Source organism: Mesorhizobium neociceri (assembly GCF_013520985.1).
Taxonomy (GTDB): Bacteria; Pseudomonadota; Alphaproteobacteria; order Rhizobiales; family Rhizobiaceae; genus Mesorhizobium; species Mesorhizobium neociceri.
Genome location: NZ_JACDTY010000001.1, coordinates 1 through 115,343, shown reverse-complemented (window position 1 = coordinate 115,343; position 115,343 = coordinate 1). Strand labels below are relative to the sequence as shown.

Here is a 115,343-nt window from a genome sequence, read left to right as displayed (position 1 = left end):
AAAGTCGCAGGAATCGGCAGGAACCAGCTGTTATTGCCCTGGTAGTTCGGCAGATCGAGGCCAAGGCCCATCAGCCGTTCCATTTCGGCTCCCACCCAGATCGCCAGGTTGAGGGACAAAGCGTAGCCATTGTCCATATCAGTCAGGAAAGGAAATTGCGCACCAACCGATGCCTTCATCGCCTTCGCGAATTTGCGCCGCTCAGGCATGATTACCACGACCTGGCCACCCAGTGTCGCAATCTCCTGTTGGGCTTCGACGATGCCGATCGCATTCAGGCGGCAATAGGGACACCAATGTCCGCGCTGAAAGGTTATGACGGCCGGCCCCTGAGTAAGGATTTCAGATAGGCCCACCAGCCTGCCCTCATCATCAGGCAACAGGAATGCGGGCATGACATCGCCGGGTGCTGGAGCACTTGCCCCAGCCCCCTGCTCCCGAAGGCGCGCTACCAGCCGGTCGACCGCGTCAGCGAAATCCGCGTTCAGGCGGCGCACTGCCCTGGCAATCACCGCCAGCCGCTCGTTGAGAGGTGCATCGAGTTCGATGGCAGCCTGGACGGACTGTTCAAATGTCATGGGCTGGTCGTCGGCGGCCATTTCTGCACTTTCGCAATTTGCATAGAGCCTATCATTGAAGCCCCATGAGCGCGGCCATGCTTTTCTTGCATGGAGTCGATGCATTGCGTGCATCGAAACCGCAGGGATTCATCTTCTGTTCGGTATTTCCGCTCGAATTGTTACATCAGCCGCGGTTGGGACAGATGCCGCCGAGGTCGCGCGCCTCGATCATCGCCACCGACAGGCCGGCAGCACATATAGCGACTTTCACAGCCATCCCGGCATTGTCGCCACCAAGGATGACGACATCGTGTTTTTCCACCGTCCCGGCCTACCGAGATTCAATGCAATTTGACCCGTGGCCTGGTGCGATGTGACAGAACCCCGATGATCGTATCCAGCGTGGTCTTGAAGGTCCCGTGCACGGCTTTGAGATGCATCTTGTAGAGCGAGCGATACATCAACCGGGCAAGCAGACCCTCAACCTTCAGTCCGCCGATCAGGCTGCCGAAAGTGCCGTAGTCGGCCAGTGAAACGAGAGAACCATAGTCGCGGTAACGGAACGCCGGCGCCGCCTGCCCTTCGAGGCGTGCCGCGATCACCTTGACCATATGATCGGCTTGCTGATGGGCTGTCTGGGCGCGCGGCGGCAAGGGATCTTCGCTGCCGGGCAATACACAACTCGCGCAGTCGCCGATCGCAAACACGTTCTCGTCTCCTATGGCCCGCAGCGTCTCATCCACGACCAGGCGGTTGATGGGATCCGTATCGAGGCCATCGAGTTGCTTCAGAAAATCCGGCGCCTTTATCCCGGCAGACCACACGACGAGTTCGGCCGGCACGAACAGCTTCTCGCCAAGCTTGATACCGTCTTCTGTCACTTCGGTGACCTTGATGCCGCATCGGATCTGAACGCCCAGATCGACAAGCCGGCGCGCAGAAGATCGCGCAAGGTGTTCCGGCAAAGCCGGCAGGATGCGCGGTCCCGCCTCGACGATGGTGATGTGGATCAGCCTCTCGAAATCGATGTTGTCGAGATTGTGCGAGGCGATTTCTCGCATCGACTTGTGCAACTCCGCGGCCAGTTCAACGCCGGTCGCCCCGGCGCCAACGATGATGCAATGGAGCTGGCCCGGCGAAAGCTTCTCGTATTGCGCGTTCGCACGCAGGCAGGCGTCGATCACGCGCTTGTTGAAACGGGAAGCCTGACCGGTCGTGTCGAGCGCAATGGCGTGACGTGCTGCCCCAGGCGTGCCGAAATCGTTGCTGACGCTGCCCACGGCCAGCACCAGCGTGTCGTAGCCCAGCACCCGTGGCGGAATGATCTGCCTGCCATCGTCGTCGAAGCTCGGCGCAATAAAGATTTGGCGCCTGGCGCGATCGATGCCGACGACTTCGCCGATCCGGTAGCGATAGTGGTGGCTGCTGGCATGTGCGATGTATTCCACCGCATCGTTCGACGGGTTCAACGTCCCGGACGCCACCTCGTGCAGAAGAGGTTTCCAGACATGGGTTCGATTGCGGTCGATCAGCGTGACCGAAAGCCGCCGCTTGCCGAACTTGCGCCCGAGGCGCGTTGCCAGTTCCAACCCGCCAGCACCGCCGCCGACGATGACCACGCGATGCCGAGTGCTGTCCGCGTGAGATGGCGTCTCCGCTATCGTGCGGAAGAGCGCGGCATTGTTGGCAAGCACAGCTTCCGGAACAAGCCGCATCCCGGGAGTGATGATCTGCATCGGTATTCTCCGTCTTTCTTCTCGGCGCCGCGATCGAACCGATCACTCCTGCGATTCGTGGATGACGATGCCCTGCAGCATGTCGACGTCGCATTCCCACGGCTTCTCCGAGAGGACGCGCTGGCCGTGCTCGTATCCGGCCTGCCAGCGCGTGCGGATGCCTGCGCGGGTGAAGTCGATATCCTTGGTGTGGTCCTCGCCGTCGAGGCGCGGTGAAAGCAACCGCACAAGGTGCATGACCGACGGGCAGCCATAGGAAGCAAGTTCCTTGAACATCGGATCCTCACGCCGCTCCTCGGCAACCAGCCTTCCCATTTCACGCACGACGTGCCGCAAACGGTGCAGTTGCTCCTGTCTGGCAACGTGGCTCCGACCCCGGCTGGCGTATTGAAGGTCCTTTTGCCGGCCCATGACTTGCCAGATCGATTTCGGCTCGGTGGCGCGGGGTTGCCACATGTTGACGGCAAAGATCAGCGCGTCGCGTCGCGGACGCGCGTCGAGCACGACCTCGATGGGCGTGTTCGAATAGATGCCGCCATCCCAGTAAGGTTCGCCGTCGATACAGACCGCCGGAAACGCCGGCGGCAAGGCGCCCGACGCCATGATGTGCGCCGCCGACAGGGTCATTTCTCGGGTGTCGAAGTATTTGAGTTCACTGGTGTTGACGTTGACCGCGCCGACCGTCAGGCGGGTATGACGCCGGTTGAGATAGTCGAAGTCGATCAAGTCATTCAACGTCCGCTTGAGCGGATCGGTCGTGTAGTAGGAGGCGTTCTCGACACCCACTTCGTGGTTCACTCCGAACATGGCGCTTGGATTCGGTTCGAAGAATCCCGGTATGCCCCGCATCACGGTGCCCATATTGGCGAAGACATTGCTTGGGACCATCATCCGGAAAAACTCGTCGAGCGGGCTGATACGGCTGACGCTTTCCCAGAATTCCTGAAGCCTCGCCAGCCGAACCGTTGGCTCGTTCCCGGCAATCAACGCCGCGTTGATGGCGCCGATCGAGGTGCCGATGACCCAATCCGGCTCGATCCCGCCTTCGACGAGCGCCTGGTAAACACCAGCCTGGTAGGCGCCTAGAGCGCCGCCGCCTTGCAGCACCAGCACCGTTTGCCGCTGAACGGCAGCATCGGCCATATGGACGACCTCTGGCAAAGGTTCAGCGGTCGGAGGATTTCGGGTAATCTTGTTCATGGTCTTTGCTCCTCGTTGCCGGTTCAATGTGCGGTCCAGCCGCCTTCTATCGGGATGATGGCGCCGGTGATCGAGGCCGCATCGGTCGAGGCCAGGAACAGGCAAAGCGCCGCGACCTGTGCTACGGTCACGAACTGCTTGGTCGGCTGGGCCGCCAGGAGCACATCCTTGATGACCTGCTCCTCGGTGATACCGCGGGCCTTGGCCGTATCCGGTATCTGCTTTTCGACCAGCGGGGTGAGCACATATCCGGGGCAAACCGCATTGACGGTGATACCCTGTTCGGCAACCTCCAGTGCGACCGTCTTGGTCAGACCGGCGACGCCGTGTTTGGCAGCGACATAGGCGGATTTATAAGGCGAGGCGACAAGGGCGTGGGCGGACGCAACGTTGATGATGCGACCCCATTTGCGTTCTTTCATGGCCTGTAGCGCGCGCCGGATCGTGTAGAATGACGACATCAGGTCGATCGCCACGACTGCTTCAAATTTCTCGATCGGAAAGTCATCGATCGGCGCGACATGCTGGATGCCGGCATTGTTGACCAGGATGTCGACCGCGCCGAACTCGGCGATTGCCTTGTCCATCATCGCGGTGATCGCGCTTCCCTTGCTCATGTCCGCACCGTCGTAGCGAACAGTCACGCCATGGTCCGCGGCAAGCTTTGCCCGCAGCAACTCGATCTCGCCGGGATCGCCAAAACCGTTCAGAACGATGTTGCAACCCTTCGCGGCGAAGGCTTCGGCAATGCCTTGGCCGATACCGCTGGTCGAACCTGTGATCAGTGCCGTCTTTCCTCTGAGCATCGTTGTTCCCTTCGATTGAAGCCGCGGCCGAAATGGCCTGCAAACGGCTGCGAGCACGGGCCTTTGCCCTCGGGTCTCGACTTCTGGGGCCAAGTATGGCGGCTGGCTCTGGACAGCGGAAATGCCGTTGAGACATGGATTCGATAGCCCACGGTCAGATCGTCAATCTGTCGCCTGGGATATCAATCGCTGGATCGGGTTGTTTGACGTTGGGGCAGCTAGTAAGATCACCCGGCAATGCGGCCGTGCCGTATGCCAGCCGCTGGGGGAGCGCGCAGTGGAGATCAGCCAGGTCAGGTATTTCTTGGCCGTCGCCAAGGAACTGAATTTCACCAGGGCGGCCGAGCTGTGCAACGTTACGCAGCCGGCACTGTCGCGCGCCATCAAGCTGCTCGAAGACGAGTTTGGCGGCGCGCTTTTTCACCGTGAGCGACGCTTTACACATCTGACGGAACTCGGTCGCATGGTCGAGACCTATCTCGAAGGCGTTTTCGAGAACTCCCGGCAGGCGAAGCAGATCGCCGAGCAATATGTGCACCTCAAGAAGACGCCTCTCAGGGTCGGCATCATGAGCACGATTGCTCCCGATGAAATCATCGAACTCATCTCGTCCGTGCGCACGCACCATCCCGGCGTGGAGCTTCACCTCTGCGATGCCGATGCACCGAGCTTGCGACGGCGCCTGCTCGGAGGCGACCTCGAGGCGGCAATTTACGCGTTGCCGTCAAACATGCCCGATGAGGAGGTTCACGCCTTGCCGTTGTTTCAGGAACAGATGGTGATGGCCGTTCATCTCAACCATCGCCTGGCCAACCAGCGCAGCGTGCGGGTGACCGATATGAGCAATGAGACCTACATCCACCGCAACAATTGTGAATTTGCCGGCTATGCTGACGCCATTCTTGCCGAGCAGGGCGTCACCGTCAGTCCCGTTTACTGGAGCGATCGTGACGATTGGACACTCGCGATGATCGCCGCCGGGCTTGGATTCGGATTCATGCCCGAGCATACCGCCAAGCACCCCGGCGTGGTGCCGTTGCCGATCACCGATCCGGAATTCTGGCGCGAGGTCAATCTCGTCACGGTGCGCGGCCGCAGGCATTCGCCGGCGGTTGGCGCACTCGTGCGCGAGGCCACGCAGAAGAAGTGGTTCGGCGAGCGTGCAAAGGCGTTATCCGCCGCTGAATAGCCTCTGCGCGCAAACACGTTCTTTGCCATGCCAGAGCGACGGATCTCCGGCAAATGTCTACGCTCAGTTCTTCCTGATCGTCGAGGTCACGGACTGGATGACCTCGGTTGCCATCTTGAACTGCGGGGCGCGGTCGGTGATGCCATGACGCTTGGCGATCCAGTCAAAATCGCTGTAGGCGGCGTAAACCGTGCCATCAGCAGTCTGGTAGACCAGCACGCGCACCGGCCAGTCGAGACCGGCTTCGGGATTGGATGTGATGAAGGTCGTGCCGAGCGCCGGGTTGCCGAACATCACCAGCCGCGACGGCCTGACATCGTTGCCGGCGTTGTTGCCAAGCTTTGCCTGGTCGATGACGCCGAAGAACTTGATGCCCTTCTTGAGGACATCTTTCTTGATGCGGGCGACGGTTTCAGTGACGGAATAGTCGCTCTTCACCGTGACGACGCCATCCGAGGCGGCGGCCGGGATGACGATCGCAATCAGCATGGCGGCGCCGGCAAGCAAGGTTTTCAGGTAGGTGGACATGTCAGTCTCCTTTGTTGAATGGTCAAATTTTCGGTCGTTGGATCTCACGCCTTTGGCGTTTGCAGCACGCGCGCGACCACAATCGCGCCGGCGAGAACCGTGACGAGCACGGCCACGCATACGGCCCAGCCGATCCGGTCGTAGATCTGGCCGATCACGAAGCTGCCGGCGAGCCCGCCCGCATAGTAGGAGGCGAGGTAGATGCCGCTCGCGGCGGTGCGATCGCGCGAGGCGGTCCGGCTGACGTGCCCCGTGGCTATCGCTTGCGCCAGGAAGGTTCCCATGGCGACCAGCGCCATCCCTGCAAGGACTATCGGCAGGCTGGCCGTGAGCAACAGCAGCAGCCCAACGATTGCCATCGCAAGCGTTGCACCGATGCCGGTCCTCGGGCCGAGACCGGCAGTGACACGCCCGGCGAGAGGCGTGGTCAGCATCGATGGCAGGAAGACGAAATAGATCAGTCCCAGTGCCATCGGCGACAGCGACAGCGGCGGGGCGACAAGCTGGAAATTCACATAGGTGAACGTGCCTATGAAGACGAAAAGGATCAGGAAGCCGATCGCGAAACAAGCGCGCAGTTCGGCATTTCCCAACAGGCCCTTCCAGGACGCACGGGCAGATTGACCTTCGGCGCGCATAGTTGCGGAGGTCTTTTGCAGCGTGAACCAGACGAGCGCCGCACCAAACAGATTGAGGGCCGCGAAGGTGAGGAAGTTGGTGGAGATGCCGAACGTGTCCGCGACGGCGGCCGACATCAGTCGACCGAAGAAATTGCTGGCGACATTACCCGTTACATAGGCGGCAAGCGCACTCGTCGTCTGCCGCGCGGAAAAATGCTCGGCCAGGTAGGCCATCGTCAGCGTGAACGCGGTCGACATGCACAGGCCTTGCGCTACGCGCAGGAGGGCGAAGACGACTATGCTGTCGGTCTGCGAAAGCAGTGTTGTCGGGATCGCCAATATGGCCAGGCTGATCCAGATGCCGTTGCGGCGATCAATCCCGCGCCCGAACAGGGCAACGGCGATACCTGCCACCGCCATGCCGAATGTGCTGGCGTTGACGGCGAAGCCCATGGTTGCACGGCTGACGCCGAATTTTACCACCAGTGAGGGCAGTATTGCCTGGGTGGCGAACAGATCGACAAGCGTAAGAAATGCGATCAGCGCAACAAGGCCAAAGCGCCAGCTGTCTGCACCCGCCGCGTGCAGCCGCGTCGTCTCTGTCTGTTCACTGGTTGTCATGACGAGGCTCTGTGGCCGGACGTCCCCAGGGTGGTCACCTGAGGACGCGCTTTCGGTTGCTGATGGTGGGACTGTTCGCCGAAACGGCCGGATCACATCATGTGGTCGTCGGGCATCGCGGGCGGCAGGACGTCGGCGGAATAGAGCACGGCTGGCACCTTGCCGTTGTTCTTCCACCAATGGGCGAGCTGGCCGAACTCGGCGGTCACGTCGCCGGCTGGATGCTCGATCCCCACCTTGCAGGTGCTGCGATATTCGGTGATCGAACCTTCGACGATGAGGATGTTGGCCGGGCGAACATTGTGCTCATGCCATGGCACGACGCCGCCCGGCTGAACGACGAGCTTGCGAAGGCGCAGCATGTTGCCTTTCCAGGCTTCGCCCTTGCTGCTCAGATCGATGGCGGAGAGAACCGTGTCGACAACGCCAACCGGTTTGCTGGGATGTTCCTGGATATCGGTCGTTGCGGCCTGGCCGGCAGGGCAGTCGCCGGCGAAGGCCGGGGCAGCGGAAAATGTGGCGGTTGCGGAAAGCAGCCCTATCGCAAGCGCAAGATTAAGTTTTTTGGTAGCCATGTCGTATTTCTCCTTTGTCGGTGCCCAAACGCGGGAGGCGGGGCATGACGAGGAGAGTGACCGGAGCGGCACAGAAAGAGAAATGCTGACTGGCTTTCAATTCGATACCTGAAAACTATCGTCAACCATTGCAACTGCACAAAAAGCGCGCGACTGGATTGCCACGCGGCATAGAAATTTCTTCCTTTTTGCTTCAGGCTGCGGTCTTGTGGATCGCTTGGACTATTGCGCTCTCAGGCCAGCCATGCGCCTTGACGCTGTTCACGAAAGCCGACGCGGCAGGCGAGAACCTGCGTCCCGCAACGACGACCAGAGAGACTTCCCGCCAGACTTCAGGATCAATCACGGGACGGACCTGCAACCCCGGAATCACCGCACTGAATTCCGGGATGAAGCAGATGCCTAGCCCTCCGGACACCATATTCTGGATCCAGTCCTCGCGCTCGCTGGCGTAGGAGATCCTGAGCTTCACGCCCCGATCCGTGCACAGGCCGGCAAGGTGATCGCGATACTCGCAATTGAGACGCCTGAGATAATTTTCGCCATCGAGTTCGGAGATCGCCACGTTGTCATTGCGAGCCAGCCGGTGGCCATTTGGAAAGGCGAGGACAAAGCGCTCGCGATAAAGCGGTGTAACGTCGAAGCGGTCCGGGAAGCTGTCGCTTGACGCCATGATGGCGACGTCGATCTCGCCGGACTCCAAGAGTTGGGAGAGCGATGCCGGCACGCCCTCAACCAGTTGCAGCTGGATGCCCTGCTGCCGCCGCTTGAAGTCAGTCAGCAGGCCGGTGAAGCGACGGGGGCCGATCGTGCACATGACGCCGACCTTGAGGTTGGCGTTTTCCAGGCATAGAAACCTCGATGCCTCCTGCCGCACTCCGGTCAGTTCGTCGAGGATCTGCTGAAAACGGGGGCGAAGCAGCACGCCCAGGTCGGTGAGGTGGGTCAAGCTTCGTTCGCGACGAAACAGCAGCCCTCCGACCTCCTCCTCGAGTTGCTGAATGGCGCGGGACAGAGCCGGCTGGGTGACGTTGCACTTTTCGCCTGCGCGCGTGAAGTTTCGCGTCTCGCACACGGCCAGGAAGTAGCGGATGTGGTGAATGTCCATGCCGATTTATCCCCAATTGCACGAGGTTGTTCGCGCTTCGGAGACTGCCGCAAGGCTCGCTTTGACGCCAATGCACTGCGGCTATAAAGTCGATAGCAGCCCGTCATGGCGCCGTGACAGCACGCGCTGCGGACAGTTGCGCAACAGCTGGCCACCACCAAACGACGGTGGCGAGCAGACCGCTCGCCACCGTGACATCATTCCTGTGTTGCCCGGCACGGTCGGTGCAGCTCAGTTGGCGCCGCCAAGCGCCAATACATTGGCGCAGAACGCTGCGTGCGGCTTGCTCATGGCTGCGTCATTACACATCTTCATCATCTTGTCCCGATCACCCCGGGGCGCAGCCAGCCAAGCCTTTTTGAAACCGGCCATCGGCTTCATCGTTTTCATGACGGCATCGCTATAAAATGACGGCAGCGACGCCAGATCGCTGAAGGCATCGGCGGATGCAGGCCCGGCTAAAAGACCGAGGGCGAACGCCCCCAAACAGACACTTCGTATTCTCATGACACGCTCCTCTTGTGCTGACCGTCGTGGCCCCAGCTCCCAAGCGAGATCGCGGGATTCTCGCCAGCCTGGCAAAACCTTGCGGCGCGCAAGGGATTGCAGCCAATGCAATCTGTCTATGGAGTTCATGCCACCTTGGCATTTCGCCAACGAAGAATGATGCGGCAGTGTCTCCATTAGACGCCTTGCCTGGCGTTCTTCGGGAGGAGACTCAAAAAGATGCATATCCAGGCCGCAACCGACCAAGCCTTCATTGCCGGTGCAAAACTGGCGATGAAAGACCGCCAGCCGATCGACATTACCCTGGCAAACGACGCACACGGCGCATTTGTCTGGGGCGTGCTGGATCGCTTGCTGGATGAACCTCGCCTTGTCTTCCGCAGCATCACCGCATCCGGTTTCGGAGGCATGGAGGCAGCGGTTCTTGCCTACGGACTGGCTCTGGGCGGCAGGCGTGGGGCAAGGACGGCGCTCACAAATTTCTGGCGGCGCGTCAGCCACGCATCGATGTCTGTAGCCGTTACCGCCAATCCGCTGAGGTCGATCCTAGAACAGTCGATCGACATCGCCGAGTTGCACAAAGATAGCTGCCAGTTGAAGCTCAACATCCTGGCTTCGAATGCTCGCACCGACACCGTGACGATTTTCTCCGGCGACCAGTTGTCGATCGACGCGATCCTGGCGGGAGCGACAGTCCCATTCCTCTTCCCGGCCGTGGAAATCGATGGCGATCCATATTGGGGCGAAGGCGATTTTTCGGCCTTGCCGCCGGTGCAGCCGATCGAGGCTGGACATTGGCTCGTCGTCAGCGGCAAACCCTCCGGCTGCATGACGCCTTGTGCGGCTTACCGCCCCGCCGCAAATGCCGTGAACTCTGCATCTGTCCTCTTCGACAGTCATCACAGAACAAGCGCTGCGCTGTTTACCAGGCCTTGGACCGACTGGGGCGAATTGACCGACATGCGTGACCGCGGACGGCAGCGGGCCGAGGACTGGCTTCTCGCCGACCATCCAAGCTTGAGCGAAAGCTCATTCGTCGACAGCAAAAATCGATACGTCTAGGCGCCTCCCTCCGCCTAGTCCGCGCCTGCTTCGATCCGCTCACGAAGTGCAGGCGCCAAAGCCCTCCGGTTCCCCGCCGGAGGGCTTTTGCTCGTTATCCTCGTCAACATAGTGACCGTGTATCAAATCCATGCCGAGACAGCATTTCAGCTTCATCGCGCGTTCGACGACACTGCTTGCAGACAGGCCACCAGGTCAGTCTTCCCTCGAAACGCAACCAGGAGAAACGACCGTGATCAACACCAAGACCCTCATCGGATCGGCCCTCGCGGCCGCCACCTCGCTTGCTGCAACTGCAGCCTATAGCGGCCCGGCCGCTCAGCCCAGCTTCTCGTTCGAGAAGTGCTATGGCGTCGTCAAGGCCGGCCAGAACGACTGCCAGACGGCAACGCACTCGTGCGCGGGCACCTCCACCGCCGACAACCAGCCGGATTCCTGGCTCTACGTGCCGGCCGGCAGCTGCGCCAAGATCACCGGCGGCAGCGACAAGTCGAAAGCCTGACCGACCCAGACTTCAAGCCAACCCTTTGGAAGGGAGCAGACCGATGTCCCGTGCATTTCAGCCCCTCACGATCCCGGCATCCGCCGGCATCGGTCTGCGCTCTCCTCACATCAGCGAAATGCTTAGCCGCAGGCCTTCCGCCGGCTGGCTCGAAGTGCATGCCGAGAATTATATGGGCGACGGCACCGCCGTCGAGGCGCTTGAACGGCTGCGCCAGATATATCCGCTGTCGGTTCACGGTGTTGGCCTGTCTCTGGGCAGCGCACAAGGCGTGGACCGCGATCATCTGGAAAGGCTGCATAAGGTCTGCGAGCGGTTCCAGCCTGATCTCGTTTCGGAGCATCTTGCCTGGAGCGTTGCCGACGGAGCCTATCTCAACGACCTGTTGCCGCTTCGCTATGACGAAGAAGCGCTGGCGATCGTGGCGCGCAATGTCGCGACCGTTCAGGACACGTTGAAGCGCCAGGTGCTGATCGAGAACCTATCAGCCTATGTCGCGTTTGCGGACTCCTCCATGAATGAAGCTGAATTCCTGGCCGAGCTGGTGGCGCAAACTGGCTGCGGCCTGCTTCTGGACGTCAACAATGTCCAAGTTTCGGCGCACAATCTCCAATACGACGCAAAGACCTTCATCGACGCTTTGCCTGCCGATGCCATCGGTGAGATCCACCTTGCCGGCCATGCGACCAATCAGGTCGGCGGCGACACCGTGCTTATCGACGACCACGGCTCTCGTGTGCCGCCGGTTGTCTGGGGACTCTATCACCATGCCATCAGCCATCTCGGGCCGCGCCCTACGCTGATCGAATGGGATACCGACGTTCCGATTCTCGACGTGTTGCTCGGCGAAGCCATGTGGGCCGACATGCTCTCCGCTTCGATCATGTTCAGCCGCAAGCAGGCCGCAAGGCAGATCGCCCCGACTATGGTCCTGCCTGTGTCCAGCCTGCCAACTTTCGAAAGCATTCGAACCAGCATGCCTGTGCTTGCGGCATTTGCCGCCGCCAGAACCAGACCGGCCATGCCCGTCGCATTGCCGACAATCGAGGGAGGATATCATGCTGCCGCTTGAACATCTGCAGACCATCGTGGCGCGCTCGGTGCTGGCCATGGAGCCACTGATCGACGCGAAAATGCTGACCGCCGGCAAGGCCGACCCAATGGCTCGCCTGCGCATCTACCAGAACAACACGCGCAGTTCGTTGACTGCCGTGCTGATGGCCGTGTTCCCCGTTACGGCTCGCCTCGTCGACGAACGTTTCTTCCGCTTTATGGCGAGCGAATTCATTCGACGGCATCCGCCGGCGGAGTCACGCCTGGCGCGTTATGGCGCGGGCTTCCCTCGCTTCCTGAAGACCATCGACACCCTGTCCGACATGCCGATCGTCGCCGAGACGGCTCGGCTCGAATGGGCCATTGCCGAAGCGCTCGATACAGCTTCGCTCCCGGCCCGCAGTCTCGCAGAATACGACAGCACCGACCTTGGGCTGTCGCCGGATATCCTGCTCCAGCCCTCACTGCGACTGATCGTCTCGCACTGGTCGATCCTATCGGTATGGATGGGGCATCAACAGGAGACGGCGGTCGATGAAAAAATCACCTGGACAAGGCGCCCCGAACGGGTGGCGCTGTGGCGATCGGGGAACTACGTGCGGCTTTTTCTGCTCGACCGCACGAGCTTCGCCTTCTGGCATTCGCTGAAGCACGGCTTCGGCCTTGAGCATGCCACTAGCCGCGCCTTGGCACTCGACCCGGCCTTCGACCTGGTTTCAGCGCTTGTGCGTCTGTTCCGCGACAGGCTCGTCACCGACGTGCGTGTCCCGCTGCACCCTCTCTCAAACTGAAGGAGACAATCATGACTGCAATACCGGAATACTCCACGCCTCGCCCTGCCGGCCTTGTTGGTCTTTACCGACGAGTGATCAGCTTGCCGGAGCGTATCCCATTTTCGCTGGTCCAGCTCGCAGCTCGAGTCGCGATTGCGCATGTCTTCTGGCAGTCTGCACAATCGAAGCTCGCGTCCTGGCCGGTGACGCTGCAGCTGTTCGCCAGCGAATACAATCTACCGCTCATCGATCCGGCGATCGCGGCGCCGCTGGCGACAACGGCAGAGATCACCGGGGCGGTGCTGCTTTTCCTGGGACTGTTCTCGCGTCTCGGCGCGCTGATGCTGCTCGGCGTTGTTTCAGTGATCCAGATCTTCGTGTTCCCGGAGAACTGGGCCGAACACCTGCTGTGGGCATCGCTGTTGCTGCTCGTTCTGACGCGCGGCGCCGGTGTTTTCTCGGTTGACTATCTCGCCGAACGGATTTTCCGCACCAGAGCATGAAGGTTGCGGCAATGGCGAAGCGCAGTTCCGGAACTGTCATGGGCTGTCACTTCGATGTCGCATGTCATGCTGTGCCGTGCCGTAAGGAAGATGTGCACGGCCGACTTCAGACCCGCCTATATGCACGCCATTGCCGCCGATTACCGCATGCATCGTGGGAAGGTCTTTTGAAGCCGGAATTCTTGAGCTACGTGTGACGGGTGCCATCAACGCGACGGAGAAAATTGACGAACAGGCCCAAAACCATTTTGCCCAGAAGCCATAGGTTTACCCGATAGCGCTCAATTCAAACTCAAGGAATTAGGCGTAAGGTATTGATATGTAATAATATGGTGGGCCCGGAGGACGTCTTAAAGATCTTGATTTTGTTGGCTTTTTCGTGGGCCAAAATGGGGAAGCTTCCCGTATGGTTCCGTATAGTTCCGTAGCAGCCAAACAGTCGTTCAGCGATCCATGCGCTTGTCGAGGCAATCGCCGATCTTCTAGAACAGGATAAAGGAGAGCAATTACTCGCGAGATCGATCCTGGCCTGAAGAAGTCTCTTTTGCCGTTTCACGCTCTCGTCTCGAGATCCGTCCGGGCTTTTCGCAGTTCGTCCCCGATTGCATTCGCGGCGTCCGATTCATTTAGAACGCGATACAGTTTTTCGGCCTCCTCGTAAGCCCAAATGGCCGCCTGAAGCGCATCGCGCTCGTCAAGGTCCCGCAGCCCGCCGAGATATTTTTCGGCCGAGTCCTGGTAAAGCTGCGCTGCACGCTGGTAACTGGCCGTCGCCTCGTCTGGCGACTTGTCCTGGATCAACTCGGCCAGCCCGCGAAAAGCGACAGCCAGATTCCTTACGACTCCGACAGACCAAGATTCATGATTTACCGCTCGTTGCGAAACGTCATCGAGGATAGCTATAGCCCTCCGATAGTCGGACTCTGACTTGGTTCGTCGGGCACGCATGTACAGAAGAACGCCCAGCCGCTCCTCAGCCGAAAGCTGCTGACGGGATTGCGGGCCACCTGTCAAAACCGTGAGCACCTTGTCCAGGATTTCGATAGCAGCGGTCAAGTCATTCTCGGCGGCGCCTTCATCGCCCTGCTCGGCTACTGACTCTGCAAACCCAAGCGCGGATTCGATCCAATCCGATCGGGCCAGATTGAGACTGATTGCCTGGGTCGCAGCGCGAAAGTTTTCCATGGCCTGCCGAAAAGCTTCTTTCGATTGCTCACCGTTTTGGTTGCCGGGTGCTTCGGCAAGATCGAGAAGTGTCTGCGCTAATATTGTACGCGCCTTCCCGTCATCAGCACCGCTCGACCGAAAGAACGCGTCCCAGGCGGCCACGCTTGCGGCCAAAAGACTGGAAGCCTTGTCGGCATTACCGAGCCGGCCGAGACTAATGGCTCGCAGTCTGGCCGCGTCTGGATCGGTAGCAGCCATTTCTTCCGAGACTCCCTCAATAACGTTGCTGTCTCGTCCACCGAGACTGTCGATAGTTGCTCTCTCCAGTATGATATCGTCGGGGCTTGCCGTGGGGGCATTACGAAACCGATCCAACTTGGCGCCGAAGTCCTTCTTGGCAAGAGCGGTGACCGGCTCGGTCGGTTCCACGATTTTGTCTTTGACGGCGTCGAGGATCGATAGGGGGTTCTCCATCCAGTTTGGCGCACCAAATCCCAGTCCGCGCACCAGCTGGCCAAAAAACCTGTCGGCGTCCTGGTTCAGGATAACGAATTTGTTTCGACCGGTTAACATCGCCCGCACCCGATGATTGAGCGCGTCGATCGACTCTTCATACAAAACCCAGAAAACCAGCAGATTGGGGATTGCCGCGAATGCTTTTTCCAAGAGTGTGACAACGCCGCCATCCTCGCTTCCAGAATAGCCCACGACCACAAGCAGTCCTGAGTCTTTCAGGCCGAAGATTGTCCCCTGCATGGACAACGCTTCCTGTGTGGCATGGATGTCGCTTGCGCTATTTCGCAGCTCATAAGTGTGCATGGACCCGTGTAAATGAATAACTTGGGGATGGTTTGGGCGAGAGACGACTCGGCTCAGCGCCGACAAACCGTCCGCGACGACTGGTATCATTCCCGTGAGAATAATGCCTTGAAGGACCAGTTGGTCGAAGTTCGTCGTCATAATAGTGTGGGCGTAATTGCAGCGGACAATTTCGCCAAGGCAGATGTGGGCCCAATTAATCCTTCCCTGCCCCCGGTCGATTGCATCCCTGATGATGGATCTCTGCTCATTATCCGATCGGAAGAATTCCTCGAACAAATAGCCGTACAATCTGCCCCACATGGGTTTACTGACGTCAAATCCGGGTAAGTGCGTGGACAAATTGGGAAGATGTTGGCGATCGTCGAGCCAGGCAAGTGCGGTTTGGCAGCTTTGCAAGTCACTCCCCAGCGCCCCTTTAAGCGACGCCAGTTCCAGGGTCAATTCCTGGGCAATCTGGCTTGCCATCGGAATCCCGGCGGACTGCGAGCATCCAGCGCCGACTAAAAACACCGCGCCCGGCCCGCGTTCGTCCTCACCACCTTTATGCCCCGACTTGGCAAGTTTGAGCTGGAAAGTAAGGTCCTTTATGCCCACCGGGACAGGGCCATTCGGGGATACGGCCGACGAATCCATCCGGGTGTCACCTGGGTTGATCGCAAATGCTCAAGAGTGGTGAATTGTACAAAATTTTTCTGCAATGTCTCGAGAGCGTCGCAGCATCCTGTGGATGAAATGAGCTAAGATCATGCCCCGTTAGGCGAATTCCATCGCTGTATGGTGATATCGCTCCAACTATCCGTAGTGACGTTGGTGCGCCTTGCGGACCAATGTGTTAACAAACAGGCCGGGTAATTCTCTTCCCTGATGACTCTCGATATTGAAATCTCATCGTAGATTTTAACGTTGTTACTGATGCCAGCATTTCAATTTAAGGCGTGCCCCGCAATACAATTATTGACAGACCCATCCCCGTAACCGCGCGACGAATGCCTCCATGAAAACTGATAGCTTCTGCTTTTCAGCATGCTATAATAGCGCCGTAAACAATCGGAGTTTCATATGTCGAATCCAAATCACCAAAAGGTTTCTGCCTCTCCCGCCGTTCCGAATCGGGACGTGCGCACCACCCTTCTGAGGAGCCGTCCGGCCAATCCGGCTCTGCAGCGTCTGCAAGGACGCTTATTGTCTCAGGCGGAACCAAGCGACGTCATCACAAGCTATGACAGGATGCATCACCGCCACAGTCGGTCATGACAGTTAGCGAGGCGCCTCCCCGGATTACTTCGTTCCTGGTCAAGGTTGCCTCGCGCTGCAACCTCGATTGTGATTATTGCTACGTTTATCACCATGCCGATCAATCCTGGCGGTCGATGCCAAAATTGCTCTCGGCTGGTGATCGTGGAGCTTTTGCACATAGACTGGCGAGTTACTTGGCTGAAGAATCGATAAAACGCTCCACGGTCATTTTCCACGGGGGGGAGCCTTTGCTCGCTGGGGTTGGGACCCTCGTGGCGTTCGCGAGGCAGATCCGGGCGGCGACATCGTCATCCGTCGATATTGGTTTGCAAACAAATGGACTCTTGTTGACCGAAGCCGCGCTTCGAGCATTCGAAGCGGCTGACATAAGCATTTCCCTCAGCCTCGATGGGCCAAAATACGCTAACGATAAGCATCGCAATTCGAAGAAGGGCCGGTCAAGTTTCGAGCGGGTTGAAGGCGCGTTGGAACGCCTCAAAAAGCATCCGACGGTCTTCGCCGGGGTCATCGCCGTCGTTGACCCGACAACGCCCGCGGAAGACCTTCTGGCCTATTTCGCCGCGCATGAAGTCCCCAAGCTGGATTTCCTGTTGCCCGATGCGCATCATCTGCGACAGCCTGCCGGTCGGAGCGACCAGCCCGACTTGTACGAGGCTTGGCTGTGCCGTGCCTTTGATGTCTGGCTTGACAGCTACCCCCAGCTTTCGGTCCGCACGTTTGAGGCCCTACTTGACGCTGTCGCGGGACTGCCGTCGACTACGGATGCTTTTGGGCTGGGTGATGTCAGCCTTATCAGCATCGAAACTGATGGTAGCTATCACGACTTAGACGTGCTGAAGGTCACAAAGGATGGTGCGACAAAAATCGGCGGTACCGTTGTGGACACCGAGATTTCATCGATCGCATCGTCCGATCATCTGGCCGTCCACAGACATCTGCTGAGCAAGCCGGGTCTCAGCGCAACTTGCCAGGAATGTGCCATCGTTGACATCTGTGGCGGTGGCTCACTCCCGCATCGCTACGGAGCGAACGGCTTTGACAACCCGACTGTCTATTGCGGAGAAATGACTGCACTCGTCGGTCATATCCGCAAACGCGTTCAGGGTTTGCTGGACAGCGCCTCAAAACCAGCTGAGACGCTCCCAGAGGCCTTTAGGTTTGAAAGCTATGAATCGGCAGAGCGCGGCACCACGGAAATGGAATTCCTGTGCGGCGCATCACGTGCAGCTCTGACAAGTGAGTTCTTGGAAGCAACAAGTTTCCTGACGCCCGGAGAATTTGAAAGAGTTTCGGAGCTTAACGACCGAGACCCAAAGCGGATGGCTTTGGTTTGCCAGCAGGCCGGGGCGGTCGCCTGGCAGAGGACGCTGGCCTCCCAGAACCTAGGACGGGTAGTTCATACAGTCGATGGGCAGCCGCTATCTGCCGACGCGGCATACCTCGCAGACCTGCTAGGCCGGTCGGAAGACGATCTCGTCTCTTTGGCCGTGGCGCGCGAGGATCCCTGGCTGCGTAAGCCGTTTGGCGACGCCATCTATTTCGAAACAGAGGCTTGGTCTTCGCCGGCACGATCATTGGTCCACGAGGCGCTGCGGATCGTCGAAGCGTGGCGCCCAGCGCTGGCTGGGGAGATCAGGATGGCCTGCCACGCCATTCAATTCGTCCGCGACCCGTTGGCCCATCCCGAGAAGATTGTCTCCTTTAGCGACAACACAGTACCCGGGGCGCTATATGTGTCCGTTTGGCAAGGGGACCGCTTGATTGACCCTTATGATTTGGCGGATTCTTTAATCCACGAGCATCGGCATCAGAAGCTCTATTTACTTGAGCGTATCTCCCCCACAGTCGAGCCAACCGAATTGCGGGTGGTCTCACCTTGGCGTGAAGATTTGCGGCCGCCCTCGGGCCTCCTGCACGCGGTATTTGTGTTTGTCGAGCTTCGCCGGTTTTGGGATTTCGTACGGCAGAATGGGCCATCGCGTCTACACAACCGGGCGATCAACCAGATCAGAGACACCGACGAGCACCTTTCGGAGGCCTTTGCTACGCTCTTGAGCTGCCCACTGACAAACACCGGGCGCTCTTTGACTGAAGTTCTCAAGAAAGCCTCGAAGAGCGTGATTCGGGCCGCGTGAGCACCTTGCAGCTCCCCATCGATCGCCTGCCGATCTCGAAGTCGAGCCGGCACGCAGTCCTCCGCGATTATTTCTGTGACAAAGATGCCGAGGCAGTACTTGGAGGTGCCGGCTGGCGTTTGAGCCTGATGTGGCCGGATGGGCTCGACAGACACGTCGACCCGCGGCTGCAGCAGGGCCTGGCCTGGTGGGGTGGCGACGTCACCCTCCCGACCATGGCTACGGCCCGCACCAGAAAGGGTCACGTGCTGAGCGCCCTATACGATAGCTGGACCCTTCAAAGCTGGAGTGAATGGGTGCATGCCTCAGGAATCTGTCCAGATGAACACGTGCTGATCCTCCACGTCGACGATCATCGGGATTTAGCGAGTCCGCGTCTGTTTGAGGAAAACGGCAGATGGAAAGACCCCATTACCGGTTCGTTTTGCGATCTTGAGGATCCCGGGAGCGTAACCGCCGCCATAGAAAGCGGCGCCATCGGGATGGGCAGCTTCCTGACCCCGTTTCTGCATGGCTTCCGCCAAGCCGAGGTCCGTCAGCTTTGCCAACCCCCTAAGGTTCTTTCGACCCAGGATTTTGCGATTGAGTTGGCCACCCAGCGAGATGATTTGCTGGAGCCTGGTCGCTCTCGACCCGCGGTAGAACTGGCCCCGGTAGCCCGACAGACTGGACCCGGCCGTTATCGAGTGACGCCTGATCTCGCCGATTGGCTTGAGACCCTGCCAGACCAACCAACGGTTCTGCATATCGACATGGATTACTTCAACAATAGATACGACGGGGATACCAACTGGGAAAGCCGTTTGAACCTTTTCGATCCGCCCATGGAGTGCATCCTGGAAAAGATCGACGACCTCACGGCCGCTCTCGCCGGTTCTGGTCTCGGCTCCCGACTGGTTGATATTGTAGTCGCCTATTCGCCGGGATTTTTCCCGGCGGAATATTGGGAAGAGGCTGCGGATCGGCTGATACCGGAACTGGAGCGCATTTATGGGCGCTAAGACCCCACCCAAATCTGGCCCACGCCGCAAACCAACACGACCTACTCCAAAACCCAAAGCCACGCGCTTCAAGCCGGCCAGCACATTCGTTCAAGCCGATCAGGTGGTCCTCGTCCCGACAAAGGGGAACGCGAAACGCGGTGGCGGGCCGGGCGGCGAAGCCTGGAGGATCGAAGCCGACGGTAAACGAGCCGGCGTCGTGTTCATTAATTTTATCGATGAGGCTCCCGTCGGCCAACATGCCTCCATTCAAATCTATCTCAACACCACGAGCCAGGGGCGACGCATTGGCAGGGTCGCCTACAGAAAGGCGTGTGAGGCAAGCCGCTATGACGTGATTTACGCCCATATGCGCAAGGGTAACGATGCCTCGCGACGAGCGGCCGAAGAAGCAGGGTTCAAGGACGACACACGACCGTCGATGACGCAGCTTCTCCTAGTCTGGCGACGCAATTGACCTTGGTCAGACCAAAATGGCTGAAGCCCTCGGCGATGGTCGACCTGCGGCAGGTGCTGCTCAACGTGCGGCCTGTCTTTCGGACCGAAATCCAGGGCGTGGTCAGCGATGCTGAAGTGGGACGGTGGGCCCGCCTGAGAGGACTTTATTTTTGTCGCGATCGGGACAATTTCGCTGCCTTTTCGAGACGGCCAGAGCTGGTCAGACGGGTTTTAACCATCGATCAGACTGCGGGCCAACACACGGCCTGGCTGGGACAATGGCTCGGCTACCCGCCGTGTTGTGCCCGCATTGCGCAGCGAGTCGGCGAAACACACCTGGACGCATGGTCTGAGCAGGTCTCGAAGCGGCGACATATGGGGAACTTTGCATTTACAATGGTCTCGGGATACACGGCAGGCGGCGCCGTCATCAGCCACATCCCCTGCTCCCCTAATTGTTCGGCGTCGCTGCGAATGGCCACACATGTTCTTGCGCTGTTGCATCCCCCTCAGAGGGCATAGTGAACGTGTTTTTGTTGCGAGGCTTCAATGCAGACGGCCGTCGTCCTTCCCTGTCTTAATGAAGAAGCCTACCTGGCCGAGACTTGCCTTTCACTCGGTTTCGGGGGTGACGCGTCACCACCCGATACCGTCCTAATCTTGGTCGATAACGGCTCGACGGACGACACCGCTGCGGTGATGGAGATCATCAAGAAAAACACCCCAAAAACGGTCCTATTGGGACAGACGCTTGACCGCGGTTACGTTCCGCCGCGACATCTGGGGGTACTGATGGCCAAGTCCTTCGCAGATGAACACGGGGTTCCCAATGAAGACCTTTTGATCCTGCAAGCCGATGCCGATACGGTGTATGACAGGACCTACATTGCCTCCATGGTGTCTTCGGCACTCTCTACTCCACAAGACCTGATCGAAGGGGTGGCACAAAATTCCAAGACGTTCCTGGACGACTATCCCGGTTACCACGCGTGCTGCGCGATCGCCGATGAGGCGGTCTCCAGCCTCTTTGTGGCTGAGTCCGATGAGGTCATTGTCGACGACAAAGTCGCAGGATATCGCCTGTCCGAATATCTGAAATGGGGCGGACATCAGCGGGAATTCGACGCCTATGGTGACGAGATACATGCGGAAACGTCCCGGCTTTTCATCAGGGCAAAGATGCACGGTGCCGGCCGCACGCGTTCGCCAGAAGCTGTGGCTTATCCGTCGCGGCGTAAGATTCGGGCTGACCCTCTTGGGACATTCGTAACCGCTGGCTTTCCTCGCGAAAGCGGCTGGCGCGAGCGCTGGGTGGAATCACATCCTGTGCCGCTTTTGCTCCGGGAGTTTGATTGCGCCACGATCGGCGAAGCAGCCGTGTTCATACGTCAGATTCATACCTTAATTTTGTTCGCGCTAGTACCTACCCACGTTCAGCTGGCCCTTGGTCAGAACCCAATAATGTCGTTGGTGGGGTCTCCCCTCGCCCCGCTACTCAGCAAAGTGGACGTTAGTGTCGAGATTCTGAGGAAGGCTCCTGGCCGACTTTTCGAGGCTTTTTTTACACTGGCAGAAAAGGAGCCTGAGCTTTTCGCCGATTGCGTAAAGAAGAGTGAATGCTCCGTATCGCCTGGAGTCGCCTAAATACCCAGGCGACTTGCTCACTTGTGTTGCACGAACGGCAGCAATCTTACGGCAAATTCTCTCACATATAGCCAAGAACCGGCAGGCGTCGAATGTAGGACATGGCTCGAACGAAACTCCTCCGAGCGCCCAGCGCAAACGAGATCAAGAAAGACGCCGTCGCGACATACACGGCGCACTGGAGCAACAGGCGGTGATAATAACCCGCCAGGCCGCGCCCAGAACACATTCGCGCGCGCGATCACTGCGACCACATGCATCGCTAAAACGATACGAGCAGGATCGCGGCCGGCCCCAGGAGGAATCTATTCGCCGGCAATGTCAGTCTGGCGAGGATCAAACGAATAACCGAATACTGGGCCGACAATCGCTGCGTGGTGCGGAGAGCTTGCTGGCATCAGGGCGCCATGCGCAGATCACCAAGCGGCCTTCAGCGTATCCCAGCTACTCGTCGTCGTGGGCTATCCTGACACGCTGTAGAACCGGCATTTAAAAGCTGTACCACACACCTTTCTGCCGCAGACTATCAGGTTGCACAGAGCTTCGGGCGCTCTGAGACGATGAGGTGATCGTACTTGAGAGCTATACCTGGATTGGACCAGATGCACGATCATTGGCCCGAAGAAGCCCTTCGGTATGCACATGGTCAAATGGCAGAAGCCAACTCAATGCGAAAGCTGCCAAGGCATAGAAGCCGCGCCAGCGGATCGCTCCCTTCCAGTTCTACCGCACATTGAGGCGCGACAGGTCGTGCGAACTGTTCGTCGATCGCAATTGCGAGAAATGGTCCCGTTATCGGATACGACTATTTATGAGATGGAACGACGAGGCGAGTTCCCGCGACGGTTCAATCTGACGCCCCGCTGCGTCGTTTGGGACATGGGAGAAGTCGAAGCCTGGATTCAGGAAAGGCGGAACGCGTCCTCTGCTGGCTCAATCGAACTGGCCCCGGGACCAAACGTGCGGTCGCGGAAGACGAGGCCCGTCAAGTCGGATCGAGGATAACGGCTGCCCCAGAAATCGGCTGCAGTGTGGGTGCGTGTTTATTGCCAGCCGCCCACGCTTCAATCATGTCGGCCCATTCCTGCAGCATGTGGCGCCGCTGCGGTTCGTATTCAGCCTTGTTATAGACGCCGCGGGAGGACCGACTATCTTCGTGGGCAAGGCATTTTTCGATCCAGTCGCGATTGAATCCGATCTCGTTTAGGAGCGTGGAGCCGGTCCGCCGTAGATCGTGCACCGTAAAGGGAGCAAGCGGCAGATTTTGTTGTTTTGCGCGGTCCACAATCGCCATCGTAATCCGATTGAAGGTCGCGCGCGACATGGGTTCGTCGGCATCATAGCGAGATGGAAGCACGTATCGAGAGTTCGCAGCGCAAGTCTTGAGCGCAATCATGATGTCGAGGGACTGGCGGGACAGGTAGACGTTATGTGGCTTCTTCCGCTTCATTCGCTCTTTGGGAATGGTCCATACCGCGTTCTCGAAGTCGACCTCATCCCACGTCGCGTCCAGAAGCTCACTTTTCCGAACCATCGTGAGCAGGATCAGCTTTAGGCCCAACCGAATGGTCGGCAAGGTCGGCACATTCTCCAACTCTTTCAGCATGATTCGAATTTCTACGGGTGACAACGCCCGGTCTTTCGCCTCGAAGGTGGCTATCGAAGATGGCCCTACCTCGTCCGCCGGGTTGGCGATCTTCTCGCCGTGCAGAATGGCATAACCATAGACCTGCTTAACAATATCCCGGACATGAATGGCCGTTGCCGGTGCGCCACGGTCCCGCACCTTTGCGCACAGCGCCCGCAAATCGTCCGATGTTATTTCTGTGAGGAGCCTTTTGTCCCAAATCGGCAAGATGTCTCGATCGAAGACGGCTTTGCGCATGGAGCGCGTGCTGTGCGCCATCTTCGCCTCTTTAAACCAACTTCTGCCGGCATCGCCGAACGTGCCCGTCTCAGACAGGCGCCTCTTGTCACGCTGCTTTTCCTGGGCTGGTGATTTTCCGGCTGCCACCATTTTTCGTGCGGCAAGACAGCGGTCACGCGCCTCTGCTAGCGAGATGCCTCCCTCACCATAGCGGCCCAGCGTCACTGTCTCTCGCCGACCATTCACTCGGTAGTCGTATCGGAACGATATCTGCCCTGTGGGAGCCACGGTCGCGTACATACCGTCACGATCGGTGACTTTGTATATTTTATCTTTTGGTTTCAGCTTCTTAAGTGCGATGTCTGTGAGCATAGGGAGGAGACGGATGGGCGCATTTAGGATTGTGAAATGCCAAATTTTACCGTCATTCGTTTTACCGTCAAGACTCTGTGAGAGGCCATTGGATTCAATACCTTACCTCGAAAGATGCCAACAGGCTTGAGTCCGGCGCAGTGACGGCATTAGTCTGCAGCGAAGATGACGCGAAAGGGAATGCCGTCCGATCTACCGCCAAATGATTCCGCTTAGGGGCGATAGTCAGCGATAGACGTAGAGACGAAAGCAGAGAAAATTCAGGCGCTTAATGAAGCTTTCTCGATAGTCGCGGAATGCTGGCGAACGACCGACCTTTATTCCCACTCGATCGTGCCCGGCGGCTTGGACGTCACGTCGTAAACGACGCGGTTGATGCCCTTGACCTCGTTGATGATGCGGGTGGCGGCAGCACCGAGGAAGGCCATGTCGTAGTGGTAGAAGTCGGCGGTCATGCCGTCGACCGAGGTGACAGCGCGCAGGGCGCAGACGAATTCGTAGGTGCGACCGTCGCCCATGACGCCAACGGTCTGCACCGGCAGCAGCACTGCGAAGGCCTGCCAGATGGCGTCGTAGAGGCCGGCCTTGCGGATCTCGTCGAGATAGATGGCGTCGGCCTCGCGCAGGATCTCCAGCTTCTCGCGCGTGATGCCGCCGGGGCAGCGGATAGCGAGGCCGGGACCTGGGAACGGATGGCGGCCAATAAAGCTTTCGGGCAGGCCGAGCTCCTTGCCGAGCGCCCTCACCTCGTCCTTAAACAGTTCGCGCAGCGGCTCGACCAGTTGCATGTTCATACGCGCCGGCAGGCCGCCGACATTGTGGTGCGACTTGATGGTCACCGAGGGACCGCCGGTGAAGGAGACGCTTTCAATGACATCGGGATAGAGCGTACCTTGCGCCAGGAAATCGGCGCCGCCGAGTTTCTTGGCCTCTTCCTCGAACACCTCGATGAACAGCCGGCCGATGGTCTTGCGCTTCTTCTCGGGGTCGGACTCGCCTTCCAGTGCGGAGATGAATTTTTCCGACGCGTCGACCAGGATCAGCGGCAGATTGTAATGCTGGCGGAACATTGCCACCACGCCGGCGGCCTCGTCCTTGCGCATCAGGCCATGGTCGACAAGGATGCAGGTCAGCTGGTCGCCGACCGCTTCGTGGATCAAAAGTGCGGCGACGGAAGAATCCACACCGCCCGACAGCGCGCAGATGACCTTGCCCTTACCGACCTGCTTGCGGATGGTCTCGACCGCATGCTCGCGATAGGCACGCATCGTCCAGTCGCCTTCGATGCCGGCGATGTTGTGGACGAAGTTCCGGAGCAGCCTGGCGCCGTCCGGCGTGTGCACCACTTCGGGGTGGAACATGATGCCGTACATCTTGCGCGCAACGTTGCCGAAGATGGCGAAGGGCGAGCCTTCCGACTTGCCGAAGACCTCGAATCCCTTGGGCAGCGAGATAACGCGGTCGCCATGGCTCATCCACACCTGATGACGCTGGCCGGGCGCCCACAGGCCCTCGAACAGCGGGCTGTCCTTTTCGATCTCGACGAAGGCGCGGCCGAATTCGCGGTGGTTCGAGCTCTCGGCGACGCCGCCCATCTGCACGCAGAGCGCCATCTGGCCGTAGCAGATGCCGAGGACCGGCACGCCGGCGTCGAAGACGATCTGCGGCGCGCGCGGGCTGCCTATGTCTGATGTCGAGGCGGGACCGCCCGACAGGATCACGGCTTTGGGATTGATGCGCTTGAAGGCAGCTTCGGCCGATTGGAACGGCACGATCTCGGAAAACACGCCGGCCTCGCGGATGCGGCGGGCGATGAGCTGCGTAAACTGGCTGCCGAAATCGATGATGAGAACGGTGTCGGCCAGGACGGTGTCGGGATGATTGGCTGTCGTCATGGCGAGCCTTTAGAGAAAGAAACGAGTCGGCGCAATGGGTTGCAAGGCCGCACTGTTACTGAACTTCGGTGTCTTTGTCGGTGGCATCCGGGGCTCCCGCATCAAGGGTCCGCAAAGCGTCCATCAGTGCTGCGAAGCGTTGCTGGCCGATACGCTCGACATAGCGCCGTTCGATCTGCAGCTTGATGCGGTCGCCGTCGCGCAAGGCGTCCAGGCCCTTGCGTGTGTAGCCGACAAGCTTGCCGCGCCCGTCGCGCGGATCAGGCAGGCGCTGTACCACGCCTTCCGCCTCGAGCCCGTCGAGCAATTGCTGGACCGCCTGCTTGGAAATCGCCGAACGGTCGATCAGCGCAGACTGGCGAATACCGTCGCGGGAGATGTGCCCGAGCAACCCGGCGCGCGCCTCGGTGAACCAGCCATGGCCGGCGTCGCGCATAGCGGCGGCGAACTCGGCCTGCCAGGCGCGGCTTGCCTGCCACAGGCGCCAACCGATGTGGTCGGGGAGTGCAGTCGTTTTTTCGTCAAGCTCCTTGACCATTTTGCCGGCACTCCATATAGTCAAGATACTTGACGACTTCGATTGCGTCGAGCGCTTTCAAACTCAAAACCTGGGAACCGGACCATGACAATTCTGAACAGGGACACGCTGGCCATTATCATGATCGGCACCACGCATGTCATCGACATGGGCGGCAAGAGCGCCTTCATCCACTACGAAACCGCTGACAGGGCACACATGCTACTGCCGGACGGCACCCGCTTCCATGGTCGATGGGACCTGCTGGACGATGGCTACAAGGTCAAATGGACCGATGGCCCCGCGGGCGCCTGGAGACTCGACCACACGACCGGCGTGATCGACTATGTCGATGCAACCGGCACCGTGCGCGGGCGCATTTCGCGCATCGATTTCGGCGATCCCGCGAGCCTGGCAGCCTGATCCGGTTGCGTTCAGGCGTCGAGCAGGCCGTTGCTCAGCGCCTGTTCGAGCCGCCCGACCGCATCGGCCAGCTTCTCGTCGATGACATGGAGATATTCGGTCCAGTCGCCGACATGCCTGAGATCGGCCGCACCATCTGAAATGCCGCGCAGGCCGATCAGCGGGATATCGAACAGCTGGCAGGCGCGCAGGCAGGCGAAGGTTTCCATGTCGACCATGTCGGCGGCGATTGCGTCGTAGGCGGCGCCCGTAATGATGGCGCCGCCGGTCGACAGCGTCGCTTGCCTGATCCCGGGAATCCGGAACGGCAACGGCACGGTGACCGGCAGGTCAAGAAACGGCGTAGCCCCTTTTTCGAAGCCCAGCGGCGAGGCGTCGATGTCGCGATAGCTGACCGAGACCGCCTGGTAGATTTCCGTTTGCTCCAGCGTGCGGCTGCCGGCGGAGCCGAGCGAGACGACGAGATCCGGCAGCGTCTTCTGCGATTTCAGCCAGGACAGTTCGGCGCCGAGGCGAACGCCTGCCTCGACCGGACCGACGCCCGTCATCAGCGGCGTGAACAGTTTTTGCAAATGCGGCCCGTATTCCGCCTGCGCCGCCATGACGAAAAGGACGTCCTTGCCGCCAATGCGCGTAACTTTGACCATCGTATCAGCCCGCAATGCCATCCCGCCCAACCACGGTCATCATCGTCCCGGTCATGGTGGCGATCAGCTTTGCCTCGCCATCGGCGGCAAAGGCATAGGCCTGACCGTCGGCGACAATGATGGTGCGGCCGGGCTTGGTCACCGAGCCACGAAACAGGAAGCGCTCGCCCCGGCCGGGCGCCAGCAGATTGACCTTGAACTCGATGGTCAGCACGCCGGAATTTTCCGGCATCAGCGAGAAGGCGGCATAGCCGCAGGCCGAGTCCAGCGCTGTTGAGATCACCCCTGCATGGAGGAAACCATGCTGCTGGGTGAGTGCCGCCGAATACGGCATTTCGATCTCGATGATACCCGGCGTCACCAGCGTCAGTTCGGCGCCGATCGTCGCCATCGCCTGCTGGCGGGCGAAGGATGCCCTGACGCGATCCTCATAGTCGGGAGCCGGTACGATCTTTGCTGCCATGGCTGTCGCCCTGATTGATCTACAAAAGCTTATTGCAGAGGCCCGAACGCCGCGCAAATGCTTTTGCTGCACTGCAACAAACGCCGCCGCCTGCCATCAAGGGATGAGAGCCGGCTGAAGACTGCCGATTTGCGGTAAGGCTCAGGCTGCCCTGCGCAGCGCGCAGAAGTAGAACCCGTCGGTGCCGCTGAGCGCCGGCGATAGCGAGATGTCGCCGGCCTTTTCGATCCGCGCGGCGGTCGCATGGCCGGGGAAATGGACGTCCCAGAGTGCGCGGTGATCGACCGGGACAAAGCCTTTGTGCCGCTCGCTAAAGGCGGCAATCTGCTCGCCATTCTCCTCGTCGAACACCGAACAGGTGATGTAGGCCAGCAGGCCGCCGGGTTTGACATAGGCTTTTGCGGCATCGAGGATTGCCGACTGCTCGCCCTTGCGGGCATCGAGCTGTCTTTGCGTCAGCCGCCATTTGGCGTCGGGACGGCGTCGCCAGGTGCCGCTGCCGGTGCAGGGCGCATCGACGAGCACGATGTCCATATGATTGGCAAGCGGTGCCAGTTCTGCGAGCTTGGTGACGATCTGGACGTTGCGGTTTTCCGAGCGGCGGATGCGGTCGAAGATCGGCGCCAGCCGTGCCTTCTCGGCGTCGTGGGCGAAGACCTGGCCCTTGTTGGCCATCGCCGCTGATAGCGCCAGCGTCTTGCCGCCGGCGCCGGCGCAGAAATCGAGCACCTGCATGCCGGCTTCCGCCCCGGCGAGTGCGGCGACGATCTGCGAACCCTCGTCCTGAACCTCGAACCAGCCCTTCTGGAAAGCCGGCTCGGCCTGCACATTCGGGTGCCGGCCATCGCCGTCGATCGGCGGAATGCGAATGCCTTGCGGCGCGATAGCGGCCGGCTTGGCGCCTGTGTCGGCGAGTTCCACCAACACCTTGGCGCGGTCGGCCTGCAGCGTGTTGACCCTGATGTCGAGCGGCGGGCGGGTGGCCAGGGCTGCGCCCTCCTCGACCCAGTCTGCGCCAAAGGCTCGTTCGAACAGCGGCGCGCACCAGTCGGGCACGTCGGCTCGTACCGCCTCGGGCGCGTCTTCAGGGCGGCGCTCTGCCAGCACTTGCAACTCGGCGACGCTGAGCAGCGGCGGCGCGAACTTGTCGCCGTCGAGCGCATCGTTGAGCGATTGCGCCGTCTGGCCCCATTCGATGAGCAGCGCGCCGAAGCCGATGGCGCGCGGCGTATCATCGCCCAGCAGCCAGCCGGCGGAACGCTTGTGGCGCAGCGCGTCGTAGACAATGTTGCCGATCGCCGCGCGGTCGCCGCCGCCTGCAAAGCGATGCGACAGACCCCAATCCTTCAGCGCATCGGCCACCGGCCGGTGACGCCGGCCAATGTCTTCCAGCACTTCAATGGCTGCCGCCAGCCGTCCGCCCAGTCGCATTCGTCATTCCATCAATCGAGCACAGGATCTTTCGGCCTGCTCTTAGAGCCTTTCACGTCCGGATTGAACCCCGCTTGAATTTCGCTGCGACAAGGCCATTCCGGTCGCGGTCGGCGAATTTCCCCCGCCGGCAAATGTCCGCCCGCCTGCGATAACAAATCCCAAATAGATGCAGGGTTTCTAATGTTCGCAGCTGGCCGCCGCAAGCATGACCTGTGGCGCAACTGCTCTGCTTTCCAAGATTTTGTGTTGGGAATACTCTTTGCGTCATGATTCGCGGCGCAGAAAACGCGGACCCGCGGATCGATACGAGGAGAGGGCAATGAAAACGTATCTTGCGGAAGTTCTAGGGACATTTCTATTGGTGTTCATCGGCACGGCGTCGGTGGCGACGGGCGGCTTTCTTGCCGACCTGCCGCTCGGCCAGGAAGCCATCGGCCTGGCGTTCGGCATCGGCCTGATTGCGGCTGCCTATGCGGTCGGCCCGATCTCGGGCGCGCATCTCAATCCAGCCGTCACGCTCGGCGTCTTCCTTGCCGGCCGGCTGCCGGCCAAGGATGTCATCCCCTATTGGATCGCACAGATCATCGGCGCCATCCTGGCCTCGCTGGCGCTGTGGATCATCGTTTCGGGCCAGACCGGCGGGCATACCACCGGCTTCGGCGCCAATGGCTGGGACGTGGCGAAATGGGGGATGAGCTCGGCCTTCCTGTGGGAGCTGATCGGCACCTTCACCTTCGTCACCGTCATCCTCGGCGTCACCGCGGAAAAGCACTCGACGGCGTTCGCCGGCTTGGTCATCGGCCTGACGCTGGCTGGGCTGCACTTCGCCATGATCCCGGTGACCGGCACCTCGGTCAATCCGGCACGCTCGATCGGCCCGGCGCTGTTTACCGGCGGCGCGGCACTCAGCCAGCTCTGGCTGTTCATCGTCGCCCCGCTGATCGGCGGGGCGATTGCCGGCGTCGTTGCCAAGGCGCGCATCTTCGAAAAGGACTGATTTTCGAAGTCTGCATAAACAAAAAGGCGCGGGCCTCGGCCCGCGCCTTTTTGCTTGGGAGGCTGCGATCAGGCGGCGATGTCGAAGCGGTCGGCGTTCATCACCTTGGTCCACGCTTTGACGAAATCACCGACGAATTTCGGCCCGGCATCCGCCGACCCATAGACCTCGGCCAGCGCGCGCAACTGCGCATGCGAGCCGAAGATCAGATCGGCGCGGGTGGCGGTCCATTTGACCGCCTTGGTCTTGCGATCACGCGCCTCGTAGACCTCATGCGAGCCCGGCTCGGATCCGGCGGCCGGATCCCAGACGGTCGCCATCGAGAGCAGGTTGACGAAGAAGTCGTTCGTCAGCGTGCCCGGCCTGTCGGTCAGCACGCCATGCTTTGAGCCGCCGGCATTGGCGCCGAGCACGCGCAGGCCGGCGACCAGCACCGACATCTCCGGCGCCGTCAGGTTGAGCAGTTGCGCGCGGTCGACCAGCAACGCTTCGACCGACATCGGCGGCTTGCCGCCGACATAATTGCGGAAACCATCGACTTTTGGCTCGAGCGCGGCGAAGGAATGAGCGTCGGTCTGCGCCTGCGAAGCGTCGGTGCGGCCTGGCGTGAAGGGAACCTTCACCGCGTTGCTGCCATCCTTCGCCGCCTTCTCGACCGCGGCGACGCCGCCGAGCACGATGAGGTCGGCCAGCGAAACCTTCTTGCCGCCCGCGTTGAACTCCTTCTGGATGGCTTCGAGCTTGGCCAGCACCTTGGCCAGTTCGGCCGGCTGGTTGACCTCCCAGTCCTTCTGCGGCGCCAGGCGGATGCGCGCGCCATTGGCGCCGCCGCGTTTGTCGGAGTTGCGGAACGTCGAGGCCGAGGCCCAGGCGGTCGAGACCAGCTGCGAAACGGTGAGGCCCGAAGCCAGGATCTTGGCCTTCAGCGAAGCGATATCCTGGTCGCTGACCAGTTCATGGTCGACCGCCGGCACCGGATCCTGCCAGATCAGCTCTTCCTTCGGCACCAACGGGCCGAGATAGCGCACGACCGGACCCATGTCGCGATGGGTGAGCTTGTACCAGGCGCGGGCGAAGGCGTCGGCGAACTCAGCGGGATGCTGGTGGAAGCGGCGCGAGATCTTCTCATAGGCCGGGTCGGCACGCAGCGCGAGGTCGGTGGTGAGCATGGCCGGCGCATGACGCTTGCCCGGATTGTGCGCGTCCGGCACCGTAACCGCGCCGGAGCCGCCCTTCGGCGTCCACTGATGGGCGCCGGCCGGGCTCTTGGTCAGCTCCCATTCGAAGTTGAACAGATTGTCGAAGAAGTTGTTGCTCCACTTGGTCGGCGTCGTCGTCCAGGTGACTTCGAGTCCCGAAGTGATCGCATCGCCGGCAATGCCGGACGCATGCTTGCTCGACCAGCCGAGGCCCTGCGCCTCGATGCCCGCGCCTTCCGGCTCGGCACCGACCAGTGCCGCATCGCCGGCGCCATGGGTCTTGCCGAAGGTGTGGCCGCCGGCGATCAGCGCCACGGTCTCCTCGTCGTTCATCGCCATGCGCCCGAAGGTCTCTCTGATATCACGCGCCGATGCCAGCGGATCGGGCTTGCCGTTCGGCCCTTCCGGATTGACGTAGATCAGGCCCATCTGCACGGCGCCGAGATGGCCGTGCAACTCACGGTCGCCGGAATAGCGCTTGTCGTCGAGCCACTTGGTTTCCGAACCCCAGTTGACGTCCTGTTCGGGCTCCCAGACGTCGGCGCGGCCGCCGGCGAAGCCGAAGGTTTTGAAGCCCATCGATTCCAGCGCGACGTTGCCCGTGAGGATCAACAGGTCGGCCCAGGAAATCTTGCGGCCGTATTTCTGCTTGATCGGCCAAAGCAGCCGGCGCGCCTTGTCGAGATTGGCGTTGTCCGGCCAGCTGTTCAACGGCGCGAAACGCTGCTGGCCGGCGCCGGCGCCACCGCGGCCGTCGCCGATGCGATAGGTGCCGGCGCTGTGCCAGGCCATGCGGATGAACAGCGGCCCGTAATGGCCGAAATCGGCCGGCCACCAATCCTGCGAATCCGTCATCACCTTGTGCAGGTCCTTGATCACCGCATCGAGGTCGAGAGTCCTAAATTCCTCGGCATAGTCGAACGCCTCGCCCATCGGGTCGGAAAGGTTCGACTGCTGGTGGAGAACGCTGATGTCGAGCTGGTTCGGCCACCAGTCACGGTTTGTCCTGCCGGACGTTCCATGCGCGACCGGGCATTTGCCGGCGCTGTTGTCGTCGGTGTTCGCGTCCATCTTAGCCTCCGAATTGCTGATCTTATTTGTTGGTTTTCCGGGCCGGCCGGGAGCCGCGCCACTCTGGAACAGTTCCAGACTAGGCCGTCTCTTCGATAAAAACAAATTGCCTTTCCTGTTTGCTGCGATAGGTTTTTCTTATGATTGGTCTCACCGTCCGGCAGATGCAATATTTCGAGGCTTTGGCGCAAACGCTGCATTTCGGCCGCGCCGCAAAACTGGCCGGCGTCAGCCAGCCGGCGCTGTCCACACAGATCGCCGAGATGGAGCAAAGGCTGAACTGCCGGCTGTTCGAACGCGGCAGCAAGACGGTGCGGATGACCGAGGAGGCGCAGGCGCTGCTGCCGCGCATCGAGCGCATTCTGCGCGATATCAGTGAGGTCGAAGCCGCGGCCAGGCGCGGCCGCCCAGCGATGCAGGGACGCTTCCGGCTGGGCATTATCCCGACGGTGGCGCCCTATCTGTTGCCGCATGTGCTGCCGGAGCTGAAGCGGCATTTTCCGTCGCTGCAGCTCGAACTGCGCGAAGCTGTGACCGCGTCGCTGGTCGAGGACACGGCAACGGGACGGCTCGACGCCTTCATCGCCGCGCTGCCGCTCGACCAGCCTGGCTTGGTCACAGAGGAACTGTTCGCCGACCGCTTCTTCCTCGCCGTGCCGTCAGGCGACCCGGCCTTTGCCTCGCCGCCGGTGCCGCCGGAAAGCCCGGCGCTGGAGCGACTGATGCTTTTGGAGGAAGGCCATTGCCTGCGCGAACAGGCGCTCGCCCTGTGCGGCAGCGTGCGGCCGGTGGCGATGGCTAGCTACGGCGCCACCAGCCTGACGACGCTGTTGCAGATGGTGGCGCATGGGCTGGGCGTCACGCTGATCCCGGAAATGGCGGCAGGTCCGGCCGGCGCCATCCAGGATTTGAAGATCGTCCCGTTCCAGGAACCGATGCCGCAACGCACGATCTGCCTGGCGTGGCGCCGCAACAAGGTGCGGCATGACGAGTGCGTGGAACTGGCCAAGATCATTCGTGGGTTGGATGGGGCGGTGCTGGGGGCGTGAGGCGGTGGCACGAAATGCTCATCCGTCAAAGTCGGACCATACGGGAGCCGCGGACCGAATGTCTTGTGCGCCAATTTCTGCCCCCCGAAGGAAGATCCCTTCCACCTTGATATTTCTGCGATAGTGTCAGGGCATGAGCGATGATAGCGGATACGAGTTCTTCAAGCTGCGCAAGCAGGCCAAGACATATATCTCGAAAGTCTTCAACTTCGGGGGAATGAATCCGGAGCGTATTCGCCACGTTAGAATGGTGAATGAAGGCACCGACGAAGTTCACCTTGGCGAGATCGAAGGCGCGATGTGCCTTCGACTGACGGGCAACATCCGCAAGACACAAGTGACCGCCCTCGTTTCGCAAGATGACAAAAAGATTAAGCGGCTGTCCCTTCTAACCTTCAAGTCTCGTGCGGGCGACTGGATCGAGGCAATGGAGAAGGAGGAATTCACTTTCCGATCCGACGAGTGGAGCCGGCTTCAAAACTTCCTGTCGCAAATCAAATTCATCGACCTGTCGAACCAAGAAAATTTCCAGATCGAAGACATATCCACAAAGGCCGGACCGAAAGCGATCATCGATGCCTCAGATCGTGGAATCATCGACCGCATCAAGAACATGTCTGATGAACAGAGGAACGGCCTTCTGCACGCCCTGCAAGGGCAGTTGACCGATGAGGAAATCAACATCCTTCTTGGCCGCAGGCAGGGGCTGGAAGAATATGAAAAGCACATGCTCCAGAAGGATTGGAGCGAAGCGCAATGGCAGGACTTCTTTGACCGCGAGCAATGGGTTTTCGGCTATGGTCTCGACTATCGGGTGATGCGCCAGTTTGATCGAGAAATGACGGTCGGCGCTGGCGGCACTGACAACCGAAACAAGCCTGTGATCGACTTCCTTGAGACCTTCACAGATTACACGGTGCTCGTTGAAATCAAGAAGCCCGACACTCAGATATTCAAGACCAGTCGTGGCGGACGTGCTGGAACATGGGAATTCAGTCCGGAATTCCTCGGCGCCTTTTCTCAGATCATTGAGCAGAAGGCAGAATGGCTCCATTTCGCACAGACTGGCGAGCACTATAACAAGGCAGGCGACCTCCTGACTGCCCGCACAAGAAACGCGAAGTGCATACTCGTCATAGGCTCGCGTGATGAGTTCCTACGTGCCGATAACCCTAGAGCCGCGAACGTGAAGCGCGATACTTTTGAACTGTTCCGGCGAGAGAACCGTAGCATCGACATCATGACATTCGATGAACTGTTTGAACGCGCCCGGTTCATCACGCGGAGTCAATAACGCTTTAGCGACTGCGCATCACTCGCCTGGCGTAGGCTGAATGCGGCGGTGCTAGGACGCGCCAGTCTGGAGGGGGCCGAGCATGTTACCTAAAGATCCGGAAATGGAAGTTGAACGGCATCTCCGCCAATATCTGTTGCGCAAACTCGGTCGATGGCCGACCGATGAGGACATCAAAAATCATCTGGATGAGGAAAGCGCGATATTCGAAAAGGCCCGTGTACTACGGGAGCTCGAAGCGGCCAATAAGAACAACGAGGAACGAACGAAACAGATTGAGCGACGAAATGCGCTTGAAGAACGTCAGAGAACTCGCAATATCGCCCCAAGCGCTGACTCCCCGGTCCGAAATCTAGAAGAGCTCGAAACCCTTTCTAAGTCTGGTCAAGCTTATTGCGTAGGCACTAAGATAGAAGGTAGTAAGGAAGAACCCATTATCGTTGATATCGACCTTGAGTTTTTTAATTTCAATTTGTCAATGTTTAGATATGTTACGTTTGGAACTGAATCCAACTTAAGTAACGTTAGTTTTATTGGATCGAAATTTGAATCTGTAATTTTCGAAAATGGCTCCAGTATAGAAGGGTCTGACTTTAGCGAGGCCGAATTTGGTTCGACCCATTTCAAGGAAGGATGCCGGCTAGACGGCGCCTCTTTCCGATTCGCAAAATTCAAAAGAGGAAACACCGTTGAATTTGACAGAAACTATATATCAGGAGCTAGCTTCTTGTCAATCCGTACTGACGAATGGTCACAACTTTCGAGATCTTATTCTGGTATATTTCAATACATAAACATTGCCTTTTCTGGAATATACTTCGGTATTATCCTTTTAAAGCTTTATCTATTTAAATCTATATCGGTCACACAATCGCTGATTGAAAATCAAATACGATTTTTGGAAGAAAATTCTAATCAATTTTCCGCTATTTCTGTGTTCGAATTTGTTTTCGGCTCAAGATTTACTTCATTGGCTATAGCCATGATTATCCTATGCTATCAGGCGGCGCGACTATATCTAACAATGAGAATCGGCCCCCTTATAGAGGCCGAGAGACAAACAGGGTACACGCCACGAAGGTCTTCATTCGAGGGCTATCTGCTACTTCATCTCATTGTGCGTGTGCTAGGAGTAATCGCAGTTCTGCTCTTTATCTACGAGTTGTGGGATCTTTGGAGCCAGCGGCCGATAGTCATTCCGAAGTTGGTCGGCTAGTCGACCGTCAATTTCGATGTCAACCAAACAATTACTGATTGCAAAAGGAGACAAAACAACCTTCATCTGTGCGTGGCAACGCTGCAACTTCTGGTGGAAGGCGAACAATACCAAGATCGGGCGATTTACACACGATCTATTGATCGCAACGGAATCCCTGTTGCTACGCTCCTCCTTTCTCAAGCCGTCTTCTGCACCACCGGCTCCAGCTTCTCCACCATCGCCTCGCGCATCAAGATCGCGGCGCCTCGTCTTCTTCAATATCCAATCCGAGATCGGCTCATCTCTTTGCGAGATGGTCAACCAGACGGGCTGCCTCCTCGGCAACGCCGGGTACCGTGCCCGATTTCCGCGTTGATGCGAAATCGAGGCCGGCGAAATAGATGCCGGGATCGACGCCGATGCCATCCTCGTGCAAGGGCTGACCAGCCGCATCGAGCGCACCGGGCAGCCCAACCCATCCGAAATCGCCAGTAAAGCCGGTAGACCAGATTACCGAAGAGATCCTGCTTGCCGCCATGTCGATCGAGCGCAGGGGCGGGCTCGGCAGTCGCGGCTCAACCGTTTCGGCCGGGTCATCCTCGGCTGGCGGCGCGTGAAGACCGGTGTGCTCGATATACTGGTCGACCAGGCGCTTGGCATTTGCGGAGACCTCGTCGGCAAAGCGAATATGGTCGTCAAGCTCATCGCCGAAGACGAAGCTCCCGTTGTCCATCCCCAAGAATCGACCAAGCAGAACGACGCCCTGCGCGCTGAGCGACTGCAGGCTAATGGTGTGCGCCGCGCCGAGTAGCGGTCGCGGTGGCAATTTGCCGGATGGCAGGATTAGTTGCCGGCGCGGGAGATCGAGATGACCACTCAAGGTCAGCCAGTTGAGCATGCTGCCGCCGCGATAGTGTCGCACCCAGCGGCCATTGCGGCATGTCGCCAGAAAGACGGAGCGCCCAGCCAGAACCAGGTCTTCGGCAATCTGGCCGCCCGATTGGCCGCTGCCGACCACCAGCACCGCACCGTCGTCAAGTGCGGCCGCACTGCGATATGCGGAGGAATCGATCTGGCGAAGTGACGGCGGCAGGTCGGCGGACCAGGGCGGGCGGACCGGACAATTCAGATTGCCAGTCGCGATCACCACGTTGCGCGCCCGCACCGCGCCATCCGGCGTCGTCACCCGATAGTGACCATTGTCTCTTGTCAGCTTCTGCACCGGACTCCCGGTTCTCACCGGCAATCGGTGCCGCTCGATGTAGCTCTCCAGATAGGCGACGAATTCGTGGTGTGTGATTGCACCCCAAGGATCCGGCCCGTCGTAGGCATCGCCGGGCAGGATCGAGCGTATGTTGGGCGAATTCAGCAGGAAGGAATCCCATCGCTGTGTTCGCCATGTCTCTCCGACGCGGCTTCGTTCAAGCACGCAATGCTCGAGCCCCTGCTGTTTCAGAAAATAGCTCGCGCCGAGCCCGGCCGAACCGGCGCCTATGACAACGGCATCAAGTATTTCCCCCACCGTGTTCCCCAACAAAGATGCACTTCGAACATAATATTGTGCGGGGAGCGGACGTAAGAGAGCGCTCACCCTTGCGATGCGGCGAGGCATTTCGTGCCGCCCTTGAACCAGGGCAGTGTACTGCAAGGAGCCTGTTTCTGACAGCCCAAGGATGGAAGCTATCCCTGCTTCGCGGAAGCATTCTCTTGTCGGCTAGCTCCAGCGGTTTGCCAGCCGGCGGCCGCCTCATCCCTGCCTCTGATCGCCAGATCGCACCAAGCTTCAAGGTATAAATATCAGAAATACATAAGTAAAAAATACAACAGCGTGGACCATTCCGGTCAGGAACGTCGTCCTTTCGTTACTAAAGCTTACGCTGCATATGAAAAGCGCTAAAACCAAAAGTACTGCGTCGGCCTCCGGGAGCCCCAGGGTTAAGCCTCGTCCCGTCAGCAGGCTGGCTGCTGCGACCGCCGGTATTGTCAAACCAATCGTGGCGCAAGCCGAACCCATTGCGACATTCAGGCCGCGCTGCAGCTCATTGTTGAGTGAAGCGCGAACCGCCGAAATGGCCTCCGGCATCAAAACCAGACCCGCGATCATCGCCCCCACGATGCTGTCAGCCTGGGCGACCTGATAGGCAACGAGCGCATCTTCAACACTTGCGGCGACCTGCTCGGCGAGCATGACAATTCCGATCAGTCCGATGACCAGCAGCAGAGCGCTTGACAAGATGCTTTCGTGAGGGGCGGTTCGCGCCGAAACGTCATGTGCCAGTCCTTCGATGAAATCGTCCCGGTGCCGGACTGTCTGCGCGAACACAAAACTTGCATAGAGCAGCACAGAAAGAACGCTCACAAGGCCAAGCTGAGCTGCCGAAAATGTGCCGGGATCGGTGGTCCGCGTGTAGGTCGGCAGGATAAGTGTCATGACGGTCAGTGCGACCAGAACCGCCAGATATGCGCTGGTCCCTTGCCGGACAATTGCCTGCTTGCGATGGCGCCAGCCGCCAAACGTGAGACACATTCCGACAACGCCGGTGGAAGCAATCATCACCGTCGAGAAGACGGACTCACGTGCAAGCGTGGGGTTATTCGCTCCATGCAGCATCATGGAAACGATGATCGACACTTCGATTGCCGTCACGGCAAAAGTCAGCACCAATGTGCCGTAGGGCTCCCCCACACGGTGGGCCACCGCCTCGGCGTGATCGAGCACCACGAAAATGGTGATGAACATGATCGCAGTCGAAAGCGCTCCGACGAGTATCCTGACGCTCTGCGAACCTTCGTCCACCGACAGCCCGCTGGTTCTGACCGCGACGGCCATTGTCAAGGCGGCCAAAGGCATCGCATAGGAAATCGCTGATCGTGCGAAACCAGTCATTCAAGCCCCCATGCGTCTCTGCGAACCTTGCGGAAAGCCTGTGTGGAGCACCCCGATGTCATTGCGAAGCCGGCAATCCCCGTCAACCGGCGTTCGACCCTCAAGCCGTCTTCTGCACCACTAGCCCCAGTTCCTCCACCATCGCTTCGCGCATCAGAAACTTCTGCGGTTTTCCCGTCACCGTCATCGGCAGTTCGGTGCGGAAGCGGATGTAGCGGGGGATTTTGTAGTGGGCGATCTGGCCGGCGCAGAAATTCTTGATCTCCTGCTCGGTGGCGATCTGGTTGGGTTTCAGTACGATCCAGGCGCACAGCTCCTCACCATATTTGGCGTCTGGAATGCCGAACACCTGCACTTCCTTGACCTTGGGGTGGCGGTAGAGGAACTCCTCTACCTCTCTGGGATAGACGTTCTCGCCGCCGCGGATGACCATGTCCTTGACGCGGCCGACGATGTTGCAATAGCCCTCGGCATCGATGGTCGCGAGATCGCCGGTGTGCATCCAGCCGTCGGCGTCGATCGCCTCGCGGGTTTTCTCCGCGTCGTCCCAATAGCCCTTCATCACCGAGTAGCCGCGCGTGCACAGCTCGCCCGGCGCGCCGACGGCGACGGTGGCGCCCTCGGTGTCGATGGCCTTGACCTCGACATGCGGGTGGATGCGGCCGACGGTGGAGACGCGCTTTTCCAGCGGGTCGTCGACGCTGCTCTGGAACGACACCGGGCTGGTCTCCGTCATGCCATAGGCGATGGTCACCTCTGCCATATGCATCAGCGACACCACCTTCTTCATCACCTCGATCGGGCAAGGTGAACCCGCCATGATGCCGGTGCGCAGGCTGGAGAGGTCGAAGCTGGCGAAGTCGGCGTGGTCGAGCATGGCGACGAACATGGTCGGCACACCATAGAGGCCGGTGCAGCCCTCCTGCGCCACGGCTTTCAGTGTGGCGCCGGCGTCAAAACCCTCGCCGGGGAAAACCATGGTCGCGCCCTTGGAGACACAGCCCATCGTGCCCATCGACATGCCGAAGCAGTGATAGAGCGGCACCGGGATGCACAGTCGGTCGTCGACCGTGAGCTTGATCGCCGCGGTGACGAAATTGCCGTTATTGACGATGTTGGTGTGGGTCAGCGTCGCGCCCTTGGGGGCGCCTGTCGTGCCTGACGTGAACTGGATGTTGATGGCCTCGCCCGGCTTCAGCCCTTCGGAGATGCGGTCGAGGCTGTCATGCTCGTCGCGGCCGGCCATCGACAGCACATCGGCGAAATTGAACATGCCGGGCGAATTGTCGTCGCCCATGCGGATGACGATCTTCAGCGTCGGCAGTTTCTGCGACTTGAGCTTGCCGGGTGCGGCTTTGGCGAGCTCAGGCGCCAGCGTCTCGATCATGCCGAGATAGTCGGAGGTCTTGAAGCTGGCGGCCGTGACCAGCGCCTTGCAGCCGACTTTGTTGAGCGCATATTCGAGCTCGGTCAGCCGGTAGGCCGGGTTGATGTTGACCAGAATCAGGCCGATGCGGGCGGTGGCGAACTGCGTCACCAGCCATTCCCAGCGGTTGGGCGACCAGATGCCGACACGGTCGCCTTTTTCGAGGCCAAGCGCCAGGAAGCCGGCGGCGAGCGTATCGACGGTGTCCGACAGCTCGCTCCAGGTGAAGCGCTTGTCCTGGCCGACGAAGACGGCAGCATCCTGCGTGGCGTATTTGCTGACTGTGTCGGAGAAAAGCTCAGGGATGGTCTTGTCGAGCAAAGGCGGGGTGCGCTCGCCGGAGACATGCGCCCGGCCATCGAGCGGGGCGATGAAGGTCGCGCCCTTGCCGCCGCGCCCGCGCAGATTGGTGGCGTTCTTGAGTTCGTCGAGATTGATCGCCATCGCCGTCTCCTCCCGGGATATGGCGAGCCTATCAGCCTGACGGGACGGTGGAAATCCCGTCGATGGTAGCGGGGCTGCGCCGACGCTAAGCGACTATCGCGCTTATCTTCGCGGCGATATCACGCAACAGTGCCTCATCCGCTGCTGCACGCGCCTTCTTCGAGGCCACCAGACAGGCCTGCGACTTCAGCACAACCCCATCCGCCAGCACCTTGAGATGGTTGGCGCGTAGCGTCGAGCCGGTGGTGGTGATGTCGACGATGACATCGGCAAGGCCCGCCGCCGGTGCGCCTTCAGTAGCGCCGAGGCTCTCGACGATGCGGTAGACCTGGATGCCGTGCTTTTGCGAGAAGAACTGCTGCGTCAGCCGCCAGTATTTGGTGGCAATCCTGAGCCGCCGGCCGTGGCGCTGGCGGAAATCGGCGGCGACATCGTCGAGATCGGCCATGGTATCGACATCGAGCCAGATGCTGGGCACCGCGACGACGACATCGGCATGGCCGAAGCCGAGACGGGCGACGATTTCGGCGCGCGCTTCCCAGTCGGCAAGGTTTTCGCGCAGCAGATCCTCGCCGGTGATGCCGAGGTCGACCGAACCTTGCCCGATCTCGCCGGCGATTTCGGAGGCCGACAGGAACGCCACCTCGATGCCCTCGGTGCCGTCGATGCGGGCGCGGTACTGGCGCTCGTCGCTGGGCAGGCTGACGGCAAGCCCGGCCTTGGCCAGCACCTCCAGCGCCTGCTCCTTCAGCCGACCTTTCGACGGGATCGCCAGCGTGATCATTTGGGCTCTCCCCGCAGCGCTTCGATGCGGTCGAGCCAGACGGAGAAGCCGACGCCGGGGATCGGGGTTTTCGCGCCGAGCAGCGTCAACAGCCGGTCATAACGACCGCCGCCGGCCAGCGGCCTCTCGCCGCCTTGCGCCGCGATCTCGAAGACGATGCCGGTGTAGTAATCCAGCGGACGGCCGAAAGCGGCGTCATAACGGACTTTTTCGACGGGCAGGCCGTGGGTTTCGATCGCCTTGGCGCGGGCGACGAATTTTTCCAGCGCCGCGCCCAGCGAAAGCCCGGCAGAGGCGGCAAAGCTTTCGAGCGCAGCACTTGCGCCGTCGAGCGGCACGTCGATGGCCAGAAAATCCTTGAGCGCCGCGAACGCTTCGTTCGACAGCCGCACACTGCGCAATTCAGCCTTCTCGATCAGCCGCCGGGCAATGTCCACAGGCGCCCGCCCGCCCGATGCCGACAGGCCTGCCTTGTCCATGCCGCCAGCGATGTGGGCGGAAAGCGCTTCGAGATCGCCGTCAAGCACAAGGGCTGCGACATCGCCGTCAAGCTGGCCGTTGCGCGGCGGGTTGGCGAGGTCGGCCAGCGCCGCCTGCAGCATCGGCGCGGATCCAAAGGCTCGCGCCAGACGCATGCGCCAGCCGCGCGGCAGGCCGAGTGCTGCCAGCACCGCCTCGAAGATCGTCTGGTCGCCGAGCGTGATCGCCAGGGGCTGGCCGGGCAGCACCAGCTCAAGCAGTGCATGCGCGTCGGCCAGCGAACGGGCATCGGCTTCGGCCGTGTCGCGATCGCCGAGATCCTCGATGCCGGCCTGGAAAAATTCGTTGCCGCCCTCGCGGCGCTGTCGAAACACTTCGCCGAGATAGGAATAACGGCGTGGCGTGCCGGCCTGGCTGGCTATGTGGTCGAGGCAGACGGGAATGGTGAATTCGGGCCGCAGGCAGAGCGTCTTGCCGGTCTCGCTTTCGGTGAGAAAGATGCGGCGGCGCAGATCCTCGCCGGCCATGTCGAGGAACGGGTCGGCCGGCTGCAGCACCGCGACTTCCACCGCATGGGTGTTGCGGGTGGCGAAGAGATTGGTGATTTCGGACGCGATGGCGGGGCGGGAGGTCATGGGAGGCGCCCCTCCCTTCTCCCCTTGTGGGAGAAGGTGGATCGGCGCGCAGCGCCGAGACGGATGAGGGGTGCGTGACGGAATGAGACGTTGGTGCCTTCTGGAACACCCCTCATCCGACCTCGCTTCGCGAGGCCACCTTCTCCCACAAGGGGAGAAGGACAAGAGAGGGCGGCGCTCGTCACTTAGACCGTTCCTCGGCCTGCGCCGCCAAAATCTTCTTCACTTCGGCGACCAGCTCACCCTCCGCCACCGTCACCTGCGCAGGCCTTGCGGCGCGCCATTCGGCGTTGTCGGTAATCTCGGCCGACATGCGCGCGCCCTCGATCAGATCCTTGATCTGCAGCTCGCCCTTGGCGCGCTCGTCGCCGCCCTGGATGACCGCGACCGGGCTGCCGCGACGGTCGGCATATTTCAGCTGCGCCTTCATGCCGGCGCCGCCGAGATACATCTCGGAACGGATGCCGGCGGCGCGCAACTCAGCCACCATCTTCTGGTAGCGGCCGAGGCTTTCGGTGTCCTTGTCCATGACCAGCACGACGACCGGTGCGATGACATCGGTGCTGTCCAGCTTGCCGAGGTTCTTCAGCGCCGTCATCAACCGGGAGACGCCGATGGAGAAGCCGGTCGCAGGCACCGGTTCGCCACGGAAGCGCGAGACCAGCCCGTCATAGCGGCCACCACCACCGACCGAACCGAAGCGCACGATCTGGCCGTCCTCGTTGGGTATCTCGGCCAGAAGCTCGGCCTCGAAGACCGGACCGGTGTAATATTCGAGGCCACGAACGACGGAGGGGTCGATCATAACTCGATCCATTCCGTAGCCCGCACTTCTCGCCAAGCTCCGTATTTCCTCAAGCTGCTGATGCCCTTCGATGCAAAGGTCAGAGCTGTAGAAAGTGCCGCCTTCCTTCAAGACGAAATAGCTTTGATCGATTTCGTTGTTGAACAAATCACCCGCGATGGCTGCCTTTCGCATGGCATCGGCCGACTTATTCGCCTGTTCAATAAACTCCATGAGCTGATCGACTTGAGCGTCAGCTAGCCCCGCACCTTTCGTAAAATCGCCGCTTTCGTCCTTACGTCCTGCCCCGAGAAGTAGGCGCACGCCTTCCGGCCCGAGCTTGTCCAGCTTGTCGATGGCGCGCAGCACCGTCAGTCGGCGGCCTGCATTCTCATCGCCGCCAAGGCCAATCGCCTCCAGCACCCCGTCGAGCACTTTCCGATTGTTGACGCGGATGACGTAGTCGCCGCGCTTGATGCCCAGCGCTTCCATCACGTCGGCCATCATCATCGCCATCTCGGCGTCGGCGGCGACGCCCGGCGTGCCGATTGTGTCGGCGTCGAACTGCATGAACTGGCGGAAGCGGCCGGGGCCGGGTTTTTCATTGCGGAACACCCAGCCGGAGCGATAGCTGCGATAGGGTTTCGGCAGCCGCTCAAAGTTCTCGGCGACGAAACGCGCGGTCGGCGCGGTCAAATCGTAGCGCAGCGACAGCCACTGCTCGTCATCGTCCTGGAAGGAGAATACGCCTTCGTTCGGCCGGTCCTGGTCGGGCAGGAATTTGCCGAGCGCATCGGTGTATTCGATCAGCGGCTGGTCGGCCGGCTCGAAGCCATAGAGTTCATAGACCGAGCGGATGGTCGCCATCATCTTCTCGACGGCGCGGATGTCCTCCGCACTGCGGTCGGCAAAGCCGCGCGGCAGCCGCGCTTTCGTCTTTTCCGATTTGTCGGCCATGGGATGGGTCTTTTCCGGTCAGCAGTGACTTAGTTCAAGCGCGCGTTTCCTAAACGATGCGACTGGGTGCGGCAAGGGTTAGCTCCCTTGCCTTCTCCCCTTGTGGGAGAAGGTGGATCGGCGCGCAGCGCCGAGACGGATGAGGGGTGTTCCAGCGGAGTGAGACGTTGGTGTTCCCTGGAACACCCTCATCCGTCGCCTGCGGCGACACCTTCTCCCACAAGGGGAGAAGGGAAAGGGCTAACGCTTCCCGAAACAAAACGCACCAAAAAGGAAACAATTCCGCCATCGGTGCGGCATTGTGCCGACACAATCGGAGCCGATAAGCGCGCCGAAACAAGGGGTTGGGGCCATGACCACGGCACGGAAGTTCGATATCGGAGACGACGGCTTGAATGAAGTCCGGCTGCGGCCGGCCGAAAGCCGAGCGCCGGTGACGGCAAGCCTGGCCGGACCGTTCGAGGTCTCTGCCGACGAGCACAAGGGCTCGACAATGCGCGAGGCGCTGATGACCGGCCTGCTGGTGATCTATCCGGCGTTTGCGGCACTGGCGGCGATTGTCGCCGGTCTTTTTCTGACGGGCGCCAGCGGGACTTGAGGTGCGCCTTCCCTTCTCCCCTTGTGGGAGAAGGTGGATCGGCGCGCAGCGCCGAGACGGTTGAGGGGTGCGCGAAGGATCGCCGTCCTTGTCAAGCTGAAACACCCCTCATCCGTCGCCTTCGGCGACACCTTCTCCCACAAGGGGAGAAGGAAAAAGGCGCGCTACTTCGGCCGTTTGAACGCCTTCCTATCCTTCTCCACTTCCTTGCGGCAATAGCAGCCTTCGAGATGGTCGTTGACCAGGCCCATTGCCTGCATGAAGGCGTAGACCGTGGTTGGGCCAACAAAGCTCCAGCCGCGCTTCTTCAGCTCCTTCGAGATACGCACCGAGACCGCCGTCGTCGGGTTGGCGCGCAGATGGGCGAGGTCGACGATGTCGGGCCGCTCCTCCTTGCTGGGCTCGAACTTCCAGAACCAAGCCGCCAGCGATCCGAATTCATCCACCATCTCTCTCGCGCGTTTGGCATTGTTGATGGTCGAGACGATCTTGCCGCGGTGGCGGATGATGCCGGCATTGCCGAGCAGGCGCTCGACATCCTCATCGGTGAAGGCGGCGACCTTGTCGAAGTCGAAACCGGCAAAAGCCTCGCGAAAGTTCTCTCGCTTGCGCAGGATGGTCAGCCAGGACAGGCCGGACTGAAAGCCCTCGAGGCAGATCTTTTCGAACAGCCTGCGGTCGTCGGCCACCGGCCGGCCCCATTCATGGTCGTGGTAGTGCAGATAGTCCGGCAAATTGCCGTGCCAGAAGCAGCGCGTGATCCCGTCGGGGCCGGCGAGCAGGCCGGTGTTTCCTTTTTCCATAACAAAAGATCCGTTCGTTAATGCGCTTTGCACTGCATTTACCGCGGCTTTACCAGATTCCTGAACGCGGCGGTAACCACACCAAAAGGTTTACTGACAGTTCCGCATTTTACGCATTCCGATTCATGTTTCGGTTGCGGCTTCGCGCCAAGGATCGCGCAACCGGGGGCAAGTTCCGCCTCCGTCCGTTCGACGATCAAGGTGCGTTCCGATGAAGATCTTTTTGCGTTCCGTGCTCGGCGCCGTGGCCATTCTGGCCGCCGGCGCCACCTCCTCCACCGCCGGCGACCGCTATGCCGACAGGCCGCCGGTTATGGTGAGCCCAGACCTTTCCGCACCCTGGGTGCTGCAGCTTGGCCGCGCGCCCGGCATCGTGCGGCAGAGTCGCCAGATGGTTCAGCAGCCGCGCGTTCGCTATGCGCAGCCGGCGCGACCCGACCGGGTGCGCACCGCTTCGGTGCAGGTGCCGGCCAAACGCATGGTGATGCGGCCGCAGATCAATCCGCTCTATCTGCCGCAGGAAGTCGCCTATGACGGCCCGCAGAAGCCTGGCACGATCGTCATCGACACGACGCAGAATTTCCTGTTCCTGGTCGAGAACAACGGCAAGGCGCGGCGCTACGGCGTCGGCACCGGCAAGCCCGGCTTCGAATGGTCGGGCACGCACAAGATCACCAACAAGCGCGTCTGGCCGGACTGGCGCCCCCCGGCGGAGATGATCAAGCGCGAGGCCGCCAAGGGCCGCTACCTGCCTACCTATCTGGCCGGCGGCGAAGAGAACCCGCTCGGCGCCCGCGCGCTCTATCTCGGCACGACGGAATACCGCATTCACGGCACCAACCAGCCATGGACCATCGGCGGCGCCGTGTCTTCCGGCTGCATCCGCATGCGCAACGAGGATGTGGTGGACCTTTACGAAAGGGTCAATGTCGGAACGACCGTGGTCGTGATATAGTGATTGCGAATCAGCTGGTTAGGCAGCGCTGAGTGGTTTTTGGCGTGCTGTTGCCATCAAGCCATAGCGCGCTTCTGGAAGACATGCTTAGACTGGTGGCGAATTTACGGGGGACGGGCCGTGTGGGGATGCGGCCAGTCAGGAAAGGGCGGCGCGGGAAACCGCGCTGCCCTTTCTCTTTGCGGCCGAGGCCGAGCCGCTGTGCCAGAACGTCGCGGCGGGGGCATGGCGGTTCGCTTTCACGCTGCCCTTGCCACATTTCCCCTGCTATAGGGGCGGCCAAACTCCCCTGCAAAGGTCCAGCCATGTCTCAGCCAGACGACAGCCGCTATCTCCGGGGCGGCCCGGTCGCCCAGCGCATCATCGCCGCCGTGCGCGAGGATGCCGCGATCGCCACCGCCGAGGGTTTTCCGCCGAAGCTGGTGTCGATCACCGTCGGCGATACCGATGCGGTCGATGTCTATGTGCGCAACCAGCGCGCCAAGGCCGCTCTTGCCGGTATCTCCTTCGAGGAGCGGCGGTTTGCCGCCGACATCACCGCCGGCGAACTCGAGGCGGCGATCCATGGCCTCAACGCCGACCCGCGCGTCACCGGGATCATCATCCAGCGGCCGGTGCCGGCGCATATCCCGATCAAGACGCTGCAAGCGGCGGTGCATCCTCTGAAGGACGTCGAGGGCATGCATCCGGCTTCGATCGGCAACATCGTCTACAACCAGCTCGATCTCGCGCCCTGCACGGCGGCCGCCTCGGTCGAGCTGCTGAAGGAAACCGGCCTCGACCTCAAGGGGCTGGAAGTGGTCGTCGTCGGCCATTCGGAGATCGTCGGCAAGCCGATTGCCTTCCTGCTGATGAGTGAGGGCGCGACGGTGACGGTGTGCCATCACATGACGCGTTCGGTGGCAGCGCATGCGCGCCGCGCCGACGCGCTGTTCGTCGCCGTTGGCAAGCCCAGGCTGATCAAGGCCGACATGGTGAAGCCGGGCGCGGCCGTCATCGACATCGGCATCAATTCGGAGATCGGGCCGGACGGCACGAGCCGCATCGTCGGCGACGTCGATACCGAGAGTGTGAAGGAAGTTGCGTCCTGGATCACACCGGTGCCGGGCGGTGTCGGTCCGATCACCGTGGCGATCCTCTTGCGCAACACGATGGTCGCGCTCAGCCGCCAGCGCGCGCGCTACCAGGCGACGTATGGCGTGGTGGACAGGCTGGCGGCGGAGTAGACGCTTACTCGGCGGCGACCAGGTTTCCCTCGGAGACGCCTTCCGGCTTCGGCCCGCCATAGGCCCAGTCGAGCAGCTTGATCGTATGCACCACCGGAAGCTTTGCGGCCGAGGCGATCTGGGTAATGCAGCCGATGTTGCCGGTGGCGACGATCTGCGCGCCGGTCGCCTCGATGTTTTTCACCTTGCGGTCGCGCAGCTTTGCCGAAATCTCCGGCTGCAGGATGTTGTAGGTGCCGGCCGAGCCGCAGCACAGATGGCCCTCGCGCGGCTCGCGCACGACGAAGCCGGCTTTGGCGAGCAGTTCCTTCGGCTGGCGGGTGATCTTCTGGCCGTGCTGCATCGAACAGGCCGAGTGATAGGCCACGACGGTGCCTGGCTTGCGCACCGGCTCCGGCAGGTCGAGGCTTGAGAGATATTCGGTGATGTCCTTGGCCAGCGCTGAGACGCGCGCCGCCTTGTCGGCATAGGCCGGATCGAGGCGCAGCATGAAGCCGTAATCCTTGATGGTGGTGCCGCAACCGGACGCGGTGATGACGATGGCGTCGAGCCCACCCTGGTCGATGGCGCGCGTCCAGGCATCGACATTCTGCCTCGCGGACGCAAGGGCTGCTGCCTCGCGACCCATGTGATGGACCAGCGCGCCGCAGCAGGCTTCGCCCTGCGGCACCACGACCTCGACGCCAAGCCTGGTCAGCAGCGCAATCGTCGTCTCGTTGATGGCGGGATCGAGCACCGATTGTGCGCAGCCGGTAAGAATGGCGACGCGGCCTTTTTTCGTTCCCTTGCCGGTATGGACGCCGGGAGAGGCCATCGGCGAGGCCGCCGGGATTGAGGCCGGCGCCAGCTTCAGCATCGCACTGAGCGGCTTCAGGGTCGGGATTTTTTCGAACAGACCAATGAACGGCTTGCCCAGTTTCGCCAGCTTCAGCGCGGCGCGAAAGCGCGCGGGATAGGGCAACACGAAGGCCAGCATGGCGCGGGTCAGGCGATCGAGCAACGGGCGCCTGTAGGTCTCCTCGATATGGGCGCGAGCATGGTCGACCAGATGCATGTAATTGACGCCCGACGGGCAGGTCGTCATGCAGGCGAGGCAGGACAGGCAGCGGTCGATATGGGTGACGATCTCCTTGTCGGCCGGACGGCCGTTCTCCAGCATGTCCTTGATCAAGTAAATGCGCCCGCGCGGCGAATCCAGCTCGTTGCCAAGCGTCACGTAAGTCGGGCAGGTGGCGGTGCAGAAGCCACAATGCACGCATTTGCGCAGGATCTTCTCCGATTCCGCGACATGGGGATCGGCAAGCTGGGCAAGGGAGAAATTGGTTTGCATGATTTAGCTCTGGGCAATGCGGCCAGGATTGAGGATAGCCTTGGGATCGAACTCTGCCTTGAGCCGCGCCGACAGCGCCGCCAAATGCGGCGCCTGCGGCTCGAACACCGGCACGGCGGCGCGATAGGCAGGGGCGGCGCGCACCAGCGTCGCGTGGCCGCCGCCATGCTTTCGGATCAGCCCGCGCAGCAGGCCCGCCTCGGGGTCGCCTTCCTCCATGCGCAGCCAGACCAGCCCACCCTGCCAGTCGTAAAAGGCGCTGACGCCGATTTGCATGCGCAGCGTCAGCACCATCTGGTGGGCCTGGGACGGCGCCATGGAGACGCGCCAGACCGGCTTCTCGCTGCCGTCGGCGAAGGGGGCGCAATCCCTGATGTCGCGCCAGAGTGCATGCGAGGCTTCGCCCGAAATTTCCTGCAGCGGGCCGGCATTTTTCAAAAGGGTTTTCAGCGCGGCGATGCGGTAGGCGACCGATGGCCCAAAGCCTTCGACGCGCAGCAGCGTCGCGGCATCGGCGCCGAGCGCGCGGCCAGCGACACGCGCGGCGATGCGCTCGGGCAGATGGGCAGCGCTCGACACTTCGGCGCTCGAGCCGAGCGCCAGTGCCATGGCGGCAGCCGCCGCATCGTCGAGCAGGCCGCGCACGGCAAGCGTCACTTCGGTCTCGGCCGCCGGCAGCACCTTGAAGGTGACGTCGGTGAACACGGCCAGCGTGCCCCAGCTGTTGGCCATCAGCTTCGACAAATCGTAACCGGTGACATTCTTGACCACGCGGCCGCCGGACTTGAACGCCTCGCCGCGGCCGGCAACCGCGTTGATCCCCAGAATATGGTCGCGCGCTGCACCCGCCTTCAATCGACGCGGACCAGACAGGTTCGCCGCAAGCACGCCGCCGATGGTGCCTCTTCCTGGCGTGCCGCCGAGCAGCGGGCCATAATCCATCGGCTCGAAAGCAAGCTGCTGGCCGTTCTCGGCGAGCAGCTTTTCGATCTCGGAAAGCGGAGTGCCGGCTTTCGCCGACAGCACCAGTTCAGCCGGCTCGTAGAGGGTGACACCGGTGAGCTTCGACAGGTCGAGCGTGTGCTCGCTCTGCTGCGGCCGGCCAATGCCGCGCTTGGAGCCGTGGCCGACGGTTTCCAGCGGCGACTCCTCCGCCGTAGCCCATTGGACGGTGGAGAGAACTTCGGACGGGGTGGTTGGAGTGAAGGTGGTCATGGGGCGGCATCTAGGTTCCTCGCCCCCGCAAAGCGGGGGAGAGGTGGCTCGGGCGAAGCCCGAGACGGAGAGGGGGCCGTCATAGAGCGCTATCTCTCGTCTTCCTGGCGGCGAAAACGAACCTGAGGTCCGCAGCAGCTACGTCTTCAGCAAGCCGCCCTTCCAGCGCCGCAAGAATCGTTTCGCAAACGCTCCTCATGTTCTTCAACGCATCAACGTTCCAGAAACGCAAAACCGAATACCCTTCATCGCGCATGAATTTGTCGCGTTGCCGGTCGTAGCTACTTTCAGCGTGCTGGCTGCCATCCAACTCCACGATCAGCCTTTGGCTTCTGCAAGCAAAGTCCGCAAAATACGACCCGATCGACATTTGACGGACGAATTTGTATCCACCCAGTCCTTTGGCCTTCAGTTCGTTCCAGAGAGCCGCCTCGGCTTGATTGTCACCGTGGCGAAGCTCTCTTGCACGAGCGATCTTTTCGGGCGAGCGGCGGCTTGGCGCATCGGGCGTCCCCCTCTCCGTCTCGGGCTTCGCCCGAGCCACCTCTCCCCCGCTTTGCGGGGGCGAGGAACCCCCGTTCTGAGATGCTCCCATCAAAACCTCGGAACATCCGGAAACGCCACCTGCCCGCGATGCACATGCATGCGTCCAAGCTCGGCGCAGCGGCGCAGTTGCGGGAACACCTTGCCGGGGTTGAGCAAATGGTTGGGATCGAAGGCGCATTTGACGCGCATTTGCTGGTCGAGGTCGATCTGGTTGAACATCTCCGGCATCAAATCGCGCTTTTCGACACCAACACCGTGCTCGCCGGTCAAGACGCCGCCGACCTTGACGCAGAGCCGCAATATGTCGGCGCCGAAGCTTTCGGCCTTATCGAGTTCGCCCGGCACATTGGCGTCGTAGAGGATCAGCGGATGCAGATTGCCGTCGCCGGCATGGAAGACATTGGCGACGCCGAGCCCATATTTCTCCGACAATTCGCGCATGCCGGCCAGCACCCTGGGCAGTTCCTTGCGCGGGATGGTGCCGTCCATGCAGTAATAGTCAGGCGAGATGCGGCCGACCGCGGGGAACGCCGCCTTGCGTCCGGCCCAGAAACTCAGCCGTTCCTGTTCGGACTGCGAAATACGGCAGGTGGTGGAGCCGTTCCTGTAGGCGATCGCCTCGACGAGACCGATCAGGTGGTCGACCTCGACGCCCGGCCCGTCGAGTTCGACGATCAGCAGCGCCTCGACATCCAGGGGGTAGCCGGCATGGACGAAATCCTCCGCGGCATGGATCGCCGGGCGGTCCATCATCTCCATGCCGCCCGGAATGATGCCGGCGCCGATGATGTCGGCGACGCACTGGCCGCCCTGCTCGCTGGTCGGGAAGCCGATCAGCAGCGCACGCGCAGTCTCCGGCTTCTTCAGGATGCGCACGGTGACTTCGGTGACGACGCCGAGCAGCCCTTCCGAGCCGGTCATGACGCCGAGCAGGTCATAGCCCTCACTGTCGAGATGATTGCCGCCGAGGCGCACCACCTCGCCATTCATCAGCACCATCTCGATGCCCAGCACATTGTTGGCGGTCAGGCCGTATTTCAGACAGTGCACGCCGCCGGAATTTTCCGCGACATTGCCGCCGATCGAGCAGGCGATCTGGGAGGATGGATCGGGGGCATAGTAAAAGCCCTCCTGCTCGACGGCAGTGGTGATGCCGAGATTGGTGACGCCGGGCTGGGCGACGACGACGCGGTCGGGATAGTCGATCGCGAGGACGCGGTTGAAGCGGCTCATGACCAACAGCACCGCGTCTTCGAGCGGCAGTGCACCGCCGGAGAGCGAGGTGCCGGAGCCGCGCGGCACGACGCGGATGTTGCGGTCGTTGCAGTATTTCAGCACCCGCGACACCTGCGCCACCGTTTCCGGCAGCACCACGACCAGCGGCAATTGCCGGTAGGCGGTGAGGCCGTCGCTCTCGAAGGCGCGCATTTCGTTGGTGGCGTCGACGACGCCCTCGCCCGGCACGATGATACGCATGTCGGCGACGATCTCTGCGCGCCTGCGCATCGTGGCGTCGTCTGGCTTGGGCATGGCAAGGCCGGACATGGGCCGCGTCCTCTGCTTGACTGGTAAAAATCTTTTACCAGCGGTCGACGCTTGTTGCAAATCCTGCTTTGGTCGAGACCGCACGCAAGGCATGGTGGCGAGCTTCCGCAGCGGCAATCTGCCGCTATGTTTTTAACCTCCCCCTTGTGGGCAGGGTCGCGAACGCAGTGAGCGGGGTGGGGGTCAGCGCGACGAAAGCGCTTTACGAGCACCCCCACCCCGTCTCACGATCTTCGCTTCGCTGCGATCATGAGCCGACCCTCCCCACAAGGGGGAGGGTAAGGGCGCGGCTATTCCCCCGCCGGCTTGCCCGGCTCGGAATGCATCCGCCTCACCCGCCGCACGCCCCACCAAACCAGCAGGATGGCGACCGGCACCGCGGCGGCGGTGACGACTTCAGGCGCAAAGGTATGGCCGAAGATCGAGGCGCCCTTGGCGAGATAGGAGATGAGGCCGACGACATAGTAGGAGACGGCGGCGACGGAGAGGCCTTCCACGGTCTGCTGCAGGCGCAGTTGCAGCCGGGCGCGATTGTTCATCGAGGCCAGCAAATCGCGGTTTTGCTTTTCGACCTCGACATCGACCCAGGTGCGCAGCAGCGTGGTAGCGCGGGTGAGTTTTCGCGACAGGTTGGCCTGGCGCTCCTCGACCGAACGGCAGGTGCGCATGGCGGGTGCTACGCGGCGCTGCAGGAAGCCGCCCCATGTGTCGTAGCCGGGCACCGCCTCTTCCTCCAGCGCTTCCAACCGCTCGACGACGATGCCGTCATAGGCGCGGCTGGCGCCGAAGCGATAGAGGCTGGAGGCGGCATCGGCCTCCAGTTCGGCGGCAAGTTCGGTCAGGTCGGCGAGCAGCGTCTGGCTGTCGCGAGTCTCGGCCACCTTCATTTCCAGCGTGGTCTGCGCCAGCCGGTCTTCGATGCGGCGGGCGCGGCCGGACAGCGTCAGCGCCAGCGGCAGGCCGAGCATGGCAAGCGTGCGGTAGGTCTCGACGTCGATCAGCCGCTGCGACAGCGCGCCGGTGCGGGCCGGCGTCAGGCCGCGATCCAGAACAAGGATGCGGGTCATGCCGTCGCCGTCCTGGCGGAAGTCGGTGATGATGGCCGCGTTGCCGCGCTCGACCAGCGAATAGCACAGGCTGGTCGGGTCGAAGCCGGCGATCAGCTTCTCGCTTGCCTGCGTCCATTTGCGGATTTCGAGCCTTATCCCGGAAATAACCGTTCCGGGCGGCGAAAAGCCGTTGCCGAAGGGAGAGTCCTCCTGCGCCCTGTTGCTTTCGGCCAGCGGCCCTTCCCACAGATAGGTCGAGAATTCGGTGTGCCGCTCCCAGCGCAGCGTGCCCTTGCCCCATTTCATGGCGTGGTGGCGGGCATGGCGGTCGGGTGCGGCGATGCCGAGGCGCCGCGACAGTTCGGAGAGCACGGCCATGTCGACGCCGGAGCCGCCCTCGGTCATGAAGGCAAGCTGCACCAGCACGCGCGGCTTGTCGATCAGCGGATGCGGCCGGGCATGGACCTCGCCAAGCGCGCCGGGCCGCCCCTCATGCGCGGGGAAGCCCATCACGCTGCCCTGGGCGCGCGGCTGGAATTCGAGGTTGGACGTCTCGTCCGACACGGCTGGTCCCCCTGTTCTCGACCCTTCGTGTTGTCGCGTCCTCTTGAGACAATCGAAGAGGCGCGTAAACAGCAAAGTTTAGCCGATGCGATTTCGCCAGCGCGGTGCGGAAAGCGACCGCGCCGTGCGAATTGGATAAATAATTTGACCAGTTGGCGACACTGGCTTTAATCTGCGACACAAGAGCCGGATGATTTCAGATCGAATTGACCTGAAATCATCCGACTCTCGATCGAAGAAGTAGAGCATGATGTCGTCCCGAAAACCGCTTCACACTTTTCGGCATCATGCTCCAGGCAGGATTTCCCAGGCGCCCCGTTGAGCGATATTTTCTCCAGGATCGAGCATTCGCGCACCGCCGACGAGGTGGTGCAGCAGATCGAAAGCCTGATCCTCGAAGGCGTGCTGCGCACTGGCGACCGGCTGCCCAGCGAGCGTGAGCTGGCGCGCCAGTTCGACGTGTCGCGGCCGATCCTGCGCGATGCGCTGAAGGCACTGGAGGGGCGCGGGCTGTTGACCACCAAGGCCGGCGGCGGCACCCATGTCGCCGATGTCATCGGCCAATTGTTCACCAAGCCGGTGACCGACCTCATCTCCATGCACCGCAAGGCCGTGACCGACTATCTGGAATACCGCCGCGAGATCGAAGGCGTCGCGGCCGAATATGCGGCGCGGCGCGCGACACCAGACGACATTGCGCTGCTCGACCGCATCATGGCGCGCATGGACGAGGCGCATCGCACCGGCGATTTCGACGATGAGGCGGAGATCGACGTCGAGTTCCACCATGCGGTGTGCGAATGCGCGCACAACATCATTCTCCTGCACACGTTACGCTCCTGCTACCGGCTGTTGTCGGAAGGTGTGTTCCAGAACCGACTTCTGGTGTTCACCATGCCCGGCGCGCGTGAGGCGCTGCTGGCCCAGCACCGGGCGATCTACAAAGCGGTAAAGGCCGGCGATCCCTCAGCCGCCCGCCAGGCGGCGATGGACCACATCTCCTATGTCGAGCGCTCGATGCTCGAGGCCGAGCGCAGCGGCGACTGGCAGCGCGTGTCGCGGCTCAGGCTCAAGCAGCGCTCCGACGCCGGCGACGGCGCGAAAGCAACAAACTAGCGAACCCGCGGGGACCACCATGAGCGACATCCTCACCATTGCAGATCTGAAGGATCTTGCGCGCCGCCGTGTGCCGAAGATGTTCTTCGACTATGCCGATTCCGGCGCCTGGACCGAAAGCACCTATCGCGCCAACGAGGAAGACTTCCAGAAGATAAAATTCCGTCAGCGCGTGCTGGTCGACATGAGCAACCGCTCGCTGGAATCGACCATGATCGGCGAAAAGGTGGCAATGCCGGTGGCGCTTGCACCAACCGGGCTGACCGGCATGCAGCATGCCGATGGCGAGATGCTGGCGGCGCAGGCGGCGGAGGAATTCGGCGTGCCGTTCACGCTGTCGACGATGAGTATCTGCTCGATCGAGGATGTCGCCTCGGTGACCAAGAAACCATTCTGGTTCCAGCTCTACGTGCTGCGCGACAAGGATTTCGTTCTCGATCTGATCGACAGGGCCAAGGCGGCGAAATGCTCGGCGCTGGTGCTGACGCTCGACCTGCAGATCCTGGGACAGCGCCACAAGGATGTTCGCAACGGGCTGTCGGCGCCGCCCAAGATGACGCTCGCCAACATTGCCAATATCGCCATGCGCCCGCGCTGGCTGATGGGCATTGCCGGCACCAAGCGCCGCACCTTCCGCAACATTGTCGGCCATGCCAAGGGCGTCGGCGACGTCTCGTCGCTGGGCTCGTGGACAAACGAGCAGTTCGACCCGCAGCTGTCGTGGAATGACGTCGCCTGGATCAAGGAACGCTGGGGCGGCAAGCTGATCCTGAAAGGCATTCTCGACAAGGAGGACGCGCTGATGGCGGTCAAGACCGGCGCCGACGCCATTGTCGTTTCCAACCATGGCGGGCGGCAGCTTGACGGTGCATCGTCGTCGATCATGGCGCTGGAAGAGATTGCCGATGCCGTCGGCGACAAGATCGAAGTGCACATGGATGGGGGCATCCGGTCGGGCCAGGACGTGCTGAAGGCGCTCTGCCTAGGCGCCAAGGGCACCTATATCGGCCGGCCGTTCCTCTACGGCCTCGGTGCTATGGGCAAGGAAGGGGTGACCCTGGCGCTGGAGATCATCCGCAAGGAAATGGACATCACGCTAGCGCTGTGCGGCAAGCGTCTGGTGACCGACATGGGCAAGGACCAATTGCGGCGCTAGGGTCTTGTTCACCGATTGGTCCTAGCCTCGCGGGGATCACGGAGACGACGCCGGCCTTGACCGAGACCAGCATCCACTACCTCGACGCGCGCGCGCCGGACGGCATGCGCCTCTATGCGATCGGCGACGTCCATGGCCGGCTCGATCTGCTCGCCGCCATGCACCGCCGGATCGAGAGCGAACTCGAATACAAGCCGACCGCCGACTGGCGCATCATCCATCTCGGCGACTATGTCGACCGTGGGCCAGACTCCAAAGGCGTCATCGATTTCCTGATCGCGGCGCAAAAGCGCGATCCGCGCAACGTTATGCTGGCCGGGAACCACGATATCGGCTTCCTCGATTTTCTCGACACCCCCGACCCGGATGGACTGTTCATGCGCTATGGCGGCGTCCAGACGGCGCAGTCTTATGGCGTGGACCTGACGGGAGACGCAAGCTGGTTCGGCAAGGCCGAGGCGGTGCGCCGGGGACATCAGGCGCTGGTTAGCGCCGTGCCGCAAGCCCATGTCGACTTCCTGCGGTCGCTGCAATTGTCACTGATATCAGGCGATTTCTTCTTCTGCCATGCCGGCATCAGGCCCGGCGTGCCGCTGGAGAGCCAGAGCCCGCAGGATCTGGTCTGGATACGCGACGTTTTCCACAACCATCCAGGGCTTTACCCGAAGGTGATCGTGCACGGCCACACGCCGGTGCCGGAGGCGGAGGTGATGCCCAACCGCGTCAATGTCGACACGCTCGCCTGGCAATCAGGCATGCTCAGCGCGCTCGCCGTAGACGGCGCGGACAAGCGTATCCTGACTGTACAGGGAAAAGCGTTTTAGCGGAGCGCGGCGGTGACGCCGTAGCCGTCGACGGCTTGATGGTTGTTGGCTGCATCGGCGGAATAAATGCCGAGACCGCACAGCACGATGGCAGACAGCATGACAAAGGACAGAAGCGCTGCTTTCACGGACGTCATCTCTTGTTGAGCTTCCTGCATCTGGGCACGAGGCGGTTACCAATGCGTTGAAACGGAGAATTCGTCTCAAAGTTTCGACGATTTCGCGCTTGTAGGTCGATTCTGTATCGGCGGTGTGTCGCGCGGAGCACACAGAAGGTTCATCGCGGTTGCATTGCCGATGCAGAGCGCGCGCCTTGTAGGATAGCGTTCAGCCACAAACCAAGGATGAAAGAGGTTGTCCCCGGCGGATTCGCCGCCGCGTGCCAATTATGCAACGGCTGGCTTCCGCGCGGCTACCGGGCTCAGATCGTCGCCACCCAGGCGCGGGCAATGGCGAGGCCGGCGGCATCGGCGTCCGCGCCGTTGCGGGCCATTTCGCCATCGAGCCGGTCGTGCCAGTCGGGATGGCGCTCGGCAATGAGCGGCGCGAAGGATGTGCTCCAGTCCTTCACCATCGGACGGTCGGCCTCGAAATGAAACTGGAAGCCGTAGACGGCGCGGCCGATACGAAACGCCTGGTTCTCGGCAATTTCACTGCCGGCGAGCCGCACCGCATTTTCAGGCAGCGCGAAGGTGTCGTCGTGCCATTCGAAGATGGGGAAATCCTGGGGAAGTGCGCCAAGCACCGGATCGGTCCTGGCGTCCGGCGTCAGCGAAACCTTGTGCCAGCCGAATTCCGAGGCGCCGCCGATCTTGTTCTCGCCACCGAAGGTGCGGGCAACCAGCTGGCTGCCGAGGCAGATGCCGAGCACGGAGCGATCCTTGGCGGCGAAATCGCGGGTCAGTTCGAGCAACGCCGGGAAATAGGGGTAGTCATCGTCGGCCAGCGCGTTCTGGCCACCGCCCAGCATCACCATGGCATTGTGGCCGGTCGCGTCCTCAGGCAGCGGATCGCCCTTGTAGGGCCGGCGCAGGTCGAGATCGGCGCCAGCTTCGGCAAGGGCCGCGCCGACCTGGCCGAGGCCGGTGTTGTCGTAGTTCTGGACCACCAGCACCCGCATACGGAAATCCTGCTGACATGAAATGACGCGACGAGCGATATCATGTCGCCAGCACTGCAGCCAAGATGCGCGTTCCAGGAGAGGGCTATGCCACTGCAAAACCGGGTCGATCCGTTCGGCGCCATCCATGCCGTATCCGAGCGCGGCCTGTTTACCGGCAACCGCGGCATCATCCACGACCCGGAGACCAAGACGCTACTTAAGAAGCGCTGGGCCTTGCCGGCTTGGATCATCTGCGTGTGCCAATTCCGCAATGTTCGGCGCGAGCCGATGGGGCGCAACAGGCCGGGCGGTAAGGCTGGCTGGACCGAGCTGTTCTTCCTTGACGAGGTGACGGCGCTGGCGGCCGGGCATCGGCCCTGTTTCTATTGCCGGCGTGAGCGGGCCACGGATTTTGTCGGCCGTTTCGGTCAGGCCTTCGGTGTAACCGAGCCGCGCGCGCCAATGGTCGACAAGCGGCTGCACAAGGAGCGGCTGGCTTCGGGCGGCAAGCCACCGGATGTTACGGTGGACGAGCTTGCTGGGTTGCCGGACGGAGCGATGATCGCCGATGGCGACGCAGCCCTCGCCTTGCTAGGCGGCACGGCGCTGCGCTGGTCGTTTGCGGGCTATGGAGAGCCGGCGGCCTTCGACACCCTTGCCGGGCGGCCACTGCGCCTGCTCACACCAGCCACGACCATTTCGGTGCTGCGGCAGGGCTTTCAACCGGTGTGGCATCCTTCCGCCAAGGCTTGACGCCAGGCACCGCCTCGCCCATTCCTCGGCGATGCGCGCCAACTACAAGATGCAGCGGCTGTTCGTGCCGGACGATCTCGCAGCCAACATCGAATTCGATGCCGGCCAGCAGCAGAGCCATTATTTGATGCATGTGCTGCGACTTGGCGAAGGCGCCGAGATCCTGGTCTTTAACGGCCGCGACGGCGAGTGGTCGGCGGCGATCGCCGCCAAGTCGAAGAAGGCGGTGCGGCTGAAAGCGCTGGTCCTGCAGCGGCCGCAGCCGCCGCTGCCCGATCTGATCTACTGTTTCGCACCGCTGAAGCAGGGGCGGCTCGACTATCTCGTACAGAAGGCGGTGGAGATGGGCGCCGGAATCCTGCAGCCGGTGATCACCCAGCACACGCAAGTGGCAAAACCCTCCATCGACCGCCTGCGCGCCAATGTCGTGGAGGCGGCCGAGCAATGCGGCATACTGGCGGTGCCGGACGTGCGAGAAGCGGAAAAATTCGAGCGCCTGCTCTCCGGCTGGGACAAGGAACGGAGGCTGATCTTCTGCGACGAGGACGCCTCGACCAACAATCCTTTGCCGGCGCTGCGGGCGATCAAGGAAAAGAAGCTTGGGCTGCTGGTCGGACCGGAAGGCGGCTTTTCCGAGGAGGAGCGCAAGATGCTGCGCGCCCTGCCCTTCGTCACCTCCATTCCGCTCGGACCACGCATCCTGCGCGCCGATACGGCGGCGGTGGCTGCGTTTGCTGTGATGCAGGCAACGATCGGAGACTGGTGAAGGTTCTTCCCTTCTCCCTTGTGGGAGAAGGTGTCGGCGAAGGCGACGGATGAGGGGTGTTCCAGGGAACGCCAACGCCTCACTCCGCTGGAACACCCCTCATCGGTCTCGGCGCTAACGCGCCGATCCACCTTCTCCCACAAGGGGAGAAGGAAGAGGCGTCACAGCCGCCGTTCAATTCCTGTTGACCTGTGGCTCAGGATTTTTCGCTTGATCGTCTACTGACATTTCGTCCATCTAGCGCCGGCGGTCTTCCGAGAGCCGCATAGGGGGCCCCCAATGGCGCGCGATACTACCGATTTCCGACCGATCGAAGACTTCGACGAACTGGTCGAGCATCTGGCCGAAGGCAACAAGCCGCGCGACAAGTGGCGCATCGGCACCGAGCACGAGAAGTTTCCCTTCTATGTCGACGGCAACGCGCCGGTGCCTTATGGCGGCGAGCGCGGCATCCGCGCCATTCTCGAAGGCATGCAGCACAAGCTCGGCTGGGATCCGATCATCGATGATGGCCGCATCATCGGCCTGGTCGAACCGACCGGACAGGGCGCCATCTCGCTGGAGCCGGGCGGCCAGTTCGAACTGTCGGGCGCGCCGCTGGAGTCGATCCATCAGACCTGCCGTGAGGGCAATGCCCATCTGGCGCAGGTGCGCGAGATCGCCGAGCCAATGGGCATCCGCTTCCTTGGCCTTGGCGGCAGCCCCAAATGGTCGCTGGCCGAGACGCCGAAAATGCCGAAGTCGCGCTACGAGATCATGACCCGCTACATGCCCAAGGTCGGCACCAAGGGTCTCGACATGATGTACCGCACCTGCACCATCCAGGTGAACCTCGACTTCGAGAGCGAGGCCGACATGCGGCGCAAGATGCAGGTGTCGCTGAAATTGCAGCCGCTGTCGACAGCGCTGTTTGCCAACTCGCCCTTCACCGATAGCCGGCCGAACGGGCTGCAGAGCTGGCGCGGCGACATCTGGCGCGACACCGACAACCAGCGTTCGGGCCTGCTCGAATTCTGCTTCTCGCCCGAGTTCGGCTTTGCCGACTATGTCGAATGGGCGCTCGACGTGCCGATGTATTTCGTCATCCGCGACGGCCACTATTACGACATGACGCACATCACCTTCCGACAGTTCATGGCCGGCGCTGCCCGCAATGAGGTGCCGGATGGCCTGCCGACGATGGGCGACTGGGCGAACCATCTGTCGACGCTGTTTCCGGACGTACGGCTGAAGCGCTTCCTTGAAATGCGCGGCGCCGATGGCGGACCGTGGCGGCGCATCTGCGCGCTGCCGGCCTTCTGGGTCGGGCTGCTCTATGACGAGGCAGCACTCGACGCCGCCGAGGCGCTCACCTCGAGCTGGACCTATGAAGAAACGCTGGCGATGCGCAACGCGGTGCCGGAACAGGGCATTTCCGCACCCGTCCGCAACACGACGCTGCGCGAGATCGCCCGCGATGTGATGGCCATTTCACGCATGGGCCTGAAGAACCGCGGCAAGAAAAACCGCGACGGCTATGACGAGACGTCGTTCCTCAACACTTTGGATGAAGTGGTCGCGCGCGGCACCACCAGTGCCGAGGAAATGCTGTCGGCCTATCACACGCGCTGGGGCGGGTCGATCGAGCCGGTGTTCATGGAATACGCTTACTAACTGCGCGCCTTGAGCAGCGGCAAAAGCCGCTTCAATCGAACATCGAAACGAACTAGGCTCTCCCTCGAGGATTTCCCGGAGGAGAAACCGATGCCTACCTTGTTCGACATATTGGCGCAGGCGCAGAACGGCAACGGAATGCAGGCGCTTGCCCAGCAGTACGGGCTTTCGATGCAGCAGACGCAGGCGGCGGTCGCCGCATTGCTGCCCGCTTTCTCGCAAGGGCTGCAGCGCAACACCGCCGACCCCTATGGGCTCGGCGCCTTCATGACGGCAATGGCAAGCGGCCAGCACGCCAAATATTTCGAGGACGCGACCAGGGCCTTCTCGCCGCAAGGCGTCAATGAGGGCAATGGCATTCTGGGGCATCTGTTCGGCTCGAAGGAGCTGTCGCGCGCCGTGGCAAGCCAGGCCGCGCAGGCGACCGGCGTCAGCCAGCAGGTCCTGCAGCAGATGCTGCCTGCCATCGCCTCGATGGTGATGGGCGGACTGTTCAAGCAGACGACAGACCAGTTGATGGGGGGCCAGATGCAGGCCGCCGGCGGCTTCGGTGGTGGCAGCAATCCGCTCGGCGAGATCATCGAACAGATGATGCGACAGGCTGGCGGCGGCGCGCAGCCGGCGCCGCAGCCGGCACCCAACCCTTACGGCGAGAACCCGCTCGGCAAGGTGCTGCAGGACATGTTTGGCGGCGGCGCGCAACAGCCGCAAAGCCAGCCGCAGCAAGCGCCCAACCCCTATGGCGACAATCCGCTGGGCAAGGTGCTGCAGGATATGTTCGGCGGTGGCGCGGCACAGCAGCCACAGGGACGGGCGCAGCAGCCGCAACAGACGCAGAGCCCCTATGGCGACAACCCGCTGGGCAAGATCTTCGAGGAGATGATGCGGCAAGGTGGCGGCGGCGGTTTCGGTCTGCCTGGCGGACAGCCGGCACCGCAGCCCCAGCAGCGTCAGGCGCCGCAGCAGCGCCAGGCGCCACAGCCGCAGACCAATCCAAGCGGCAGGCCAAGGAACCCGTTCGACGATATTTTCGGCAAGATGTTCGAGACCGGCGCCCAGCAGCGCGACGACTATCAGAAGGGCGTGGAAACGATCTTCGACCAGTTCAAGCGGGACATGGACCGGCGGTAGTTTGGCGCTGACCTTCGTCATCCTGGGGCGGAGCAAGGAGCGAAGCGACGCAGCGCAGACCCCAGGATCCATGCCGTGACTTCAAGGCGTTGCGACGGCGCGGAATTCTGCACCGCTGCATTCTTCGGCCGTGTTCACGGCATGGATCCTTGGGTCTTCGCTCCGCTTCGCGTCGCTACGCCCAAGGATGACGACCCAGCTGAAAAGAAAAGCCCGGTCCTGGGAGGACCGGGCCAGTGCGCAGGCTGGCCGGCGGGGAACCGGCAGGGAGTGGGGAGCCTGCTATACTCCTTGGTTGCCGCGAGCCTGAAAAAGTTCACGGCAACCGAAACAGTGCGCTCGATATCACGCTACCTGGCGGGCGAGATTTTCGATCGTGTCGGCTCGATCGCTCGCGATCGCACGCAGCTTCACGGTCGGATCGGCGCCGAACGGCACATCGATGGCGACATGGAGGTCGGCGCGCGTCAGGCCGATATCGGCGAGTTCGGCATCCGACATCTCGCCAAGGCGATAGAAGGCGCGGCGATTTTTCCAGGCCTGGTAGGCGTTGAGAAGAGCGTTGGCCACGCGCGTCGCAACGGCCGGACGCGAGGTGATGCGCGAGGTCTCGGTGGCGAAATCGATCGTGGTCATGTCAGTCTCCTTCGGAGTCGAGCGGACGAAGCCGGGCAAACGGAGCCTGGGAGAGGCGCCGTTCCGGTCTCGATTCACATGCATTCATGTGGACAATCAGAATTTGCCACGCGCTGATTGATTAATCCAACGAATGTTTCTAATCTTTAGCATCAATGCTAGTGATGGATTGGACCCGATGAAAGCGCCACTCGATCTCGACCAGTTGCAGACCTTCATCTCAATTGCCGATACCGGCAGCTTCACCCGCGCCGCAGAGGAAGTGCTTCGAACCCAGTCGGCGGTGTCGATGCAGATGCGCCGGCTCGAAGAGCGGATCGGCAAGCCGCTGTTCGAAAAAGACGGCCGCACCAACAGGCTGACCGAGGAAGGCGACAAGCTGCTCTCCTATGCGCGCCGCCTGCTCTATCTCAACCGCGAGACGCTGGCCGCCTTCGACGACCGGCGGCTCGAAGGCACCATCCGCATCGGCACGCCCGACGACTATGCCGACCGCTTCCTGCCCGAGATCATGGCGCGCTTCACGCGCTCCAACCCACGCGTCGAGCTCACCGTCATCTGCGAGCCGACGCCGGGGCTGGTCGAGCATATCAAGCGCGGCAACCTCGATCTGGCGCTGGTGACGCACAACGATACGCGCGGCCAGTCGGAAGTGGTACGGCGCGAACCGCTTCTGTGGGTCACCTCGGCCAACCATGCCACGCACGAACAGGAAGTGCTGCCGATGGCCTTCGGCCGACCGAATTGCATCTGGCGGCGTGCCGCCGTCGATGTGCTCGACCGGCAAAACCGCGACTATCGCATCCTGTTCACCAGCTTCTCGGCGACCGTCATCACCGCCGCGGTGCTGTCGGGCCTGGCGATTTCGGTGCTGCCTGAATGTGCGCTCAGGCCCGGCATGCGGGTGCTGGGCGAAGCCGACGGTTTCGGCGCCCTGCCCGATTGCCGCATCGGCATCATGCGCGGCCAGACCTCGCGGCCGGAGATCGTCGACGCGCTGGCGCGGCATATTTCGGAAAGCCTCGACAACATTTCCGTGCCGCTCGGCGAAGAGACGGGAAGCTTCGATTTTGCAGCACTGGCCTTCGCCAAGATGAAGCGGAGCAAGCCGAACCAGATCCTGCCGGGCTGGTAGGGGGATCAGGCCGACGCGACCGCCTCTGTCGTTGCGTTGGCCGACGACACACCGGGCAGCGCCAGCAATTGTGCCGGTGCGCGGGCGCTCATGCGTCCTCCTGCGGCAAAGTCAATCAAGCCGGGCTTAAGATCAAGTTATGGAATCTTGACGCGGGGCGACAACAGCCGCTCAATCGGCCGATGAGTGACGCAGAATCCGAATCACGCACCAACGCCACCGAATACACGGTGAGCGAGATTTCCGGCGCGCTGAAGCGCACGGTCGAGGATGTCTTCGGCCATGTGCGGGTGCGCGGCGAAATCTCCGGCTATCGCGGGCCGCATTCTTCCGGCCATGCCTATTTCACGCTCAAGGATGACCGGGCGCGGCTCGACGCCGTGGTCTGGAAAGGCACGATGAGCCGGCTGAAATTCCGCCCCGAAGAGGGGATGGAGGTGATCGCCACCGGCAAGCTCACCACCTATCCCGGCAAATCCAACTACCAGATCGTCATCGACAATCTCGAGCCGGCTGGGGCCGGGGCGCTGATGGCGCTCTTGGAAGAGCGCAAGCGGCGGCTGCAGGCCGAGGGGTTGTTCGACGCCGGCCGCAAGCAGCGACTGCCCTTCATGCCGCGCACCATCGGCGTCGTCACCTCGCCGACCGGATCGGTGATCCGCGACATCATCCATCGCATCAAGGACCGCTTTCCGCTGCATGTGCTGGTCTGGCCGGTGCGAGTCCAGGGCGAGACGGCAGGCGCGGAAGTGACGGCCGCCGTCAACGGCTTCAACGCGCTGGCTTGGGATAGCGCGATTGCGCAGCCCGATCTTCTGATCGTGGCGCGCGGCGGCGGCAGCCTGGAGGATCTCTGGGGGTTCAACGATGAAGGCCTGGCGCGCGCCGTCGCCGCCTCGCGTATTCCGGTCATTTCGGCCGTCGGCCATGAGACCGACTGGACCTTGATTGATCTCGTCGCCGACATGCGAGCGCCGACGCCGACGGGTGCCGCGGAGATCGCCGTGCCGGTGAAAGCGGACCTCGAGGCAACACTTGCCAGTCTCGGCGCACGGCTCAAGGCGGCGGTCCTGCGCAATTTCGAACGCAAGCGGCAGGCCTCCCGTGCGGCCGCCCGCGCGCTCCCCTCGCCCGACCAGTTGCTGGCGTTGCCGCGCCGACGCCTGGACGAGGCAACCAGCCGGCTCGGCCGGGCGCTGTCGGTCAGCATCGAGCGCAAGCGGACCAAGCTGCAGGGCCAGCGGCTGACGCCGGCCACGCTGTCGCGACGCATCAACGAGGCCCGTACGCTGACCGGCCGCGACCTGGCGCGCGCGCAGGCGGCATTTTTCGGCATCGTGCGCGAGCGGCGCACCCGGTTTTCGCGCACCGCAAGGCGGTTGTCGCCGGCGCCGATTGTCAGGCGGCAGAAATTGCAGGCGGATGCACTGGCCGCCCTGACGCGCCGCCAGGATCAGGCGGTGTCGCGACGGCTGGATCGGCTGCGCGGACAACTGACCCAGGCCGACCGCTTGCTGGCGACGCTGTCGCACAGAGCGGTGCTGGCGCGCGGCTTCGCGCTGGTGAAGGACGCCGAAGGCGCAGTGATAAAGCTGGCGGCGGATGTAGCGCCAGGAGCGGCCCTGCAAATCGAGTTTGCCGATGGCACCACTGACGCCATTGCGACCGGTGGTATAGGGCAGCCGGAGGCAGTCGCCAAACAAACGGCAACGCCCCCAGCCAGCAAGCCGGCGACTGCCAAGCCAGCCGCCAGCAAACCAAAAGAACCGGGCAATCAGGGCTCGCTTTTCTAGGGCGTTTCATCGTTTCGCGGAAACGAGGAACCGCTCTATCTCTTTGTTTTGACGCAATTCCCAAGGGAAAGCGCTAAGAGCTTTTCCCGGGAAAATCGCTCACACTTTTCCTGGAATTGCTCTGGAGGACGGCATGACCGGACACGACCCGCATCTTGAAACGCCGGCCGGCAAGCCGCGCGCCCGTGCTTTCGGCGTTGCCTTCGACGGCACGCCGGGCCGCTTCAATGCCATCACCGATGTGCCCGGCGTGAGCATCGGATACGCGACGCTGATCTCAGGCGATGGTCCGCTCAAAGTCAGCACGGGGCCGGTACGCACCGGCGTCACCGCCATCCTGCCGCGACCGTTGGCTGAGCTCGCCACGCCGGTGTTTGCCGGCGTGTTCAGCCAGAACGGCAATGGCGAGCTGACGGGCTCGCACATCATCGAGGAGGTCGGCGCCTTCAACCTGCCGGTCACCATCACCAACACGCATTCCTGCGGCGTCACCCGCGACGGCACGCTGCGCTGGATGCAACGCGTGCTGCCGGCCGCGCTCGACAGCGGCTGGGGGCTGCCGGTGGCGGCGGAAACCTATGACGGCTTCCTCAACGACATTAACGGTCATCATGTCGGCTTCGAGCATGTCGAAGCCGCGCTCGACGGTGCCACCGGCGGAGCCATCGAGGAAGGCAGCGTCGGCGGCGGCACCGGCATGATCGCCTTCGGCTTCAAGGCCGGCTCCGGCACGGCGTCGCGCATCGTCGAATGGCAGGGCATCAGCCATACGGTCGGCGTGTTCGTGCAGGCGAATTTCGGCAAGCGGCGCAATTTCACCCTGCGCGGCGCGCGCGTCGGATCCGATCTGGTGGAGCCGGCGATCCGCGAAGGCACCCCCCATACCGAAAAGGGCTCGATCATCGCCATCGTCGCCACCGACGCGCCCTTCCTGCCACATCAGATGAAACGGCTGGCGCGGCGTGTGCCGCTTGGCATCGCCATGACCGGCGGCTTCGGCTACCACAGTTCGGGCGACATTTTTCTCGCCTTCTCGACCGCCAATCCGCAAGCAGCACTTGCGCCGTCAGGACAGACGGCAAACGCCGCCTTCATTCCGGACGTCGATATCGATCCGTTCTTCGATGCGGTGGTGCAAAGTGTGGAAGAGGCGATCCTCAATGCGATGGTCGCCAATGAGGACATGAGCGGGCGCGACGGCAATTTCGCGCCGGCGCTGCCGAAGGCCTGGCTGAAAGATCGGTTTGGGTAGAGCAATTCCAGGAAAAGTGTAAAGCGGTTTTCCCGGGAAAAGCGCGCAGCGCTTCCCTTGGGAATTGCGTAAAAACAAAAGGGGCAGCGCCCGGCTCTGGCGGCCGGGCTGGACCATTATTCGGAAGTCTTGCCCGAATTCTCGTTGCTCTGGTCGGCCTCGGCCGCCTCTTCGAGCCGCGAGGCGATCAGTTCCTGGATGTCGCCGACCTCTTCCTGGATATCCTCCAGCGGGATGCCGACCTCGGCCGCCTTGGCGGCGCATTCCTTGGCGAGGGTCTCGGCCTGCTTCTCGATCTTCACCGGCGAGTGCTGGCAGTGGACCTTTTCACCGATCCACCCGCGCAAGAACTCGATCGCATGTTCACTCATACTGCTTTTCCCTGGCGGCTATGCCGGTTGGTAATCGTAAACGTCCGCACCCGGTAAAGGATGCATGCTGCCATTCGAACCGAGTCGGCTTCGCCCGGCAAGTTGATCTTGTCCGAGGTCCGAAGAGCCGAAGGAAGGGAAGGGTTCAAGGAGCACGTTCTGATTGTTTGATAGAGTGGTACCGTTGGCTGGGATCGGCTTCGGTTCTACGCTATTGTTTTTACTATCTTTTTCCTGGTGTCGATAGCCGGTTTGTATCACAATAGGTATCACAACGCGTAACACATTTTCTGCTGCTTCGTTGCACACAACCACAGGTACGAGGTCGAAGCCGCCGCTATATAGTGACATCATTATGCGATGTCGACTCTATCAGCTATCCTGCTTCTTTCCGCCGCGCTATGTCAAACGTCCTCGCGTCCGTAACTGAGACTCGGTAGGCCCGAGGACATATTGGGAACGTTGATTTCATTGCGGTTTTCGTGGGCCAAAATCAGAAATCTTCCCGCATCGTTCCGCATAGTTCCGGGACGACATACGGTCGACTTCAGATAACCCCGATGACCCTATGCGAACATACGCGGCCCCTCTGAGCCTGTTCCAGAATGACCGTAGTTGTCCGGGAGCAGTAGGTCCGCTTGTGGTGGGGAAGAACAATAGCGGACGTTAAATCTCCAGGCCCGATGTCCTAGGGTGACCGCTATTCCGGACAGCCGGCGAGGACGGCGCGAAGGGGTGGCAAAGCCCCCAGAGGGTCGCTGACCATCATCAGTCAGTAGGCTTCGATTGTCAGAATTGCGTTCTGGAATCGCTTGGCCGCAAGGTCCTCTGGCGTAATCCAATATTGAAGCGGCCCCATCTCCCCGACGGTCCAGTTGAGCGCCTTGTCCGGCCCAAGTTGGAGCAACAGCAGGTAGCGGTCCTTCATCTCGTCGGCCGCGACCTGGACGACTTCACCCTTGCCAAGCATTTGATGGGTACGGGACACATGGCGGTGAGACAGGGCGGCAACGACGTCAGGGCCGATGAGCGCCGCACCGGCCGGATCTGTCAGTCCCCCCTCGGCGCCCTGGATGGCCGCGACTGAAAGCCAATCATTCATCACGTGCGGAAGCTGCCGATGACGCGGCCGCCGCACCGATGATGACGGCATGCCGTTGACGCGCAAGTCTTCCAGAAAGGCAAGGATATGCTGCTTCACCTCTGGAGGCGGTGCGTCATAGTCCTTCAGTCCGGCATTGACCGTCGGGAAGAATGCGTTGAACATCTTCGAACCGAACGCCGACAGTTCGCGCTGCACCATCCGCAGCCGCTTGGCCTCCGGATCATCTTCGGCAACATCGCCGAGCGCTTTCAGTTGTGCCGTGACATCGGCCGTCTCTTCGCGGTGATATGCCTCCACAAGCTTCCGAACGATCCGCGCGGAATGCCAATTGGCCGGAAATCCCGGATACGGCGTCCAAAGCGTGCCTTTCGGCGCATGATGAGCGGAAAGCAGCGGATCAGGGACGACCGGCGGACCGTAGAATGCCTCGACCCTTTCGGTCCGAATTTTGTCCGCGACCTCGAAAGCATGACCTTCATCCGCGCGCGCCGCGACTTCGGCGTCGGTCGGCTCCTCGATCCAGGCAAACTCGACCTCGACCCGATCATAGTGAGTTCGCTTGCCCCGCAAGATTTCGTCCGTCGGATCCGATCCCTGAATCTTGGCGGTGAAGGGCATGTCAAGCGGCGCCCACTTCTGTGTCACCTGACGTGGTTCATAGCGCGTCACGAAGTGCAACGCGTCCGCTCCAAACGTGTCGGACATCGGCGCGAAGAAATAGAGATAGCCCTTTTCGGGCATCAGATCTCGTCCAGGTCCCGGCGGCAGATCCGAACAGTCAATTTGCGCCATGAAATTGAGGCGCTCGAGCAACCCTTTCCGATTGTGAACCGTCGGCCAGTCGAATTCATCGGGGACAATCGGCAGCCCGCCAAAATAGCTCATGCTTCGTTGGGGAAGACGCGGCGGAAAGACGTGCTTGATCGCAATGCGCGCGGCTTGCCCACGTTCGATCGCTTCACGGCCATCGACGGAAATCGGCGGGATCTTGCGCTCGACATGCGCTTTGAACGCCGCCTTGCGCTGGTCGTCACTGTTTTTGGCCTGCTGCTGCATTTCGGCGATCAGCTTTTCAGCCGCAGAGTTAGGCTTGGGCGATATAGCGTGGGCCGCTTCGGAGGTTCGCGCACGGCTTGGCTGTGGCTTGTCTTTTTCTTTTGAAGACGAACCGGAAAACAGCCCGGCAATGCCTTTTGCCCCGCTGTAGATCAGGCTGCCAACGATCAAGAACATCGCCCCGACCACGAACAGCGGCATCAGCATTTCCATGACGCTTACCCCCCAAACCCGTCGTCAGCTATGTTACTCCGTCCCGCAACCAAATTATTGCCGTCATATGAGGCGTTGCGCAAGCAAGGGCCAACCGGTCGCGGAACAAGGCCGGATGGCGGGCCGGAACTCGCTATCCCTTTGAAGCACTGATCGAGGACTACGGCTCTTAAGCAAGGCATTCACGACTGAGCAGAACCGCCTCGCTGGCTCGGCAAGCGGATCAATAATGCATTTGCATATCCATCATGTCGGCAGGCATCATGCTGCCGTTCAGGTTGGCCATGATCACCAGAGAGCCGGCCACCACCAAGAGGACAATGAGCACGCCAAAAGCGAGCGCCAGCACGTTGTTGGTATTGTCCGGGCCGGTGGTGATGTGCAGGAAGAACACCAGGTGGACTCCCATCTGGGCGATGGCGAGCACCGCAAGGCCAAGCGCGACGCCCGGTCCCCAAAGCAGGGTGGTGTTGGCGACCCAGAACGAGATCGCGGTGAGGATCGCCGCGAGCAGCAGGCCGATGCTGTAGACGAGGATCCCGGAGGACGCCGCTTGCTGCTTGGTCGCAATCGACTGGTCGCCAGGGGCGCGATCGAAGCGTGCTTCAGTCATTGAGTCACTCCCATCAGATAGACGACCGTGAACAGCCCGACCCAGACGATGTCGAGCGCGTGCCAGAACAGCGAAAAGCACTGCAGCCGGCGCTGGACGGCAGGCCGAAACCCCTTCGACGCCACCTGCCCCATCATCACCACCAGCCAGACCAGACCGGCGGTCACGTGCAGCCCGTGGCAGCCGACAAGGGCGAAGAAAGCCGAGAGGAAGGCGCTGCGTTGCGGGCCGGCGCCCTGCGCGATCATGTCGGCGAACTCGCGTATCTCAAGGGAGAGAAACGCGACACCGAGCACGAATGTGAGCAAGGCGCCCAGATATGTGGCGAAACGGCGCCTCGAATTGACCGCCAGGCTCATCAGTCCGCATGTGTAGCTCGAGGCGAGAAGGCACGCGGTTTCGATGGCGACCCTGGACTGATTGAACAGCTGGGCACCGGTTGGGCCTCCCGCACTGGCATGCTGGAGCACCGCGTAGGCAGCAAACAGCGCGGAGAACATCACGATGTCGCTTAGCAGGAAGATCCAGAAGCCGTAGGCAACGACAATCCGCTTCGGCGCCGGACCGGCCTCGCTCGCGCTGGGCAGCGCTTCGCCAGACTCAACAGCAACAGTGATGTTCATATCGCGACCCTCGCCTCGTGAAGCCGATCGAACTCCGCGACTTGCTCTGCCGGCACCTCGGTTTCGTCCCCGTCGCGGAAGGCGAAGACAAGGATCGCCAAAAACGTGCCGATCAGGCCGAGCCCGGCCATCCACCAGATGTGCCAGATCAAGGCGAAACCAATGACGACGGCAAAGAAGGCATTGACGACCCCGACCGGGCTGTTCTTCGGCACTTCGATCGGCTCGTACTGGCGCGCAGGCTCCGGTTGAGCTTGCCGTGCGCCGGCGCGGTGCTTGGCGACCCAGAAGCTGTCGCGCTCGGCCACTTGCGGCAGGACGGCAAAGTTCCACGCCGGCGGGGGTGACGCCGTGGACCATTCCAGCGTGCGGCCGTTCCACGGATCTCCGGTCACGCGAAGCCGGTCGCGGTCGCGGATCGAAACAACCAGCTGAACGATCTGGCAAACGATGCCGACCAGAATGATCGCGGTGCCGATCGCCGCCACCACCAGCCATGGCTGCCACGCGACATTATCGTAGTGCTGCATGCGCCGGGTCATGCCCATAAGGCCGAGCACATAGAGTGGCATGAAGGCGACGTAGAAGCCGATCAGCCAGCACCAGAACGATGCCCTGCCCCAGCGCTCGTCGAGCTTGAAGCCGAACGCCTTGGGGAACCAGTAGTTGTAGCCGGCCATAACGCCGAATATGACGCCGCCGATGATGACGTTGTGGAAATGCGCGACCAGGAACAGGCTGTTGTGCAGCTGGAAATCGGCTGGCGGCACGGCCATCAGCACGCCGCTCATGCCGCCAATGACGAATGTCACCATAAATCCGATCGACCACAGGATCGGCACTTCGAAGCGGACGCGCCCGCCATACATGGTGAACAGCCAGTTGAACACCTTCACGCCCGTCGGCACGGCGATGATCATGGTCATGACGCCGAAGAAGCCGTTGACGTCGGCACTCGCACCCATGGTGAAGAAGTGGTGCAGCCAGACGAGGAAAGAGAGGACGCAGATCGCCATCGTCGCGGCCACCATGGAGCGGTAGCCGAAAAGCGGCTTACCTGAAAAGGTAGCGACGACCTCTGAAAAGATGCCGAATGGCGGAAGGATCAGGATGTAGACTTCTGGATGACCCCAGACCCAGAACAGGTTGACGTACATCATCGCGTTGCCCTGTCCGTCGACCGTGAAGAAATGGAAGCCGAGATAGCGGTCGAGCAGCAGCATCCCCAGGGTGGCGGTCAGGACCGGAAAGGCCGCGACGATGAGCAAATTGGCGGCAAGCGAAGTCCAGCAGAAGACGGGCATGCGCATGTAGCCCATTCCCGGTGCCCGCAATTTCAGGATCGTGGTGACGAAATTGATTCCCGTCAGCAGCGTACCGACGCCGGAGATCTGCAGCGACCACAGGTAATAGTCGACGCCCACACCTGGGGAGAATTGCAGCTCGCTGAGCGGCGGATAAGCGATCCATCCCGTTTTGGCGAACTCGCCAACGACCAGGGAGATGTTGATCAGCAGCACGCCTGAGGCCGTCAGCCAGAAACTTACCGAGTTCAGCGTCGGGAAGGCGACATCGCGCACGCCAAGTTGCAGCGGCAGGACGAAGTTCATCAGGCCGATGACGAAGGGCATCGCCACGAAGAAGATCATGATGGTGCCGTGCGCCGAGAAGACCTGATCGAAATGCTCCGGCGGCAGGTACCCCTGGGCGCCGCCGGCGGCGACGGCCTGTTGCGCCCGCATCATGATGGCATCGGAAAATCCGCGCAGCAGCATGACCAGCGCCAGCAGGAAGTACATGACGCCGATCCGCTTGTGGTCGACGGATGTGATCCATTCGCGCCACAGATACGGCACATAGCCTTTCAGCGTGACCCACGACAGGATGCCGACGATGGCCAGGACCATGAAGGCGCCCGCCCCCATGATGATCGGTTGGTCGAAGGGGATGGCGCTCCAGTCGAGTTTGCCGAGCAGATTCATTTGTCTGTCCTCTTTGACGCCAGGTCCGTGAGCCGCGCGGGATCGTTCGGCTGTACCGCAGTGCTCTGCACGTGGCTGAACAGTCCGGGAGCGACGTCTCCATAGGTGAACGGCGCTATCGCCTCGCTTGGCTTGGCAAGGTCGGCATAGGCATGAGCATCGAGCATCGGGCCGGCATCGTGCGTCGCGCTCACCCACTGCGAGAAGGCCGCGGCGGGTACAGCGTCGACAGCGAACTGCATGTCTGCGAATCCTTCGCCGCTATACTGGGCCGACAACCCACGGTATCTTCCAGCGTGATCGGCCTGCAGATGAAGCCGTGTCACCATTCCGGCCATGGTGTAGATCTGGCTGCCGAGCTGCGGCACGAAGAAGCTGTTCATCACGCCTGAGGACGTCAATTCGAAGCTCACTGGAGTGCCAACGGGGATGGTCAATCGATTGACGCTTGCGATGCCTTGGTCGGGGTAGATGAACAGCCATTTCCAGTCGAGCGAGACCACCTGGACCCTGACAGGGTCGGTCGCGGAGGCAATTGGCTTGCGCGGGTCGAGGTCATGCGCTCCGACCCAGGCAACGCCACCAACCAGCAGCACCGTCATGGCGGGGATCGACCAGACGAGCAGCTCAAGACGGCCTGAATACTCGAAATCGGGCCTGTAGCGCGCGCGCCCATTCGACGAACGAAACCAGAAGGCGACGCCCAGCGTGGCGAGGATCGTGGGGATCACGATTGCCAGCATGATGCCCAACGAGTTGAACAGAATCTGACGCTCGGCGGAGGCGACAGGTCCTTGAGGACTGAGAACGCCCTCCGAACAGCCTGCAAGGATTAGCAGGCCGATCAAAGTGGTAGGCAGCAGCCGCAGCCGCATGTCAGATCTCCTCATGATCAGCGTCCATTCCTCAAACTTGCATGTGCCAAAACAATTATGCTTGTACGGTGCTGCTCAGCCGGGGCCGATCATGCTCATAGAAGCGCTCATCAGCGAGACAGGCGCTTCACTTCGGTCGTCTCGGGAAAGAGCTTTCAGTGCGGTGACGATTTGGGTGGCGAAGGAAACGCTGAGCTTTAAGCGCGGTTCCGCGAGCCGCCGGGCTGCGTAACAGCTGCGGAACCGTCTTGTGTCGAGAAACAAACCGGCGCTGGTTACAGGAAGTTTTCTCTCACCATTTCCCAGACATCCCCTCCGCGACCGTGCAAAACAGCGCGCGCTGAATAGAGTGCCATGCCGACTGCTGGTGCCGCGGCCATGAATGGCGGCATGACCAACTGCAATGGACTGACATGCACGTGCAGCAGTGCTGGCCCCGGTTGCGCAAGCCAGCCTTTGACGCCTGCCTCGAGGTCGTCCGCCTTGGAGACCGTTTGGCCCCAAAGACCGAGCGCTCGTGCAACGTCGCCAAAGTTCGGGTTTTTCAGCCGCGTGAACGTATCGAGCATGCCCTCGGCCTTCTGCTCGATTTCCACGAAGCCGAGCTTGCCATTGTCATACACCGCAATCTTGATCGGCAGTTGCTCCTGGACCACGGTCATCAGGTCGCCGAAAAGCATCGAGAGGCCACCGTCGCCGGCCAGACAGATGACCTGGCGGCCCGGCTGCGACTTCTGCAGCCCGATGGCCGACGGCATGCCGCCAGCCATTGTTCCGTGCAGGAGACTGGCAAACGTGCGGCGCTGACCATTGGTTTCGATGTAACGAACAAGCCAGGCGGCCGGTGTGCCGTCGTCCGCCGAAAAAACCGCGTCCTTCGCTGCGTGGCGGTTGATCGCTTCGGTCAAATAGGTTCCGGGAATGCAGCCGTCACGACCAGCCACGGCCTTCGTCTTTTCCGATTGCCTGGCTTTGGCGTAGCGGCGCAAATATTGATCGCGGAAGGAGGCGTCGGTGCGCTCGACCAATTTCGGCAGCAATGCTTCCAGGGTTGCCTTGACGTCGCCGACAACGCCCTTTGTGACCGGATGCCGTCGCCCGATATGTGTCGGGTCGATGTCGACCTGAACAATCCTGGCCCTGTCGGGGTAGAACTGCCGCCAGGCAAAATCTGCTCCCAGAAGCAGCAGCGTGTCGCAATCGAGCAAAGCGTGATAGGCGGCCTCGTTGCCGAGCATGCCGGTCATGCCGATGTTGTAGGGATTGTCGAACTCGAGGAAGTCTTTGCCACGCGAGGTATGAGCGATCGGGGCCTTCAGCCTCTCGGCAACGGCCAGGATTTCCTGATGCGCGCCCTGGCAGCCGGCTCCGCCATAGATGGCTAGGTTGCCGCTGCTGTTGAGTATCCCTGCGATCTCATCGAGATCGCTTTCACTGGGACGAACAATGGGCTGTGAAACGTGAACTGCGTAGGGAATGTCGTCGGCCACCGTTGATGCGGAAACATCAGCCGGCACGATGAGAACAGCAACACCCCGCTTCGACAAGGCGGTCTGGCAGGCGATGACGGTTTTGCGCCGCGCCTGCTCCGGCGTATGGATCATGTCGCAGAAGACACTGCAGCTCTGATAGATCTGCTTGAAATCGACCTCCTGGATGAAATCGAAACCCAGCTCATCGCGGATGATCTGGCTCGCAATGAGAATGACGGGCGCTCGGTTTCGGTTCGCTTCAAAAATCCCGTTGATGAAATGCAGGCTGCCAGGGCCGCAACTTCCTGCGACAGCCGTCAAATGACCCGTCAGTTGTGCTTCGGCCTGGGCGGCGAAAGCGCCTGCCTCCTCGTGCCTCACCGACACCCACTCGATCTTGCTTCGCTCGAGCGAACGCGCGATCAGATTGAGCGTGTCGCCGACGACCCCGTAACAATGTTCAACGCCCGCGCTCTGCAGCGTTTCAACGATAATGTCTGCTACCTGCCTGCTCATGCCGCCTGACACCTGTAAGACCCTTTTGAGCCTCAACATGTGGCTTCGCGGATGGTTGATCTTGGTTGGGACTGCGAGGACTTGTCTCCGATTGCTGCGATGGCTCGGCGAAGAGACCCTCACCAATTTCCGCCTACGGCGATGAGGCCCGAGTATCGCTCCAGTCGACCATCAGGCTGCGTTCGGCGAAGAGCCAGACGCCGCCCTGCTTCACGAGCTGGTCGAGGTATCGGATCGAGGCCAGCATCAGCGTCCGCTGATCGCCATTCACGGTCAGGTGATGGGCGATGCAATAGCTCTCGGCGGTCGCGCGGTCGCCGTTCAGGCGAACGGTACTCTGGCCATTGAAATGCGTGGTCGCCTGGTACTGGTTCAAATCGGCGAACACCGGGGCGAGCGCTTCGCGTCCGTGCAGAACGTAGGTTGGCTCCGCAGACCGGCTGTCCATGAATACACGGAACTCGGTGTCGTCGGTGAAGAGCGCAATCTGGCCCTCGGCATCGCGCCGATCGGCGCAATCGCGTACGCATCGATCAACTCTCGGATGGCGAGACGGTCGGATGCCTCAGTCGGGGTCATCGTTGCAGCCACATCGTGTCCTTTCTTCAAGCTCTCGGCTCGATCGCGATCATATCCCGAGCCCCGCTACGCGCACGAGTTGCGCATGGCGCTCAGCTTGCCGGAACGACCTGGGCTGCACAAGCGGTGCTTCGAAACGAGTCAGCGGCGCCACAGGGTCTCGCGCTCGCGGCGCCAGTTGGCCGGACTTTCGCCAAACGCATGCCTGAAAAGCTTGGACAAATGTGCCTGGTCTGAAAAGCCGACGGTCAGCGCGATCTCGCTCAGCGAAGCTGCGCTCGTCAGCATCAGGTGACAGGCTTCCTCGAGCCGCCGCCTCACGATGAAAGCATGCGGCGGCTCGCCGAATGCTTGCTTGAACGAGCGTGAGAAGTGCGCCGTGCTCCGCCGCGCAACTTCGCTGAGATCACTCGCATGGATCGTTCGATGCAGGTTCCGGTCGATGAAGGAACGGACCCGGGCGATCTGCCAACCCGCCAATCCACCCGTTCTGGAATTGTTGACGCCTGAACGACGCTCGATTTCCAGCTGGAGAATGGATGACGCGGCTGCCAGCGATGTCCTTGCCGCGTCCTGATCATGCTCGATCTCGCTTTGGGCTGCTTCAAGGAGCAGCGCGAGACTGCTTGCCAGGGAGCCAAATTCGAGATCGACTGGAATCCGAGCTCCCGCAGCCTCGCTGCGGGGCAAGTGTTCCGTCGGCCCGTGATCGTCCGCGCGAAGCTCCATCAATGCATCCTCCTACCTGTCCGTCGCCAGAACAATTGGCGATCGACCAGTGAAATAACGCTTTGCCCGTGGCCTGAGGATCATACGCAGGTATGAGGGAAGCCCGACAGGTCGCACGGGTCCGCCGAGGCGTCAAACCAAAGGATGATTTGGGACGGGTCAGGCGACCATTAGGTTACGCTGCATGGTGCCCGATTCAGCCGACCCAATGGAGATGGGCATAACCTTGCCTGGCGTCGCCGCGCGCCCGAAGGCCTTACAGACCCACCGGCTAAGATTGTGGAGACATCGGAGCGATGCACCGCTCGGCGCTTGCGGTCTGCCGGTGCTCGCTGGCATGACCGGCGACCTTGCGCCGACGTCCTCCTTCAGCCCGCGCGGGGATAGCGGGCGACGGACGAATTGCGAGCACCAAGCTCCTCGGCCATGCGGACGAGATCAGCGAGCGATTGGGCCTGCATCTTGCGCATGAGGTTGCCGCGGTGAATCTTGACGGTGATTTCACTGAGGCCGAGGCGGCCGGCCACCTGCTTGTTCATGAGACCTGCCGTCACCAGTGACATGACTTCCTGTTCGCGCGGCGTCAGCATTCCATAGCAGGCGCGCACATTTTCGCCTTCGCGCTGCGCCAGCCGGCGCTCGCGATCCATGGCGACGGCTCCCTGCACGGATCGGAGCAGCTCATCCTCGTCGATTGGCTTGGACAGGAAATTGACTGCACCTGCTCTCATGCCACGCACCGTCATGGGGATGTCGCCGTGGCCGGTGATCAAGATGACCGGAACAGGAATGGAACTTTCCGCCAGTGCCTGCTGGAAATCCAGCCCGTCCGTCCCATGCAGGCGAATGTCGAGCAACAGGCAAGTCGCTTGGTCAGCGTCGGCACTGGCCAGGAATTCATCCGGCGCGGCAAATGTGCGCACGGCAAAGCCGGCCGCGCGCAGAAGGCTGTCCAGCGATCCGCGGATATCGGCATCGTCATCGATCACGCAAATGAGGTCAGGCACTTCGTTTGGACTCGTCATCGCAAGATCCCGTCTCTCGGCCCGACCCGTCGGCGCGCCCGGCGACGCGGCAAAACCGCCTCTACCTTCTCAAGCAGAGCGTCCGGATCGATCGGCTTCTCCAGAAAGGCCGCGGCACCCAGTTGCGCTGACTCCGCTTCGGCAGCCATCGTTGGAAAAGCCGTCATGACAACGACTGGGAAGTTGCGGCCAATTCGGTTGAGTTCCTGCTGCAGTCCCAGGCCGTCAAGCCCAGGCATATGCAAGTCCGTCACCAGGCAATCCGTTTCGGCACGGTCGGGCGATTTCAGGAAGCTCTCGGCCGAACCGAAAGTACGCACATCCATGCCAGCAGCCCGAAGATAGCTCTTAAGGCTGAGCCGGACATCTCTGTCATCGTCGACAATGCAGATGGTCGCGGGCTGCTTCAACACGTCACTCCTGCCCGGACGCGTTAATGGCCCGGCACAGTCGCAAGGATGCGCCTTCTTGCGCGTCGCGCCAATCATACGGAAGTATCCATCGCGCCTTTTCGGATGGGCTGATCAGCAGCAGCGACGGGAAGGGTGAAGGAAATGGTGGCGCCGTGATCGCTATTGTTGGCAGCGCCAATACGCCCGCCCTGCGCCTCGATGATCGAGCGGCTGATGGAAAGGCCCATTCCCATGCCCTCGCGCTTGGTCGTGAAGAATGGCTCGAAGATCCGCGCCGGGTCGCCGGAAATGCCGTTGCCGCAATCGCAGACGCTGACGCACATCATCACGTCGGCCTCGGCCTCAACGCTGATGTGTAGCTCGCGCAGTCGGCCTTGGACGTCGCACATCGCCTGAATGGCGTTGATGGCCAGATTGACCAGCACCTGCTGGATCTGCACCCGGTCCCCTGTCACAAGGACATCTTCTCCGCCAGAAGAAAATCGCACGGCAATCTGGTGCTGGCGCACCTCGCGCTCGACCAGGGCAATGGACTCATTGATCAGCCTGCAAAGGTGCAGCGTTTCCACCTGCACCTGCCCATTTCTCGCCAGGGCGCGCATGCGTGTGATAACATCGGCCGCACGGCTGCCGTTGGAAACGATCTGATCGAGACAGTTGGCCACCTCGGCAACGTCCGGTTCGGACTTCGCCAGCCAACGTTTGGCCGATTTGCCGTAGGTGATGATTGCGGAAAGCGGCTGGTTGACTTCGTGGGCGATCGACGCGGCCAGTTGGCCGAGCGTGGAAACACGCGCGGCATGGGCGAGTTCAGCGGAGGCCTGTTCCAACTTCGAGCGCGCTTCGTTGCGTTCCGTCACATCGAGGCCCATTGCCAGGACCCGCGACCAGGGCTCCCCGCCGGCAAGCAGGCGCATACGCAGCAGCACGTCGATTGGACGGCCCGACAGCGTCAAGTATCGCACCTCGCGCTCGACCATGTCTGCGCCACCGGCAAGTCCGGCCAGTACGCTGGCGAACTCCACTTCCGATCCGGCGGGCATCCACGCCAGAATGCTATTGCCGAGCAGCGCTTCGCGGTCGGTTGCGTCGAAGAGTTCGACTGCTGCGGTGTTGACGTCGCGTACGTAAACAGGGGCGCGGGATTCACGCAGGACTTCGGGATGGTTGGCGAGCCAGCCAGCCAGATCCAACCCGGATGGCACTCTCTTGCGGATATGGCCGTGGAGTTCGGTCCAATCAGCTTCCCAGATGGCGAACCCTGCGCTGTTGAAGATCGTCTTGTAGCGCTGCTCGGAGCGCCGCCGTTCGGCGTCGGCGCGTTTTTTCTCGGTGACATCGGCGCTGCTCTCGATCAAGCCGATGGCATTTCCCTCCGGGTCGCGACGCAGCAGCCAGCGGCTGGCAAGGACAATCCGCGTGCCATCCTTTCGGTCTCGCATGAGTTCGCCTGCCCAATGTCCATGCTGCTCCAAGGCAGAATCCACCTGGTCGGCCGGGAATTCGCAGTGCAGCAGCTCTCCACAGTGCTTTCCGACGGCCTCCTCTCCAGCCCAGCCGTAGAGCCGGTGTGCGCCGTCATTCCAGTAGACGATCCGGTCGTTCGCATCGCGGATAATGACGGTATCGTGACTGAGCTCGAGGATGCGCGCCTGCTCGGCAAGCGTTGTGCGCGCCGATCGATCGCGCAAGGACAGCAGCGTTGCGGCGAAAATAGCGACGAGGCTGACGCCGAAGCGCACATAGGCCGAGTCCAACGGATCGCCGAAATGATCGGTAGCAAAAGCGATCAAAGCGAGGATGCCACAGCCAAGGCCGGTCAGGAGGACCCCACGATATGTGCCGATCTGCGCAACGAGCAGCACGACGATGATGTAGAGGACGGCGACCGCTCCCTGCAGCGGGCTCCATAGATCGTACCCGAATATGGCAAATGCGGTGATGCCGGCAGCCCAAAGAATGAGGCGCTTGCGCCGGCGATATGGCGCCGCTGGCCGCGCTACTGGCGCCACGCGCATAGGAGTCAGCGGCGCCACAGGATCTCGCGCTCGCGCCGCCAGTTGGCCGGGCTTTGGCCAAAGGCATGCCTGAAAAGCTTGGACAAATGTGCCTGGTCTGAAAAGCCGACGGTCAGCGCGATTTCGCTCAGCGAAGCTGCGCTCGTCAGCATCAGGTGACAGGCTTCCTCGAGCCGCCGCCTCACGATGAAAGCATGCGGCGGCTCGCCGAATGCTTGCTTGAACGAGCGCGAGAAGTGCGCCGTGCTCCGCCGCGCAACTTCGCTGAGGTCGCTTGCGTGGATCGTTCGATGCAGGTTCCGGTCGATGAAGGAACGGACCCGGGCGATCTGCCAACCCGCCAATCCACCCGTTCTGGAATTGTTGACGCCTGAACGACGCTCGATTTCCAGCTGGAGAATGGATGACGCGGCTGCCAGCGATGTCTTTGCCGCGTCCTGGTCATGCTCGATCTCGCTTTGGGCTGCTTCAAGCAACAACACGAGGCTGTTTGCCAGGGAGCCAAACTCGAGATCCATTGGAGATGAAACATCCGCGGCATCGCTGTATGGCCGTTCCATATCGAACCCTCGACAACACTCCGTAGCAGCAGGGCCGAACTTTCATGCAGGCTCTCAAGAGAACGAACACGAACTCGGCCGTGGTGACAGGCAGTTTGATGGTTTGGAGCGGCGCGATCTATTGCACGCGGGTGGCGCGGAATAAGGTCATGGTTTCACTGGACTGAACTTTGGCTTACACCGGGAATAACCGCAGACCGAATATCGTTGGAACCACCCCGGCGATGCGACTGCGCTTCAGGAGTATTGCGGTTCCTCATCAGGCACCAGTTGCAGCTTTTCCGCCATTCGGCTGAGCGCGAGAAGCGAATTGGCCTTCATCTTTCGCATCAAACGGCTGCGGTGCACCTTCACAGTGGCTTCGGCGATGCCGATATCGCCGGCAATCTGTTTGCTGAGGCGACCGCGCGCGACCTCGATCATGATCTCGCGCTCCCTGGGACTCAGCGACGCGAACCGCTCCCTGAGGACGACCAGACCCTCTTCATTCTCCCGCCGGGCTCGATCACGCGCGAGGCCGAGCTGGATGGCGTCGAGGAGCTCCTGGTCGCGGAAAGGCTTGGTCAGGAACTCAATGGCGCCGCCCTTCATCGCCTGCACCGACATGGCGATGTCGCCATGGCCTGTGATGAAGATGATCGGGATCTCCCTGTTCACCGCGGCGAGCTGGCGTTGAAGATCAAGGCCGCTTCGTCCCGGCAATCTGACGTCGAGCACCAGGCAAGTGGGACCATTCGGTGGGTCTGACTCAAGAAACTCCGAGATCGACGCAAACAGCCGAGCCTCGAGGTCGAGCGATCGCAACAGACGCCCGATCGAGGCTCGCAGGGCTGCGTCGTCGTCTATGACCAGGATGGTAGCGTTCGCGTCCGACATTGGTGCTGCTCGCGCGAGCTCCTTTGTCGCGAGCTTAGTCCCGACCCGCGGACGTGAACAGTCTCATTCTCCATCGGGGGATGGCCGCAGGCGTAAACGAAAGTTTATGCGCTCTGCTGTCCACTTTGGAGCATTCTGACACCCAACTGCGGAAATGGCGCGCTGGCATAAGCCAAAGTTTACAGAGACCGGTATTGCTCCCGCCTCACTCTTGGGCGCACGCTGCCCCAATCGCATGGAGACGCGGAACGTTGTGGGGGGCGCCCGCATCGCGCTTCGTGCGCATTCCGGAGCACACCTATGCCGGTGGTGTCGTTGGTCTCAGTCGTCGAGGATGATCAGTTCTTTCGCGAATCCATGAAAAGGCTCATGCGATCGCTTGGCTACGACGTGGCGGCCTTCTCTTCGGCGGCTGATTTCCTCGCGTCGCCTCGTCTCGGCGAAACCGCCTGCCTTATCGCTGACGTCAATATGCCTGGGATGACCGGGCTCGCACTCCATGAGCACCTCGTCGAGGCGGGTTACGCTATTCCGACAATCCTCATTACCGCCTACCCCGACGACCTTGATCAGGCTCGTGCGATCAACGATGGGGTCGTTTGTTACCTTCGTAAACCGTTTGATGAACGGTATCTGATACGGTATCTCCGTCAAGCTATCCAGTCCGTCCGGCCGAGCGACGAGAGTTAGTGACTTCTCCGCCTGAGCCAGGCAACGAGAACCGAAAGGCGGCCCCCCGTGATGCATTCACGTCAGCCCACAGCCGGCCCCCATGGGCATCGATGATCGACCTGGAAATAGACAGTCCCATCCCTACCCCATTCGGTTTCGTGGTGTAGAAAGCCTGGAAAACGTGATCGAGATGGTCAGGATCAATGCCAGGCCCTGAATCGCGCACGGAAACCAGAACGCCACCGGTCTGGATTTGCTCAGTGCTGATCAATATCTCCCGCCGTCCCGGCTCGACCGTGCTCATGGCTTCAACCGCGTTCAGGATCAGGTTCAGCACGACCTGTTGCAGTTGAACACGATCCCCCTCGACATAAGCCAACACCTCCGTCAGTTGGGTACGTGCCGAGACTCCATTCGTGGTGATCGCACCCTGCGCCAACCCGATTACTTCCTCGATCGCTTCATTCAGATCGAAACGAGACTTTCGCGGCGGCGCCTTTTTGATGTGGTCACGGATGCGGTCGATAATATCGCCGGCTCGGTCTGCATCGTCGACGATAGAGGCGAGCGCTTCTCCGATTTCGGCCAGATCCGGCGATTTTCGATCCAGAAAATGCATCGCCGCGCGGGCGTTGTTGCGTGCGGCGGCGATGGGTTGCGTAATTTCATGGGACAGCGAGGCCGCGAGTTCTCCCATCAAGCTCACGCGGTTCATGTGAGCGAAATCCGATTGCAACTGCTCCAATCGTTGCAGCGTTCTTTTGCGATCCTCAATGTCCGTCAGCAGAACGTACCAACGCACGACGCGCCCGGAGTCATCGCGAATTGGGACGCCGCGGTTATCAAACCATCGATATTCACCGTTGAAGCGCCGCAGACGTAGTTCGTAATTGAAGGGAGTCCCCGAGGCCGTCGCTCTCTTATAAATTTCAAGAATACGAGGAAGGTCTTCAGGATGTATCACATCGTTTGTGCCCCAGTTCTTCAACCATTCCAGCGGTCGACCAAAATACTCCAGGACCTGGCGATTGACGGTCTCGAGCTTACCGTCGGAGTCATTGACCGTGATGAGACCGGCTATCCCGTCGAGTGCTGAACGTGCCCGTCGTTCGCTTTCACGCAGCGCCTCCTGCGCGCTCATGATCGCTGTCACGTCCGTACCCGTGCCACGATAGCCGAGGAATTCTCCGTCGGCGTCAAACACCGGCTTGCCGGTGGCCTTCACATGGATGGGGGAGCCGATACGGCGAGCGGAGTGATATACAAAGTCACGGAACGGTTTGCGGGAATCGAGGGTCTCCTGGAGAAGCCGCCATTTCTCCGGGTCCGTTTCCAGATCGAGAGCACCATCCCAGCACGCCGTGCCGATTCGATCAGTCGAGTCTGAACCAAACGCATTCTCGGTCAGCAATGTGAACTTGTAGTCCGGCCCGATTTCCCAGAACCAGTCGGAGGCGCTCTCGGCGTAGTCGCGGAATTTTTCTTGGCTCTCCCGCATTCCTTCCTCGGCACGCTTTCGCTCCGTCACGTCGAGCTGTGTCGTGACAATCTCGACAAGCTCCCCGCTTGCGGAGAACATAGGGTGGCCGATTGTTTCGAGGTGCTTGATCCTACCGTCGGGCAGTACGATTCTATACCCGATCTCGTAGCCTCTTTTCTCGCTCACCGCGCGCTGAACCACCGCGTTCAGCCGTTCGACGTCAAGCGGATGGACCCGTTTGAATACGGCTTCGCGAGTCGGAACACCTTTAGCCGGATCGAACCCCCAGATACGGTAAGTCTCCTCCGACCCATAGAGAATCGCGGTCTCGTTGTAAGCCGACACACCGCTGTGACTCAGCCTCTGTGCTTCCGCCAGATAGGCCTCGCTGCGGCGTAGCCGGTCTTCGGCCTTCTTGGCTTCATCGATGTCGACTGACAAGCCATACCACTGGACGATGTGTCCTTGCCGGTTGCGCAGAGGCTCGCCACGCGTATGGTGCCAACGGAATTCGCCGTCCGCTCGACGGAGACGGCTGACGGCCTGAAACGAAGTTCCGGTCTGAATTGCATGATAGAAAGCCTTGGCGGCTTCTGAAAGGTCATCGGGGTGCAGGAAGGCCTCCCAACCACCATGCTTGAAGTCCTCAAATCGCAGGCCTGTATAGTCCAAGAAGCGCTGATTGAGCTGGGTCGGTTCGCCGGCTGGATCCGTCGACCAGAGCAGGCCCGGGACCGTTTCGAATATCTGACGGAGCCTGTGTTCGCTCTCACGCAGGGCCTCTTCAGCTCGCTTGCGCTCTGTAACATCGATCTGTGTGGCGACGACCTCGAAAAGGTCCCCGCTTGCGGACAACACAGGTTCCCCGATTGATTCGATGTGTTTGACCGTTCCATCGGGCAGCAGGATTCGGTATTTGTGCGAGTAGCCTCTTTTCTCGGTGAATGCGAGCTGAACCCGTGCAAGCACCCGGTCCCGGTCGTCCGGGTGAAGCCGTTCAGCCATCGATTCAAAGGTCGGAATACCCAGCGTCGGATCAAGCCCCCAAATGCGGTAAGCCTCCTCCGAAAAATAGAGGACCTTCGATTTGTTGGCCGCCGTCGCACCGATGTGACTGAGCCTCTGTGCTTCGGCCAGATGGGCTTCGCTGCGGCGCAGCCGGTCTTCGGCCTTCTTGCGCTCCGTTACGTCGATCTGTGTGGTGACAATCTCGACAAGTTCCCCGTTTGCGGAAAACGCAGGTCGGCCGATTGCTTCGAGGTGTTTGGTTGTTCCATCGGGCAGTATGATTCTGTAGGCAATTGAGTAGTCTCTTTTCTCGTCCACCGCGCGCTGAACCTGTGCGCGCATCCGGTCGCGGTCGTCCGGGTGGACCTGTTGGATCACGGCCTCGAGGCTCGGAATACCTTGCGCCGGATCAACCCCCCAGATGCGGTATATCTCTTCCGACCCATAGAGAATCTTCGTCTCATTGTAGGCCGCGACACCGCTGTGACTGAGGCTCTGTGCTTCCGCCAGATAGGCTTCGCTGCGGCGTAGTCGATCTTCCGCTCTCTTGCGCTCCGTTACGTCGATCTGCGTAGAGACAATTTCGACGACCTCTCCGCTTGGCGAAAACACAGGTTCCCTGATCGATTCGATGTGTTTGACCGTTCCGTCGGGCAGCACGATTCTGTACTCGTGCGAGTAGCCTCTTTTGTCACTGAACACGCGCTCAGACTTTGCGCGCACCTGGTCCCGGTCGTTGGGGTGGACCCGTTGGAACATGGCTTCGGGGCTTGGAATACCCAGTGCCGGGTCAAACCCCCAGATTCGGTAGGCCTCTTCCGAGAAATAAAGAACCGTCGATTCATTGGCGGCCGACGCACCGCTGTGGCCCAGCCTCTGCGCCTCGGCCAGAAGGGCTTCGCTGCGGCGCAGACGGTCTTCGGCTCGTTTGGCTTCGTCGATGTCGACAGAAAGGCCGTACCACTGGATGACGTTTCCCTGTCGATCTCGCATAGGTTCGGCACGGGTATGGTGCCAGCGATATGCGCCATCCGACCGACGCAGACGGTGCACAATCTCGTAAGAAGTTACGGTCTGGATTGCCTGCTGGAAAACCTTTGCCGTTTCCGGACGGTCGTCGGGGTGTATGAATGCCTCCCAACCGCTGCCAATAGTTTCTTCAAATGGCGCGCTGATATAGTCCAAGATGCGCTGGTTGACATAGGACATGTTGCCGTTGGGGTCGGCCAACCAGATGAGTCCTGGCACTGTCTCAAAGATCTGACGGAGCTTGTATTCGCTCTCCCGAACCGCCTCCTCCGCGTTCTTTTGATCGTCAACGTCGATCAGGACGCCGTACCAGCGGAGAACGCGGCCATCGCTGTCCTTCAGTGGTGCTCCACGAACATTGAACCAGCGGTACCGGCCATCCGCTCCGCGAAATCTGCAGACCACATCGGAAGGACTCTTGGTTTCGAGATTTGCGAGCCAGTTCTTCACCTTGAAAGCGACGTCATCGGGATGAACTCTATCCACCCATCCCCAGCCGGTGATTTCGTCCAGCGGCGCGCCAAAATAGTCGAGAACACGCTTGTTGACGTACTCGATATTGCCCCCGGGCTCGGCTTGCCACACCAGCGTCGGAAGCGTTTCCACCAACAGGCGAAGCTCTTGCTCGCTGCTGAACGGAGCCGCTTCGGCTCCGTCCTTTGACACAGGTCGCTCCATGGCCGGCCTCCAGATTGGGCCTGCCTTTGCCGGAGACGCCATGTCGCGGAGGATCGTGGACGAACCGGCAAAGGTGGCGCGATGACCTTACCGCCAGCGCCAAAGACGGACCAAGTTCTTTTCGGCCATATTCGGGTGGATTGGCGACGCGTTCCAGGAGACTCGCTTCTCCCAAGACTGGCGCTCTGCAAAGCTAGCATTGCTAGCCCCAGCCTATCCTACATGTCCCACGCGCTTGTCCGCAGTGCGGCGGACTTCATCCACAGCTGACTTGCAGCCCGTGCCCGGAGGGAGCTGCGGAAATATACCCCTGTGTCACAATTGATCGACAGCATTAGCAGAAGCTTAGCCACGCAAGATGCCTGTCGCTTGCATCGGCGTGCTGCGATTTGGTTGTTTCTGCGCACTCCATCGAAAGGGCGACCCGCGTGGCCGCCAACGCCTCTGAAGCAACCGGGTTGCGACAGTGCGCCGCCGCTATGCGATAAGCTTCGGCACCCTTTGCATCGAATAGAATGGGCTAGTGTTCGCCGTATGTCTCCCTGAGCTTCTTCTTGTCGAACTTGCCCACGCTTGTCTTGGGCAGTGCATCGACAAACAGGATCTTGTCCGGGATACCGAATTTCGAGATCACGCCGGCATCGGCGAAGGCTTTCAAATGCGCCTTGATCTGCGCGTCGCTGACATCGCCGCCTGTGTGAGCATCCCGGATGACGAGCGCCAGCGGTCGCTCGCCCCATTTGTCGTCCTTGACGCCGATGACAGCGGCTTCCGACACACCCTCGCATTGCGAGATGAGATCCTCGAGCTGCAGCGACGACACCCATTCGCCACCGGTCTTTATGACGTCCTTGATCCGGTCGACGATGCGGACGTATCCGTCAGGCTCGATGATACCGATGTCGCCGGTGTGCATATAGCCGCCAGCCCACAACTGCTCTGACGCTTCGGCATTGTCGACATAGCCCTGCGTGAGCCACGGCGCGCGCACGACGATTTCGCCAGGCGTTTTCCCATCATGCGGCAGCTCGCTGCGGTCCCTGTCGAGCAAACGGATGTCGACCAGCGGCGCTGCTATGCCGGCCTTGGTGCGGATATCGATCTCCTCATCGGAGCCGCCTGCCAGATCCGCGGATTTCACCTGCGCCAGGCAAAGCAGCGGTGCGCTCTCCGACATGCCGTAGCCGGCATAGACGTCGACGCCGAGCGCCAGCGCCTGCCTGGCAAGCCCTTTCGGCAGTTCGGATCCGCCGATCACCATCTTCAAGCCTGCGAGATCCGTGTTTGCCGCCGTGGCCGCGCCGAGCAGCATTTGCAGGATCGTCGGCACGCCGTGCGTGAAGGTAACGCCTTCGGTCTTGATCAGCCTGAGGAGCACGGCGGGATCGTAGCGTCCCGGATACACTTGCTTGACGCCGGAAAGCGTCGCCGTCCACGGAAACCCCCAGGCGTGCACATGGAACATCGGGGTGATCGGCATATAGACGTCGTCGCGACAGAACCGGCCTTGTTTCGCGGCGCTGCCCAGAAAGGCCATTTCGGCGAGCGAATGCAGAACCAACTGGCGATGGCTGAAGTAGACACCTTTCGGCGCACCCGTTGTGCCCGTCGTATAAAAGGTGGTGGCAATCCTGTTCTCGTCGAAGTCCGGGAAAGCATAGTCGGGCGAAGCGCCGCGCAGCAACTCCTCATATTCGCCGGCGAAGGAAAGGTTGCCTGTTTGAGGCGCCGCCCGATCCGACATCAGGACCAGCGTCTTCACCTTGGGCAGTAGCGGCTTGATGCCTTCAAGAACCGGCACGAAGTCGTCATTGACGAGTAGCACCGACGCGCCTGCGTGATCGATCGTATAGGCGATCTGCTCCGGCGACAGGCGCACATTCACCGTCTGCAGGACAGCGCCCATCATGGGAACCGCGAAATACGCCTCCAGGAAGCGGTTGCTGTCCCAGTCGAGCACGCCGATCGTATCGCCGGCGCGCACACCAAGCCTGTCGAGGCTGTACGCGAGCCGCCCGATGCGTTCGCGCAACTGGCGGTAGGTGAACCGCGTCCTGTCCCGATAGACGATCTCCTGATCGGGCGCCTGCAGGAGCGGCGTATGCCACAGCTGTTTGATCAGCAGCGGATAGTGATAGGCGGATCTGGTGACTTGTATTCCAGCCATGGCGGCGTCCTCAGGGAAATGTCGCGCGTCAGCGCTCGATGGCGAGGACGCCGGCCAAATGGCTTGATGGTGGTGGACCTCACTTGGCCCGCCTCGGTTCTAGGCGACGCGATTGGCCTTACTCGACCGCGCCGCTTCTGCATCCGCCTTGTTTCGCAATTCCAGAAGTCCAAGCAGGACCTCGTCCCGTTCCGCGGCAAGGTCGTCGATCGACCGCGAGCCGACCTCGGCGTGAATGCCGTCGATGAGCTTCTTCTGCAGCTCCGGCGTCAGTTCCGGCGAACCCAAGGTCTTCCACCATGCCGTCATCGGAGCGGTGAATTGCTGCAGGAAGTGCTCCATGCCGCCTTCGCCGCCACCGAGGTGATTGAGCAGGACCTGGCCCATGATGCCCCAGCGCAGTCCTGGACCCCAGGAGAGCGCGGTGTCGACGTCGGCGACACTGACGACGCCTTCGCCGACCAGATAATACACCTCGCGGGCAAGGGCAGACTGCAGTCGATTAGCGACATGGCCGGGCACTTCCTTGTGCAGGCGGACCGTTTTCTTGCCCAGACCAGTGTAGAATTCCGATGCGCGCCGGATCGTCTCCTCGGACGTCTTGGCGCCGCCGACGATCTCGACCAATGGCACCAGATGCGGCGGATTGAACGGATGCGCGATGACACAGCGTTCGGGGTGGTTCGGGCACCCCGACTGGATCTCGCTCATTGTCAGGCCAGACGAACTCGAGGCGATGATCACATCGGACGGCAGCAGTTCGTCGAGCTGGCCGTACAGCTTTTTCTTGAAGTCGATCCGCTCCGGTCCGTTCTCCTGGACGAGGCCGGCGCCCTTGACGGCCTCCGACATGTCGGCGCTAAAGCTCAGCCGCATCGGCGAGGCCCCCGGGGCGAGCCCCAACCTGTCGAGCGCCGGCCAGGCCGCGTCGACGAAGCGCCGCAACGACGCTTCCGCATTGGGAGCGATGTCGGTCGCCACGACATCGAGGCCCTTTGCCAGGAATTGTGCCGCCCAGCTCGCGCCGATGACACCCGTACCGATAATGGCGACCTGAGAGATCGGTTTGCTGCCAGCCATGGTCATTTCTCCTTCGTGGGAATTTCGGCGTAGGCGACGCCGGACAGATTGCCTTGGGCGAAGAGAAGCGGGCGTTTCTCGGAGCCATCGAGCTTTGCGGTATAGACCGAGCCGCCGAGATCGGTGACGAACATCCGATCGCCGGCAACGTCGAGTGCGATGCCGATGCCTTCCATCAGATCGCTGACGACGAGCTCAGGTCCGTATCCATTTCTGGTCGGCGCATCGATTGAGCTGCGATTGACGGTATTGCCGGCCGGCGGATTTCCGCGATCCGTCCAGTAGAGAAAGCGGCTTTCGAGGTCGAGCTCTAGATCGATCGGCTCGGGCAGGTCGTCGAACAACACTTCTATGTCCGTTCGACCAGCGGCATCCTCGCCCCTGGGCAGGTTCATGCCTGCCCGGAAGATGCAGCCGATACCGGCATTGTCGGGACCCTTCTGCGTCCAGTAGATTTGTCCACGCACGGGATCGACCGTGATGCCGACGCACCATTTGGTAGCGTCGCGGCTGTCGTCTTCGCCCTCGCCGGTTCGAACCAGCGTCTCTACATTCGTACCGTTGAGATTTGCGCGCATCACTCGCATACCCTCGCGGTCGCACCAGTAGAGTTTGCCGCTCCGCTTCTCCAGGTGGATCTGCTTTGGCGTATGGGTGATGCCTTGGGGGACGATGACCCTGCGATTGCCTCCATCGAGGTCGGCTCGCTCGATGGAACCGTCGTCGAGGCTGGGCACGCCCATATTGGTCCAGTAGATATGGCCGGCCTCGACATCGACCACGATGCCATCGGGCAGGTGGCAATCGGTGACGATGACCTTCCGGTCGGAGCCGTCGGGGTTCATCGAGTGGATGCGGTCACCACTCAGCTCGAGAACGAACAGTCGGCCAACCGTGTCCTTGCTGCCCGATGTTGATTTCGACTTCGTCGCGGAAGCGTCGTTCATGGATCTCTCCTTTCGCGGCCTGGGGCCTAGATGCCAAAGTGCGGCATCACGCACATTCGATCGCAAGCCAACCGCTCTATGCGGCCGCCGCGGGTTTGCTGGTTTTGGTGAAGTCAGGTGGGCGCTTTTCCAGAAAGGCAGTCAGCGCTTCCTTCGCCTCCTCGGAGCGGACATGCACGCTGAACGCCTCGTTCTCGGCCTGCATCGCCGCCTTGACCTGTTCGCGGAAGGAACGCTTCAGAAGTCGCTTGGACGCTTGCAGCGCACCAGCCGGTTTGGCTGCCAGCTTGTGCGCTGTTTCGGTCGCCACCGGCAGCAGGTTCTCATCGAGCACGACCTGCGTGACCAGTCCCAACTCCGTGGCGCGCCTGGCATCGAATGGCGATCCCAGCAGGATGAGTTCGGCCGCGCGGATATGCCCGATCGCAGCAGGAACGGCGTAGCTCGAGCCGAATTCCGGCACCACGGCAAGGTTGATGAACGGCATCTGAAACCTGGTGCTTTCGCCCGCATAGACGAAATCGCAGTGCAAGAGCACGGTGGTTCCACTGCCGATTGCGGCGCCACGCACGGCCGCAACGATCGGCTTGCCGAAATCAGCCAGCGCGTTCATCAATCGGGCCTGGGGAGATTCTCCAGCGCCTGGAGGGTTCTTCAGAAAATCCTGGATATCGTTGCCGGCGCTGAATGCGTCTCCCGCGCCATGCCAAAGCACCACGCGGACGCTGTCGTCCCTACCTGCCTCATTGAAGATGTCGGCGAGCTTCGCGTACATGCTCGACGTCAACGCGTTCTTCTTTTCCGGCCGGTTGAGTTCAACGCGAAGTACGCCTTCGGACCGTTCCGTCACTATCTCATCCATCGTCTTCAATTCCCGTCCGTCCAGGATCTGTTTAAGCTCGGCAAAGCTCGAGCAGCTGCGGTACTTTGCTCTAGGCGGCACGTCCTGGCGCCTTCGGAACGGTACCGCCGGCGTGCAAGCTGTCTATCTCGCCGGCGTTGAAGCCGAGCTGCATCAGGATCTCTTCGCTATGCTCGCCAAGCTCGGGCGCGCGTCGGGCCGGCGCCTTGGTGACGCCATGCACCTGCAGCGGGCTGCCGATCGTGAGGTTGAGGTTGCCGCCGGCACCTTCGAGCGGCACGACAATGTCGTTCGCCCTGAGCTGCGGATCCTTGATCACGTCGGCAGGTGCCTGCACCACGCCAAAGGTGAGATGGGCGTCTTCGAAGACTTCGATCCAGTGCGCCATCGGTTGCGCGGCGAAGGTCTGGTCCAGGATCGCGGTGAGCTGCCCCGAATTCGTTGCCTGTTTTGCAGGGTCCACGAAACGGGCATCCGTCAAGAGATCCGGACGGCCAATCGCATTTGACAGGGCCGGCCATTTGTCCGGTGTCAGTACGATCAGGAACCATGTTTCGTCAGCCGCCCGATAGACATTCAACGTCGCGTTCGGCGGGTTGGCGCGATCGTGCAACGGGAAGAACGTGGCTTCGGCAAGTGCTGCCTGTGCCATGACTCCGGAGGCCCAGACGCCTGCGGCGAGCAACGAGGTGGTGACGTACGAGCCCTTGCCAGTGCGTTCGCGTCGGTAGAGCGCGGTGACGATTGCCGAATAGAGGCTGACGGCCGTCGCATGATCGCCGCTGCCGGTGACCGGGAATGTCGGCGGAGCGCCCGCATCCCTCGTCAGCGACAGCAGGCCGCTTCGCGCCCAGTACGCGGTGAGGTCGAAGCCCGGAAGCTGGGCGTCAGGCCCGTTGTCGCCATAGCCGGTGACATCAGCATAGATCAGACGCGGATTCCACGCCGCGACGTCGTCATAGCCGAGCTTCAGTTTTTCGCGCGCCGGATGGGGCGTGTTGACGATCAGTACATCCGCCCACTCGACCAACCGCCGCAGAACTTGCTGCGCTTGCGGCGACTTCAGGTCGAGCGCCAGTCCACGCTTGTTGCGATTGTTGAGATGCCAGGGATAGTTGTCCTTTGACCGCGGCTGCGGCGGGACCTTGTAGCCAATGCGCCACGTGTCGCCGGTTGGCGGCTCGACCTTGATCACGTCGGCGCCGAAGTCGGACAGGATGACCGCGGCGGCGGGCCCCGCGATGAAGCTGGCCAGGTCCACCACCTTCAGTCCGGCGAAAATGTTGTCGGTTGCCATAGGGCTGTCCTTTCTGAATTGCCGTGTGCGTCGGGTTTCTTCAGTGCCCACGAAACTGTGGCGCACGCTTTTCCAGGAAGGCGGTCGTGCCTTCCTTCTTGTCCTCGGTCGCGGCGCATAGCCCGAAGTAGGCGGCCTCAAGCAGCTGGCCTTCGCCCTGGCTCGTCTCCATCCCCTTGTTTGCCGCCTCAAGCGCGAACCTGATGGCGATCGGGGCGTTGGCGGCGATCTTGTGCAGGATCGCGTCGGCGCGTGCGATGAGCTCGGCGGCCGGAACGATCTCGTTGACCAGCCCGATGCGGTACGCCTCCTGTGCAGTGATCATCTCGCCGGAAAGGATGAGCTGAAGAGCGCGGCCCTTGCCGACGAGCCGCGGCAGCCGCTGCGTTCCGCCACCGCCGGGCACCAGACCCAGTGCGACTTCCGGCTGGCCGAACCTGGCTGTTTCCACCGCGATCCTGATGGTGCAGGCCATCGCTGTCTCACAGCCGCCGCCGAGCGCGAAGCCGTTGACGGCAGCGACAACCGGCTTGCCGAGATTTTCGATGAGGTCGAGCACGCTTTGCCCGAAGCGGCTGGACTGCTCGGCCTCGAATGCCGATACCTGTGCCAACTCGCTTATGTCGGCGCCTGCGATGAACGCCTTGTCGCCGGCGCCGGTCAGAATGACGCCGCGTATCGCAGCATCGTCGCGGGCATCCTCGAACGCCTTTTTCAGATCCGACCATGTCGGTGTGTTGAGCGCGTTTAGAACCTTCGGGCGATTGACGGTGACGTAGGCAATATTGCCCTTCTTCTCATAGAGCACGTTTGCGAGCGGCAGGCCCGCCGTTTCCACGGCCATGATGATACTCCTGTTCAGGAAAGGGGGGGGCGAGCCAGGGTGGGGGGAGCGACCCCGGCTCGCCGCTTCTCACACGAATGCGCCAAGGCCAGTGATGGCTTTACCGACGATCAGATTCTGCATCTGATAAGTGCCTTCGTATGAGTAGAGCGCTTCGGCGTCGTTGAAGAAGCGCGCGACATTGTAGTCGGCGACGATGCCGTTGCCGCCAAGCAGCTCGCGTCCCCATGAGACCGTCTCGCGCGACTTTGCCGTGCAGAACGCCTTGGCCAGCGAGGCGTGGTGGTCGGCGAGCTTGCCTTCGTCATCCATCTGCGCCAGGCGAACCATCATGCACTGGCACGCGGTCACATTGGCAAGCATCTTGGCGAGGATATCCTGCACCATCTGGAATGACGCAATCGGCTTGCCGAACTGCAGGCGCTCCTGCGTGTATTTCAGTGTCGCCTCGAACGCGCCCATCTGGATGCCGGTCGAAGCCCAGCCGACCATGTAGCGCGTCATCCGCAGCACCCGTGCGGTATCGCGAAACGAGTTGCCGCCCTGCAGGCGGTTGGCTTCCGACACGCGGACGTCCTTCAGTGTGATCTGGCCGTTCTGAACCACCTTGAGCGCAATCTTGTGCTCGATCTTCTCGACGCTGAATCCCGGCGTCGTCTTGTTCTCGACGATGAAGCCCTTCACCTGGTTGTCGGCGAGGTCGCGTGCCCAGATGATCGAAACGTCGCACCATGTCGCGTTGCCGATCCAGCGCTTCTGGCCATTGAGCACCCACGTGTCGCCCTCGCGCTTGGCGGTCGTCGTCATCCCTCCGCTCGTGCCCGAACCAACCAGAGGCTCGGTCAGGCCGAAGCAGCCGATCTTTTCCCAGCGCGCCATCGGCGGCAGCCACTTCTGTTTCTGCTCCTCCGAGCCGTCGAGATAGATCGAGCCCATGGCGAGGCCACTGTGCACGCCGAAGAAGGTGCACATCGAAGCGTCGACGCGTGCCAGCTCCATGGCGACGAAGCCGAACAGCTTCTGGCTGCCGCCGGCGCAGCCATAGCCCTCATAGCCGAGGCCGCCGAGGCCCAGCTCCTTGAACGAAGGCAGCAATTCGAAGGGAAACGCGTCGTCGGACCAGTATTTGTTGATGATCGGCTGGACCTTGCTCTCCATGTAGGCCCGCACCTTCTTGACCACCGCCAGCTCGTCGGGGGTCAGCACATCGACAAGCTGATAGAAGTCGCTGTTCGGCGCCGGCAAAGGCTTCGCCTGCCTCTCATCCTTCGTTGCGGTTGCCACTGCCATCCTCGTTCTCCTGCTCGATTGTCCGATCTCTCGGAATGAAGTGTGTGAGCAGGACTATGGCTTCGGGCGGCGCTTTCTTCTTGGAGAACTCTGCGGCGGGTAGGACGCCTGTGCCCGATCATGCGCATCCGGATTCGTATATGGAGTGCCATGAATCGCGACCCACGAACGGGGAGCCAAAACGGACCGGCGAAGAGACCTCTCGCCCTATCGAGGCGCTGCCTGTTCCACGACGAGACCGGAAACGGCAATGGTTATGTCAGGCAGCTTGGCGGCAAGATCCGCACTCATCAGCGTCAGCAGCTTGGCGCGGAGTGCCGGCCTGCTGGCCATGAATTCCACCAGCTGCCGTGGCGCCCACAATGTTGCGTGCTGAAAATAGTAATATGGGATTATCACCGCCTCGCCGACGAGGGGTAATAGTGAGCGTGTTGCCGGCGCCGATTTCCGCTCTGCCGTCGTTGCGCAGATGCCGTCCGCGCAATGCCCGTCAGCGAAGCGGCGGCTTCGAGAAATCGCCGCTTGGCGCGCCAGACAGATTCACGGCGCTGCGGTTTCCTTGACCGGAACTGCGCCACCTGCGGGTGGAGGCGGTTCGGAGATCAGCCGCGAACTGCGCTGGCCGGTCAGATAAGTCCACAGCCATTGCGATTGAACCCGCCAACGATTCTGAAGTTGGGGGAGCGCCAGCAGGTGAACGAAGGCCCATATGAACCAGGTCAGGAAGCCAGCCATTCTCAGATGACCGGACTCCAAGATCGCGTAGTTCTTGCCGACGACCGCCATGTTGCCCTTGTCGCGGTAGCGAAACGCGCCCTTTGGTTCGTGCCCTTTGATTTTATCGGAGATCAAACGGCCGACATATCGCCCTTGCTGGATCGCCGCCTGCGCAACGCCGGGCACGGGTCGCCCGTTCTGCTGCTGTATGGACGCCGCGTCGCCGACCACGAATATGTCTGGTTGACCCGGCACATTGAGCGAAGGCTCGACCAGCGCCCTGCCCGCACGATCGGCCTTGGCGCCAAGCATGTGGACGACCGGCGATGCGGCCATGCCTGCCGTCCACAAAACAGTTGCACTTGGAATTCTGTCGCCTCCCGCGATCACCCCCTCAGCGTCGACACTGTCGACCTTGACGCCGAGCAAGACCTTGACGCCGAGCTTGGCAAGATGTCTGGCGACCTTCGTTGACAGCGACGGAGCGAAGGTCGGGAGAGCCCGATCTCCTCCCTCGATCAGGGTGATCGTACTGGTTGCCGGATCGATCCGCCTGAAATTCCCACGCAGCGTCACCCTCACCATTTGTGCGATCGACGCCGCGAGCTCGACACCGGTCGGTCCGGCGCCGACGAGCACGAAATTCATCTGCCGCGCGCGCTCATTCTCGTCATCGGTCGCTTCGGCCATTTCGAAGGCGCTCAGGATTTTGGTTCGGATCGCCTCGGCATCGGCGAGAGTCTTGATCCCCGGTGCAAAGGCTGCGAACTCGTCATGGCCGAAATAGCTCGGGCGCGTGCCCGTGGCGACGACGAGGAAATCGAAGCGCACCTTGCGGATACCGATCCCGGGATAGAGGGTATCGACGGTGCGATGGGGCAGATCGACGCCGACGACGTCGGCGAGCATCACATCCAGATTGGCCTGCTTTGCCTCCAGCTGCCGGATCGGCGCCGCGATCTCGGACGGTGCCAGCACGGCGGTCGCCACCTGGTAGAGCAACGGCTGGAAGATATGATGATTGCGGCGATCGATCAGGACCACGTCCGCATCGGATCGCTTGAGGGCCCGCGCTGCTGCAACGCCGGCGAAACCGGCACCCAGGATGACTACCCGCGGCCGCCTTGTGTGCGAACCATTGGCGTCAATTTCAGAGGCATCAATCTCGGCCAACATCGCTCATCACCTCATGGCTTGTGCATCTGGCCGATCTGACGGCCATACAAAGCGATACCTTCCCAATGCACATCCTGCTTGTACCGATGTGCCGCGAGCGGAATGGCTTTGCGGCGTTCGGATGGTGGCAACTCACATCACCGGCAGCCACAGATCGACGGTGGTGCCGCGATGAGGCGCGCTGGCTATCGACAGCCCGCCGCCCTGGCGCTCCATGACCTGCCGCACCGTGGCCAGACCGAGGCCGGTTCCATTTGTCTTGGTTGAGAAGTGGGGCTCCCCCGCCATTTCCAGCGTGGCCTCATCCATTCCGCTGCCAGTGTCGGCGACGGTCAGGCGGATCATCGAGTTGCCGCCGCGCACCGGACCGGCGGGATAGCGATCCGGTGCAACCGCGATGGTCACACGCCCACCTTCCGGCATCGCGTCACGCGCATTCAAAACGAGATTGAACAACACCCGGTCGATCAGTTGCTGGTCGATGAAGGCCTTGGGAAGAGTCTCGGCGATGTCGAGATCAAGACGAATGCGTCCTGACAACAAGCTTGCAAGCGGCGCCTCAAGCCGTCGCAGAAGGCTGCCGACATCGACTGCGGCAAGCTTGGCCGGTTGGGGGCTCGCAAAGTCCACCAGTTGCCGCGCGAGCGTCTTGGCGCGGAAGGCACAGTAGATGGCGCCGTCAATCCTTTTCAACTGCCGCGCCGTTCCGGCCCCGCGACCTTGCATCTCCTCCAGGACCGACATGATCGGCGTCAGAAATATGTTGAAATCGTGAACGATGGAGGCAAGCAACATGCGCGGATCGGGAGCCAGGCAAATATCGTCGTCAGCGACGCGCTGCCCGAATGTCATGTTGAGATTATCGGCCATGGCTTCTCTCCATCGAGAGCGTTGTAAAGTCCGGTTTCCGTGAGTTGCATCTGACCACGTCTCAAGAGTCGGGGCTTGTACGCAGCATCCGATCCTTTGACGTTTCTCGCGGCATCTTCCCGGCAAGTTCAGCATGCCTCAGCGCCGGCCAACCGATCTCGACCTTTGGTCTGGCAACCGTCAGATCTTGATGAAGTTGATGGACGCAAGCGCACCAAATGGCAACGAAGCCAGCGGGCCGCCGACGTCCAGCCCACCGAGATCGACCGGGAAATGGCCCGTCTGTTCGAGAAGCTTGCGGACCGTGGCCTTCGCATCGGCATCGTCGCCCGAATAGAACAGAACCCTCTGGCCACCCGATGGGGCCGGCTCCGGCAGGACCTGAACGTCAAGATGGTTGAATGCCTTGACGACGCGCGCGCCCGGGACGAACCCGCGGAACACCTCGCTTGAATGCTTGCCGCCGAGATCGATCGCCTTGATGCCATAGGCAGCGAGCGGATTGTTCGGATCCTTGGCGTCCGGCGAGTCCGGGTCGAGGAACTCGACGGGATTGGTGGCGTCGATCACAACACGGCCGTTCCACCCAGGCAGGCCGCCCAGCGCTTTTTCGAGATCGACCCAGCGCAGTGCAACAAGGACGATATCGGCGCTCGCGGCCTCCTCCGCGGTTCCAGCCTTGATCGAAGCGCCGAGCTCCCCGACGAGCCCGGCCAGCGACTCCGGGCCGCGGCTGTTTGCGATCGTCGCTGAAACCCCCCTTTTCGCCAGCAGGCGGGCCACGTTGGAACCGAGGGCACCCGCTCCGATAATACCAATGCTCATTCGTTACTCCTGATGATGTGGGGCCGCGTGGTTTTCGGAACCGCAGCGCCCCGTGCCGTTCGTCCCGTCACGTTCGGCCTTCAGAGCCGAACGAAATAACTATGTGTCACTGACACGATTACGTTTAAGCCAAAAAACTTCACCATTCCAGTGGAATGCTGAATTTCCCAATGCGTGCGACCTCCGCGGCAATATCGGCGATTGTGACCTTTGCCAATTCGTGCTCAAGCGCTTTGCGCGCACGCATCAACGTTGGTTGCATAGCTTCCAGGATGTTGCCGCCAACCGCGCAACTCTCGCAGGGCGGTGTCCGGTGCAGGGAAAACAGCTCGGTATCCTCAACTGCTTCATAGACGTCCAGCAGCCGGATCTTCTTCATGGGTCTCGCCAACAGTGCTCCCCCGCCCGCACCGAGCTGCGACCGGGTCAACCCGGCGTCGCTCAGGCGTGACAGAAGTCCCCTGATCACGACCGGGCTGGTGTTGACCGAATAGGCGAGATCTTCGGAACGCAGCGGCGTGCCGTCGCTCACTGCGAGCGCGGCAAGGATGTGAACGGCGACGGCAAAACGTGTGCTGGTTGGCATGACAGAATCCAATAGTGTGTCACTGCTACTATTACATATTATTGCCCTCGTCAACGAGACCCTTGCTCGGTGCCTTGGCGCGATAGAGCCCGAAATGGGTGAGACGCTGTTGACAGCACAAACATGCAGCCGACGCAAAGCCGATACAATCAATTCCTGGCGGCACCGTTAAGCTCGCGGCAGAAACGATCAAGCGACCGAAAGCCCGAAGCAACGATGTTTGGGGCTCGAACTGAACAGTAGGTCGCCGTCGAAACCCACACGAAAGGAGAGCATCTATGAAGGCGATCGCGACGCTTGCTGTCATGAGCATTCTTACCACGCACGCGGCAGCGATTGAGCGGCACGACACTTCGCAAATGTCTTGTAAGGTAATCGGCTCAGCCCTTGAACTGGAGCAAGGTTCCATTCTTCGACACCCGTCGTCACGCGTGGAGAACCTGATGCTTTCGGACCTGTACGTGGGTGATCGTCAGTCCTGCGGTCCCGATCAGACGGCCGTGCCGGCGCGGGTTCCTGCCGAGGGTGGCCCATGCAGTGTCTACCGATGCGCAACGGTCACCAAGACGTTCAAGCGGCTCTGAAGAAGCGCCCGGCAACATGCAGGCGGAACTGCACGCCGCTGGCACAGCATTTCAAGATGCCGGTCATCACCTTTGCCCTTCCCGGCGTGGTCGCGATGATTCCGGGGGCATACGCCTTCTGCGCAGGCATCGGCGGGCTCGGCATCATGGATGCCGGGGCGGATGCCCCGCTCGCGCTGATCGGTGACACGATCGGACTGGCGATCACAGCGATCCTGATGACCGCGGCAATTGCAGTCGGCCTGTTGTTGGCGCTCGCCGCCCCGTTCGTGACCTCCACCCAGCAATCGACCCGACCGGAGCTGCGCGATAGTTTCTTTCGCGCGTTGATCGCGATTGGTCCGAGGGTCAGAGTTTGAACAACTGCCGGATACGCGCCCGCAAGGGCGGTATCGTCGACGCGGCGTTGGCTCCGTCGCCTCGGCCGAGCCGAAGCTGCTCCGATGCATTCCTCTTCGCGAGGAGCAAGGCCAGTTCATCGGCGATCGCGGGGCGATCCCGCAACAACGGCGCCAGGCCCTCCTGTGTGATCTCATACACGACCACCAAGGTGAGAGCCTTGACGCTGCCCAACTCTCCGGCCTCCGTCAGGAGACCGCCTTCACCAAGGCAGTCGCCGGGCGCAAGACGCCCCAGTACCATCTCGCTTGCGCCGTCGCGCCGGTTGACGGTTACAACGCCACTGCGCACGATCATCAGCGACTTCAACACCTCGCCCTGCTCCGCGAGGGTCTCCCCCTTCCGGAACGTCCGGCGCGTCATCGTCGAAGCGAGTGCCTCCTTCTCGTCCTCGGTCAGCGACGCAAACAGCGGGATCGCGTCCAGCAGCCGACGTGGTGTCGTATGGAAGCCGAACGGCATCTCGACCTCATTCGGATCCGGGAATTGAGGGCCGGCAGATCCCAACGGCGCGGCAAGACTGAGTCCGGCCGCCTTTGCATGACGGAAGACCAGATCGAAGATCTCGCTTTTTGCCTTGCCGGCGAGAGCTCTGTCGGCGACCCGGAAATCAAGCTCCAGTTCCACCGCGCCTCCGTCCAGCGACACGATCTGCACGCTCGGCTCCGGTTGCGCCAATATCGAATTGCTGCTGAGCAGAACCGCGCGCATCACGTCAGCCATCGTCGACGGTGCGGTGCTCGACCGAAAACGGACCGTGAGCGTCACGCCATGGCTCCGTTCGGGACTGCTGAGATTGGTGAGCCTTGCTTTCGCCAGGTCGCTGTTGGGGACAACCACCAGGTCGTTTGCACCCGTCAGAAGATGCGTGGCCCGCCAGTTCGTCTCCACCACCTTGCCTTCGATGCCGTTGCTCAGCACAAGCCAGTCGCCGATCCCGTAAGGCTTGGCGAGATTGAGTGCTATGCCCGAGAAGACGTCACCCAGGGTGCTCTGCAGGGCAAGGCCGAGCACAATGGCGACTGCGCCGGATGTGGCGATCAGCGTTCCGACCGGAGCGTTGAAGACGTAGGCGATAATCGACAGGACCGCTGCCACATAGATGATGCCGACAACAAGATCCTGAAGAAGCCGCCCTTCACGGGGCTTTTGTTCGAGGATGAGAAAAACGCGGACAACGCCGATCAGCGACCATGCGGCATTGACCCACCAGATCACCTTGACGATGCCTAGGAATACGCGCTCCAGCGTTGAGATATCGGCCGGACCGACCGCGTACGGGAGGATCCCGTGATAAAGCAGCAGCGCTGTAAGCGCCAAAAAGAATGCCAGCTGACCGACCAGCCGCAGCGTCGGTCGGCCGCGAAGCAGAATGCGCGTGACCAGTGCGCCGATTGCCGCGACCATACCGGTTTGGACGATGGGATCGGCAATGACGTTGGATAGATGTGCGTAATCAACCATGGGATTGGGAGCCACATATTGTTCAACGACAAGGGGACCCGGCGCGAAAGCCCTGCCGTGCAGGCTTGCCTCGAGGTCGGCGGTGGCGGCTGAGACTGCCGCTCGAATTGGACTGGACGTCATTTTGCGGGCAGTGAAGAACTGCTTGTTGAAGAAAACGGTCACATGCGGCAGGCGCCCGCGCACGATGTCGCGCTCAAGATTTTCAGGAATGTAGACCGCAGCGACAGCTTCGCCCGAACGCACCGCCGCCTCGGCCTCGCAAAGTTCGCAGGAGCGCATCGTTGCCTTGATGCGCGACGCCGAACAGATTGCGTCAACGAAGCTTCTGGACGCTGCCGATCTGTCCCGATCCACCACCTCGATGAGACCGTCGCGGACGATGGCCCTCCTGACTATGGCGCGCAAAGCCGACGGCAGTTTTGCCGGTCTTTCTGCGGCGGCCACCACCAAACTCATCCGACGAACCTTCAGGTCCCGGGTTGAGTGCTGAGCCAGACGGTCATGCCCGGTTCCAGCCCTTCGACACTGCCGTCTGGCTCAAGGCGGAGCCGAAAGGAATTGAGATCGTGATCGCCGACGGCACGGGCGGCGCGCCAGGTTGCGAATTCCCCCAATGGACGCAGTTCCGTCACGCGAGCATCGATCTTGCGCCCGTCCTGCACCGTCAGCATCAACGTTTTGCCGAGCGTTATGTCGTGCAGATCGTCTTCGCGCAGCGTGAACGCGAAAAAGGCCTGGCCATCCGCCTCCATCGTCATCACCGGCTTTCCCGGGCCGATGATCTCGCCCGGCTCGGCAACGCGGATGCCTATTGTGCCGTCCGCCGGTGCGATCAGCCTGGTCTTGTCCAACTGGGCCTGGAGATCACTGACTGTCGCCTCGGCCAGCGCTACCTGGGCATCGGCCAGAGCACGTTCCTCGGCGGTGGGACCGGCGCTCGCTTCCGCAGCTTGCGCCTGTTTGAGATCAAGGTCGGCCTTCGCCTTTGCAAGCGAGGCCGAGCTCGTGTCGAGCGTTTGTTTGCTGGCGAAGTCCTTGCCGGCAAGTGCCGAGGCGCGGTCATACTGTTGCTGGGCGAGCAGAAGGTTGGCTTGCGACGTCTGGATGGCCTGGTTGGCGATTGCCACCTCTTCCGCCCGCGTGCCCGAATAGACATGATCCCGCTGTGCCTTGGCGCTCGCCGCGGCGGCTTTGGCTTCACCGACAGCTGCCGTCAGTTCCGGATTGTCGAGCACGGCGAGAAGATCGCCCTCATGGACATGCTGGCCCGCAATGACGGCCACCGTCGCCAGTCGCCCCGTAGCGTCGGGGGCGATGCGAATCTCGGTCTGCCGAACCATGCCAGCGATCGGCGGCTTTGCCTGCTCTGCCGACGCTTCGCAAACGAAGCAGATTATCGCACCTGCCGCAGCCAGTGCGACTGCCGAACCATATCGCGACCTAACGAGCATCGGACACCCTCCGGCCCATGGTGATTCTGGCTGAGGCGATCGCAAGGGCCGCGTAGACGCCGGCTAGCACCCACAGCCACATCCAGTCTTTCGAGACGTCCGTCACAGTCGCTCCCATTTGATTGACCCGCACCAGGCCGTCGATCCCGAAGGTGCTGGGAAGGATGAAGCTGGCCGTCCGAAGCATTGGCGGGATCGCTTCCAGCGGCCATGCGACGCCGACCAGAAAGAAGATCGGAAGACTGATGGCAATGAGCAAGAGAACCGCGGTTTCGCGTCGCTTGAACCAGCTGCCAACGAACTGGCCGAGCAGGCTGACGGAGAGGATATAGGGAATGGCCAGGACGGTCAGGTCGAGCACATGATTGTTCGCCGAGAACCCGTAGACCCTCGACAACACGATGAGGAACAGCGCGAAGCCCGGCAATGCCAGCAGCAGATGCGCGAGACTTTGACCAATCACCGCTGACATCGTGCCACGACGGCGGCGCGCCTCGTGGCCGCCCCGCTCGTAGGCCACCCCGCCCAGCGTCGCCGACCCCATCAGCAGCGTCTGCTGCAGGATCAACAGGAAAGCGGCCGGAACGACGTAGCTGCCGTAGCCGCCGGTGGGGTTGAAAAGAGGCTGGTTCAAAATCTCGACCGGCGAGCTTTTCGCGAGAGCCGCCCGGTAGAGGCTTCCATCCGGCCGGGCGCTGCGCGCCGCGAGATCAGTTGTGACCGCGCCCACACCTTCCTGAATGCCCTGCAGTGTGCGGTTGTAGAGCAGGAAATAGGCCGAATCGACATAGACAGGCAGCCTGGCCTGATCGCCCTTCAGGATGTCGCGCTCGGTTCCTGCCGGAATGCTCAGGATGCCGAACACTTCCCGGCGTGCGAGCGCGGCCTGCGCTTCGGCCAGCGTCGTTGGCCGAAGCGTCACCTTCACCGCTTCGTCAGCATTGACGGCCTGGATGATCGTGCGGCTGACGTCGGAGGAATCGCCGTCCACGACGGCGATGGGGATGTCCTTGACAAGTTGGCCCAGATAGGGCTGCGGGTAAAACACGCCGTAGATGATCGGCGCCAGAACGATCAGGCCAAAGGCGCTGCGCTCACGGATGATCCGGCCATATTCGTTCGCGAATGCTCGAACGATGCCGCCTCGAGCGCTGTCTTGTTCAGGGGCTTCGACCGGCTCTGGCCGCGGATGCCGGGCAACAGATCGCAACCTCAGCCAGGCCAGACCGAAATAGAGGATTGCCAATACGCCCAGCATCATGAAAGGCCCGGCGGAATTCCCGGCCGGTACGCCCCGAGCCGCCTGGTCGAACAGGATCTGGATGTACCAGCGTAGCGGCAGCATCGCACCCCAGGCGCGGGAGAAGCCGTTCATCGCCAGCGCGGGAAAGCCGACGCCGGCAAAGCCGAATGCCGGCGAACAGATGATGCCGGTCAGGCTCAGACCAAAGGCAAGGTTCCTGACGAGAAGCTGCAGAAGCGCCCCCAACGACAGATAGGCAATGATCAGCAGGCAAGCGCCGGCGGCCACCAGCACCGGGTCGCCGCGGAAAGGTATTTCGAAGATGCCGTGAATGATCCCCAGCCCGACAGCCATCATGACGAGGAAGATGCCGAAATAAGGTGCCAGCTTGCCGACGAGCGCGATGAGCATGCTGTCGCCGGCCGTCGCCAGCCATTCCCTGACGTTGCGGGACCCGAATTCGGAGCCGACCGCATAGCCGGCGGAAATTGCGGTCACGATGTGGAGCACGGTCGGCAGGATCGCGCGCAAAAGGAACTGGGCGTAGTTCAGGGCGGGATTGGTCAGAACATATTGCTCAACGACAAGCGGACCCGGCGCAAAGGCGGCGCTGCGTGGCCCCGCCGGCAGGTCGGCAATTGCTGCCGATATCGCTGCCTGCAACGAATTCGAGGCAACGTTGCCGGGCGTGAAGAACTGCTTGTTGAAGAAGATCACGACCTGCGGCCGGCGCGCCGCCGCGATATCGCGTTCAAGATTCTGTGGGATATAGACAGCGGCGATGGCTTCGCCGGAGCGGACGGCGTGCATGGCTCCGTTGAGATCGGAGGAACGCCTCGCAAGATCAACGCCCGGTGCCGAGTTGATCGCCTGCACAAAGGTTTCGGACGTCCTCGACCTGTCCTGATCGACCACGTCGACCCGCAGATCACGGATGACGGCATTACTGAATGTGGCGGCGAGGATCGCAAAGGCAATCAACGGGATTCCGACCACGAGCAGCAGGGCGACCTTGTCGCGCCAGATCCAGACCACCTCGCGGCGAGCGACATCGACAATGCCGAAACGACGCCCGCTGGCCATCAGTGCACTCCGTTCCAATCGGCGTAGGCGCTCATGCCCGGCCTGAGGTTGGGGAGCTTGTCGACTGGATAAGCCCGCACCTCGAAGGTCCTGAGGTCGAAATCGCCCGTCGCACGCGTTGCGCGCCAACCGGCATACTCACCACGGGTGGCGATAGTCCGCACCTCGACGGTTATGGGCATGTCGCCAAGTGCAGGGATTTTGACCGTGAACCTGTCGCCGACCTTCAGACCCTTCACCAGGTCCTCGCGGAGATCGAAATGCAGCCAGACGTCGCTGAGGTCGACCAGCGAAAGCAGCGGCACGCCGGGCGAGACATACTCGCCGAGTTCTGCACCGACCTGATAGACCTGCCCTGCAATTGGCGCCTTGACGGTCATCTCGTCGACCTGCGCCTGCAAGGTTGCGATTGTCGCTTCCGCCTTGGCGACGGCAGCCTGTGCCACGCCGCGTTCCTCCGCGGTATAGCCGGCAACAGCTTCCTGATAGGCGAGCTTTGCCTGCTCCAATGTTCGGGTGGCCACATCCAGCGAGGCGGTCGCCTCGTCGAGCTTCGCGACCGACTCGAAGCCGCCCTGGGTGACCTGCTTGACGCGGTCGTAGGTCTGCTGGGCAAGCGTCAAGCTGGCCTGCGCCGACGCGGCCTCGGCCTTGCGTTCCGCCACCACTTCGGCGCGAGTGCCGACCTGGATGCGCGTGAAATCCGCCTGGGCGACGACCCTCGCTGCCTCCGCCTCGTTGAGCTTCGTCAACAGCTGCGGGTTGTCGATCGCCACCAGCAATTGCCCGGCCATGATGTTGTCGCCGCGCGACACCGGTCGCCGTCCGACCCTGCCATCGATGCGAGCCGCAATGTCGACGCGTGTGGCATCGGCCTCGCCCTGGACCAGAAGCGGCTGCGGCCGGACGAGATACCACAATGACAGGCCAACGATCGCCAGCACGCTGAGCGCGACGATAATCGCAGCTACTCTGGATGTTCTGGGTGGCTCGGAGGCGGCGAGCTGGTCCGGGATCGGCGCGCGAGGGCCTGGTTGCGGCAATTCCGCATCAGGGCTTTCAATGCTTCGATCCGGAGCTTCGAGACTTTGAGAATGGGCGACCGGCGCGACACGATCGGGCGGCAACGACTCGCCGGTCGAATCCGATGGCTTGGTCATCGGGTCACGCGACATGTCCGACACTGTATTTCTCCGCTTTGTTTGGACAACGCCTGATAGCGATTGTCATCCGGTTGTCTCCAACTGCTTTCTCGAAAGGGCCCGACCACTCGTCGGAGGTTGAGCTCGATGGGCGCTTTCGCATAGCCGACCCTCGACGGAAGGCTCATCGCAGAATCCAGGCGGTGTCTTGTTCCATGTGACGCCGTTGCGGCCCATCTCGTAGCCTTTCGCGTAAAGCGCGCGCATGAAGCTTTTGTCGAACGGGCTCTTGGCCTCGACGGTGAAATCGGCCGGGATGTCTATCGAGTTGAAGTCGATCCCGTCACGTTTGGCGACGGCGTAGAGACGGTAAAGGTCGCCGATGGCTTGCGTCTTGATCAGCGAGGAAAGCGCCTTCTCGGCTATGCCGGGCAAGGTGGCCTTGACCGAACTGTACTCCGGCGTGGTTCGGCCGTTGCGGATCACATAGAGCCTTGCGTTCACCTTCGTGTGGAACGCTTTGTCGAGGTCGCCGAGCGTCAGCCCGGCCGGCATGAGGAAGACCTCGGTGGCCGCGCCGCCATCGACATGCATCTCGTGATAGGTCTTGCCGGCCGCGGTCACTTCGAGGTCGACGGGCGGAAAGATGCCGGGAATGGACGTGGAGGCGAGGATGACCTCGTTGAACAGTTTCCTGCGATCCGGCCGCCCACTTGCAGCGATGGCCCCCATGTCCCAGATGACAGCCCGATCGGCATCGAGATTGGTCGTGCCGATAAACAGGCGGCGTCCCTTGGAATACTCGCCGGCAATCTTGGCAAGCATGGCGTCGGTGATGTGTTCATCGAGCATCCTGGCGAGCGGCGCGTTGCTGGTGAACGAGCCGCTGGAGAGTGCGCCGAGAAGGCTGTGCCTGGTGTAAATATTGGCGTCGGTAACCTCGGTGAATCCGGCCTTGAGTTCGTCGTCATAGGCCGGACCAAGGAAAGCAAAGGGTGCGATCAGCGCGCCGGCGCTGATCCCGGTGACGATATCGAATTTTGGTCTGGTCCCGGCCTTGGCCCAGCCTGCGAGAATGCCGGCTCCGAAGGCGCCGCTGCTGCCACCGCCCGACAGTGTAAGGGCGTTCAGTGCTCTGACATTTATGGACGGATCGGCCTTCGACGCCTTCAGCCTCTCATCGTGAAATCGGACAAGTCGTTCGGCGGGATAGCTGGCATAGGAATCGCCCCAGAGCCGGATATCGCGCTGATAGCCGGGCGGCTCGGCCGCCGACGCCAATTGCTGTGGGACGCTGTCACGGGGAACGGCGGCAATGCATCCTGTGAGCTGACTTGCGCACAGGCCAAGCGCAATCATTCTGGCCCCTGCCCTGCGGGAGCGACGGACGAGATTGCAGCCGCGCTGAAAGATGCGCGGGGTGGCGGGAGACCATGCAGTCGTGCGGCGAGAGAAGGACCGGGACCAGCTGCCTTCCGGTGACCATGAGGTCCGGACTGTCGTCATTGACCCTTCCTCATTGAAGCCAACGCCTAGCGAAAGAGGCTGGCAGCAGACTGCTCCTCAGCCGTCTCGACACTTCTGCTCACGAAGCATCCTTCGACCACAGGCCGGTGTCCGGCGCTTGTACAAAGCGCTGGGCTTTTTGACGTCTCATGCATGATCGATATCGGAACTCGCGCCATCCGAAGTAGCCGCCGGTAATCCTGCGAGAACTGTCAAAAGCGCGGACACTTCCTACAAGCCCCGAATTTCAGCGCGTGGTCAGGTGCGAACCACGGAAACGAGGCCTCCCGACCCCTCTCGATAGCGCTGCGTGTAGTCGCAGACACATTCGCAGGGCAAGGCTCCGCACCGAACGTCAATCCCATCCCAAGTGAGGACGACCATGCCGACAAATGCCACTCCCAAACCCGGTTCAGAGCTGATTTCGCCGAAGGACCACACGCTGATCATGATCGATTTCCAGTCGCAAATGTCCTTTGCCACCAAGTCGATCGATGCCGTCCTGTTGCGCAACAACGCCGCGCTGGTCGCCCATGCCGCGGCAGGCTTCGGCGTTTCGACGATCCTGACCACCGTGGCCGAGAAGACGTTCTCGGGACCGATGTTCGACGAGATCACAGCTGCCTTTCCCGGCCAGCCGCTGCTCGACCGTACCTCCATGAACACCTGGGAGGACGCCGCCGTCATCAAGCAGGTCAATGCGATCGGCAAGAAGCGTCTCGTCCTGTGCGGCCTGTGGACCAGCGTCTGCATCGTCGGCCCGGCGCTCTCCGCACTCGACCAGGGCTTCGAGGTCTACGCTATTGCGGACGCCTGCGGCGACGTCTCCGACGAAGCGCATGAGCGCGCCATGCAGCGGATGATCCAGGCCGGCGTGCGGCCGATGACATCGCTGCAATACCTGCTGGAACTGCAGCGCGACTGGGCTCGCGGCGACACCTACGACATGACGACTGGCTTCGCCAAGAAGTTCGGCGGCGCTTATGGCCTCGGCGTCATCTATGCCAAGACCATGTTCAGCGCGCACGAAGGCTAGAACGTCCGGAGTGGCGCTGGCGATTTCGCCGGCGCCACCAGGCAGTCCCTTCCGTTCTCCTGGAGCGCCCCATGAAACCCTATGTCATCTCGCTTGCCGCCGGCCTTCTCGTCGGCGTCATCTATGGACTGTTGAATGTCCGCTCCCCCGCACCGCCGATCATCGCGCTTGTCGGCCTTCTTGGCATCCTCGTCGGCGAACAACTGCCGCCGCTTGTCAAGAGCCTGTGGCGCAACGAACCGGCGGCTCTGTCGTGGCTGCATCAGGTACGCCCGCATGTATTCGGGCATTTGCCTCAAGGCGGCATGCCGTCCGAGGCATCGGAAGTCCGGCGCGCAGACAAGAGCACACAGGGTTGAATTCCAACATCTGCGAGGCAACGAACCATGGTTGAAGACACCACCGCCGACCTGATCCTGCATCATGGGCTGATCACCACGCTTGACCGCTCCAATCCCACGGCGAGCGCCGTCGCCATCAAGGACGGCAAGGTCCTGGCTGTCGGCCACGACCAGGATATCATGGCATCAGCTGGCGCCAGCACCAGGATTGTCGATCTCAAGGGCAAGCGTGTGCTGCCCGGGCTGATCGACAACCATACGCACGTCGTCCGCGGCGGGCTGAATTTCAACATGGAACTGCGCTGGGACGGTGTCCGCTCGCTGGCCGATGCCATGGCGATGCTGAAGCGGCAGGTCGATATCACTCCGCCGCCGCAATGGGTGCGGGTCATCGGCGGCTTCACCGAGCATCAGTTCGCCGAAAAACGCCTGCCGACTATCGAGGAACTCAACGTCGTCGCCCCCGACACGCCGGTGTTCATTCTCCATCTTTACGATCGCGCTCTGCTCAACGCCGCAGCACTGCGCGCCGTCGGCTACACCAAGGACACGCCGAATCCACCCGGCGGCGAGATCGCCCGTGACGCGACCGGCAACCCGACCGGTCTGCTGCTCGCCAAGCCGAACGCCGGTATCCTCTATGCAACGCTCGCCAGAGGCCCGAAGCTGCCCTTCGACTACCAGGTCAATTCCACCCGTCATTTCATGCGCGAACTCAACCGTCTCGGCGTGACCGGCGTCATCGACGCCGGCGGCGGCTTCCAGAACTATCCGGACGACTACGCGGTTATCCAGAAGCTTGCCGACGACGGCCTCATGACGGTGCGGCTTGCCTACAACCTCTTCACGCAAAAGCCGAAGGAGGAAAAGGACGACTTCCTCAAATGGACCTCCTCGGTCAAATACAAACAGGGGTCGGACTATTTCCGCCACAACGGCGCTGGCGAAATGCTCGTCTTCTCGGCCGCTGATTTCGAGGATTTCCGCGAGCCGCGTCCGGACATGTCGCCGGACATGGAAGGCGAGATCGAGGACGTCATCCGCATCCTTGCGCAGAACCGCTGGCCGTGGCGGCTGCACGCCACCTATGACGAGACCATCAGCCGGGCGCTCGACGTCTTCGAGAAGGTTAACCAGGATGTTCCGCTCGAGGGCCTGAACTGGTTCTTCGATCATGCCGAGACGATTTCCGAGGAATCGATCGACCGGGTCGCAGCGCTGGGTGGCGGCATCGCCGTCCAGCATCGCATGGCCTACCAGGGCGAGTACTTCGTCGAACGCTACGGCCAGGGCGCCGCCGAGGCGACGCCGCCGATCGCAAAGATGCTGGAGCGGGGTGTGCGCGTTTCGGCCGGCACCGATGCCACCCGTGTCGCCTCCTACAATCCATGGGTCTCGCTCGCCTGGATGATCACGGGGCGCACCGTCGGCGGCATGCGGATCTACCCGCGCCGCAATTGCCTCGACCGTGAGACGGCGCTTCGCATGTGGACCGAGAACGTCACCTGGTTTTCGAACGACGAGGGCAAGAGGGGCCGGATCGAAAAAGGCCATCTCGCCGACCTCATCGTCCCCGACAAGGACTTCTTCGCCTGTACCGAAGACGAGATCTCCCTTCTCACCTCCGAACTCACCATTGTCGGCGGCAAGGTGGTCTACGGCGCGGGCGATTTCGGTGCTCTCGACGAGAGCGCCGTCCCGCCCGCAATGCCGGACTGGTCACCGGTGCGCGTCTTCGGCGGCTATGGCGCCTGGGGCGAAGCCGACGGAGCCGGGCGCCATGTGCTGCAAAGAACTGCGATCACCTCCTGCGGCTGTTCATCCGCATGCGGTGTTCACGGTCACGACCATGCCGGCGCCTGGACGTCGAAGCTGCCGGTGTCCGACATCAAAAATTTTTTCGGTGCGCTCGGCTGCAGTTGCTGGGCCGTCTGATCCAGGGAGCCATTCATGAACACGAAAGCTATCCAGGCGGTTGAACAGAGTTTCATCGGCAGACTGCTCACCGCACCTGCCCTGCGCATACTCGCGCTGCTTGCCCTGTGCGCCGCCTATATCCAGGGGCCGATCGTCAAGCTCCTCGATTTCGGCGGCGCTGTCGCCGAGATGGAGCATTTCGGACTGTCGCCCGCGCCATTCTTCGCCGCTGCTGTCATCGTCTTCGAATTCGCAATGTCAGCGCTGATTTTGACTGGTTACTGGCGTTGGATCGGTGCGCTGGCGCTCGCCGCCTTTACACTGGCCGCGACCTGGATAGCGCTGCGGTTCTGGGAACTGCCGCCCGGCCCCCAGCAGTCAATGGCCATGAATGCTTTTTTCGAGCATGTCGGGCTTGCCGGAGCCTTTGTCTTCGTTGCCGCCAACGACCTCGCCAATCGCCGGAATTCAAGACCGGCCCAATATCGTTCCTTCGGCCGAGCTGCCGCTCCCGACATCCAAAAAGGGTAGCTTCAAATGATAGCAACGGTCCGAGAACGATCGTTGCTTGCACACGCTCTGAGTTCGGACCTGAATCGTCAGCGAAAATAGCGAAAGCGGAGATATCCATGGCCAGACCGTCGCTCGGTGTCCTTCTCAGTTTCAACGGCGGCTACGTCGACACAATGGGCTTCCTGGCCCTTGCCGGCCTCTTCACCGCCCATGTCACGGGGAACTTCGTGACGCTGGGCGCGGCGCTTGTCTTCGGAACGACAGGGGTCATCGCAAAGCTCCTTGCATTGCCGATCTTCTGTATCGTCATCCTGCTCACAAGTGTGTTGTCCCTTCGGCTCAAGCTCGCCGGACGAAGAGCCATCGTCACACTCTTGTCCCTCATGTTTGTGCTGTTCGCGATCGCCGCCATCGCAGCCTACGTTCACGGTCCTGTCTCGAATGGCGACTCGGTGGCTGCGATAGGCATCGGGATGACCCTCGTGACGGCCATGGCGATCCAGAACGGGCTGCACCGGGCCCATCTTTCCAAGCTGCCGCCGACGACGCTGATGACCGGCACGACGACGCAGATCATGATCGACCTCGCCGACCTCATGTCCGGCACGGCAACCGATCACATGCGTGAGGTCAAGGAGCGGCTGAAACGCATGGCAACTAGCCTCTTCTGTTTTGCAATCGGCTGCGCTGCCGCGGCACTGGCCTTCGTCGCCTCCCCGACCTGGTGCTTCGTCGTGCCTGTTGGCCTGGTCGCCATCAGCCTCTTGACCCTTTCCGACGAAGCCTCTCAGGCGTGAGCCCGACAATGTGTCAAGCACCCGCCGGATGTCCGCCCTTGCAACCAGGAACTGTCTCATGAACACGACCGGTAAATCGCGTATAGCTTACGACCTAAAGACCCCGACCGGCCTGAGAATGGACGCAACGAAGGACATCGGGGCCGCCGCGACGGTGCTGCTTGCCGACATCTTCGCGCTCTATCTGAAGACGAAGAATTTCCATTGGCACATGTCGGGTCCCCATTTCCGCGGCTACCACCTTTTGCTGGACGACCAGAGCGCGGAAATCCTTGCAATGACGGATCCCTTGGCAGAGCGGGCGCGCGCGCTCGGCGCCGGCACCATCAGGTCGATCGGAGATATTTCCCGCCGGCAGCGGCTCCAGGACAATGACGCCGATTTCGTCCACCCGCACGAGATGCTCGCCGAACTGCGCGAGGACAATGCAACGCTGGTGGCAAGCATGCGCACGATGCACGAGCTCTGCGACGAGTACGGCGACGTCGCCACCGCCAGCCTGCTGGAGAACTGGATCGACGAGGGCGAGAAGCGCGTCTGGTTCCTGTTCGAAACGCTGCGCGGCAGCAATGGGTGACCAGGTGGTGCCGCTGCAACGGCCAGTGTCTATCTGACTGAATGACGAGAAGGGCGCCTCCGCAGCGCCTTTGCCCCCATGGGGCTGGATACCTTCTAAAAGAATTCCATCGGAATCGGCTGCCAGATCGGCAGAGATCAACCGAATGGCGAGCGCCTTCGAGCATTTTGAGGCCGTGGCCGAGTTCAGAACCGACCTAATTGCACGTCGTTGCCGCCGATTACCGCACGCGTCGTTGCAGGGTCTTTCGAAAGCGCGTGAGCTGAGCTACGTGTGACGAGTGCCATCAACGAGAGGGAGAGAATTGACGAACAGGCCCAAAGCCGTTTCGTTCAGAACCCCAAATTTGTCCGCTAAGTAGCACAATAGGTAACACAGATGAGTAGAACGAAGCAAAATTGGCGGCCAGAATCTTGAAATTGTGCAGCAAAATCAATTAGTTAACGAATATTTGTGGTACCGTTGGCTGGGATCGCTTGCGACCCTACGTAGTTGTTTCTATTCGTTTTTTCCCGGCTCTAATCACCGATTTGTATCACAATAGGTATCACAATACGTAGTGGGCGCAACCAGAGGTACGCGGTCGAAGCCGCCGCTATATAGTGACATCCTCATGCAATGTCGACTCTATCAGCTATCCTGTGTCGTAAGCACACGAGTTGTCCGGATTAGGTAGCAGATGAGTTGTCCGGTTTTATCGCCAGCCAATGGAGGCTGGGGATGAAGCGGGCAGCATGGCTACAGGACCGGAGAATGCAGAAGTTTCGGGACGTTTTGAGCCGGTGGGATGGCGGCGATCTTTCGATGATGGAGGCTGGGGAGTTGCTTGGCATGTCGGAGCGGCAATTCCGGCGCTACCGAGACCGTTACGAAGAGGCTGGGGACGCTGGGTTGCTCGACCGGCGTTTGGGCAAGCTTTCGACGCGCCGGGTGCCGGCGGAAGCGATCGAGGAGA

The 115,343-nt window shown here is 61.4% G+C and carries 105 protein-coding genes (1 of these 105 running past the window's edge); 40 read left to right on the top strand and 65 right to left on the bottom strand.

Annotated features, from left to right (window positions below; genetic code table 11):
• The 5 genes from H0241_RS00515 to H0241_RS00495 all read right to left on the bottom strand — a co-directional run.
• Positions 1–599: the 5' portion of a peroxiredoxin-like family protein gene (locus H0241_RS00515; protein ID WP_181055486.1), read on the bottom strand. 106 nt of this gene lie to the left of the window's left edge; 599 of the gene's 705 nt are visible here — the first part of the coding sequence; it begins with the start codon at positions 597–599; its stop codon lies beyond the left edge, outside the window.
• A 145-nt stretch (positions 600–744) separates the two neighbouring features.
• On the bottom strand, positions 745–882 hold the full coding sequence (locus H0241_RS00510) for a hypothetical protein (RefSeq protein ID WP_181055485.1): 138 nt from the start codon (positions 880–882) through the stop codon (positions 745–747).
• A 19-nt stretch (positions 883–901) separates the two neighbouring features.
• Complete coding sequence (locus H0241_RS00505; RefSeq protein ID WP_235983846.1) at positions 902–2,296, bottom strand: NAD(P)/FAD-dependent oxidoreductase; 1,395 nt, start codon at positions 2,294–2,296, stop codon at positions 902–904.
• Positions 2,297–2,338: 42 nt separating this feature from the next.
• Positions 2,339–3,496 carry a patatin-like phospholipase family protein gene (locus H0241_RS00500; protein WP_235983838.1) on the bottom strand — a complete coding sequence of 386 codons (1,158 nt, stop codon included), beginning with the start codon at positions 3,494–3,496 and terminating at the stop codon, positions 2,339–2,341.
• A gap of 23 nt (positions 3,497–3,519) precedes the next feature.
• Positions 3,520–4,302, bottom strand: coding sequence for a 3-hydroxybutyrate dehydrogenase (locus H0241_RS00495; RefSeq protein ID WP_181055484.1), 783 nt, complete (start codon positions 4,300–4,302; stop codon positions 3,520–3,522).
• Positions 4,303–4,579: 277 nt separating this feature from the next.
• On the opposite strand from H0241_RS00495, the gene H0241_RS00490 reads away from it, so the two are divergent.
• Complete coding sequence (locus H0241_RS00490; protein WP_181055483.1) at positions 4,580–5,491, top strand: LysR family transcriptional regulator; 912 nt, start codon at positions 4,580–4,582, stop codon at positions 5,489–5,491.
• Positions 5,492–5,554: 63 nt separating this feature from the next.
• On the opposite strand, the gene H0241_RS00485 is transcribed toward H0241_RS00490, so the two are convergent.
• The 5 genes from H0241_RS00485 to H0241_RS00465 form a co-directional block, all read right to left on the bottom strand.
• Positions 5,555–6,019 (bottom strand): DUF302 domain-containing protein, encoded by a 465-nt coding sequence (locus tag H0241_RS00485; RefSeq protein WP_181055482.1) that lies wholly within the window; start codon positions 6,017–6,019, stop codon positions 5,555–5,557.
• A gap of 44 nt (positions 6,020–6,063) precedes the next feature.
• Positions 6,064–7,260, bottom strand: coding sequence for an MFS transporter (locus H0241_RS00480; protein ID WP_181055481.1), 1,197 nt, complete (start codon positions 7,258–7,260; stop codon positions 6,064–6,066).
• A 92-nt stretch (positions 7,261–7,352) separates the two neighbouring features.
• On the bottom strand, positions 7,353–7,835 hold the full coding sequence (locus H0241_RS00475) for a cupin domain-containing protein (protein ID WP_181055480.1): 483 nt from the start codon (positions 7,833–7,835) through the stop codon (positions 7,353–7,355).
• A gap of 193 nt (positions 7,836–8,028) precedes the next feature.
• Positions 8,029–8,943: a LysR family transcriptional regulator gene (locus H0241_RS00470; RefSeq protein ID WP_181055479.1), complete on the bottom strand. Its 915-nt coding sequence runs from the start codon at positions 8,941–8,943 to the stop codon at positions 8,029–8,031.
• 231 nt (positions 8,944–9,174) lie between these two features.
• Complete coding sequence (locus H0241_RS00465; RefSeq protein ID WP_181055478.1) at positions 9,175–9,450, bottom strand: hypothetical protein; 276 nt, start codon at positions 9,448–9,450, stop codon at positions 9,175–9,177.
• A 219-nt stretch (positions 9,451–9,669) separates the two neighbouring features.
• On the opposite strand from H0241_RS00465, the gene H0241_RS00460 reads away from it, so the two are divergent.
• The 5 genes from H0241_RS00460 (at position 9,670) to H0241_RS00440 (ending at position 13,343) form a co-directional block, all read left to right on the top strand.
• Positions 9,670–10,512, top strand: a complete 843-nt coding sequence (locus H0241_RS00460) for a patatin-like phospholipase family protein (RefSeq protein ID WP_181055477.1) — start codon at positions 9,670–9,672, stop codon at positions 10,510–10,512.
• 232 nt (positions 10,513–10,744) lie between these two features.
• A complete protein-coding gene (locus H0241_RS00455) occupies positions 10,745–11,014 on the top strand; it encodes a BufA1 family periplasmic bufferin-type metallophore (protein ID WP_181055476.1) in 270 nt (89 codons plus the stop codon).
• 43 nt (positions 11,015–11,057) lie between these two features.
• Positions 11,058–12,086, top strand: coding sequence for an MNIO family bufferin maturase (gene bufB / locus H0241_RS00450; protein WP_181055475.1), 1,029 nt, complete (start codon positions 11,058–11,060; stop codon positions 12,084–12,086).
• Complete coding sequence (locus tag H0241_RS00445) at positions 12,073–12,858, top strand: HvfC/BufC N-terminal domain-containing protein (RefSeq protein ID WP_181055474.1); 786 nt, start codon at positions 12,073–12,075, stop codon at positions 12,856–12,858. The genes bufB and H0241_RS00445 overlap by 14 nt, the downstream gene beginning before the upstream one ends.
• 11 nt (positions 12,859–12,869) lie before the next feature.
• Complete coding sequence (locus H0241_RS00440; protein WP_181055473.1) at positions 12,870–13,343, top strand: DoxX family protein; 474 nt, start codon at positions 12,870–12,872, stop codon at positions 13,341–13,343.
• A 552-nt stretch (positions 13,344–13,895) separates the two neighbouring features.
• On the opposite strand, the gene H0241_RS00435 is transcribed toward H0241_RS00440, so the two are convergent.
• Positions 13,896–15,965, bottom strand: a complete 2,070-nt coding sequence (locus tag H0241_RS00435) for an SIR2 family protein (RefSeq protein WP_181055472.1) — start codon at positions 15,963–15,965, stop codon at positions 13,896–13,898.
• Positions 15,966–16,391: 426 nt separating this feature from the next.
• Between H0241_RS00435 and yhhA the strand changes: the two genes are divergently transcribed.
• From yhhA to H0241_RS36085, 6 genes are all read left to right on the top strand, one after another.
• Positions 16,392–16,586, top strand: a complete 195-nt coding sequence (gene yhhA / locus H0241_RS36320) for a YhhA family cyclophane-containing RiPP (protein WP_407941693.1) — start codon at positions 16,392–16,394, stop codon at positions 16,584–16,586.
• Positions 16,583–18,724, top strand: coding sequence for a cyclophane-forming radical SAM/SPASM peptide maturase YhhB (yhhB, locus tag H0241_RS00430; protein WP_181055471.1), 2,142 nt, complete (start codon positions 16,583–16,585; stop codon positions 18,722–18,724). The genes yhhA and yhhB overlap by 4 nt, the downstream gene beginning before the upstream one ends.
• Positions 18,721–19,725 (top strand): hypothetical protein, encoded by a 1,005-nt coding sequence (locus tag H0241_RS00425; protein ID WP_328824581.1) that lies wholly within the window; start codon positions 18,721–18,723, stop codon positions 19,723–19,725. The genes yhhB and H0241_RS00425 overlap by 4 nt, the downstream gene beginning before the upstream one ends.
• Positions 19,715–20,182 (top strand): GNAT family N-acetyltransferase, encoded by a 468-nt coding sequence (locus H0241_RS00420; RefSeq protein ID WP_181055470.1) that lies wholly within the window; start codon positions 19,715–19,717, stop codon positions 20,180–20,182. The genes H0241_RS00425 and H0241_RS00420 overlap by 11 nt, the downstream gene beginning before the upstream one ends.
• A gap of 530 nt (positions 20,183–20,712) precedes the next feature.
• Entirely contained in the window at positions 20,713–21,807 is a 1,095-nt protein-coding gene (locus H0241_RS00415; RefSeq protein ID WP_181055469.1) for a glycosyltransferase family 2 protein, read from the top strand.
• A gap of 636 nt (positions 21,808–22,443) precedes the next feature.
• Positions 22,444–22,812: a helix-turn-helix transcriptional regulator gene (locus H0241_RS36085; RefSeq protein WP_456238119.1), complete on the top strand. Its 369-nt coding sequence runs from the start codon at positions 22,444–22,446 to the stop codon at positions 22,810–22,812.
• On the opposite strand, the gene H0241_RS00405 is transcribed toward H0241_RS36085, so the two are convergent.
• From H0241_RS00405 to H0241_RS00395, 3 genes are all read right to left on the bottom strand, one after another.
• The gene (locus tag H0241_RS00405) at positions 22,793–24,046 is read right to left on the bottom strand and encodes a tyrosine-type recombinase/integrase (RefSeq protein WP_181055468.1); all 1,254 of its coding nucleotides are present in this window, start codon (positions 24,044–24,046) and stop codon (positions 22,793–22,795) included. The two genes, H0241_RS36085 and H0241_RS00405, sit on opposite strands and share 20 nt — an antisense overlap.
• Positions 24,047–24,363: 317 nt before the next feature.
• Entirely contained in the window at positions 24,364–25,941 is a 1,578-nt protein-coding gene (gene guaA / locus H0241_RS00400) for a glutamine-hydrolyzing GMP synthase (RefSeq protein ID WP_181055467.1), read from the bottom strand.
• Positions 25,942–25,996: 55 nt separating this feature from the next.
• A complete protein-coding gene (locus H0241_RS00395) occupies positions 25,997–26,479 on the bottom strand; it encodes a MarR family winged helix-turn-helix transcriptional regulator (RefSeq protein WP_181055466.1) in 483 nt (160 codons plus the stop codon).
• Between the two features lie 84 nt (positions 26,480–26,563).
• Between H0241_RS00395 and H0241_RS00390 the strand changes: the two genes are divergently transcribed.
• Positions 26,564–26,881, top strand: a complete 318-nt coding sequence (locus H0241_RS00390; RefSeq protein WP_181055465.1) for a hypothetical protein — start codon at positions 26,564–26,566, stop codon at positions 26,879–26,881.
• Positions 26,882–26,892: 11 nt separating this feature from the next.
• Here H0241_RS00390 and H0241_RS00385 read toward each other — a convergent pair whose 3' ends face one another.
• The 3 genes from H0241_RS00385 to H0241_RS00375 all read right to left on the bottom strand — a co-directional run bounded on the left by H0241_RS00385 (position 26,893) and on the right by H0241_RS00375 (position 29,422).
• Complete coding sequence (locus tag H0241_RS00385; protein ID WP_181055464.1) at positions 26,893–27,528, bottom strand: 5'-methylthioadenosine/S-adenosylhomocysteine nucleosidase; 636 nt, start codon at positions 27,526–27,528, stop codon at positions 26,893–26,895.
• Positions 27,529–27,532: 4 nt separating this feature from the next.
• A complete protein-coding gene (locus tag H0241_RS00380; protein WP_023686843.1) occupies positions 27,533–27,991 on the bottom strand; it encodes a PaaI family thioesterase in 459 nt (152 codons plus the stop codon).
• Positions 27,992–28,132: 141 nt separating this feature from the next.
• Positions 28,133–29,422 carry an RsmB/NOP family class I SAM-dependent RNA methyltransferase gene (locus H0241_RS00375; RefSeq protein WP_181055463.1) on the bottom strand — a complete coding sequence of 430 codons (1,290 nt, stop codon included), beginning with the start codon at positions 29,420–29,422 and terminating at the stop codon, positions 28,133–28,135.
• A 322-nt stretch (positions 29,423–29,744) separates the two neighbouring features.
• Between H0241_RS00375 and H0241_RS00370 the strand changes: the two genes are divergently transcribed.
• The gene (locus tag H0241_RS00370; RefSeq protein ID WP_112396212.1) at positions 29,745–30,422 is read left to right on the top strand and encodes an MIP family channel protein; all 678 of its coding nucleotides are present in this window, start codon (positions 29,745–29,747) and stop codon (positions 30,420–30,422) included.
• Positions 30,423–30,490: 68 nt separating this feature from the next.
• Here the strand turns inward: H0241_RS00370 and katG are convergent, their stop codons facing one another.
• Positions 30,491–32,692, bottom strand: a complete 2,202-nt coding sequence (katG, locus tag H0241_RS00365; protein ID WP_181055462.1) for a catalase/peroxidase HPI — start codon at positions 32,690–32,692, stop codon at positions 30,491–30,493.
• A 140-nt stretch (positions 32,693–32,832) separates the two neighbouring features.
• Here katG and H0241_RS00360 point away from each other — a divergent pair, with 140 nt between their 5' ends.
• The 3 genes from H0241_RS00360 (at position 32,833) to H0241_RS00350 (ending at position 36,251) form a co-directional block, all read left to right on the top strand.
• Complete coding sequence (locus H0241_RS00360) at positions 32,833–33,741, top strand: hydrogen peroxide-inducible genes activator (RefSeq protein WP_181055461.1); 909 nt, start codon at positions 32,833–32,835, stop codon at positions 33,739–33,741.
• Positions 33,742–33,874: 133 nt separating this feature from the next.
• Complete coding sequence (locus H0241_RS00355) at positions 33,875–35,035, top strand: Shedu immune nuclease family protein (RefSeq protein WP_181055460.1); 1,161 nt, start codon at positions 33,875–33,877, stop codon at positions 35,033–35,035.
• A gap of 82 nt (positions 35,036–35,117) precedes the next feature.
• Positions 35,118–36,251, top strand: a complete 1,134-nt coding sequence (locus H0241_RS00350; RefSeq protein WP_181055459.1) for a pentapeptide repeat-containing protein — start codon at positions 35,118–35,120, stop codon at positions 36,249–36,251.
• Between the two features lie 280 nt (positions 36,252–36,531).
• On the opposite strand, the gene H0241_RS00345 is transcribed toward H0241_RS00350, so the two are convergent.
• The 6 genes from H0241_RS00345 to hisS form a co-directional block, all read right to left on the bottom strand.
• Positions 36,532–37,755, bottom strand: coding sequence for a flavin-containing monooxygenase (locus H0241_RS00345; protein WP_328824580.1), 1,224 nt, complete (start codon positions 37,753–37,755; stop codon positions 36,532–36,534).
• Between the two features lie 261 nt (positions 37,756–38,016).
• Entirely contained in the window at positions 38,017–39,120 is a 1,104-nt protein-coding gene (locus H0241_RS00340; RefSeq protein WP_181055457.1) for a calcium:proton antiporter, read from the bottom strand.
• Positions 39,121–39,220: 100 nt separating this feature from the next.
• Positions 39,221–40,990, bottom strand: a complete 1,770-nt coding sequence (locus tag H0241_RS00335; protein WP_181055456.1) for an AMP-binding protein — start codon at positions 40,988–40,990, stop codon at positions 39,221–39,223.
• 85 nt (positions 40,991–41,075) lie between these two features.
• The gene (gene hisG, locus H0241_RS00330; protein ID WP_181055455.1) at positions 41,076–41,774 is read right to left on the bottom strand and encodes an ATP phosphoribosyltransferase; all 699 of its coding nucleotides are present in this window, start codon (positions 41,772–41,774) and stop codon (positions 41,076–41,078) included.
• Positions 41,771–42,889 (bottom strand): ATP phosphoribosyltransferase regulatory subunit, encoded by a 1,119-nt coding sequence (locus tag H0241_RS00325; RefSeq protein WP_181055454.1) that lies wholly within the window; start codon positions 42,887–42,889, stop codon positions 41,771–41,773. The genes hisG and H0241_RS00325 overlap by 4 nt, the downstream gene beginning before the upstream one ends.
• Before the next feature lie 181 nt (positions 42,890–43,070).
• A complete protein-coding gene (gene hisS / locus H0241_RS00320; RefSeq protein WP_181055453.1) occupies positions 43,071–44,630 on the bottom strand; it encodes a histidine--tRNA ligase in 1,560 nt (519 codons plus the stop codon).
• Between the two features lie 352 nt (positions 44,631–44,982).
• On the opposite strand from hisS, the gene H0241_RS00315 reads away from it, so the two are divergent.
• Complete coding sequence (locus H0241_RS00315; protein ID WP_181055452.1) at positions 44,983–45,228, top strand: hypothetical protein; 246 nt, start codon at positions 44,983–44,985, stop codon at positions 45,226–45,228.
• Positions 45,229–45,392: 164 nt separating this feature from the next.
• Here the strand turns inward: H0241_RS00315 and H0241_RS00310 are convergent, their stop codons facing one another.
• A complete protein-coding gene (locus H0241_RS00310) occupies positions 45,393–46,031 on the bottom strand; it encodes a DNA-3-methyladenine glycosylase I (RefSeq protein ID WP_181055451.1) in 639 nt (212 codons plus the stop codon).
• A gap of 211 nt (positions 46,032–46,242) precedes the next feature.
• Between H0241_RS00310 and H0241_RS00305 the strand changes: the two genes are divergently transcribed.
• Both H0241_RS00305 and H0241_RS00300 read left to right on the top strand, forming a co-directional pair.
• Positions 46,243–46,986, top strand: a complete 744-nt coding sequence (locus H0241_RS00305) for a L,D-transpeptidase (protein ID WP_181055450.1) — start codon at positions 46,243–46,245, stop codon at positions 46,984–46,986.
• Between the two features lie 305 nt (positions 46,987–47,291).
• Entirely contained in the window at positions 47,292–48,212 is a 921-nt protein-coding gene (locus H0241_RS00300; RefSeq protein WP_181055449.1) for a bifunctional 5,10-methylenetetrahydrofolate dehydrogenase/5,10-methenyltetrahydrofolate cyclohydrolase, read from the top strand.
• 4 nt (positions 48,213–48,216) lie between these two features.
• Here the strand turns inward: H0241_RS00300 and glcF are convergent, their stop codons facing one another.
• The 5 genes from glcF to H0241_RS00275 all read right to left on the bottom strand — a co-directional run bounded on the left by glcF (position 48,217) and on the right by H0241_RS00275 (position 54,461).
• Positions 48,217–49,542 (bottom strand): glycolate oxidase subunit GlcF, encoded by a 1,326-nt coding sequence (gene glcF / locus H0241_RS00295; protein ID WP_181055448.1) that lies wholly within the window; start codon positions 49,540–49,542, stop codon positions 48,217–48,219.
• A gap of 3 nt (positions 49,543–49,545) precedes the next feature.
• Positions 49,546–50,757, bottom strand: a complete 1,212-nt coding sequence (locus H0241_RS00290) for an FAD-binding protein (protein WP_181055447.1) — start codon at positions 50,755–50,757, stop codon at positions 49,546–49,548.
• 79 nt (positions 50,758–50,836) lie between these two features.
• Positions 50,837–51,301, bottom strand: coding sequence for an endonuclease domain-containing protein (locus H0241_RS00285; RefSeq protein WP_328824579.1), 465 nt, complete (start codon positions 51,299–51,301; stop codon positions 50,837–50,839).
• A 50-nt stretch (positions 51,302–51,351) separates the two neighbouring features.
• A complete protein-coding gene (locus tag H0241_RS00280; protein ID WP_181055445.1) occupies positions 51,352–52,848 on the bottom strand; it encodes an FAD-linked oxidase C-terminal domain-containing protein in 1,497 nt (498 codons plus the stop codon).
• A 290-nt stretch (positions 52,849–53,138) separates the two neighbouring features.
• Complete coding sequence (locus tag H0241_RS00275; protein WP_181055444.1) at positions 53,139–54,461, bottom strand: DUF3422 family protein; 1,323 nt, start codon at positions 54,459–54,461, stop codon at positions 53,139–53,141.
• Positions 54,462–54,779: 318 nt separating this feature from the next.
• On the opposite strand from H0241_RS00275, the gene H0241_RS00270 reads away from it, so the two are divergent.
• Genes H0241_RS00270 through H0241_RS00260 form a run of 3 tightly spaced genes read left to right on the top strand, consistent with a single transcriptional unit; the run spans position 54,780 to position 57,557 of the window.
• A complete protein-coding gene (locus tag H0241_RS00270; protein WP_181055443.1) occupies positions 54,780–55,577 on the top strand; it encodes an FCD domain-containing protein in 798 nt (265 codons plus the stop codon).
• 19 nt (positions 55,578–55,596) lie between these two features.
• Entirely contained in the window at positions 55,597–56,733 is a 1,137-nt protein-coding gene (locus H0241_RS00265) for an alpha-hydroxy acid oxidase (protein ID WP_181055442.1), read from the top strand.
• Positions 56,734–56,789: 56 nt separating this feature from the next.
• A complete protein-coding gene (locus H0241_RS00260; protein ID WP_181055441.1) occupies positions 56,790–57,557 on the top strand; it encodes a metallophosphoesterase family protein in 768 nt (255 codons plus the stop codon).
• Here H0241_RS00260 and H0241_RS00255 read toward each other — a convergent pair.
• A complete protein-coding gene (locus H0241_RS00255) occupies positions 57,554–57,694 on the bottom strand; it encodes a hypothetical protein (RefSeq protein ID WP_006206855.1) in 141 nt (46 codons plus the stop codon). The genes H0241_RS00260 and H0241_RS00255 overlap by 4 nt on opposite strands.
• Before the next feature lie 284 nt (positions 57,695–57,978).
• Positions 57,979–58,677 carry a type 1 glutamine amidotransferase gene (locus tag H0241_RS00250; RefSeq protein ID WP_181055440.1) on the bottom strand — a complete coding sequence of 233 codons (699 nt, stop codon included), beginning with the start codon at positions 58,675–58,677 and terminating at the stop codon, positions 57,979–57,981.
• A gap of 87 nt (positions 58,678–58,764) precedes the next feature.
• Between H0241_RS00250 and H0241_RS00245 the strand changes: the two genes are divergently transcribed.
• From H0241_RS00245 to H0241_RS00230, 4 genes are all read left to right on the top strand, one after another.
• Positions 58,765–59,412 carry a hypothetical protein gene (locus tag H0241_RS00245; RefSeq protein ID WP_181055439.1) on the top strand — a complete coding sequence of 216 codons (648 nt, stop codon included), beginning with the start codon at positions 58,765–58,767 and terminating at the stop codon, positions 59,410–59,412.
• A gap of 31 nt (positions 59,413–59,443) precedes the next feature.
• A complete protein-coding gene (locus H0241_RS00240; protein WP_181055438.1) occupies positions 59,444–60,178 on the top strand; it encodes a 16S rRNA (uracil(1498)-N(3))-methyltransferase in 735 nt (244 codons plus the stop codon).
• A 279-nt stretch (positions 60,179–60,457) separates the two neighbouring features.
• Positions 60,458–61,831, top strand: a complete 1,374-nt coding sequence (locus H0241_RS00235; RefSeq protein ID WP_181055437.1) for a glutamate--cysteine ligase — start codon at positions 60,458–60,460, stop codon at positions 61,829–61,831.
• Between the two features lie 90 nt (positions 61,832–61,921).
• A complete protein-coding gene (locus H0241_RS00230) occupies positions 61,922–62,962 on the top strand; it encodes a DUF937 domain-containing protein (protein WP_181055436.1) in 1,041 nt (346 codons plus the stop codon).
• Between the two features lie 345 nt (positions 62,963–63,307).
• Here H0241_RS00230 and H0241_RS00225 read toward each other — a convergent pair whose 3' ends face one another.
• On the bottom strand, positions 63,308–63,598 hold the full coding sequence (locus H0241_RS00225; protein WP_181055435.1) for a DUF1127 domain-containing protein: 291 nt from the start codon (positions 63,596–63,598) through the stop codon (positions 63,308–63,310).
• 178 nt (positions 63,599–63,776) lie between these two features.
• Between H0241_RS00225 and H0241_RS00220 the strand changes: the two genes are divergently transcribed.
• From H0241_RS00220 to H0241_RS00210, 3 genes are all read left to right on the top strand, one after another.
• Positions 63,777–64,733, top strand: coding sequence for a LysR substrate-binding domain-containing protein (locus tag H0241_RS00220; RefSeq protein ID WP_112561974.1), 957 nt, complete (start codon positions 63,777–63,779; stop codon positions 64,731–64,733).
• A 182-nt stretch (positions 64,734–64,915) separates the two neighbouring features.
• Positions 64,916–66,526, top strand: coding sequence for an exodeoxyribonuclease VII large subunit (gene xseA / locus H0241_RS00215; RefSeq protein ID WP_181055434.1), 1,611 nt, complete (start codon positions 64,916–64,918; stop codon positions 66,524–66,526).
• 133 nt (positions 66,527–66,659) lie between these two features.
• The gene (locus H0241_RS00210) at positions 66,660–67,778 is read left to right on the top strand and encodes a DmpA family aminopeptidase (RefSeq protein ID WP_181055433.1); all 1,119 of its coding nucleotides are present in this window, start codon (positions 66,660–66,662) and stop codon (positions 67,776–67,778) included.
• Positions 67,779–67,894: 116 nt separating this feature from the next.
• Here H0241_RS00210 and H0241_RS00205 read toward each other — a convergent pair whose 3' ends face one another.
• The 14 genes from H0241_RS00205 to H0241_RS00140 all read right to left on the bottom strand — a co-directional run bounded on the left by H0241_RS00205 (position 67,895) and on the right by H0241_RS00140 (position 82,804).
• Positions 67,895–68,149 (bottom strand): DUF768 domain-containing protein, encoded by a 255-nt coding sequence (locus H0241_RS00205; protein WP_181055432.1) that lies wholly within the window; start codon positions 68,147–68,149, stop codon positions 67,895–67,897.
• A gap of 772 nt (positions 68,150–68,921) precedes the next feature.
• Positions 68,922–70,523, bottom strand: a complete 1,602-nt coding sequence (locus tag H0241_RS00200; RefSeq protein ID WP_181055431.1) for a DUF1963 domain-containing protein — start codon at positions 70,521–70,523, stop codon at positions 68,922–68,924.
• Between the two features lie 223 nt (positions 70,524–70,746).
• Positions 70,747–71,136: a cytochrome o ubiquinol oxidase subunit IV gene (gene cyoD, locus H0241_RS00195; RefSeq protein WP_181055430.1), complete on the bottom strand. Its 390-nt coding sequence runs from the start codon at positions 71,134–71,136 to the stop codon at positions 70,747–70,749.
• Positions 71,133–71,759, bottom strand: a complete 627-nt coding sequence (cyoC, locus tag H0241_RS00190) for a cytochrome o ubiquinol oxidase subunit III (RefSeq protein WP_181055429.1) — start codon at positions 71,757–71,759, stop codon at positions 71,133–71,135. The genes cyoD and cyoC overlap by 4 nt, the downstream gene beginning before the upstream one ends.
• The gene (cyoB, locus tag H0241_RS00185) at positions 71,756–73,735 is read right to left on the bottom strand and encodes a cytochrome o ubiquinol oxidase subunit I (protein WP_181056123.1); all 1,980 of its coding nucleotides are present in this window, start codon (positions 73,733–73,735) and stop codon (positions 71,756–71,758) included. Before cyoB ends, cyoC begins: the two co-directional genes overlap by 4 nt.
• A 2-nt stretch (positions 73,736–73,737) precedes the next feature.
• Entirely contained in the window at positions 73,738–74,616 is an 879-nt protein-coding gene (gene cyoA, locus H0241_RS00180) for a ubiquinol oxidase subunit II (protein ID WP_181055428.1), read from the bottom strand.
• 275 nt (positions 74,617–74,891) lie between these two features.
• Positions 74,892–76,616 carry a thiamine pyrophosphate-dependent enzyme gene (locus H0241_RS00175; RefSeq protein WP_328824578.1) on the bottom strand — a complete coding sequence of 575 codons (1,725 nt, stop codon included), beginning with the start codon at positions 76,614–76,616 and terminating at the stop codon, positions 74,892–74,894.
• A gap of 121 nt (positions 76,617–76,737) precedes the next feature.
• The gene (locus H0241_RS00170) at positions 76,738–77,166 is read right to left on the bottom strand and encodes a nuclear transport factor 2 family protein (RefSeq protein WP_328824606.1); all 429 of its coding nucleotides are present in this window, start codon (positions 77,164–77,166) and stop codon (positions 76,738–76,740) included.
• Positions 77,167–77,324: 158 nt separating this feature from the next.
• Positions 77,325–77,912, bottom strand: a complete 588-nt coding sequence (locus H0241_RS00165) for a helix-turn-helix domain-containing protein (protein WP_210284708.1) — start codon at positions 77,910–77,912, stop codon at positions 77,325–77,327.
• A 368-nt stretch (positions 77,913–78,280) separates the two neighbouring features.
• A complete protein-coding gene (locus H0241_RS00160) occupies positions 78,281–78,937 on the bottom strand; it encodes a response regulator transcription factor (protein ID WP_181055426.1) in 657 nt (218 codons plus the stop codon).
• On the bottom strand, positions 78,934–79,425 hold the full coding sequence (locus H0241_RS00155) for a response regulator transcription factor (RefSeq protein WP_181055425.1): 492 nt from the start codon (positions 79,423–79,425) through the stop codon (positions 78,934–78,936). The genes H0241_RS00160 and H0241_RS00155 overlap by 4 nt, the downstream gene beginning before the upstream one ends.
• Positions 79,422–81,386 carry a PAS domain-containing sensor histidine kinase gene (locus tag H0241_RS00150; RefSeq protein ID WP_328824577.1) on the bottom strand — a complete coding sequence of 655 codons (1,965 nt, stop codon included), beginning with the start codon at positions 81,384–81,386 and terminating at the stop codon, positions 79,422–79,424. The genes H0241_RS00155 and H0241_RS00150 overlap by 4 nt, the downstream gene beginning before the upstream one ends.
• Entirely contained in the window at positions 81,374–81,886 is a 513-nt protein-coding gene (locus H0241_RS00145; protein ID WP_181055424.1) for a helix-turn-helix domain-containing protein, read from the bottom strand. Before H0241_RS00145 ends, H0241_RS00150 begins: the two co-directional genes overlap by 13 nt.
• A 279-nt stretch (positions 81,887–82,165) precedes the next feature.
• Positions 82,166–82,804 (bottom strand): response regulator transcription factor, encoded by a 639-nt coding sequence (locus H0241_RS00140; protein WP_181055423.1) that lies wholly within the window; start codon positions 82,802–82,804, stop codon positions 82,166–82,168.
• 300 nt (positions 82,805–83,104) lie between these two features.
• Between H0241_RS00140 and H0241_RS00135 the strand changes: the two genes are divergently transcribed.
• Entirely contained in the window at positions 83,105–83,494 is a 390-nt protein-coding gene (locus H0241_RS00135) for a response regulator transcription factor (RefSeq protein ID WP_181055422.1), read from the top strand.
• On the opposite strand, the gene H0241_RS00130 is transcribed toward H0241_RS00135, so the two are convergent.
• The 13 genes from H0241_RS00130 to H0241_RS00075 all read right to left on the bottom strand — a co-directional run bounded on the left by H0241_RS00130 (position 83,460) and on the right by H0241_RS00075 (position 100,332).
• Positions 83,460–87,671, bottom strand: a complete 4,212-nt coding sequence (locus tag H0241_RS00130; protein ID WP_181055421.1) for a PAS domain-containing protein — start codon at positions 87,669–87,671, stop codon at positions 83,460–83,462. The two genes, H0241_RS00135 and H0241_RS00130, sit on opposite strands and share 35 nt — an antisense overlap.
• A 520-nt stretch (positions 87,672–88,191) precedes the next feature.
• Entirely contained in the window at positions 88,192–89,838 is a 1,647-nt protein-coding gene (locus H0241_RS00125; protein WP_181055420.1) for a fatty acid--CoA ligase, read from the bottom strand.
• A 99-nt stretch (positions 89,839–89,937) separates the two neighbouring features.
• Positions 89,938–90,918: a 3-hydroxyacyl-CoA dehydrogenase NAD-binding domain-containing protein gene (locus H0241_RS00120; protein WP_181055419.1), complete on the bottom strand. Its 981-nt coding sequence runs from the start codon at positions 90,916–90,918 to the stop codon at positions 89,938–89,940.
• Between the two features lie 2 nt (positions 90,919–90,920).
• A complete protein-coding gene (locus H0241_RS00115; protein WP_181055418.1) occupies positions 90,921–91,865 on the bottom strand; it encodes a 3-hydroxyacyl-CoA dehydrogenase in 945 nt (314 codons plus the stop codon).
• A gap of 76 nt (positions 91,866–91,941) precedes the next feature.
• Positions 91,942–92,715 (bottom strand): enoyl-CoA hydratase, encoded by a 774-nt coding sequence (locus H0241_RS00110; RefSeq protein WP_328824576.1) that lies wholly within the window; start codon positions 92,713–92,715, stop codon positions 91,942–91,944.
• An 82-nt stretch (positions 92,716–92,797) separates the two neighbouring features.
• Positions 92,798–94,024 (bottom strand): CaiB/BaiF CoA transferase family protein, encoded by a 1,227-nt coding sequence (locus H0241_RS00105; protein ID WP_181055416.1) that lies wholly within the window; start codon positions 94,022–94,024, stop codon positions 92,798–92,800.
• A 40-nt stretch (positions 94,025–94,064) separates the two neighbouring features.
• Entirely contained in the window at positions 94,065–94,868 is an 804-nt protein-coding gene (locus H0241_RS00100; protein WP_181055415.1) for an enoyl-CoA hydratase-related protein, read from the bottom strand.
• 69 nt (positions 94,869–94,937) lie between these two features.
• Positions 94,938–96,158 (bottom strand): acyl-CoA dehydrogenase family protein, encoded by a 1,221-nt coding sequence (locus H0241_RS00095; protein WP_181055414.1) that lies wholly within the window; start codon positions 96,156–96,158, stop codon positions 94,938–94,940.
• A gap of 207 nt (positions 96,159–96,365) precedes the next feature.
• Positions 96,366–96,491: a hypothetical protein gene (locus tag H0241_RS36080; protein ID WP_268926394.1), complete on the bottom strand. Its 126-nt coding sequence runs from the start codon at positions 96,489–96,491 to the stop codon at positions 96,366–96,368.
• Between the two features lie 207 nt (positions 96,492–96,698).
• Positions 96,699–98,051, bottom strand: coding sequence for an NAD(P)/FAD-dependent oxidoreductase (locus H0241_RS00090; RefSeq protein ID WP_181055413.1), 1,353 nt, complete (start codon positions 98,049–98,051; stop codon positions 96,699–96,701).
• Positions 98,052–98,183: 132 nt separating this feature from the next.
• The gene (locus H0241_RS00085; RefSeq protein ID WP_181055412.1) at positions 98,184–98,921 is read right to left on the bottom strand and encodes a sensor histidine kinase; all 738 of its coding nucleotides are present in this window, start codon (positions 98,919–98,921) and stop codon (positions 98,184–98,186) included.
• 180 nt (positions 98,922–99,101) lie between these two features.
• Complete coding sequence (locus H0241_RS00080) at positions 99,102–99,746, bottom strand: NADPH-dependent F420 reductase (protein ID WP_181055411.1); 645 nt, start codon at positions 99,744–99,746, stop codon at positions 99,102–99,104.
• A 139-nt stretch (positions 99,747–99,885) separates the two neighbouring features.
• Positions 99,886–100,332: an Rrf2 family transcriptional regulator gene (locus H0241_RS00075; protein WP_181055410.1), complete on the bottom strand. Its 447-nt coding sequence runs from the start codon at positions 100,330–100,332 to the stop codon at positions 99,886–99,888.
• Between the two features lie 278 nt (positions 100,333–100,610).
• Between H0241_RS00075 and H0241_RS00070 the strand changes: the two genes are divergently transcribed.
• Positions 100,611–100,916: a hypothetical protein gene (locus H0241_RS00070; protein WP_181055409.1), complete on the top strand. Its 306-nt coding sequence runs from the start codon at positions 100,611–100,613 to the stop codon at positions 100,914–100,916.
• Positions 100,865–101,275 carry a threonine/serine exporter family protein gene (locus H0241_RS00065; protein WP_181055408.1) on the top strand — a complete coding sequence of 137 codons (411 nt, stop codon included), beginning with the start codon at positions 100,865–100,867 and terminating at the stop codon, positions 101,273–101,275. Before H0241_RS00070 ends, H0241_RS00065 begins: the two co-directional genes overlap by 52 nt.
• Here H0241_RS00065 and H0241_RS00060 read toward each other — a convergent pair.
• The 5 genes from H0241_RS00060 to H0241_RS00040 all read right to left on the bottom strand — a co-directional run bounded on the left by H0241_RS00060 (position 101,265) and on the right by H0241_RS00040 (position 109,060).
• The gene (locus H0241_RS00060) at positions 101,265–103,238 is read right to left on the bottom strand and encodes a cyclic nucleotide-binding domain-containing protein (RefSeq protein ID WP_328824575.1); all 1,974 of its coding nucleotides are present in this window, start codon (positions 103,236–103,238) and stop codon (positions 101,265–101,267) included. The genes H0241_RS00065 and H0241_RS00060 overlap by 11 nt on opposite strands.
• Positions 103,239–103,249: 11 nt before the next feature.
• Positions 103,250–104,122 (bottom strand): HlyD family secretion protein, encoded by an 873-nt coding sequence (locus tag H0241_RS00055; RefSeq protein ID WP_181055407.1) that lies wholly within the window; start codon positions 104,120–104,122, stop codon positions 103,250–103,252.
• 100 nt (positions 104,123–104,222) lie between these two features.
• Positions 104,223–106,559, bottom strand: coding sequence for an ABC transporter permease (locus tag H0241_RS00050; protein WP_181056119.1), 2,337 nt, complete (start codon positions 106,557–106,559; stop codon positions 104,223–104,225).
• Positions 106,559–107,734, bottom strand: a complete 1,176-nt coding sequence (locus tag H0241_RS00045; protein ID WP_235983929.1) for an HlyD family secretion protein — start codon at positions 107,732–107,734, stop codon at positions 106,559–106,561. Before H0241_RS00045 ends, H0241_RS00050 begins: the two co-directional genes overlap by 1 nt.
• A 51-nt stretch (positions 107,735–107,785) precedes the next feature.
• Entirely contained in the window at positions 107,786–109,060 is a 1,275-nt protein-coding gene (locus H0241_RS00040; protein WP_181055406.1) for a patatin-like phospholipase family protein, read from the bottom strand.
• Positions 109,061–109,589: 529 nt separating this feature from the next.
• On the opposite strand from H0241_RS00040, the gene H0241_RS00035 reads away from it, so the two are divergent.
• From H0241_RS00035 to H0241_RS00005, 7 genes are all read left to right on the top strand, one after another.
• Positions 109,590–110,243 (top strand): hydrolase, encoded by a 654-nt coding sequence (locus tag H0241_RS00035; protein ID WP_181055405.1) that lies wholly within the window; start codon positions 109,590–109,592, stop codon positions 110,241–110,243.
• 71 nt (positions 110,244–110,314) lie between these two features.
• On the top strand, positions 110,315–110,602 hold the full coding sequence (locus tag H0241_RS00030) for a XapX domain-containing protein (RefSeq protein ID WP_181055404.1): 288 nt from the start codon (positions 110,315–110,317) through the stop codon (positions 110,600–110,602).
• A gap of 27 nt (positions 110,603–110,629) precedes the next feature.
• Complete coding sequence (locus tag H0241_RS00025; protein WP_181055403.1) at positions 110,630–112,519, top strand: amidohydrolase; 1,890 nt, start codon at positions 110,630–110,632, stop codon at positions 112,517–112,519.
• A gap of 15 nt (positions 112,520–112,534) precedes the next feature.
• A complete protein-coding gene (locus H0241_RS00020; RefSeq protein ID WP_181055402.1) occupies positions 112,535–113,032 on the top strand; it encodes a DoxX family protein in 498 nt (165 codons plus the stop codon).
• Positions 113,033–113,130: 98 nt separating this feature from the next.
• The gene (locus tag H0241_RS00015) at positions 113,131–113,811 is read left to right on the top strand and encodes a YoaK family protein (protein ID WP_181055401.1); all 681 of its coding nucleotides are present in this window, start codon (positions 113,131–113,133) and stop codon (positions 113,809–113,811) included.
• A 58-nt stretch (positions 113,812–113,869) separates the two neighbouring features.
• Positions 113,870–114,388 (top strand): Dps family protein, encoded by a 519-nt coding sequence (locus H0241_RS00010; RefSeq protein ID WP_181055400.1) that lies wholly within the window; start codon positions 113,870–113,872, stop codon positions 114,386–114,388.
• Between the two features lie 720 nt (positions 114,389–115,108).
• Positions 115,109–115,343: helix-turn-helix domain-containing protein (locus H0241_RS00005; RefSeq protein WP_210284707.1), on the top strand; the 235-nt coding region annotated here is incomplete at its 3' end.

Coding starts and splice junctions, on each gene's coding strand:
- H0241_RS00505 (WP_235983846.1), bottom strand. CDS start 2,296: ATGCAGATCATCACTCCCGGGATGCGGCTTGTTCCGGAAGCTGTGCTT.
- H0241_RS00500 (WP_235983838.1), bottom strand. CDS start 3,496: ATGAACAAGATTACCCGAAATCCTCCGACCGCTGAACCTTTGCCAGAG.
- H0241_RS00495 (WP_181055484.1), bottom strand. CDS start 4,302: ATGCTCAGAGGAAAGACGGCACTGATCACAGGTTCGACCAGCGGTATC.
- H0241_RS00485 (WP_181055482.1), bottom strand. CDS start 6,019: ATGTCCACCTACCTGAAAACCTTGCTTGCCGGCGCCGCCATGCTGATT.
- H0241_RS00480 (WP_181055481.1), bottom strand. CDS start 7,260: ATGACAACCAGTGAACAGACAGAGACGACGCGGCTGCACGCGGCGGGT.
- H0241_RS00475 (WP_181055480.1), bottom strand. CDS start 7,835: ATGGCTACCAAAAAACTTAATCTTGCGCTTGCGATAGGGCTGCTTTCC.
- H0241_RS00470 (WP_181055479.1), bottom strand. CDS start 8,943: ATGGACATTCACCACATCCGCTACTTCCTGGCCGTGTGCGAGACGCGA.
- H0241_RS00465 (WP_181055478.1), bottom strand. CDS start 9,450: ATGAGAATACGAAGTGTCTGTTTGGGGGCGTTCGCCCTCGGTCTTTTA.
- H0241_RS00460 (WP_181055477.1), top strand. CDS start 9,670: ATGCATATCCAGGCCGCAACCGACCAAGCCTTCATTGCCGGTGCAAAA.
- bufB (WP_181055475.1), top strand. CDS start 11,058: ATGTCCCGTGCATTTCAGCCCCTCACGATCCCGGCATCCGCCGGCATC.
- H0241_RS00445 (WP_181055474.1), top strand. CDS start 12,073: ATGCTGCCGCTTGAACATCTGCAGACCATCGTGGCGCGCTCGGTGCTG.
- H0241_RS00440 (WP_181055473.1), top strand. CDS start 12,870: ATGACTGCAATACCGGAATACTCCACGCCTCGCCCTGCCGGCCTTGTT.
- H0241_RS00435 (WP_181055472.1), bottom strand. CDS start 15,965: ATGGATTCGTCGGCCGTATCCCCGAATGGCCCTGTCCCGGTGGGCATA.
- yhhA (WP_407941693.1), top strand. CDS start 16,392: ATGTCGAATCCAAATCACCAAAAGGTTTCTGCCTCTCCCGCCGTTCCG.
- yhhB (WP_181055471.1), top strand. CDS start 16,583: ATGACAGTTAGCGAGGCGCCTCCCCGGATTACTTCGTTCCTGGTCAAG.
- H0241_RS00420 (WP_181055470.1), top strand. CDS start 19,715: ATGGGCGCTAAGACCCCACCCAAATCTGGCCCACGCCGCAAACCAACA.
- H0241_RS00415 (WP_181055469.1), top strand. CDS start 20,713: ATGCAGACGGCCGTCGTCCTTCCCTGTCTTAATGAAGAAGCCTACCTG.
- H0241_RS36085 (WP_456238119.1), top strand. CDS start 22,444: ATGCACATGGTCAAATGGCAGAAGCCAACTCAATGCGAAAGCTGCCAA.
- H0241_RS00405 (WP_181055468.1), bottom strand. CDS start 24,046: ATGCTCACAGACATCGCACTTAAGAAGCTGAAACCAAAAGATAAAATA.
- guaA (WP_181055467.1), bottom strand. CDS start 25,941: ATGACGACAGCCAATCATCCCGACACCGTCCTGGCCGACACCGTTCTC.
- H0241_RS00395 (WP_181055466.1), bottom strand. CDS start 26,479: ATGGTCAAGGAGCTTGACGAAAAAACGACTGCACTCCCCGACCACATC.
- H0241_RS00390 (WP_181055465.1), top strand. CDS start 26,564: ATGACAATTCTGAACAGGGACACGCTGGCCATTATCATGATCGGCACC.
- H0241_RS00385 (WP_181055464.1), bottom strand. CDS start 27,528: ATGGTCAAAGTTACGCGCATTGGCGGCAAGGACGTCCTTTTCGTCATG.
- H0241_RS00380 (WP_023686843.1), bottom strand. CDS start 27,991: ATGGCAGCAAAGATCGTACCGGCTCCCGACTATGAGGATCGCGTCAGG.
- H0241_RS00375 (WP_181055463.1), bottom strand. CDS start 29,422: ATGCGACTGGGCGGACGGCTGGCGGCAGCCATTGAAGTGCTGGAAGAC.
- H0241_RS00370 (WP_112396212.1), top strand. CDS start 29,745: ATGAAAACGTATCTTGCGGAAGTTCTAGGGACATTTCTATTGGTGTTC.
- katG (WP_181055462.1), bottom strand. CDS start 32,692: ATGGACGCGAACACCGACGACAACAGCGCCGGCAAATGCCCGGTCGCG.
- H0241_RS00360 (WP_181055461.1), top strand. CDS start 32,833: ATGATTGGTCTCACCGTCCGGCAGATGCAATATTTCGAGGCTTTGGCG.
- H0241_RS00355 (WP_181055460.1), top strand. CDS start 33,875: ATGAGCGATGATAGCGGATACGAGTTCTTCAAGCTGCGCAAGCAGGCC.
- H0241_RS00350 (WP_181055459.1), top strand. CDS start 35,118: ATGTTACCTAAAGATCCGGAAATGGAAGTTGAACGGCATCTCCGCCAA.
- H0241_RS00340 (WP_181055457.1), bottom strand. CDS start 39,120: ATGACTGGTTTCGCACGATCAGCGATTTCCTATGCGATGCCTTTGGCC.
- H0241_RS00335 (WP_181055456.1), bottom strand. CDS start 40,990: ATGGCGATCAATCTCGACGAACTCAAGAACGCCACCAATCTGCGCGGG.
- hisG (WP_181055455.1), bottom strand. CDS start 41,774: ATGATCACGCTGGCGATCCCGTCGAAAGGTCGGCTGAAGGAGCAGGCG.
- H0241_RS00325 (WP_181055454.1), bottom strand. CDS start 42,889: ATGACCTCCCGCCCCGCCATCGCGTCCGAAATCACCAATCTCTTCGCC.
- hisS (WP_181055453.1), bottom strand. CDS start 44,630: ATGGCCGACAAATCGGAAAAGACGAAAGCGCGGCTGCCGCGCGGCTTT.
- H0241_RS00315 (WP_181055452.1), top strand. CDS start 44,983: ATGACCACGGCACGGAAGTTCGATATCGGAGACGACGGCTTGAATGAA.
- H0241_RS00310 (WP_181055451.1), bottom strand. CDS start 46,031: ATGGAAAAAGGAAACACCGGCCTGCTCGCCGGCCCCGACGGGATCACG.
- H0241_RS00305 (WP_181055450.1), top strand. CDS start 46,243: ATGAAGATCTTTTTGCGTTCCGTGCTCGGCGCCGTGGCCATTCTGGCC.
- H0241_RS00300 (WP_181055449.1), top strand. CDS start 47,292: ATGTCTCAGCCAGACGACAGCCGCTATCTCCGGGGCGGCCCGGTCGCC.
- glcF (WP_181055448.1), bottom strand. CDS start 49,542: ATGCAAACCAATTTCTCCCTTGCCCAGCTTGCCGATCCCCATGTCGCG.
- H0241_RS00290 (WP_181055447.1), bottom strand. CDS start 50,757: ATGACCACCTTCACTCCAACCACCCCGTCCGAAGTTCTCTCCACCGTC.
- H0241_RS00280 (WP_181055445.1), bottom strand. CDS start 52,848: ATGTCCGGCCTTGCCATGCCCAAGCCAGACGACGCCACGATGCGCAGG.
- H0241_RS00265 (WP_181055442.1), top strand. CDS start 55,597: ATGAGCGACATCCTCACCATTGCAGATCTGAAGGATCTTGCGCGCCGC.
- H0241_RS00255 (WP_006206855.1), bottom strand. CDS start 57,694: ATGACGTCCGTGAAAGCAGCGCTTCTGTCCTTTGTCATGCTGTCTGCC.
- H0241_RS00250 (WP_181055440.1), bottom strand. CDS start 58,677: ATGCGGGTGCTGGTGGTCCAGAACTACGACAACACCGGCCTCGGCCAG.
- H0241_RS00245 (WP_181055439.1), top strand. CDS start 58,765: ATGCCACTGCAAAACCGGGTCGATCCGTTCGGCGCCATCCATGCCGTA.
- H0241_RS00240 (WP_181055438.1), top strand. CDS start 59,444: ATGCGCGCCAACTACAAGATGCAGCGGCTGTTCGTGCCGGACGATCTC.
- H0241_RS00235 (WP_181055437.1), top strand. CDS start 60,458: ATGGCGCGCGATACTACCGATTTCCGACCGATCGAAGACTTCGACGAA.
- H0241_RS00230 (WP_181055436.1), top strand. CDS start 61,922: ATGCCTACCTTGTTCGACATATTGGCGCAGGCGCAGAACGGCAACGGA.
- H0241_RS00225 (WP_181055435.1), bottom strand. CDS start 63,598: ATGACCACGATCGATTTCGCCACCGAGACCTCGCGCATCACCTCGCGT.
- H0241_RS00220 (WP_112561974.1), top strand. CDS start 63,777: ATGAAAGCGCCACTCGATCTCGACCAGTTGCAGACCTTCATCTCAATT.
- xseA (WP_181055434.1), top strand. CDS start 64,916: ATGAGTGACGCAGAATCCGAATCACGCACCAACGCCACCGAATACACG.
- H0241_RS00210 (WP_181055433.1), top strand. CDS start 66,660: ATGACCGGACACGACCCGCATCTTGAAACGCCGGCCGGCAAGCCGCGC.
- H0241_RS00205 (WP_181055432.1), bottom strand. CDS start 68,149: ATGAGTGAACATGCGATCGAGTTCTTGCGCGGGTGGATCGGTGAAAAG.
- H0241_RS00200 (WP_181055431.1), bottom strand. CDS start 70,523: ATGGAAATGCTGATGCCGCTGTTCGTGGTCGGGGCGATGTTCTTGATC.
- cyoD (WP_181055430.1), bottom strand. CDS start 71,136: ATGACTGAAGCACGCTTCGATCGCGCCCCTGGCGACCAGTCGATTGCG.
- cyoC (WP_181055429.1), bottom strand. CDS start 71,759: ATGAACATCACTGTTGCTGTTGAGTCTGGCGAAGCGCTGCCCAGCGCG.
- cyoA (WP_181055428.1), bottom strand. CDS start 74,616: ATGCGGCTGCGGCTGCTGCCTACCACTTTGATCGGCCTGCTAATCCTT.
- H0241_RS00165 (WP_210284708.1), bottom strand. CDS start 77,912: ATGGAGCTTCGCGCGGACGATCACGGGCCGACGGAACACTTGCCCCGC.
- H0241_RS00160 (WP_181055426.1), bottom strand. CDS start 78,937: ATGACGAGTCCAAACGAAGTGCCTGACCTCATTTGCGTGATCGATGAC.
- H0241_RS00155 (WP_181055425.1), bottom strand. CDS start 79,425: ATGATTGGCGCGACGCGCAAGAAGGCGCATCCTTGCGACTGTGCCGGG.
- H0241_RS00145 (WP_181055424.1), bottom strand. CDS start 81,886: ATGGATCTCGAGTTTGGCTCCCTGGCAAACAGCCTCGTGTTGTTGCTT.
- H0241_RS00140 (WP_181055423.1), bottom strand. CDS start 82,804: ATGTCGGACGCGAACGCTACCATCCTGGTCATAGACGACGACGCAGCC.
- H0241_RS00135 (WP_181055422.1), top strand. CDS start 83,105: ATGCCGGTGGTGTCGTTGGTCTCAGTCGTCGAGGATGATCAGTTCTTT.
- H0241_RS00130 (WP_181055421.1), bottom strand. CDS start 87,671: ATGGAGCGACCTGTGTCAAAGGACGGAGCCGAAGCGGCTCCGTTCAGC.
- H0241_RS00125 (WP_181055420.1), bottom strand. CDS start 89,838: ATGGCTGGAATACAAGTCACCAGATCCGCCTATCACTATCCGCTGCTG.
- H0241_RS00120 (WP_181055419.1), bottom strand. CDS start 90,918: ATGGCTGGCAGCAAACCGATCTCTCAGGTCGCCATTATCGGTACGGGT.
- H0241_RS00115 (WP_181055418.1), bottom strand. CDS start 91,865: ATGAACGACGCTTCCGCGACGAAGTCGAAATCAACATCGGGCAGCAAG.
- H0241_RS00105 (WP_181055416.1), bottom strand. CDS start 94,024: ATGGCAACCGACAACATTTTCGCCGGACTGAAGGTGGTGGACCTGGCC.
- H0241_RS00100 (WP_181055415.1), bottom strand. CDS start 94,868: ATGGCCGTGGAAACGGCGGGCCTGCCGCTCGCAAACGTGCTCTATGAG.
- H0241_RS00095 (WP_181055414.1), bottom strand. CDS start 96,158: ATGGCAGTGGCAACCGCAACGAAGGATGAGAGGCAGGCGAAGCCTTTG.
- H0241_RS36080 (WP_268926394.1), bottom strand. CDS start 96,491: ATGGCCAGCAGGCCGGCACTCCGCGCCAAGCTGCTGACGCTGATGAGT.
- H0241_RS00090 (WP_181055413.1), bottom strand. CDS start 98,051: ATGTTGGCCGAGATTGATGCCTCTGAAATTGACGCCAATGGTTCGCAC.
- H0241_RS00085 (WP_181055412.1), bottom strand. CDS start 98,921: ATGGCCGATAATCTCAACATGACATTCGGGCAGCGCGTCGCTGACGAC.
- H0241_RS00080 (WP_181055411.1), bottom strand. CDS start 99,746: ATGAGCATTGGTATTATCGGAGCGGGTGCCCTCGGTTCCAACGTGGCC.
- H0241_RS00075 (WP_181055410.1), bottom strand. CDS start 100,332: ATGCCAACCAGCACACGTTTTGCCGTCGCCGTTCACATCCTTGCCGCG.
- H0241_RS00070 (WP_181055409.1), top strand. CDS start 100,611: ATGAAGGCGATCGCGACGCTTGCTGTCATGAGCATTCTTACCACGCAC.
- H0241_RS00065 (WP_181055408.1), top strand. CDS start 100,865: ATGCAGTGTCTACCGATGCGCAACGGTCACCAAGACGTTCAAGCGGCT.
- H0241_RS00060 (WP_328824575.1), bottom strand. CDS start 103,238: ATGAGTTTGGTGGTGGCCGCCGCAGAAAGACCGGCAAAACTGCCGTCG.
- H0241_RS00055 (WP_181055407.1), bottom strand. CDS start 104,122: ATGGTTCGGCAGACCGAGATTCGCATCGCCCCCGACGCTACGGGGCGA.
- H0241_RS00050 (WP_181056119.1), bottom strand. CDS start 106,559: ATGGCCAGCGGGCGTCGTTTCGGCATTGTCGATGTCGCTCGCCGCGAG.
- H0241_RS00045 (WP_235983929.1), bottom strand. CDS start 107,734: ATGTCGCGTGACCCGATGACCAAGCCATCGGATTCGACCGGCGAGTCG.
- H0241_RS00040 (WP_181055406.1), bottom strand. CDS start 109,060: ATGATTGCGCTTGGCCTGTGCGCAAGTCAGCTCACAGGATGCATTGCC.
- H0241_RS00035 (WP_181055405.1), top strand. CDS start 109,590: ATGCCGACAAATGCCACTCCCAAACCCGGTTCAGAGCTGATTTCGCCG.
- H0241_RS00030 (WP_181055404.1), top strand. CDS start 110,315: ATGAAACCCTATGTCATCTCGCTTGCCGCCGGCCTTCTCGTCGGCGTC.
- H0241_RS00025 (WP_181055403.1), top strand. CDS start 110,630: ATGGTTGAAGACACCACCGCCGACCTGATCCTGCATCATGGGCTGATC.
- H0241_RS00020 (WP_181055402.1), top strand. CDS start 112,535: ATGAACACGAAAGCTATCCAGGCGGTTGAACAGAGTTTCATCGGCAGA.
- H0241_RS00015 (WP_181055401.1), top strand. CDS start 113,131: ATGGCCAGACCGTCGCTCGGTGTCCTTCTCAGTTTCAACGGCGGCTAC.
- H0241_RS00010 (WP_181055400.1), top strand. CDS start 113,870: ATGAACACGACCGGTAAATCGCGTATAGCTTACGACCTAAAGACCCCG.